Annotated in this window: 88 protein-coding genes, 2 rRNA genes and 4 pseudogenes (2 of these 94 only partly in view); 72 read left to right on the top strand and 22 right to left on the bottom strand. The window is 40.1% G+C overall.

All coding sequences use genetic code 11. The features are described from left to right. The 3 genes from ACZ5XR_RS25575 to ACZ5XR_RS25565 all read left to right on the top strand — a co-directional run. Positions 1-61, top strand: the 3' portion of a protein-coding gene (locus ACZ5XR_RS25575; protein ID WP_464499248.1) for an ABC transporter permease. The gene continues 584 nt to the left of window position 1, outside the view; the window shows 61 of its 645 coding nt (coding positions 585-645); its start codon lies off the left edge, out of view; it ends in the stop codon at positions 59-61. Positions 62-86: 25 nt separating this feature from the next. Beyond that, positions 87-1,013 carry a glycine betaine ABC transporter substrate-binding protein gene (locus ACZ5XR_RS25570; protein WP_464499247.1) on the top strand — a complete coding sequence of 309 codons (927 nt, stop codon included), beginning with the start codon at positions 87-89 and terminating at the stop codon, positions 1,011-1,013. Between the two features lie 75 nt (positions 1,014-1,088). Further along, positions 1,089-3,143, top strand: coding sequence for a CocE/NonD family hydrolase (locus ACZ5XR_RS25565; protein ID WP_464499246.1), 2,055 nt, complete (start codon positions 1,089-1,091; stop codon positions 3,141-3,143). A gap of 171 nt (positions 3,144-3,314) precedes the next feature. Here ACZ5XR_RS25565 and ACZ5XR_RS25560 read toward each other — a convergent pair whose 3' ends face one another. Further along, positions 3,315-5,549 (bottom strand): patatin-like phospholipase family protein, encoded by a 2,235-nt coding sequence (locus ACZ5XR_RS25560; protein WP_464499245.1) that lies wholly within the window; start codon positions 5,547-5,549, stop codon positions 3,315-3,317. 502 nt (positions 5,550-6,051) lie between these two features. Here ACZ5XR_RS25560 and ACZ5XR_RS25555 point away from each other — a divergent pair. Next, positions 6,052-6,378, top strand: coding sequence for a hypothetical protein (locus ACZ5XR_RS25555; RefSeq protein WP_464499244.1), 327 nt, complete (start codon positions 6,052-6,054; stop codon positions 6,376-6,378). Between the two features lie 42 nt (positions 6,379-6,420). Here the strand turns inward: ACZ5XR_RS25555 and ACZ5XR_RS25550 are convergent. Next, positions 6,421-6,543: pseudogene (locus ACZ5XR_RS25550) on the bottom strand (DNA replication protein DnaD); the annotation flags it as partial. An 856-nt stretch (positions 6,544-7,399) separates the two neighbouring features. Here ACZ5XR_RS25550 and ACZ5XR_RS25545 point away from each other — a divergent pair. From ACZ5XR_RS25545 to ACZ5XR_RS25530, 4 genes are all read left to right on the top strand, one after another. Next, positions 7,400-8,140, top strand: coding sequence for an ankyrin repeat domain-containing protein (locus ACZ5XR_RS25545; protein ID WP_464499243.1), 741 nt, complete (start codon positions 7,400-7,402; stop codon positions 8,138-8,140). A gap of 586 nt (positions 8,141-8,726) precedes the next feature. After that, positions 8,727-9,938: a hypothetical protein gene (locus ACZ5XR_RS25540; RefSeq protein WP_464499242.1), complete on the top strand. Its 1,212-nt coding sequence runs from the start codon at positions 8,727-8,729 to the stop codon at positions 9,936-9,938. A 322-nt stretch (positions 9,939-10,260) separates the two neighbouring features. Then, the gene (locus ACZ5XR_RS25535) at positions 10,261-10,440 is read left to right on the top strand and encodes a hypothetical protein (protein WP_464499241.1); all 180 of its coding nucleotides are present in this window, start codon (positions 10,261-10,263) and stop codon (positions 10,438-10,440) included. Positions 10,441-10,472: 32 nt separating this feature from the next. Next, the gene (locus ACZ5XR_RS25530; protein WP_464499240.1) at positions 10,473-11,012 is read left to right on the top strand and encodes a DUF6241 domain-containing protein; all 540 of its coding nucleotides are present in this window, start codon (positions 10,473-10,475) and stop codon (positions 11,010-11,012) included. A 1,012-nt stretch (positions 11,013-12,024) separates the two neighbouring features. Here ACZ5XR_RS25530 and ACZ5XR_RS25525 read toward each other — a convergent pair. Further along, complete coding sequence (locus tag ACZ5XR_RS25525; protein ID WP_464499239.1) at positions 12,025-13,389, bottom strand: sigma-54 interaction domain-containing protein; 1,365 nt, start codon at positions 13,387-13,389, stop codon at positions 12,025-12,027. 396 nt (positions 13,390-13,785) lie between these two features. On the opposite strand from ACZ5XR_RS25525, the gene ACZ5XR_RS25520 reads away from it, so the two are divergent. From ACZ5XR_RS25520 to ACZ5XR_RS25455, 14 genes are all read left to right on the top strand, one after another. Further along, positions 13,786-14,868: an aromatic ring-hydroxylating oxygenase subunit alpha gene (locus ACZ5XR_RS25520; RefSeq protein WP_464499238.1), complete on the top strand. Its 1,083-nt coding sequence runs from the start codon at positions 13,786-13,788 to the stop codon at positions 14,866-14,868. Next, on the top strand, positions 14,865-16,313 hold the full coding sequence (locus ACZ5XR_RS25515) for an aldehyde dehydrogenase family protein (protein ID WP_464499237.1): 1,449 nt from the start codon (positions 14,865-14,867) through the stop codon (positions 16,311-16,313). Before ACZ5XR_RS25520 ends, ACZ5XR_RS25515 begins: the two co-directional genes overlap by 4 nt. Further along, the gene (locus ACZ5XR_RS25510) at positions 16,313-17,395 is read left to right on the top strand and encodes a tartrate dehydrogenase (RefSeq protein ID WP_464499236.1); all 1,083 of its coding nucleotides are present in this window, start codon (positions 16,313-16,315) and stop codon (positions 17,393-17,395) included. Before ACZ5XR_RS25515 ends, ACZ5XR_RS25510 begins: the two co-directional genes overlap by 1 nt. Before the next feature lie 148 nt (positions 17,396-17,543). After that, on the top strand, positions 17,544-18,947 hold the full coding sequence (locus tag ACZ5XR_RS25505) for a purine-cytosine permease family protein (protein WP_464499235.1): 1,404 nt from the start codon (positions 17,544-17,546) through the stop codon (positions 18,945-18,947). Between the two features lie 116 nt (positions 18,948-19,063). Beyond that, positions 19,064-20,809: a CocE/NonD family hydrolase gene (locus ACZ5XR_RS25500; RefSeq protein WP_464499234.1), complete on the top strand. Its 1,746-nt coding sequence runs from the start codon at positions 19,064-19,066 to the stop codon at positions 20,807-20,809. Between the two features lie 417 nt (positions 20,810-21,226). Then, positions 21,227-22,627 carry an amino acid permease gene (locus ACZ5XR_RS25495; protein ID WP_464499233.1) on the top strand — a complete coding sequence of 467 codons (1,401 nt, stop codon included), beginning with the start codon at positions 21,227-21,229 and terminating at the stop codon, positions 22,625-22,627. Between the two features lie 450 nt (positions 22,628-23,077). Beyond that, positions 23,078-23,347, top strand: coding sequence for a CD3324 family protein (locus ACZ5XR_RS25490; protein WP_464499232.1), 270 nt, complete (start codon positions 23,078-23,080; stop codon positions 23,345-23,347). A 129-nt stretch (positions 23,348-23,476) separates the two neighbouring features. Next, the gene (locus tag ACZ5XR_RS25485) at positions 23,477-24,130 is read left to right on the top strand and encodes a FusB/FusC family EF-G-binding protein (protein ID WP_464499231.1); all 654 of its coding nucleotides are present in this window, start codon (positions 23,477-23,479) and stop codon (positions 24,128-24,130) included. A 525-nt stretch (positions 24,131-24,655) separates the two neighbouring features. Beyond that, entirely contained in the window at positions 24,656-26,281 is a 1,626-nt protein-coding gene (locus ACZ5XR_RS25480) for a PucR family transcriptional regulator (RefSeq protein WP_464499230.1), read from the top strand. Positions 26,282-26,503: 222 nt separating this feature from the next. Next, positions 26,504-28,132 carry an amidohydrolase gene (locus tag ACZ5XR_RS25475; RefSeq protein WP_464499229.1) on the top strand — a complete coding sequence of 543 codons (1,629 nt, stop codon included), beginning with the start codon at positions 26,504-26,506 and terminating at the stop codon, positions 28,130-28,132. Between the two features lie 15 nt (positions 28,133-28,147). Then, the gene (locus tag ACZ5XR_RS25470; protein WP_464499228.1) at positions 28,148-29,404 is read left to right on the top strand and encodes a M20 family metallo-hydrolase; all 1,257 of its coding nucleotides are present in this window, start codon (positions 28,148-28,150) and stop codon (positions 29,402-29,404) included. A 13-nt stretch (positions 29,405-29,417) separates the two neighbouring features. Next, a complete protein-coding gene (locus tag ACZ5XR_RS25465; RefSeq protein ID WP_464499227.1) occupies positions 29,418-30,602 on the top strand; it encodes a M20 family metallopeptidase in 1,185 nt (394 codons plus the stop codon). A gap of 28 nt (positions 30,603-30,630) precedes the next feature. Then, entirely contained in the window at positions 30,631-30,828 is a 198-nt protein-coding gene (locus ACZ5XR_RS25460; RefSeq protein WP_464499226.1) for a DUF3311 domain-containing protein, read from the top strand. Further along, a complete protein-coding gene (locus ACZ5XR_RS25455; RefSeq protein ID WP_464499225.1) occupies positions 30,828-32,300 on the top strand; it encodes a sodium:solute symporter family protein in 1,473 nt (490 codons plus the stop codon). The genes ACZ5XR_RS25460 and ACZ5XR_RS25455 overlap by 1 nt, the downstream gene beginning before the upstream one ends. Before the next feature lie 317 nt (positions 32,301-32,617). Here the strand turns inward: ACZ5XR_RS25455 and ACZ5XR_RS25450 are convergent, their stop codons facing one another. Further along, positions 32,618-33,127, bottom strand: a complete 510-nt coding sequence (locus ACZ5XR_RS25450; RefSeq protein ID WP_464499224.1) for a DoxX family protein — start codon at positions 33,125-33,127, stop codon at positions 32,618-32,620. 353 nt (positions 33,128-33,480) lie between these two features. After that, positions 33,481-35,134, bottom strand: a pseudogene (locus ACZ5XR_RS25445) (M20/M25/M40 family metallo-hydrolase). Positions 35,135-36,613: 1,479 nt separating this feature from the next. Here ACZ5XR_RS25445 and ACZ5XR_RS25440 point away from each other — a divergent pair. After that, positions 36,614-38,302, top strand: coding sequence for a S53 family peptidase (locus ACZ5XR_RS25440; protein ID WP_464499223.1), 1,689 nt, complete (start codon positions 36,614-36,616; stop codon positions 38,300-38,302). 65 nt (positions 38,303-38,367) lie between these two features. On the opposite strand, the gene ACZ5XR_RS25435 is transcribed toward ACZ5XR_RS25440, so the two are convergent. The 5 genes from ACZ5XR_RS25435 to ACZ5XR_RS25415 form a co-directional block, all read right to left on the bottom strand. Further along, positions 38,368-38,625: a helix-turn-helix domain-containing protein gene (locus ACZ5XR_RS25435; protein WP_464499222.1), complete on the bottom strand. Its 258-nt coding sequence runs from the start codon at positions 38,623-38,625 to the stop codon at positions 38,368-38,370. A gap of 53 nt (positions 38,626-38,678) precedes the next feature. Further along, on the bottom strand, positions 38,679-38,996 hold the full coding sequence (locus ACZ5XR_RS25430) for a helix-turn-helix domain-containing protein (protein WP_464499221.1): 318 nt from the start codon (positions 38,994-38,996) through the stop codon (positions 38,679-38,681). A 14-nt stretch (positions 38,997-39,010) separates the two neighbouring features. Then, positions 39,011-39,541 carry a competence protein ComK gene (locus ACZ5XR_RS25425; RefSeq protein WP_464502436.1) on the bottom strand — a complete coding sequence of 177 codons (531 nt, stop codon included), beginning with the start codon at positions 39,539-39,541 and terminating at the stop codon, positions 39,011-39,013. Between the two features lie 381 nt (positions 39,542-39,922). Further along, positions 39,923-40,705 (bottom strand): hypothetical protein, encoded by a 783-nt coding sequence (locus tag ACZ5XR_RS25420; RefSeq protein ID WP_464499220.1) that lies wholly within the window; start codon positions 40,703-40,705, stop codon positions 39,923-39,925. Between the two features lie 202 nt (positions 40,706-40,907). Continuing rightward, entirely contained in the window at positions 40,908-41,177 is a 270-nt protein-coding gene (locus ACZ5XR_RS25415) for an excalibur calcium-binding domain-containing protein (RefSeq protein WP_464499219.1), read from the bottom strand. A 222-nt stretch (positions 41,178-41,399) separates the two neighbouring features. On the opposite strand from ACZ5XR_RS25415, the gene ACZ5XR_RS25410 reads away from it, so the two are divergent. Together ACZ5XR_RS25410 and ACZ5XR_RS25405 are read left to right on the top strand one after the other, a co-directional pair. After that, positions 41,400-41,996, top strand: a complete 597-nt coding sequence (locus ACZ5XR_RS25410; RefSeq protein ID WP_464499218.1) for a cyclodeaminase/cyclohydrolase family protein — start codon at positions 41,400-41,402, stop codon at positions 41,994-41,996. A gap of 458 nt (positions 41,997-42,454) precedes the next feature. Next, on the top strand, positions 42,455-42,592 hold the full coding sequence (locus ACZ5XR_RS25405; RefSeq protein ID WP_464499217.1) for a YjcZ family sporulation protein: 138 nt from the start codon (positions 42,455-42,457) through the stop codon (positions 42,590-42,592). Between the two features lie 194 nt (positions 42,593-42,786). Here ACZ5XR_RS25405 and ACZ5XR_RS25400 read toward each other — a convergent pair whose 3' ends face one another. Further along, entirely contained in the window at positions 42,787-44,022 is a 1,236-nt protein-coding gene (locus ACZ5XR_RS25400) for an MFS transporter (protein ID WP_464502435.1), read from the bottom strand. 1,083 nt (positions 44,023-45,105) lie between these two features. Between ACZ5XR_RS25400 and ACZ5XR_RS25395 the strand changes: the two genes are divergently transcribed. From ACZ5XR_RS25395 to ACZ5XR_RS25375, 5 genes are all read left to right on the top strand, one after another. Beyond that, positions 45,106-45,768 carry a DNA-binding response regulator gene (locus ACZ5XR_RS25395; RefSeq protein WP_464499216.1) on the top strand — a complete coding sequence of 221 codons (663 nt, stop codon included), beginning with the start codon at positions 45,106-45,108 and terminating at the stop codon, positions 45,766-45,768. Positions 45,769-46,360: 592 nt separating this feature from the next. Next, entirely contained in the window at positions 46,361-48,433 is a 2,073-nt protein-coding gene (locus ACZ5XR_RS25390) for a GH25 family lysozyme (RefSeq protein WP_464499215.1), read from the top strand. Positions 48,434-48,645: 212 nt separating this feature from the next. Continuing rightward, positions 48,646-48,915, top strand: coding sequence for a DUF3231 family protein (locus ACZ5XR_RS25385; RefSeq protein ID WP_464499214.1), 270 nt, complete (start codon positions 48,646-48,648; stop codon positions 48,913-48,915). A gap of 28 nt (positions 48,916-48,943) precedes the next feature. Then, positions 48,944-49,294, top strand: a complete 351-nt coding sequence (locus tag ACZ5XR_RS25380; protein ID WP_464499213.1) for a DUF3231 family protein — start codon at positions 48,944-48,946, stop codon at positions 49,292-49,294. A 14-nt stretch (positions 49,295-49,308) separates the two neighbouring features. Next, positions 49,309-49,641: a DUF3231 family protein gene (locus ACZ5XR_RS25375; RefSeq protein WP_464499212.1), complete on the top strand. Its 333-nt coding sequence runs from the start codon at positions 49,309-49,311 to the stop codon at positions 49,639-49,641. Between the two features lie 229 nt (positions 49,642-49,870). Here ACZ5XR_RS25375 and ACZ5XR_RS25370 read toward each other — a convergent pair whose 3' ends face one another. Beyond that, positions 49,871-50,755, bottom strand: coding sequence for a LysR family transcriptional regulator (locus ACZ5XR_RS25370; protein ID WP_464499211.1), 885 nt, complete (start codon positions 50,753-50,755; stop codon positions 49,871-49,873). Between the two features lie 121 nt (positions 50,756-50,876). Between ACZ5XR_RS25370 and ACZ5XR_RS25365 the strand changes: the two genes are divergently transcribed. Genes ACZ5XR_RS25365 through ACZ5XR_RS25355 form a run of 3 tightly spaced genes read left to right on the top strand, consistent with a single transcriptional unit; the run spans position 50,877 to position 53,043 of the window. Then, positions 50,877-51,935, top strand: coding sequence for an NAD(P)H-dependent flavin oxidoreductase (locus ACZ5XR_RS25365; protein WP_464499210.1), 1,059 nt, complete (start codon positions 50,877-50,879; stop codon positions 51,933-51,935). Between the two features lie 12 nt (positions 51,936-51,947). Next, positions 51,948-52,409 (top strand): hypothetical protein, encoded by a 462-nt coding sequence (locus ACZ5XR_RS25360; protein ID WP_464499209.1) that lies wholly within the window; start codon positions 51,948-51,950, stop codon positions 52,407-52,409. A gap of 16 nt (positions 52,410-52,425) precedes the next feature. Further along, the gene (locus tag ACZ5XR_RS25355; protein ID WP_464499208.1) at positions 52,426-53,043 is read left to right on the top strand and encodes a LysE/ArgO family amino acid transporter; all 618 of its coding nucleotides are present in this window, start codon (positions 52,426-52,428) and stop codon (positions 53,041-53,043) included. A gap of 748 nt (positions 53,044-53,791) precedes the next feature. Here ACZ5XR_RS25355 and ACZ5XR_RS25350 read toward each other — a convergent pair. After that, the gene (locus tag ACZ5XR_RS25350) at positions 53,792-54,811 is read right to left on the bottom strand and encodes a LacI family DNA-binding transcriptional regulator (RefSeq protein ID WP_464499207.1); all 1,020 of its coding nucleotides are present in this window, start codon (positions 54,809-54,811) and stop codon (positions 53,792-53,794) included. Between the two features lie 118 nt (positions 54,812-54,929). On the opposite strand from ACZ5XR_RS25350, the gene ACZ5XR_RS25345 reads away from it, so the two are divergent. The 22 genes from ACZ5XR_RS25345 to ACZ5XR_RS25240 all read left to right on the top strand — a co-directional run bounded on the left by ACZ5XR_RS25345 (position 54,930) and on the right by ACZ5XR_RS25240 (position 85,102). Next, positions 54,930-56,333 carry a hypothetical protein gene (locus ACZ5XR_RS25345; protein ID WP_464499206.1) on the top strand — a complete coding sequence of 468 codons (1,404 nt, stop codon included), beginning with the start codon at positions 54,930-54,932 and terminating at the stop codon, positions 56,331-56,333. Between the two features lie 338 nt (positions 56,334-56,671). Next, positions 56,672-57,592, top strand: a complete 921-nt coding sequence (locus ACZ5XR_RS25340) for a DUF1861 family protein (protein WP_464499205.1) — start codon at positions 56,672-56,674, stop codon at positions 57,590-57,592. Beyond that, on the top strand, positions 57,592-58,683 hold the full coding sequence (locus tag ACZ5XR_RS25335) for an ABC transporter ATP-binding protein (protein WP_464499204.1): 1,092 nt from the start codon (positions 57,592-57,594) through the stop codon (positions 58,681-58,683). The genes ACZ5XR_RS25340 and ACZ5XR_RS25335 overlap by 1 nt, the downstream gene beginning before the upstream one ends. Further along, a complete protein-coding gene (locus tag ACZ5XR_RS25330; protein WP_464499203.1) occupies positions 58,673-59,359 on the top strand; it encodes a hypothetical protein in 687 nt (228 codons plus the stop codon). The genes ACZ5XR_RS25335 and ACZ5XR_RS25330 overlap by 11 nt, the downstream gene beginning before the upstream one ends. Then, positions 59,356-60,657: an ABC transporter substrate-binding protein gene (locus ACZ5XR_RS25325; RefSeq protein WP_464499202.1), complete on the top strand. Its 1,302-nt coding sequence runs from the start codon at positions 59,356-59,358 to the stop codon at positions 60,655-60,657. Before ACZ5XR_RS25330 ends, ACZ5XR_RS25325 begins: the two co-directional genes overlap by 4 nt. A 228-nt stretch (positions 60,658-60,885) precedes the next feature. Beyond that, positions 60,886-61,812, top strand: coding sequence for a carbohydrate ABC transporter permease (locus ACZ5XR_RS25320; protein WP_464499201.1), 927 nt, complete (start codon positions 60,886-60,888; stop codon positions 61,810-61,812). After that, positions 61,796-62,665, top strand: a complete 870-nt coding sequence (locus ACZ5XR_RS25315) for a carbohydrate ABC transporter permease (RefSeq protein ID WP_464499200.1) — start codon at positions 61,796-61,798, stop codon at positions 62,663-62,665. Before ACZ5XR_RS25320 ends, ACZ5XR_RS25315 begins: the two co-directional genes overlap by 17 nt. 28 nt (positions 62,666-62,693) lie before the next feature. Then, complete coding sequence (locus ACZ5XR_RS25310; RefSeq protein ID WP_464499199.1) at positions 62,694-64,682, top strand: hypothetical protein; 1,989 nt, start codon at positions 62,694-62,696, stop codon at positions 64,680-64,682. 11 nt (positions 64,683-64,693) lie between these two features. Continuing rightward, a complete protein-coding gene (locus ACZ5XR_RS25305) occupies positions 64,694-65,758 on the top strand; it encodes a BtaManbiosPhlase (protein ID WP_464499198.1) in 1,065 nt (354 codons plus the stop codon). A 250-nt stretch (positions 65,759-66,008) separates the two neighbouring features. Beyond that, positions 66,009-68,531: a beta-mannosidase gene (locus ACZ5XR_RS25300; RefSeq protein WP_464499197.1), complete on the top strand. Its 2,523-nt coding sequence runs from the start codon at positions 66,009-66,011 to the stop codon at positions 68,529-68,531. A 2-nt stretch (positions 68,532-68,533) separates the two neighbouring features. Further along, entirely contained in the window at positions 68,534-70,120 is a 1,587-nt protein-coding gene (locus tag ACZ5XR_RS25295) for an alpha-glucosidase (protein ID WP_464499196.1), read from the top strand. A 146-nt stretch (positions 70,121-70,266) separates the two neighbouring features. Continuing rightward, entirely contained in the window at positions 70,267-71,133 is an 867-nt protein-coding gene (locus ACZ5XR_RS25290) for an ROK family protein (protein WP_464499195.1), read from the top strand. After that, on the top strand, positions 71,133-72,080 hold the full coding sequence (gene manA / locus ACZ5XR_RS25285) for a mannose-6-phosphate isomerase, class I (protein ID WP_464502434.1): 948 nt from the start codon (positions 71,133-71,135) through the stop codon (positions 72,078-72,080). Before ACZ5XR_RS25290 ends, manA (ACZ5XR_RS25285) begins: the two co-directional genes overlap by 1 nt. A gap of 203 nt (positions 72,081-72,283) precedes the next feature. After that, positions 72,284-72,673, top strand: a complete 390-nt coding sequence (locus ACZ5XR_RS25280) for a J domain-containing protein (protein ID WP_464499194.1) — start codon at positions 72,284-72,286, stop codon at positions 72,671-72,673. Positions 72,674-72,889: 216 nt separating this feature from the next. Then, on the top strand, positions 72,890-73,081 hold the full coding sequence (locus tag ACZ5XR_RS25275) for a hypothetical protein (RefSeq protein WP_464499193.1): 192 nt from the start codon (positions 72,890-72,892) through the stop codon (positions 73,079-73,081). Between the two features lie 199 nt (positions 73,082-73,280). Then, complete coding sequence (locus tag ACZ5XR_RS25270; protein WP_464499191.1) at positions 73,281-74,606, top strand: ROK family protein; 1,326 nt, start codon at positions 73,281-73,283, stop codon at positions 74,604-74,606. 16 nt (positions 74,607-74,622) lie between these two features. Continuing rightward, positions 74,623-75,498 carry a carbohydrate ABC transporter permease gene (locus tag ACZ5XR_RS25265; RefSeq protein ID WP_464499190.1) on the top strand — a complete coding sequence of 292 codons (876 nt, stop codon included), beginning with the start codon at positions 74,623-74,625 and terminating at the stop codon, positions 75,496-75,498. A gap of 12 nt (positions 75,499-75,510) precedes the next feature. Next, complete coding sequence (locus ACZ5XR_RS25260) at positions 75,511-76,353, top strand: carbohydrate ABC transporter permease (protein WP_464499189.1); 843 nt, start codon at positions 75,511-75,513, stop codon at positions 76,351-76,353. A gap of 29 nt (positions 76,354-76,382) precedes the next feature. After that, positions 76,383-77,648: an ABC transporter substrate-binding protein gene (locus ACZ5XR_RS25255; protein ID WP_464499188.1), complete on the top strand. Its 1,266-nt coding sequence runs from the start codon at positions 76,383-76,385 to the stop codon at positions 77,646-77,648. Positions 77,649-77,723: 75 nt separating this feature from the next. Then, positions 77,724-81,074, top strand: a complete 3,351-nt coding sequence (locus ACZ5XR_RS25250; protein WP_464499187.1) for a glycoside hydrolase family 31 protein — start codon at positions 77,724-77,726, stop codon at positions 81,072-81,074. 55 nt (positions 81,075-81,129) lie between these two features. Beyond that, on the top strand, positions 81,130-83,391 hold the full coding sequence (locus ACZ5XR_RS25245) for a glycoside hydrolase family 31 protein (protein ID WP_464499186.1): 2,262 nt from the start codon (positions 81,130-81,132) through the stop codon (positions 83,389-83,391). A 28-nt stretch (positions 83,392-83,419) separates the two neighbouring features. Further along, complete coding sequence (locus tag ACZ5XR_RS25240; protein WP_464499185.1) at positions 83,420-85,102, top strand: glycoside hydrolase family 13 protein; 1,683 nt, start codon at positions 83,420-83,422, stop codon at positions 85,100-85,102. Between the two features lie 529 nt (positions 85,103-85,631). Here ACZ5XR_RS25240 and ACZ5XR_RS25235 read toward each other — a convergent pair. From ACZ5XR_RS25235 to ACZ5XR_RS25220, 4 genes and pseudogenes are all read right to left on the bottom strand, one after another. After that, positions 85,632-87,023, bottom strand: a pseudogene (locus ACZ5XR_RS25235) (DNA/RNA non-specific endonuclease). 594 nt (positions 87,024-87,617) lie between these two features. After that, on the bottom strand, positions 87,618-88,262 hold the full coding sequence (locus ACZ5XR_RS25230; protein WP_464499184.1) for a spore coat protein: 645 nt from the start codon (positions 88,260-88,262) through the stop codon (positions 87,618-87,620). Positions 88,263-88,540: 278 nt separating this feature from the next. Then, a complete protein-coding gene (locus ACZ5XR_RS25225; protein WP_464499183.1) occupies positions 88,541-88,759 on the bottom strand; it encodes a DUF2922 domain-containing protein in 219 nt (72 codons plus the stop codon). 36 nt (positions 88,760-88,795) lie between these two features. Continuing rightward, positions 88,796-89,014, bottom strand: coding sequence for a DUF1659 domain-containing protein (locus tag ACZ5XR_RS25220; protein ID WP_464499182.1), 219 nt, complete (start codon positions 89,012-89,014; stop codon positions 88,796-88,798). A gap of 52 nt (positions 89,015-89,066) precedes the next feature. On the opposite strand from ACZ5XR_RS25220, the gene ACZ5XR_RS25215 reads away from it, so the two are divergent. The 10 genes and pseudogenes from ACZ5XR_RS25215 (at position 89,067) to manA (ACZ5XR_RS25170) (ending at position 100,231) form a co-directional block, all read left to right on the top strand. Beyond that, a complete protein-coding gene (locus tag ACZ5XR_RS25215) occupies positions 89,067-89,558 on the top strand; it encodes a hypothetical protein (protein WP_464499181.1) in 492 nt (163 codons plus the stop codon). A gap of 198 nt (positions 89,559-89,756) precedes the next feature. Then, positions 89,757-90,227, top strand: coding sequence for a PTS sugar transporter subunit IIA (locus tag ACZ5XR_RS25210; RefSeq protein WP_464499180.1), 471 nt, complete (start codon positions 89,757-89,759; stop codon positions 90,225-90,227). A gap of 18 nt (positions 90,228-90,245) precedes the next feature. Then, a complete protein-coding gene (locus ACZ5XR_RS25205) occupies positions 90,246-90,554 on the top strand; it encodes a PTS fructose transporter subunit IIB (RefSeq protein ID WP_464499179.1) in 309 nt (102 codons plus the stop codon). 18 nt (positions 90,555-90,572) lie between these two features. After that, positions 90,573-91,604, top strand: a complete 1,032-nt coding sequence (locus tag ACZ5XR_RS25200) for a PTS fructose transporter subunit IIC (RefSeq protein WP_464499178.1) — start codon at positions 90,573-90,575, stop codon at positions 91,602-91,604. Positions 91,605-91,687: 83 nt separating this feature from the next. Next, on the top strand, positions 91,688-94,324 hold the full coding sequence (locus ACZ5XR_RS25195; RefSeq protein WP_464499177.1) for a glycoside hydrolase family 38 N-terminal domain-containing protein: 2,637 nt from the start codon (positions 91,688-91,690) through the stop codon (positions 94,322-94,324). Positions 94,325-94,419: 95 nt separating this feature from the next. After that, positions 94,420-95,820, top strand: a complete 1,401-nt coding sequence (locus tag ACZ5XR_RS25190; RefSeq protein ID WP_464499176.1) for a C69 family dipeptidase — start codon at positions 94,420-94,422, stop codon at positions 95,818-95,820. Positions 95,821-95,851: 31 nt separating this feature from the next. Then, positions 95,852-97,816: a BglG family transcription antiterminator gene (locus ACZ5XR_RS25185; protein ID WP_464499175.1), complete on the top strand. Its 1,965-nt coding sequence runs from the start codon at positions 95,852-95,854 to the stop codon at positions 97,814-97,816. 28 nt (positions 97,817-97,844) lie between these two features. Then, complete coding sequence (locus ACZ5XR_RS25180) at positions 97,845-98,981, top strand: glycerate kinase (RefSeq protein WP_464499174.1); 1,137 nt, start codon at positions 97,845-97,847, stop codon at positions 98,979-98,981. Positions 98,982-99,045: 64 nt separating this feature from the next. Then, a pseudogene (locus ACZ5XR_RS25175) lies at positions 99,046-99,240 on the top strand (ROK family protein); the annotation flags it as partial. Between the two features lie 40 nt (positions 99,241-99,280). Then, entirely contained in the window at positions 99,281-100,231 is a 951-nt protein-coding gene (gene manA / locus ACZ5XR_RS25170; protein ID WP_464502433.1) for a mannose-6-phosphate isomerase, class I, read from the top strand. Between the two features lie 351 nt (positions 100,232-100,582). Here the strand turns inward: manA (ACZ5XR_RS25170) and ACZ5XR_RS25165 are convergent, their stop codons facing one another. Together ACZ5XR_RS25165 and ACZ5XR_RS25160 are read right to left on the bottom strand one after the other, a co-directional pair. Beyond that, a complete protein-coding gene (locus ACZ5XR_RS25165; RefSeq protein ID WP_464499173.1) occupies positions 100,583-101,059 on the bottom strand; it encodes a metal-dependent hydrolase in 477 nt (158 codons plus the stop codon). A gap of 336 nt (positions 101,060-101,395) precedes the next feature. Then, complete coding sequence (locus ACZ5XR_RS25160; protein WP_464499172.1) at positions 101,396-102,172, bottom strand: helix-turn-helix domain-containing protein; 777 nt, start codon at positions 102,170-102,172, stop codon at positions 101,396-101,398. Between the two features lie 427 nt (positions 102,173-102,599). Here ACZ5XR_RS25160 and ACZ5XR_RS25155 point away from each other — a divergent pair, with 427 nt between their 5' ends. The 4 genes from ACZ5XR_RS25155 (at position 102,600) to ACZ5XR_RS25140 (ending at position 107,295) form a co-directional block, all read left to right on the top strand. After that, positions 102,600-103,571 (top strand): formylglycine-generating enzyme family protein, encoded by a 972-nt coding sequence (locus ACZ5XR_RS25155; protein WP_464502432.1) that lies wholly within the window; start codon positions 102,600-102,602, stop codon positions 103,569-103,571. Positions 103,572-103,603: 32 nt separating this feature from the next. Next, positions 103,604-105,124 carry a sulfatase family protein gene (locus ACZ5XR_RS25150; protein WP_464499171.1) on the top strand — a complete coding sequence of 507 codons (1,521 nt, stop codon included), beginning with the start codon at positions 103,604-103,606 and terminating at the stop codon, positions 105,122-105,124. 169 nt (positions 105,125-105,293) lie between these two features. After that, a complete protein-coding gene (locus ACZ5XR_RS25145; RefSeq protein ID WP_464499170.1) occupies positions 105,294-106,676 on the top strand; it encodes an MFS transporter in 1,383 nt (460 codons plus the stop codon). Between the two features lie 226 nt (positions 106,677-106,902). Next, on the top strand, positions 106,903-107,295 hold the full coding sequence (locus tag ACZ5XR_RS25140; protein ID WP_464499169.1) for a YidH family protein: 393 nt from the start codon (positions 106,903-106,905) through the stop codon (positions 107,293-107,295). A gap of 186 nt (positions 107,296-107,481) precedes the next feature. Here the strand turns inward: ACZ5XR_RS25140 and ACZ5XR_RS25135 are convergent, their stop codons facing one another. Together ACZ5XR_RS25135 and ACZ5XR_RS25130 are read right to left on the bottom strand one after the other, a co-directional pair. After that, positions 107,482-107,901, bottom strand: coding sequence for a FadR/GntR family transcriptional regulator (locus ACZ5XR_RS25135; protein ID WP_464499168.1), 420 nt, complete (start codon positions 107,899-107,901; stop codon positions 107,482-107,484). Positions 107,902-108,656: 755 nt separating this feature from the next. Further along, positions 108,657-109,148: a YiiX/YebB-like N1pC/P60 family cysteine hydrolase gene (locus ACZ5XR_RS25130; protein ID WP_464499167.1), complete on the bottom strand. Its 492-nt coding sequence runs from the start codon at positions 109,146-109,148 to the stop codon at positions 108,657-108,659. A gap of 194 nt (positions 109,149-109,342) precedes the next feature. On the opposite strand from ACZ5XR_RS25130, the gene desB reads away from it, so the two are divergent. After that, positions 109,343-110,422, top strand: coding sequence for a Delta(10) desaturase DesB (gene desB / locus ACZ5XR_RS25125; RefSeq protein WP_464499166.1), 1,080 nt, complete (start codon positions 109,343-109,345; stop codon positions 110,420-110,422). 215 nt (positions 110,423-110,637) lie between these two features. On the opposite strand, the gene ACZ5XR_RS25120 is transcribed toward desB, so the two are convergent. Further along, positions 110,638-110,979 (bottom strand): Spo0E family sporulation regulatory protein-aspartic acid phosphatase, encoded by a 342-nt coding sequence (locus ACZ5XR_RS25120; protein WP_464499165.1) that lies wholly within the window; start codon positions 110,977-110,979, stop codon positions 110,638-110,640. Between the two features lie 755 nt (positions 110,980-111,734). On the opposite strand from ACZ5XR_RS25120, the gene ACZ5XR_RS25115 reads away from it, so the two are divergent. Both ACZ5XR_RS25115 and ACZ5XR_RS25110 read left to right on the top strand, forming a co-directional pair. After that, a 16S ribosomal RNA gene (locus tag ACZ5XR_RS25115) occupies positions 111,735-113,333 on the top strand. Between the two features lie 197 nt (positions 113,334-113,530). Then, positions 113,531-115,343: ribosomal RNA gene (locus tag ACZ5XR_RS25110) — 23S ribosomal RNA — on the top strand (it continues 1,124 nt past the right edge of the window). The 16S and 23S rRNA genes sit together here, the layout of an rRNA operon.

The raw sequence follows: 115,343 nt of genomic DNA, 5'->3' as shown, positions 1-115,343 counted from the left end.
TCTGGCCGAATTTTTAATGGGTCGCCTGCAAAAATGGATGACACCAAAAGGAATCAGATAAAAACAAAACCGAGGGGGTATTTTTTATGAAAAAGCGTAGTATTGTAACGGGAGTAATGGCGGGTATGCTTACGCTATCCTTGGCGGCCTGCAGCTCCTCATCATCATCTTCGAATTCTTCAGGTTCCATCAAAACTCTAAAAATCGCATCCCAGAACTACACAGAAGCGCAGATTGACGATTATCTGCTGGCCGATTTAATTGAAGCCAAAACGAATATTAAAGTAGAAGTTACGAAAACAGCAGGGGTTTCCGGGTTAATCCATAGCCTTCTCAAAAAAGGCGATGTCCAGTTATATGTCAGCTATGACGGGACAGAGTTTATGGAGCAGTACAAAAAATCATATACAGGTGAATTCGCCGGCAATCCGGACAAGGTTTATGACTATGTAAAGGCGCAGGAAGCTAAGGACGGAATCTGGGTTTCTCCAAAGCTGGGTTATCAAGATACGTATGGGATCACGGTCAAGGCTGATACGGCACAGAAATACAATTTGAAAAACGTCTCTGATTTGTCTTCTGTTGCGAAAGATATGGTACTGGGAACAGACACGACATTCCCAAATCAGGAACCAGTCGGGTTAAAAGGGCTGGAAGCTGCTTATAACATCAAATTTAAAGATGCAAAACCGATGGATTATAATCTGATCTTCCCTGCATTAGATAATGGAGCTGTTCAGGCGACGGTTTCGTACAGCACGGATGGGCGTTTGAAGAAGTTGAACCAAGTCATCTTACAGGATGATAAATCCTTCTTCCCACCGTATTTCGGAGTGGTCTTAATCGATGAAAAGACTCGCAAAGCAGCTAAATTGGATGAGGCGCTAAGGAGCTTATGGGGAAAAATCACTGAAGAGGAACAGACGGCGATGAACTATGATGTTGATGTCCTGAAAAAGGATCCGAAACAAGTTGCCCATGACTTTCTCGTGAAAAAGAATTTGATTAAGTAAGTGAACGGCTGCCTTCGGGCGGCTCTTTTTTAAGTAAGTTTTACTATATTAATAGATTTGAGGGAGGCTTTTATAGTGGTTTTTAATGTTCGTGATTCTTTTCTTCGCATCAAGACCGAGTTTCCACGAGAGATCCGCGAAATTGAGCATGTTTGGATTCCGATGTCGGATGGCACTCGACTTTCGGCACGCATCTGGCTGCCTGTGGATGCCGAACAGCATCCGGTTCCGGCTATTCTGGAATATATACCTTATCGCAAGAATGATTTTACGGCGCTTCGTGACTCGATCCGCCATCCATATTTTGCTGGCCATGGATATGCCAGCATTCGCGTAGATATGCGCGGTTCCGGAGATTCGGAAGGCATTTTGTACGATGAGTATTTGCCGCAGGAGCAAGATGACGCGATTGAGGTTCTTAATTGGATTGCGGAGCAGCCATGGTGTACAGGAGCGGCCGGGATGATTGGGAAGTCCTGGGGCGGCTTTAATGGTTTGCAGGTTGCAGCACGCCGTCCGTCACCGCTTAAGACAATCATCACACTTTGTTCCACGGATGATCGCTACGCCGATGATGTTCACTACTTAGGTGGGAGTCTCTTAGCTTCCGATATGCTTTGGTGGGCCTCCACGATGCTGGTCTATAATGGCCGGCCGCAAGATCCGCTCGTGGTAGGTGAAGAGTGGCGTGCCAATTGGCTTGAGCGCCTCGAGAAGACACCGCCGTTTGTTGAAGCATGGGTTAATCACCAGCGGCGCGACACCTTCTGGAAGCATGGATCGGTGTGCGAGAACTATGAAGATATCAATATTCCAGTTTTTGCGGTGGGGGGTTGGGCAGACGGCTATACGAACGCCATCCTGCGTCTCTTAGAAAATCTGCCAGGACCGCGAAAAGGGCTGATTGGTCCTTGGGCCCATGAGTATCCTGAGGTTGCCGTGCCTGGTCCGAACATCGGCTTCCTGCAAGAATGCTTGCGCTGGTGGGACTACTGGCTGAAAGGCATCGATACTGGCATTATGGAAGAACCGATGTTAAGGGCCTGGATGCAGGATAGTATTGAACCTCGCACGGCCTATGCCGAGCGGCCGGGAAGATGGGTGGCTGAAAGCTCATGGCCAACGCCGAACGTCATGCCTACGGATCTCTGGTTGTCAGCAGACCAGCAATTGGTGGGCGCACCTCCGACAGAATCGGCGAGTGTCACAGTGACAAGCATGCAAGCGCATGGACTCTATGCAGGTGTTTTTTGTCCGTTTGGTCAGGCTGGAGATCTGGCCTCAGACCAGCGCATGGAGAATGGCCTGTCCGTCTGCTTCACGTCGGATCCGCTCATAGCGTCAATGGAAATTCTTGGCTTCCCCGAGGTAACGGTTGAATTGTCATCTGATCAACCCAACGCCCAACTTGCGGTTCGGCTGTGTGATGTAGCCCCGGATGGAGCCTCGACACTGGTAAGTTGGGGAATGCTGAATTTGACCCATAGGGAGAGTCATGAGCATCCGACCCCACTAGTTCCAGGTGAACGTTACACAGTGGCAGTCCGCCTTAACGCGATCGGGCACGTTCTTCCTGTCGGCCATCGCTGGCAAGTTGCGCTGGCGCCAACCTACTGGCCTCATGCCTGGCCATCACCTGAGCCGGTCACGCTGCAGGTAATGACAGGAAAATTGACGCGGTTGACGTTGCCTGTTCGTCCCCCACAGGAAGCGGATAATGAGCTGCCTCCTTTTGACGAGCCGGAGACAGCTGCCTTGATGAAACGGGAGATCCTGCGTGTGGGCGACCGTACACGTGAGGTTCAGCATGATCTGATCACGGATGAATGGCGTCTTGTCGATTTCTCAGATGAGGGGGAGCGCCGGTTACTTCCGAACGGGATTGAGTACGGTAGCACGAACCGTAACACATACACGATTAAGGAGGGAGAACCTTTATCTGCTCAGGTTTGTTGTGAATGGACTTTGAAAGTTGGCCGTGGAGAGTGGCAGACACGACTGGAGAGTATCAGTAAAATGGAAGCTGATGCCGAGCAGTTTTTCATCATCAATGAACTTAATGCCTACGAGGGCGAGGACCAGGTATTTTCTAAAAATTGGAACTGCAAGATTCCACGTGACCTCGTGTAATGGAATTTCTATGAAAAAAACCATGGGGATGGTCTCAAGGATTTTTGAACGTTTCATTCCGAAATCTTTAGACGGCTGGTGATGAGTGACATTTGTTGCCCCTAAATGAAAACATTCCAAACAGGCTGTCGAGATATTCTCAACAGCCTGTTTTTTCATCATTATATAAATTTAGCGATTTGTTGCCGTTGCCCAAACAGGCTTTCCATCTGGCCGGTAGATCACAACATTACCATCGTCCTGAACTACTAATTTGCTACCAGGATTATTCCAGGTATTGGATGACCAACGGGATTGATTGGCTGTGTCATAGATAACTAGATTTCCGTCCGCCTGCATGATGCAGGTACCAATTGGAATACCGTTTGTATTTGAGGCCCAAATAGCCTGTCTCTGAATAGTTGTCTGTGGTGGATGAGCAATATTGCAATCATGCAGTTGATTTGTGCTTTGAGTGACTTGGGAACTAAGCTGACGAATTTCACCAAGTATTTCCGTTCTGTCGCTGGTGCTAGTTGATTTACCTAATTGACTATGAAGATTGTCAATCTGTCTTTGCAATTCTTTAATTTTAGTATCAATCGATTGGCACTCTGGGGCAAGGGCACCTGTAACTTTTGTGTTTTTATAAAGCACCAGATTTCCATCACCCTGGAAGACAAAGGTATATAGACCATTGGCTGAGTTGATTGGGTGGTCCGTTTCAAGGATTTCACCTGGTTGCGCGTCATCCCCGGCAGCAGCTGGGCCTGAAGGAAGCGCAAATCCTCTTTTTGGCTGCCATGGGTGGCGTTCCCAATCAGACCACCAGCTTTCTATCTCTCCCGGAACGGCTCCGCCTGCCTGTTGGCGCTCATGTACTTGATCACGTAGCATATTCTTGAGCTTTCTCACTTCCTCAACTGCTTTAAGATCTACTGGAATCGCCTGAGGAGGATAAACTGGGCGGCCATTATCATCATACTTCAGAAGGAACCCATTGGCAGCATACTCTAGCTCCCAAATTGCCTTGCGAGTTTGTACAATTAACCTGGTGTTACGCTGATGCTTGGAAATCTCATCGGCAAGGTTCCGATAGTCCGCTGGATTCTGTTGTTTAGCTTGAATGATATCATCAGCACGCATATAACCATGCGCCATGCGGATATCAATCAAGCCAGGGTCTATCGTCATGATGTCATGGAGGTCGAAGTCAGGTTGGATAACGGTCAAATTCACTCCCCAGCCATTCGGTGGATCGATTTCGTTTAAGACAAGTTCGTTTGTCATGATGTCATCAGCGGCACGGTTTGCCACATCGGCCATATTAGCCATCCCAGCATCAAATGATTGTAAAGGCTTACCACTTATAGCACTGCGAGCGGAGTCTACCCCGCTTTGTGAAGCTATAATGGCATAAACATCGGTTGCCCCTTCCTGAATGGCAACTTGAATCGGCACTATTTGACGAACGCCGCCATCTACGTAATTCTCGGAGCCGAGCGCAACTGGTGGGAAGGCCAAAGGAATGGAAGCAGACGCAAGTGTACCTTGAACCAACTTGACTTTCAATGGGACTTGCTGCGGCGGGTGAGCAATATTGCAGCTTTTTAATTGACTTTTCAGTTGACTAATCTCTTTATTGTGCTGCCATATTCCTGCAATTATTCCCGTTTTCGCGGTGCCAGCTGACCCTGAAAGTTGATCCTGAAAATCGAGGAGTTCTTTTTCCATCTCCTTAATACTATCAGCAATGGTGCGGCACTCTGGTGCAAGGACATAAGACGGTCCCATTACAGGTGTTTTGTCATCCCTCTCCAACATGATCCCAGACTCGGTCACATAACGGAGTGCACCACTTTCAAGTGCAACTACAGCTAAGCGCATCTTGATACCGCTGTTCTGCACCTTACTCAAATCTAGCTTCGAAGGGTCGTTCAGCTTGGCAAGAATCGGTCCGAGATTATAAAGTGAGAGTGAACTTCCATTAACCACCTTATCAAGATCATTTTTTAGGTCCTCAATATCATTCGCTGTATTAAACATATCGATGGCAAACCAAATCGGGCCAACCACTGGTATGGCCAATTTGCCTAATTCCAAGCCAACCGAACCAACTTTCTCTATGGTTGACTCCTTTAGAAAGGCGATTACATCCGAGTTTTTAATATCAGTCAACCATGCCTCCTCTTTCCACATATCATCGCTGGTTTTCAGTCCACGCCAGATGTTAATCAGCCCTTTCAGTCCACGCGTGGCGTCTTTTCCATCCCCTTCACCCTCAGCCAACTTAATCGCATTGATTGCCCCGACTGAAGTACCTGCTATAATGGAAGGCTTTAAATTGTGTTCATAAAGATACCGTGCAGCCCCAACCTCAAAATCACCTTTTGCACCGCCACCACTCAACACCAGTCCAACGGTCATCCTTTTTCCTCCCAAATCCCTTTTGATATTTGCTTTAAAATTGAAAGTTTAGGTATCCTTTACCCTCATTCCAAGCCTTGTACTACATTATTCATAAAAACAGGATAATATCCCCAAAAATATGTAAATAGATTCAAAAGTCTATTGAAGGTTATAAAGCATAGGTAGGAGTTGGAACTCTATTTTATAAAAATATGAATAATAAAGACCTTAGGGATGTTTCTAGTGGCTTGCATAAACCATGAGAACCGTCACTGTGGTGTTCTATTAAACAATTCTTTTGGAAATTTACTCATTAACTGAAAGATTATCAGACACAAATAATCCATTGAAAGACCTACCTAAAACCAGAATCGAACGGAGGTAGTTCTTTTTCACTGCTAAAATTACATATTTAAATAATTTTCACTCTACTAAAGTCGTGAATTTTTTGGTAAATATTGTTGATATATTTCTGGTAATGATGTAAAATATAGGAAATAAGTATGGGGAGTGATATTTTATGCGATCATACTTCCAAAGACTTTACAAAATAGTAGTTTCTATCTTTAATTACTTTTTTCTAGAGGATATTACTAAGCCAAAGAGAACAGCTTTGGAAATTCTTATAAGTGCTTCTATTCTTGATACAAATGATTTTGCTGTAAAACAATCAAATATCTATTGTAGAAGTCGTGAGGAAATAACTGAACAGCCTGTTATCGAGCAGAAGGAACAGATACATCACAATGCTCCAATGATACCAGACATTAAAAAGCAGTTTAGAATCTGGTCAGCAAATATGCGAGAATATGACTCCATTAGAAATCGATTATTAAATTCAGTATGAATAGTAGTCCTGTACTGTCGCTAAATACAAACACCCCTGTTGAATTTGAGTCGTATGCGGATTCGTAAGCAGATAAACGTAGAAGTATTTGTCCTCTGGAGTCATCTCCTCCAAAACAATCGGATTCGTCCAAAAATCAGTACGCACCATTCTATACTTTGCCATCCTCAACCACTGTCCTTTCTTCTATTAAAATTCTTCTTATAGATGATATACAGATAAATAAAGGGGAAGGACGGTATGGTTTTTATAAAAATGTGATTGTTTTATGACAAAACATCTTATTGGTGGAAACAAAGTTGGATATATTGTTTAGTTGGAAGTAGGACTGAAAAGTATTAACATATCGTGAGGCGATATGTTTCGGCAAATTTCTTTCTTCAAATATGAGAAAAACCCTTATGTGTAGAGGGTTAGAGCGATATTTAATTAAACGTTTGATTAACAAAGAATTTTGTCAAATGGTTTGATAGATCGCAAAAACGGAAGTTATAGTTGGTTTTTGGAGATTTACAGAGAAACATAAACGAGGTATTCGACAAAAAATTTCTCCGGAAATAGACAATCGTTCGTTTTTCCAAAGGGTTTGTGCTGGATTTTATCAAACGTTTGATTAACATCGAATCGGGTCGAAAAATGAAAGAGGGTTCGTGTTTTCAAAACACGAACTCATCTTTAAAGTATACTCATCTTTGAAAACTAAGAATTTATCCATTTCAATTTTTTCACCTTTCTAGCTCTCTCAATCCATCATTCAAAACTTAACCCCATGACCTTTTGTGACTGCTAAACTAAAGAAGACAGTTTTCGCTTGATTAGAAGAAACACTTATTTACCCAAATATACCCGTAAAGCATAAGCATCTTCCATTGTAAGATGTTTTTGAATTTATTCATACATCAATTAGGGTACAGAAAAGGTAGATAGGTGGGAATGTATATAGAAATACAACAATTAGTTAAGAATGAAATTAGTAAATCCAAAGTGGCAGAAAAGCTTGAGGTTCCAAGGAGAGGATATCATGGAGTTAATAAAACATAACGATCCAGTGGCCGTGTCGTTTTTGCGAGCGGTCCAAACGGGAGATGTGGAGGCGTTGCGTCGTCTTTTGAACGAGTATCCTGGTATGGCCTCAATGAGAGCCATTGATAACAAAGAGGGAACGCGTACTACTTTGCACGTGGTTACGGATTGGCCAGGATACTTCCCAAACGGTCCCGAAATTGTAAAAATGCTGATTGAGGCAGGAGCAGATCCTAATGCCCCAGCTACAGGGGGAGTCTTTTCGGAGACCCCATTGCACTGGGCGGCCAGCAGTGACGATGTGGATGTTGCTGCTGCGTTAATCGATGGTGGAGCCGACATTGACTTGCTTGGTGGCTCCATCGCTGGCGGTACTCCATTGGACAATGCAGTGGGTTATGGATGTTGGAACGTTGCGAGACTTTTGGTAGAGCGGGGTGCGCCTGTGAACAAGCTTTGGCACGCAGCAGCTCTAGGTATGATGTCTCGCGTAGAGGAACTGATGGACTCCAATCCAGCACCTACGGTGGATGAAATTACTGAGGCTTTCTGGCAAGCGTGCAGTGGAGGTCAACGGCGTGTTGCCCAATATCTACTTTCCAAAGGAGCTGACATAAATGGGGTCCCTGGTTACACGAATCAAACACCACTCGATGCCGCGGGCAGTCTCGACACTCGGAGGGATACCTTTGTTACCTGGCTGAAAAGCAAGGGCGCCAATTCATCCAAGCAGAGCTGAGCACCGAGCAAAAGCACCATTCGAATAGACCATGAAATTCAACTGGAATATGTCGTAAAGAGGCTTTAAGATTTAAGAAATGATCTTCAACAAACGGGCGCGTTTATGGAGTAAAGATAATATCCCAATTTCTCAATTTTAGTATTGAGGAATTGGTTTTTTTTTTTTTATTGGAATTTCCTTAACGTTTATGCAGTATGGCTGTAAAAGGCTTGACGAAGTGACGGTAGCTTTCAGGGTGGGGAAGGGACGATACTAGCGGTAAGACGTTGATAGGAAGCCTATTGAATTCATGCGGAAGATTTTACATAAGAGATTGAAGACATTCCGAAAGAAGACTGGGAAGTTACTTACAATGAGCCATCCTTAATCTAGGACCTTTTATGGAGGCAACGCTGCTTTAGACCGGGTTATGGAAAATATTTTTTGTCAAAAATCTAGTATATTCCTAGTAACCGAATAATAAAAATTAATTTGTAGCAAGTATTTTTCAAATATTGCTAAAGTATAAAGTTAACGATTTGGTTATCAAAAGAATATAATTTCACCAAATCTATTAGGAGCTGGCAATTTTTGAAGAGTGGACATGCTTAAAAAAGATTGGGGAGAAAATATGGGCATTATATCGGACATTGCAGATGTAGCTGGGGCAATCTCAAAGGTAAAAGACGTTATAACAACATTTAATCAAGCACGGTCAGTGATTCTAGAAATTGATAATAATACGGATCTTAAATTGACGAAGGCTAGTGAAAATCATGATCATGGTGGCTGGGCAGAAACGCCAACCGGTGAAATTCCCCCTCATAAGGCTTTGGTATTTGGATCACAAAGCAGCGCATGGAGTGTAGCGACTGGCACAGAAGGAAGTATCACCTATGCTGGTGATGGCATCCAACTTAAAGCCTATTGGGATGATCCATTTATAGGCAGTAACAGTTGTGACCTGCAATTAACTGGCCCAAACGCAAAGAATTATCGGATTAACAAAGAATGTGGTGTTGGAAATACCCAAGCCCGGATGCGTTACGAATTATTTTTTGCTCCCGTTGGCCCTACTGCGCAAGGTACCATCATGCACCCTAACGAGGTACTCGACGCTGACCGACCTATCCATTCAGCAAACGGTTTATATACATTCGTTTTCCAAGGGGATGGAAATCTAGTTCTATATAAAAACACAAGTAATAAAGATCGAATAGCACTGTGGGCTTCAGGGACCAATGGGAAAGTTCCAGTTGGGGTCTGCGTCATGCAAGGCGATGGAAATCTGGTGATTTATGACACGTATAGAACGCCACTTTGGGCATCTGGGACTTCTACAAGTCCAGACAGTCAACTGGTTGTCCAGGACGATGGTAACGTAGTCATTTACCAACCTGACGGAAAGCCGGTCTGGTCAACACACACCAGTGCTCCTGTTGGCCCAATCGCACAAGGAAGCATTATGCACCCTAATGATCTACTTGGTGTTGACCGGCCTATCCATTCAGCAAACGGATTGTATACATTCGTTTTCCAAGGAGATGGAAATCTTGTACTCTATAAAAACACAAGTGATAGAAGTAGAATAGCACTGTGGGCTTCGGGTACCAACGGAAAAGGACCAGTTGGGGTGTGCATCATGCAAGGCGACGATAATCTGGTAATTTATGACGATTATAGAAAGCCGATTTGGTCATCTAAAACATCTGGAAGTTCAGGCAGCCAACTAGTTGTCCAAGACGATGGTAACGTGGTCATCTACCGAACTGACAGAAAGCCGGTCTGGGCCACAAACACCATGCAGTCGAAGTAACAAAATTTGTCTGTTTTTGAGACAGCTAGACAATTTAAATCTGGAAAGGTCCGGATAGCTTACAACAATGAGGAGGAATTGTTTGGTTCTCAAATGATTGAATAAGTTTAAGGGCAAAACAAACCTGATTGGAATTCTCCAATCAGGTTTGTTTTTTTATTTGAGTTCTAATTGCGTCTTTAATTCGCTCTGAATCCATTGTTTTCCTTCAGATAAAACAAGATCGTAATCTACAAAGTATATACTTGTAAAAAATTCCATAATATAATATTTTTAGATAAAGATACTACTATAATATGAAAGACTTTTAGAAGTTCGAGAAATGAAGCCTCCTATTCTTTTTGTTCCTGCTGATAAGAGAACAGATGAAACTTACATAAAAGATGCAACTAAAGATAATGAAAATGAAAAGCAGGACCTGATAAAGTTAATGGATAAGACTGAAAAACATTTTCAGATTATTTTTAATAGTATGAAATATTGGTGCGGGATTCAAATTTAAGATAAATATTCAATCAATAGGGGGACAGGGCTTTGAAAAAGAAGCTGGAAATAGTGAAAGGAGTTATAAAAAGGAATAAAATACATTATGTTATAGCATCAGTTGCAGTTATAGCTTTGGGATATTACTCTTATACATATTTTCATAGTTACCAAGTATCTAAATATGTAAAAGAAAATCCTAACAAAGCTATAGCTGTAGCTAATACAATTGATCGATCAAAATGGAATTTACATTTAACCTCTGCTACACCTGAAGATGATGTTATTCAAGATATGCACGAAATGACTCATCAAAAGATTGAAGCAGCTCAAAAATGGGGAGCAATTCCTATGATTCCTGACACAATCAATCAAGCTTATAATTGTATAGTATCAAGTGACTTCAACCATAAAAGTGAATTACTTGATATGGTTAAAAGATGGCAGAAGGGAGATTTTACATATATTGCTTCAGACCATAACTACCTTTGGAGTCTTGAAGGTGGAACAGTTGGCAAAGCAACCGGTAATGCTACTCCTGAAGAAGAAGCTCAATTTATATTGGAAAACTTTGGCGGCAAAGTGAAATAAGCTCCCATGACCATGGGGAAAGACCTCAGCGACAACTTTCTTTAGCAATTTGGAAGACGTGGAAATGGGACTCATCCTAATGAAAATATAAATGGTATCCATTTATAGATCGATTTTTTAGAAACACCCACATGAATGCTCTATTATTGTCGAATACATTCATTTGTTAGTTTTGGAATGTTTTAAGTGGATCCAATCGGATATGAATTTACTATAATTATTATTTAGGATGATTAATCGGGATGAACCGTATCATAAGTAAATGAGGATATTAGCCATACCTCTCCTTAAGGTTGGGGAGGCTAGAACATTATTAGTTTTCTTAGCGGAAATAGAAATGATAAGAATGGTATTGTCCACTCTTATCGGTTGGGTGGTCAGGTTAATCACCCGATCTGATAAATAGACGGAGAGATTTCTCTTAATTAGTAAATCTAATAAAAAGTAGCTTAATTAGACGGAGGGATTCCGCCTATTGTCTCGAAAAAAGTGAAAATAGGGTCATTTTGCTATGCATAATCGGAAAACTTCCCCTTATATACCCCGAAACGAGCTCCATTCTGCATTTAACCGAAAAATCTCCGCTTATTTTACTTTTGCCGATTACTTAACTAAGGACAAAATTCTTATTTAAAAGGAAGTGAGATGAAAACCATCGCGATACGGATTTTTTTAAAAAGGGTGATTTTATTAATCCAAAAGAACCTCATTTAGATGCGATACGGTGAACCGTACCATAAGTAAATGAGGTTTTTGTCATTTTGGGATACAAGATGGCTGATTTAGATATTTATATAATCATGCAAATTAGATCAGGAATATTAAAATTCAAAGATGAACAAGTAAGTGAATCGACAAATAGGTTAGGGGGTTCAGTTCTCTATCGCAAAAATCTTAAATAGAATTGAGCAACAGGACCTATCTTTTATCGGATAGGTCCTGTTGTATTCAAACGTTTTGGATGAATCATGAATTAATTTTGGAGCAAAATGGAATTCTCATTTCACTTCGTTTATTTTTCCTCCTCTAAATCTCCACAATATTGACTGATTAGCTTAACTGCCCTTGTTTGGCTGATGTTTAGATCTTTTGCAACTTTTCTGGAGCTTCTGTGTTTTTTGTAGGATTGAATCACCAATGTTTTCTTTACGTGTTCAATCGCATGATCAAGTTCGGAAGGGAGGAGGTGATGCGTTTTAGGTTTAATATTTTTTAAGATTAAATCAGGCAAATCTTTATGCTGAATGATGGAATCACCTGTGACAACCAGCCTTTCCATCACATTTTCAAGCTGGCGGATGTTTCCTGGCCAGGAATACAAATAAAATAAGTCCAGGCATTCTTGGGAGATAATCTTGTTCATTTCATATTTTTTATTAAATTTATATAAAAAATTATAGGTTAATGGAATGATATCTTCCCTTCGTTCCCGTAGCGGCGGCAATTGGATATCAATGATATTCAGGCGGTAAAATAAGTCTTCACGAAACTGATTATTTTGAACCATTTCTATCAAATCGCGGTTTGTTGCCGTGATAATTCGTACATCTACCTTTTTCATTTCGTGCCCGCCAATCGGAAGAAACTGCTTTTCCTGAATGACCTGAAGAAGCTTGGCTTGCAGCAATAACGGCATTTCACCAATTTCATCGAGAAATAATGTGCCCTGGTCCGCAATCTCGAGCAAGCCTTTTTTTCCATTTTTGCTTGCGCCAGTAAAGGCTCCTTCCGTATAGCCAAACAGTTCCGACTCTAGTAAATCCCCAGGCAGTGCTGCACAGTTGATTTTTAGAAACGTTCGGTTCCTTCGCTTGCTGATATTATGAAGGTGGTTGGCAAGCACCCCTTTTCCTGTTCCCGATTCTCCCTGGATTAAAATCGTGGAATCGACCTTGGCAATTTTCTCGCAAACTTTTAAGATATTTTTCATCTTTTCACTATTGGTGATGGGTGTAGAGTTGATTTGGCTTTCGGAAGATACTGTATCTGCTTTTTCTGTTTTGATCGTTTTATAATTTTGCAGCTCCTGGGAAGTCGTCACCACAAATTCGATTTCATTTTGTTCATTCAAAATGGGGACGGCTGTCGTTAACAATTCCGCACCAAGATAAGTCGTCATCTTGATCGTGACCGTTTTTTTCTCTTTAAATACGATGGGGATAATGGACGGTTTCCAGTATCCTTTTTCAAAGAGCTCCGAGTTGTTTTTCCCCACTACATCTTCCGGTTTTAAACCATAATGTTTCTCACAGACACCATTCACATAAATAACCCGCTGCTGGGAATCAAGCACAAATATTTCATCAGAGGAATAATCGAGAATTTTTTTTAACGTCTCCACGGTCATTTCGAAAGGGCTTTGCATGACGGATACCATTTAACCTTAACCTCCCAATGAATTGAGTTAGTTTTAATTCAGTGAGTTGAAATCAACTCGAATTTTGAACTATATTTTAGTATTTTTCTGAATATATCAACTCTTTTAATGTTGGCACGATACTTGCATTTAATAAAAGTGAGTGTCGTTAAGACATAAATAAAAAATCTCATTGAATTAATTAAACAAAATATTCAACAGCTTGTAAACGCTTAATTTCTACTATTGTCACGTTGTATTTAGTAGTTTGTAAGGTGAGTTGGTCTTGGTTCATTTTATCATCCAGTCTGTTACAAGTGTTGAAAGGGGAGATGGTAGTTTAAAAGCAAACGGGTATAGTACACTCGCCATCAGGTAAAGGAATATATTCACAATCATTTTAGGAGGAAACTTAACATGGCTTATAATGAAGTAAAAAATAGAACAAACCGGACATTCGAAAGAACATTAACTTATGATTTATATACGGATCCAAAAGTGTATGAACAAGAAATCGACGAAGTTTTTGCAAAATCATGGCAATTGGTTGGACATGTCAGCCAGTTGGAAAATCCAGGACAATTTTTTACAGCAGAAGTTGCTGGCGAGCCACTGCTGATTTCGCGGGCAAATGATGGTGTCATTCGCGCATTTTATAATGTATGTCCACACCGTGCAACAAAGCTTGAGAAAAAAGATGAAGGACAAAAGAAAATTTTCCAATGCAGCTATCATGGATGGACTTTCCATTTGGATGGGAAATTAAATAAAGCGCCTAACTTTACAGGAGAAGATGCAGCATGTGTAAGTGACTGTTCTTTACGGACTGTAAGGATCGAGATTATTGAATCATTAATTTTTGTTAATCTGGATGATAATGCTGAATCTTTAAGTGAAACATATGGTGATTTCTTTGACCGTTTAGCAAGGTTCCCTTTCTTGAGTGAGTTGAAAAGAGTCAACCAAAAAACCAGAGTCCTTAAATGCAATTGGAAAGCATTTATTGACAACTATCTGGAATGTGATCACTGTCATGTCGCACATCCGGGCTTTGTTGCCACTTTGGATATGAAAAATTATCAAATTGTGACATGCCAGAATTATTCTCTTCAATATTCCGAAGTAAAGCCGAATAAAACGATGGGCTCAAATGATTTAGACCAAGCGGAGATGCAGGGCGGCGAGTTCTACTGGTTATGGCCAAACCTAATGGTTACGCTTTATCCGGGTCCAGGAAATATGGCAACCATCCAAATGGTTCCGATTGACCATGAAAACACGTTAGCCGTTTACACTTACTATTTTAGAGATGAAAACCTGACACAAGAAGAAAAAGATTTAGTTACCTTCGCTGAACAAGTGAGAGAAGAAGATGTAGAACTCGTAGAATTGGAGCAAATTGGCTTCAACTCCCGTGCTTTCAATAGAGGGGTTTATTCAAAATCGGAGAAAGCTATTGTTCAATTTCATGAATTAGTATTGGAGGCATTGGGACGATGACAACTGTAAAGATTGCAGAAAAAAAGCATTTATTTATTAATGGCCAGGAGGTTGAGGCGGACTCTTATTCGCCTCTCTATTCCCCTTATTCAGATGAGCTAATTGCAGAAATTGCTATGGCGGATGAAGAGTTGACTAAAAAGGCCATTGGATCTGCCTATGAAGCCTTTCAAGCTATTTCAAAAATGCCGGCATTTCAGCGCTCGGCGATTTTAGAAAAAGTGGTAGAATTATTGAAAGAAAGAGCGGACGAAGCGGCGGAAATTATTGCCCTTGAGTCAGCGAAACCGATATCCTTTGCAAAAGGTGAGGTATTCAGGACCATTGAGACCTATAAATTTGCGGCAGAAGAAGCAAAGAGAATTTATGGTGAAACCATTCCCTTTGATGCTGCTTCAGGAGGCGTGGGAAAGGTCGGTTATACCGTCCGCAAACCGATTGGAGTCATTGGGGCGATTACGCCGTTTAACTTTCCAATGAATCTTGTTGCCCATAAAGTGGGGCCTGCTATTGCCTCTGGGAACTCAATTGTGTTAAAACCTGCATCACAGACCCCCCTATCCGCCTTATATATTGCCGAACTTTTTAAAGAAGCAGGGCTTCCGGACGGGGTATTGAATGTGGTGACCGGATCCGGTTCGGTTGTAGGAGAGGCGATTATAAACGATGATCGCGTTCAAATGATTACCTTTACAGGAAGTCCGGCGGTTGGAATCGGCATCCGCAATAAAGCAGGTTTAAAGAAAACGACTTTAGAGCTTGGGTCAAATGCTGCGGTGATTTTAGATAGGGATACAAATATTGATCAAGTTATTGATCGCTGTATTATGGGAGCTTTCTCCAATCAAGGCCAGGTATGTATTTCCTTACAGCGCGTTTATGCCCATGAAGATGTTTATGATCAATTTATTCAAAAATTCGTTGAAGCAGCGAAGCAATTAAAGATTGGCAATCCGCTAAATCCGGAAACTTATATCTCTTCTTTAATTTCAAAAAAGGAAACGCAACGTGCTTTAAGCTGGATTGATGAAGCAAAACAAAACGAGGCAGTGGTTTTAGCCGGCGGAAAATTAACCGATGGTATACTAGAGCCAACTGTCATTGTAAATGTAGATCCATTGTTAAAAGTATCCTGCCAAGAAGTATTTGCCCCAGTCGTCATTATTAATAAAGTGCAATCTGTTGAAGAAGCGATCGGTTATGTCAATAATTCGCGGTACGGGCTGCAAGCAGGCATTTATACGAAAAATGTTGATCATGCCCTTTTGGCAGCTGATACGCTTGAAGTAGGGGGAGTAATGATTAATGATATCCCTTCCTACCGCGTCGATCATATGCCATATGGCGGTGTAAAAGAGAGCGGAACAGGCCGTGAAGGAATCAAATATGCAGTTGAAGAAATGACTGAATTAAAATTAGTGGTATGGAACAGAGGCGAAAAATAATGAGCACCTATAAAATTGCCGTTATCGCTGGAGATGGGATTGGCCCGGAAGTCCTCCAGGAAGGAATAAAAGTTCTAAATAAAATTGCCGAATTGGACGGTTCCCTAAAGTTCGAGTACACCTACTTTCCATGGGGCTGTGAGTATTACACAAAGCACGGCGTCATGATGGATGAAGACGGGATTGAAAAATTGCAGGCCTTTGATGCAATCTTCCTTGGGGCTGTCGGTTATCCAGGAGTCCCCGATCATATTTCATTATGGGATTTGCTTTTAAAAATTAGAAAAGGCTTTGACCAATACATTAACATCCGTCCCATTACGTTATTGAAAGGGGCAACATGCCCATTGAAGGACGTAAAGCGGGAAGATGTGGACATGCTGTTTATCCGCGAAAATAGTGAGGGTGAATATGCAGGGGCTGGGGACTGGTTATTTAAAGGTCAAGAGAACGAAGTGGTCCTGCAAACGGGGGTATTCTCGCGAAAAGGGACGGAACGTGTAATCCGCTATGCGTTTGAAACGGCAAGAAAAGAAGGCAAATCACTTACTAGCATTAGTAAAGGAAATGCTCTCAACTATTCGATGGTTTTTTGGGATCAGATTTTTGAAGAAGTGGGTAGGGAGTATCCGGATGTAAAAACCGCTTCCTATCTTGTTGATGCAGCAGCGATGTTAATGATTACAGACCCGAAACGCTTTGAAGTGGTCGTCACTTCCAATTTGTTCGGTGATATCTTAACGGATTTAGGTGCAGCATTGGCTGGAGGGATTGGTCTAGCAGCAGGTGCGAATATCAATCCGGAAAGAAAGTATCCTTCCATGTTTGAACCCATTCACGGGTCTGCCCCAGACATTGCCGGAAAAGGGCTTGCCAATCCATTGGCAACCATTTGGTCCGCAAGTCAGCTGCTCGACTTTTTAGGATATGAACATTACGGGAAACTCGTGCTGGAGTCAATCGAGGAGCTGCTGGTGGAAGGGAAGATTTTAACACCTGATATGAAGGGTAAAGCGAGCACTTCCGAAGTTGGGGACCACGCTGTGGAAATTATTCATTCACTATCATCCATAAAGGCTTAATGTTCACTTATCGATTTATCCCCTTCTTTTTGGTTGTTCAACTAAAAAGAAGGGGGACTTTTCCAAAATGAATGATCAGATCATAACGGAAGCTGAATAATTTTTGACGTTAAATTCTGAAAATTACAAAATAACAGGGGGAAAGCAAATGAAAGTAGAACAACGTAGTATTGATTATATTCCAGATTCGGAGCGACATGGCAAAGCGAGGGATCTATTTAATATCTGGTTTAGTGGAAACATGCAGCTTACACCGGTTATTACCGGTGCTGTTGCCATATCCCTTGGTCTGAACGTATTCTGGGCGTTAATTGCGGTGGTTCTCGGCAATTTGATCGGCGGATTGTTTATGGCGACTCACTCTGCCCAAGGCCCGAAGCTTGGCATACCGCAAATGATCCAAAGCCGGGCACAATTTGGTGTCATCGGCGCTATCTTACCATTGATTCTTGTTATGGTCATGTACATCGGATCTGTATACTACAGTGGTTTGCTCGGTGCTGAAGCGATTCATAGCGCCATCCCATCCATTCCTATATGGCTTTCCATGATTGTCCTAAACGGTATCACTTTGGTGGTCACCACCTATGGGTATGACCTCATCCATAAAATTGAGAAATATTTTGCTGTTATCTTTGCAATCGTTTTCATCCTAATTACTGTGGAAGCTGTTCGCCTTCCATTACCTGCACATAGCTGGTCAGCTTCCGGTTTTAAAGTTGGGCCATTTTTGATGGCATTAAGTGTTTGCACCACTTGGCTTTTGACATATGCACCATATGTCGCTGATTACTCCAGGTATTTACCACGAAACACATCGACACGGGCAACGTTTGGCTGGACATATGCTGGTGGGGTTCTCGGGACAGGCTGGACGATGGCCCTTGGCGTCATCCTTATCGCTGCATCTCCAAAATTCGGGACGGATCCGACTGGATTTCTTGCCAACATGGTCGGCCACACTTTGGCACCGGTCATCTATATCGTCATTGTGCTAGGAATCCTTGGTGTTAACGTGCTGAATCTCTACTGTGCTTTCATGGCAACTGTTACGTCCATTGAGCCGTTCACGAAAATGAAAGTGACCCCAACCAAACGCTTTAGCATCCTGGCCATCTGTACGATTATTGCGACATGGCTCGGCATCGTTGGTCAAGGCAACCTTGTGACCATCATGAACGATTTCATGCTATTGCTTCAGTACATCATGGTTCCGTGGAGCGCTATCAACTTAGTCGATTACTACCTGCTTCGTCGTGGGAATTATAGTATCAAAGATATATTTGATGTAAACGGCAAATACGGAAAATTCAACTGGACTTGTATCGGGGCGTACCTAATCAGCGTCGTCGCACAAATTCCTTTCATGAATGTAGAAGGTATTTTTCAAGGACCCGTTTCGAAAGCTGTCGGTAACGCAGACATTTCATGGGTGGTTGCTTTAACTTTACCAGCCATCATCTACTACTACGCGATGAAGGCCAAATTAACTGCGACAGGTGAACTTCAAGAAATCGAGCACAAGCAAGCTTCAAAAGTAGTCAATCAATAACTTGAGTGCCTAATCTAAAAATACTGCTATCCCATGAGGCTTACGAACTCGTGGGATAGTATTTTTTTAGTTAGAAAAGGTTTTAAAAAAAACTGTAAGAAAGTGTGGGGGATCGAATGAAGTCGTTTCAAATTATAGTTGAAAAAAACGTCCCTTGTGAGATGCGGGATGGAGTTATTCTTTATGCGGATATTTACCGGCCGAATAGAAATGGTAGATTTCCAGTTTTGTTAACAAGGCTTCCTTACAGTAAAGACTTACCGTATTATTCTCATCGCTATTTAGATACGAACCGTCTTGTTGAAAATGAATTTGTCGTGATTATTCAAGATGTGAGAGGGCGGTTTCAGTCAGATGGTGAATTTCAACCCTTCAGACACGAAGCCGATGATGGTTATGATACGGTAGAATGGGCAGCTACGCTCCCCTTTTCAACAGGAAAGGTAGGCATGTTCGGTTTGTCGTATTATGGATATACCCAGCTCTTGGCTGCGACGAAAAAGCCACCACATTTGGCTGCCATTTTCCCTTCGATGACGTTAAATGATCAAAGAACCGGTGTTTCCTATCGAAATGGCGTTTATCAGCCGGGGTTTACGGAAACCTGGGCACTCGAATCGATTGTACCCGATTTATTAAGGCGAAAATTCGATAACTCATCAGAAAGAAAGGGGGCCATGCGAAAGCTTGCCGATTATCTTAATAGAATGGAGGATTTATATCAGTTTGCCCCGATTAATCAATGGCCTCCGTTAAAGGAACTAGAGGTTGCCGGCTATTTTTTTGAGGAATTGTCCCATCCTCTTGAAGATGGAGATTACTGGATGCAATCAAGCATTATGGATAAATATGAAGCTTTGCAAATTCCGGCCTTTCATTTAGGAGGCTGGTATGATTGCTTTATCGGTCCGACCTTAATGAACTATGTGGAAATGACAAAAACGGGACAACTTCAAAAACTGATTGTTGGTCCATGGGGACATGGATTATTTGCCTCCATTCAAGGCGAATCCTCCTTTGGTGTACAGGCATCAGGTGATTGGATTGATCTTGAACAAGACATTACAGATCTCCATATACGCTGGTTTAATCATTGGCTTAAAGGAATAGATACCGGCTTGGATACGGAGCCGCCGGTGAAAATATTTGTCATGGGCATCAATAAATGGCGGGATGAAATGGAATGGCCGCTAAAACGAATCCGTTATACTAATTTGTATTTGCATAGCAATGGAAATGCCAATTCAAAAAATGGCGATGGCTCCCTTTCGATGATTCCTCCTATGGATGAGGATCGGGATTCCTTTATATATGACCCTAAAAATCCTGTTTCAACAAAAGGAGGACGTACCTTGTTTGCCGGCCCGCTGACAATGGGGCCATTTGATCAACTTGAGATTGAGGAACGTCTGGATGTGCTCGTCTATTCGACCGAACCATTATCCGATGCAGTGGAAGTGACTGGTCCTGTGATAATGAAACTGTGGGCTTCTTCCGATGCAAAGGATACAGATTTTACAGCCAAGCTCGTCGATAAGGCGCCAAGTGGGAATGCTGTGATTTTAGCTGAAGGAATAGTGAATGCCAAATATCGGAATGGTTTCTATCCTGAAAAAGAATTGAAGGGTGAAGTCGTTGAGTTTGTTATCGACCTTTGGGCAATTAGCAATGTCTTTCTTCCTGGGCATCAGATCACACTTGAAATATCTTCAAGCAGTTTTCCTCAATATTTACCGAATCCAAATACGGGGGAATCCTTAATTGAGAGTAATAAGACAATAAAGGCGAAACAAACCATTTATCATAGTAAACAATATCCCTCACATCTAATTTTACCAATTGTTCCATTGAAGGAATCTTAACAGAAATAAAGAGGGTTGATGCAACAGAATCATTTCAATTAAGAGTAAAAAACCTCATTTAGATACATTAAGGCGAACCGTACCATAAGTAGTGATAAAGCAAAGCTTGGAATCTTAACGCTAGATATTGAAATATTAAAACGACTAATATAAAGTGAGGGAAGCCGTTCAATTTATATTAGTCGCTTTTTTTGTTTAAACTAGTAACCTCCTCACTTATGCCATTTGAGAAAAATATCGCCATCCTTTTGTGGAATATTACAAAAGGACACTGTTTTTTTCTGTTTTTCTAACAACGAAAAAATATTTTCAATATTCTATACTCATGAATGTATCAAATAAATGATGTGAGTCTTTAGGGATACTGTTTTCTGAATATTTAAATAGAATTGAATTTCACCCAGGAGAGATGCATGAATGAAACTTTTTCGTAAAAAAACGATTGGCAGTTTACTTGCTCAATCAGAACAAAAAGAAACAACTTTAAAAAAAGCCCTTGGCGCCTTTGACTTAACGATGTTGGGGGTCGGTGCTGTTATTGGGACCGGGATATTTGTCCTAACTGGTGTCGTAGCAGCACAGCATTCAGGTCCAGCGATTATTCTATCCTTTATCTTGTCAGGTTTAGCTTGTGTATTTGCTGCCCTTTGCTATGCTGAATTCGCCTCTGCTGTGCCTGTGTCAGGAAGTGCCTACACTTACAGTTATGCGGTATTTGGAGAAATAATCGCCTGGATTCTTGGATGGGACCTAATCCTTGAATATGGACTAGCCTGTTCCGTGGTTGCCAGCGGATGGTCCGGGTATTTCCAAGGGCTGCTTTCAGGGTTTGGTATTCATCTACCGACTGCTATCAGCAGCGCTTATAATCCCGCTCAGGGTACATATGTCGATGTTATGGCTATCGTGATTGTCTTGATTCTTGCCTTCATCTTAAACCGAGGAGTAAAGGAATCGACACGTATAAACAATTTAATGGTGATCCTGAAGATCGCTGTTGTCCTTTTATTTATCATAGTAGGTGTAAAGTATGTGAAGCCGGCAAACTGGACACCGTTTATGCCATTTGGTTTTTCAGGAGTTGTGAATGGGGCGGCTACCGCATTTCTAGCTTATATCGGATTTGACGCTGTTTCATCAGCTGCAGAAGAGGTAAGAAATCCGCAACGCAATATGCCTATTGGAATTATCTCGTCTTTACTCATTTGTATAGCCTTGTACGTGAGTGTATCGGCTATTCTCACAGGTATGGTGCCTTATACAAAATTAAATGTGAAAAATCCTGTTGCGTTTGCCCTTCAATATGTTCACCAGGATTGGATTGCCGGTTTTATTTCTCTCGGCGCCATTATCGGGATTACAACGGTATTATTTGTTATGATGTATGGACAAACTAGACTTTTCTTTGCAATTAGCCGCGACGGTTTGCTTCCTAAGGGGTTGTCTAAGGTAAATTCCAAAACAAAGACGCCGACGAAAAGCATCTGGTTAACGGCATTAATGGGTTCAATCTTTTCAGGCCTTGTTCCTATTAATCAATTAGCAGATTTAACGAATATCGGGACTCTGTTCGCTTTCATCGTCGTATCAATTGGTGTCATCGTGCTGCGTAAAACACACCCGGACTTAAAGCGCTCGTTTAAAGTACCGTTCACACCTGTATTGCCACTTTTATCGGTTTTATCCTGCGGCTACTTAATGGTTAACCTTTCATCCTTCACATGGATAGGCTTTGCTATATGGTTTGTCATCGGTCTCGTACTATATACGAGTTACGGGTATAAACATAGTCTTCTATCCAAACAGGTTATCAAGTAACGTGTTGTCCTATTTCTTTATTTATAAAGAATTTGTTGAAAAAGCAATTTTTTATCTCTAAAAGGATAAAAATTGCTTTTTTCTCTTGTGAAGAAATCTTTTTACAACAATGAGTAAACCTCATTTAGATGCATAACGTTGAACCGTATCATAAATAGAGGCAGTTTTATTGATTAAATTGTAAATATGTCATTATTTTTATTTGAAAAAGACAAGTCTAAAGCAATTCAATTGAACAGTCATTTACGATATAATATAAATTTAAAGGGGGTGCTTACAGATGGAGAATCACATACGATTGTCTGGTACTTCTTCCACTCATGCAAAGCCTATTATTGGAAAGGCGATACTTTGCATGGGGCGAAACAATTAATTTATCGCTGACAAGGCTTTTCTAATATTGGGCTTTGCACCTTATTTTTTCAAAATCAAAATAAGGGGCGGGCAAAAATGAAATATTTGAATGCAAACAACGTTTTACCTGAGAATTTAATCATGGAAATCCAAAAGTATGTACAGGGGGAAACTCTTTATATTCCTAAGCAGGAAACGGAGTACCGGAAATGGGGAACTTCAAGCGGAGGAAGGCGGCTGCTTGACCGACGTAATGCCGCCATTAGAAATTCCTTTATTAGTGGCAGCAGTATCCAGCAGCTGGCTGATGAGTATTACCTGTCAACTGAAACGATTAAGAAAATTATTTATTCACATAAAAAGTAGGTGAACGGCACTGGTGAAAATCTATCATCAGTGCTTTTTTGTGTAAAAAACGTTTCTAAGTTATTTTATCCATTTTATTCGTTTGCTGTATTTATTAAACTAAGGGTAGCAAAACGATTGGAGATCTACATGATGACCGAAAAATTCATTAAAAATGAACAGTTAAATTTTATAAAAAAACAAATTGCTTTAATTAAGGACAGTGTAAGAAAGAATGTACCCCCAAACGTTTTGGCAGCGGTGATTGACTTAGCCTATGCCAAAATCTTGGGCCTCTTTCCAAACGCAACATTGGAACAACAAGAAATGCTGGATCTTTCCAGACTTAAAACAGATAACGAATATGAGCAATATATTCGGCGTCTTTCTGCCTTTTTGCTGCCTTTTCCAATAATCACCGAGCAGCAACTCAAAAAAATGTTTCCGAAACAAAAAAAATTAAAGCTGCCTGATTTAGCAAATATAGATTGCAGCCAGCTAACCTATTTGAGCTGGAACGACCTAAGATCGAATAAAAAATTTATCGTTTATGAGCTTGAAGGAAAAATGGTCGGCATTGAATGTGAATTTACACCAACTAGTAAGAAAAATCTTTGTTCTTTCTGTAATTGTTTTGGTGAGGTTGCCTTTTTCTCTACCATAACAAAAGCAAAAAAATCAAAAAACCCGGATTATTACAAAGCCATCGGCAATCTCATTTGCGCTGACGGCAGCGAATGTAATAAAAAAATAACCAATGTCGAATATTTAACAGCTTTTTTTAAAGACTCATTGGGATTATGAAAACTATAGAAATGAAGTAAATGATTCGAAGCATTCGGTGCGATGTTGCAACGTGTGCTTTTTTCTTTCTCCACATCTTGATGTTAAAATGCTAACAAATGCAAGTTACTGTTTATAGTACTGTAATGATTCATTAAATAAGCACTCGTAAAATCCTATTTGATAAGGAGCTTTTGTTGTTTTTAGAGATTAATAGAAAACAAAGACTTTGGATTCGACAAAAAATTTTCTCGGAAATAAGAAAAAGTTCGTTTTTCCCAAGGGCCCGAATTGTTTTTAATCAATCGTTTGATTAAAAGGGAATGATGGAGTTTATGGTCGAAAAATAAGAAAAGTTTATTAATTTCTGCTCTTTTAAATCTTCAGTATTATTTTAAAAGTCAATATTAAATAAATATCACTATATGATAAAATAAACTAAATAGAAAAAATATCGTGGCATAATATATCGGGGGCCTGACCCCCAGCGCTTTAACGCTTTAATATGCCGGGGGTCAGACCCCAATCATAGGAAGGGGATTCCTGGTGAGTGTAAAAGTTAGAGATTTGCTGGATGATAAGTTTTTTGTTGGATATAAGATTTTAGCCGGGGCTGGCGGCCTTGACAGGGAGATTCAGTCTGTTTCCGTGTTTGACTCCCCAGACGGGTATATGTGGTACAGTGGCAAGGAGTTTGTGTTATCCACCGGGTATTTATTCATAGAGGATATTGAACTTTTTAAAAATGTAATCGATCATTTGGTCGAACATCATTCCGCTGCGTTAGGCATAAAAGTAAACCGTTTTCTAAAGCAAATTCCTGAAGAAATCCTGACATTGTGCAATAACTTGAATTTCCCTCTCATTGACATTCCTGTTGAACCTGCTTGGGCAGAAATCATCGATGCTGCAAATGCCATTGCCATGCATGGTTTTATGATCAGAATGAATAATGGGAAGAGGCAGCTAGGCTCTACCTTAGAAAGTCTTTATCCTGAAGTAAAGATAAATGAGTGCATGGAGAATCTCTCAAAGGAAATTGGTTTGCCCGTTTCGATTGTAGATTATTTGGAAGATAGGAATTTTCATTATCCGAGTGAGGAAAAAACAAACGAGCTTGAAAAAATACTAAGAGGTCTCGTAGAACCCAACTTTAACTATCAAAGAGAAAAAGTTTATGACAAAATCAATATTTATAGAATGAAAGATTTAGAAGATGGCCGGAATAAAAGCTGGATTATCATCCCGATCCAAGTGAATGATATTTTAGTGGGAAATTTGGTCGTGTGGGAAATGGGCAAAGAATTGGGCTACTTTGATTTTTCAGCCTTAAGGTTAACCTTTGAACTCCTTTTGTATATCTTTGCGCAAATGTTTTTTATGAACTCAAAGGAAGCAAATTTCCAAGATGATTTTATTCAAGAAATATTGCTGGAAGAAAGTGATCAGGAAAAGCTATTAAAAAAAGCAAAACATTTGGGTTGGGATGTTCGTAAGAAATATGTGTGTATCAGTTTTAAGCAATTAAATGACGGAATTAGCTTTGACGATTATCGTGGAGTGATCAATTCTTCCATAAGAAGGTTTTTTCCAAAAAGGGAGTCACCGCTAGGTTTGCACGAGGGGAAAGTGATTATTTTCCACCCAGTTGACGAAGAACTTGGCCAAGGCAATACGGAAGAGTTAAAAAAGAAATGCACAAAATTGATTGCTGCGCTTGAAATGGAAATTCCAAAAGCAAAAATAAAAGGCGGAATTGGCTATACAACCGATACTTTTTATCATTTAAAAAAGAGTTATATGGAAAGCGTGAAAACCGTTGAAATAGGCCAGTATATTTATCCGGATAAAAAGATGCTGTCTTATAAAGACTTAGGGCCTTTTGGATTTATTCATCTTCGTTCTTTTAAAGAAGACTTCAGTCACATGATCGAGAATATTTTACCTGTTTTACAACAGGATGACGGGGAAGAATTGATTTGTACATTAAAGGCATTTCTTGAAAGTAAATGTAATTTTAATTTAGCAGCGAAAAAATTATTTATACATAATAATACGGTAAGATATCGAATCGCAAAGATTCAGCAGCTTACTAAAATGGATTTAGAGGATCCAACCGAAAGATTAAAATTGGAAATCGTTTTAATGTTTGAAAAGCACTTAAATTTTTAATTAAGTGCTTTTTTTTATTGTTTTGTAAAACATATTTTTATTGCAACAATGCACAATTCTACAAAAATTACTGAAAATTTCTAAAAAACTTACAAAAGAAAGTGAAGATTATTGTCGTATTATATAAATTAAGATATTTCAGAAATGTGTGACAAATTAGTTTCCAAATAAGGTATACATATACTGCAAAAATATTTTCCATATTGGAAGGAGGAGAGGCAGTTGATCAGCAACTACCTATTCATTAACGGAGAGGTTATAACGGTCAATCCAAAGGATGAGATTCATCGTGCAGTTGCAGTTCAGGGGAAGGAAATTATTGCCGTTGGCAGTACAGAAGAGATTTTGAGATTGAAAGACGAAAAGAGCAAGGTGATTGATCTGAACGGAAGAACCCTTCTTCCAGGTTTTATTGAATCCCATCTTCATATCAGCCTGTATGGGACGAATCAATTATCTGTTTCATGCAAGGATGGATCTGTACAAACCATCGCTGATTTACTGGAGAAACTGAAGGAAAAGGCCAAAGAAACGCCAAAGGGTGAATGGATTCGTGCCTGGGGGTATAATGACCAAACCATCGCAGACGGCCGTTTTCCAACAAAAGAGGAATTGAACTCCGTTTCAACCGAACACCCCATTATCGTCGTACGGGCATGTAACCATATCTCAACGGTCAATAGCCATGCCTTACATATCGCATCCATTGATAAAAATACACCAGATCCTGAAGGCGGGAAGATTGTGCGGGGGGCTGATGGAGAGCCTAACGGATTGCTGCTTGAAAATGCCCATATGCAAGTGTTCCAAATAGCCGGGTTTACCCGCGACGAGCTGCAAAAAGCCCATTTGATTGCATCCGGGGATTTTGCTAAAAAGGGAATTACCTCTATCCATGATGCAACAGGGTACGGAGTGTCAAATATTGAAGCTCTTAAACAGGATTCTGAAAGCGGTATCATAAAACAAAGAGTTTACGCCATGGTCGGCGCGCTGAACGAGCCTGAAAAGGTGATTAAGCATTTTCTTGCAACGGATCTTAAAACGAAGGATGGAAATGACCGCTTTAAATATGGTCCAGTGAAATTATTCCTGGATGGAAGCAGCAGCGGTCCAACCATTTGGACGAGAGAGCCCTATGACAGTGACCCGAACAATTATGGCATCCATTATTATCAGCAGGACGAAATCGAGGACATTTTTATTCCGGCTCATCAAAAAGGGTGGCAAATTACTTCTCACGCCCAGGGGGATGCGGCTATTGACATGCTGTTAACATGCATTGAAAAGGCCAACAGCCTATATCCAAGAGAAGATACGCGCCATCGAATTGAGCATGCGGGAATTGCTCAGCCAGACCTCATTGAAAGGATGAAAAAGCAAGGCGTCATTCCAACTCCAAATCCGGCCTTCTTCTTTGAGTATGGTGATATTTATATTAAAAACTACGGGGAACGGTCCAGGCAAATGTATCCGTTACAAAGCTATATTGAGGCTGGGGTACCCGCCGCCATCGCGTCTGACTGTCCGGTGACAGATTTCAATCCGCTAAGGGGGATTCATAGTGCCATCACAAGAATCTCTCCATCCGGAAGTGTTCTCGGTGGAAAGGAACGAATCGGGCTTTTGGAAGCCATCCGGATGATTACTTGGAATGGGGCATACGCATCCTTCAGTGAAAATGAAACAGGCTCGATTGAACCAGGGAAACTGGCGGATATCATTATCCTGGATCGTTCCATCCTTCACGCAAAAACAGATGAAATCCCATCCATTCAAGTGGTTTGTACCATGATTGACGGTGAAATCGTCTACGCAGAACAGCTGGAAAATCGGGTGTTAACTCATTAGAGGGAGGTGATAGAGATGAAGATTAATATTGAAAGAGTATTCAAGGATTTGGACAGGATTGTTTCATTCACGAAGACCCCAGGAAAAGGCTGTACCCGTTTTTCTTTTAGCTGTGAAGATGGGCAAGCAAGGGAGTATTTGTTCACGCTGATGAAAGAGTTGGATCTTTCTATTAAGGTGGATGGATTTGGCAATATTCGAGCGACTTATGGTAAAAACATAGATCAGAAGCCAATCTTAATCGGCTCCCATATTGACACGGTTGCAAACGGGGGAAAGTATGATGGTTTACTTGGCGTTTTGGCAGCTTTAGAGACTATTAGAGTTTTGAAGGAAGAGAATGCCGAGCTTATCCGTCCCGTTGAATTGATTATTTTTTCCGAAGAAGAGGGTTCCAATTTTGGTGTAACCATGATGGGAAGTAAAGTGATGACAGGTAAATATTCGTTAGCTGATTTAAAGTCTATTAAAAACAGTGAGGGGAAATCCTGTTACGATCTTGTCAAAAATTTTGGGTTGGAGCTTGACAATATCGAAAATGAAACGGTTGGAAAAGACGAAATGGACGCGATGATTGAACTCCATATTGAACAAGGAGCCGTTTTGGAAACCGAAAATAAAACGATTGGGATTGTCCAGGCGATTGCCGGGATGAAAACCTATAAAGTGACGCTTGAAGGGGATTCGAATCATGCGGGGACAACCCCTATGCATTTAAGGTCAGACCCAATGGTTGGAGCTGCCAGCATCATCGCCCATCTTCAAAGTACTGTTAAGAACGGTGCCTTGCCAACGACGGTGGCAACGGTTGGGAAAATTTCCTGTGAGCCCAATTTGCCGAATGTCATTCCGCAGAAGGTCGAGTTCTTTGTCGATGTCAGAGATGTTGAGATGAAGGGAATCGATTTTGTAACGGAGTATCTTGCCGAAAGAGTAAGTGAAGTGGCAAAAGAACACTCACTCACAAGCGATATTGAACTGGTTGGTCAATCTGAAATTAAACAACTGTCCCCTCGTGTCATGAATGTGATTGAGCAGGAAGCAATTGCTGGTGGTTTCAGCTATAAGAAAATGAATAGCGGTGCCGTCCATGATGCTGCCCTCATGACAGACGTGACCGACGTTGGAATGATTTTTATCCCGAGCGTGAAGGGAAAGAGTCATTGTCCAGATGAATTTACCAAGGTGGAAGATATTGAGGCAGGATGTCAGTTAATGCTAAAGGCTGTCGCGTCTTTAGCCGTTAAAAAGCATGTCGTTCAAGAAATATAAGGAGGGGTTTTCAATGACCACTGAATTAGTTCATAGTGTCGAGAGTTTAGTGAATGAGGTAAAGGCTGAGGTTGTAAAGTGGCGCCGCTATTTACACGAAAATCCTGAGATATCCTTTCAGGAAGAAAACACGTCTAATTTTGTCTATGAAACTCTTATTTCTTTTGGAAATCTGGAAGTTTCCCGGCCAACCAAAACAAGTGTCATGGCACGCTTAATTGGCGAACAGCCTGGGAAAGTTTTGGCGATTCGTGCCGATATGGACGCTTTGCCAATCCAAGAGGAGAACACCTTTGAATTTGTCTCCAAGAATCCCGGTGCCATGCATGCATGCGGCCATGATGGACATACCGCCATCCTGCTCGGAACAGCAAAGATTCTTTCTTCGTTAAAAGCACAGATCAAAGGGGAAGTGCGTTTTCTGTTCCAGCATGCCGAAGAAACGCTGCCTGGCGGGGCTGAAGCAATGGTTGAGGCTGGTGTCATGGACGGGGTTGATTTAGTCATCGGAGAGCATCTATGGTCCCCTATCGAATTGGGCAAGATCGGCATTGGTTATGGGCCTGTTATGGCATCCATGGATACCTTCTACATTACCATCCAGGGAAAAGGCGGACATGCCGCGATGCCGCATCAAACGATCGACAGTATCACGATTGGAACACAGGTAGTCAATAATTTGCAGCAAATTGTTGCCAGAAATATTGACCCGATTGACCCGGTTGTTCTTTCTGTAACCAAATTTATCGGCGGAACCACTCACAATGTCATTCCGGACACTGTTGAAATTGTCGGGACAACCCGCACGCTCAATCCAGAAGTACGCGAAGGTCTTCCTAAACGAATGGAAGAAATCATTGAAGGGATTACAAAGGCGCATCAAGCGACCTATACCTTTAAATATGATTTTGGCTATCGTCCGGTTGTGAATGACCAGACCGTGACAAGTGTTGTGGAAGAGCTTGCCCGTAAAGTGGTGGGAGATGCAAATGTCGTTTCATTTAGACCGACAATGGGTGGAGAGGATTTCTCCGCTTACCAGCAAAAAGCTCCAGGTACCTTTTTCTATGTTGGTGCAGGGAATGCTGCCAAGGGCATTACTTATCCACATCATCATCCTAAATTTACTGTGGATGAGGATTCTTTTGAAATTGCTTTGAAGATGTTTGTTGAGGCTGTATTTAAGTTTAATTTGTAAGAAATATACTATTTTAGGAGGTAAAACAATGAAACTCCAGCATTTGCTTAGTCTATTGCCCTTTATAGGTATTCTTGTCCTGATGCCATTTGTCAATACAGTAAAGCCATATGTATTCGGCCTGCCATTTGTCTTCTTCTGGGTAGTCATATGGGTATTGCTTACAGCGATTATTTTGTGGATTGTTTATCGAATTGATCCTGTCAATAAGGAGAGTGAAGCCTAATGAATATTTCACTCATCGTCATTTTTGTCTTTCTGTTGCTTGCGGTTTTTCTAGGTGTGAGGGCAAAAAAAGGCCAGGACATGAACCTGGAGCAATGGTCGGTTGGAGGTCGCGGCTTCGGCGCCTTGTTTGTGTTCCTGTTAATGGCCGGAGAAATCTATACCACGTTTACGTTCCTTGGAGGCAGTTCATGGGCCTATGGCAAGGGCGGACCCGCTCTTTATATTTTAGCTTATATGACGCTTGCTTATGTTATTTCTTACTACCTATTACCGGCTATTTGGAAGTATGGAAAAGAAAAGAAGCTTTTATCGCAGCCTGACTTCTTTGCCAGCAAATATAACAGCCCAACCTTGGGTATTGTAGTAGCCCTTGTGGGTGTTCTGGCCATGGTTCCTTATATTATCCTTCAATTGAAGGGACTGGGGATCATCGTATCACTGGCTTCCTACGGTACTATTTCCAATACGGCGGCCATCTGGATTGGGGCCATCGCGGTCACCTTCTATGTCATGGTATCGGGGATTCACGGTTCCGCTTGGACGGCTGTATTAAAAGATACTATGATTCTAGTGATTGTAGCTATTATAGGAATCTATTTGCCTATCCATTATTATGGCGGAATCCAGCCAATGTTTGAGGCCGTTGATAAGGCACACCCGAATTTTGCAACGATTCCAGCTCAAGGAAATAGTATGTCGTGGTATATTTCCACCGTAATATTGACGTCCCTTGGCTTTTATATGTGGCCGCAATATTTTGCCTCTTCCTTCTCGGCAAAAAGTGCAAAGGTATTCCGTAAAAACGCCATGATTAGTCCGCTCTATGCTCTGCTAGTACTGTTTGTCTTTTTCGTCGGCTTTACTGCCATTCAGCAAGTTCCTGGCTTGCAGGGATCAGATCAGGACCTTTCTTTATTAAAGCTTTCGATCAAGTCCTTTAATCCATTTATTGTTGGCCTGATTGGGGCTGCAGGTTTATTAACAGCACTTGTTCCGGGATCGATGCTGTTAATGGCGGCTTCCACTTCGTTAGCCAATAACGTGTACAAACCTTTTGCCAAAAATGCGACTGACAAAAAAATCATCATGTTGGCAAAAATTTTGGTTCCTGTTATTGCTTTGATCTCTGTCTATTTCACCTTAAACGGCGGAAATACGATTGTATTGTTGTTATTAATGGGATATAGCTTTGTTACTCAATTATTCCCATCAATGGTTTGTAGTTTATTGAAGAAGAATTTTGTAACCAAGCAGGGGGCCATTGCTGGAATTATTGTCGGAGAAGTGACCGTCCTATATGTCACCATCACAAGTGCTACGGTTGGGACACTATTCCCGTCACTGCCACAGTTGATTAAAGACCTCAATGTAGGGATTATCGCGATGGTGTTAAACATCGTTGCCATGGTAATTGTCAGCGTTGTCACAAAAAAATCTAGCCTTCATCTGGTAAAACAGAAAGCTTCTTAATTGAGTGGGGTCAGACCCCCGGCGCTTTAACGCTTTAATATGCCGGGGGTCTGACCCCATTGTGGGCTGCGGGACCAGGTCGTGATAATTAGATTCGCAAATAAAAGGGTAAAATTCGCAAATAAAATCGGTTGATTCGCAAATAAGTAGGAATCGTGGGGAGAAAATGAAGGTCGGCAAACGACTTATCAGCGAATTTTTGAGCTTTATCAGCGAATCACATTAACATATGACCTCCATTAGATGGACAACAGCTCAACTCCTCGGAAAGATAAAAAAATCCCCCCACTTCCAATTAGAAGTGAGGGGATTTTGCGTTATGCATTCAGTTTGACCGCTTTTTCTTTGGCAGTTGTTTTAAGGATAAACGGAATTACCCAGCGGTCCAAGCCAATGCGGCCTGCGTTATAGCCAGCGGCAATAATGAAAGCTCCTAGTAAAATACATAATGGGTTCGTAGAAACAGTGCCTGCCATGACATAAGAGAAATTCATGACAAGAGCGAAGAACGTTGCAGCTGTCGTTAAGCAGCCAAGAATTAAGCCTAGGCCAACCAAGAATTCACCCAATGGAACAATGGTGTTGAATAGGTGGGCGTTTGGTAATGCAAAGTGTTGCAAGAAGCCTACATAAGTAGAATAAACGACACTGCCATCCGGACCTTTTACAGGATTTGCGATGGCGCCTTTTAGAAATCCGGTAGTGTCAAAGCCGCCGGCAGCCAGTTTGTGATAACCAGCCATTAAGAATTCGTATCCTAGATATAACCGGATGACTGTGAGAAGAGCTGCCGCAATTTTGTTCTCTCTTAAAAATTTGTTAAACATATAAAAGACTCCTTTATTAGTAAAATATGATCAATAACTTGATTACATTGTTATTATAATTCTTTTATCTTGAAATGAGTGTAAATTGTTCATCATTTCACATATCTGTCAATAAGGTATGAACATTTTTTTACGGAGGACCATGGGGAAGGTTCTGTCAGCTTTTTTGGCCCAAGAAATGAATAAAATTGGCCATGAGAACCGTCCACGTGGAGCCCTCACACGCAAACACGCCTGGTTCAAAACCAAGCATGTTTGATAATATTATTAAAATTTTGATGCGAGCCAAGCATGAACTTCCGGTATGCGGTTGACAATGGTGTAAATGAATAAAGACCATGGGACAAGCTTTATTATTCATTATTTAATAATTTTTGGATAACGAGGTTTGTTATATTCGGTACGATTTCCAGTGAGTAGGTCATTTCCATTCTTTCAAGTTTCTTGTGAGCATCTAAACCATATGGACCAATGTTAATAACAGGAACATTAATATCGCGGATATCTTGATATTCAACATAGTGTTTTGTGCCCCAACCTGGATTATTTTTTGAAACGGCGTTAATTCCATCTTCATCATCACTTAGGGCCATAAAACTCATATCAGAAATATATGGGAAGAAATTTCTTGTTACAATCGGATGGGGATACTTCGGCTGTATCTCAGCTACTGCATCATCAAGAGCATTCATTAAGTTAAGCTCATCAGTTGTTTTACCCGTCAGTTCAATCCTTGGTGAGTAGAGCGAAGAGTAAAATAGAATAATGGCCGGATTTTTATCCTTCATCCATTTCCATGATTCCTCGACTACTTTTGCGGCAAACATCCGTGTATCGAGCCCCGTATTTTCTAAAAGGCCTTGTTTAAATTCATTTATATGAGTGATGAATGTATCGCCGTTTTCTTCAATCAACAATTGCTCCATTTCTTCATAGGTCAATACTCTCGGCTTCCAAGGATGCTGGATAAACGGATGGCCGCTTATTTTACTGTATTGACGATATCTTTCTTCAAATGCTGCAAGCGTATTGGAAAAAGCGATCATGGCCTGCTCTTTTAGCTTGACTAATACATCTTTTGGAGACCAGGAATGGATGAAAAAGTTATAGTAAACATAGGCAGACAATGCTGTCTGGACGGTATAGGACGGTTTTATCAGTTTGTTTCAACGATACAGGCGGGATAGTCGTTTCCCCAAAAGCTTCGTTGCAAAGTTCAGGGTTATAGTTTATTTGTTTGGTAAGCTCGGCAGCAATAAAGTTAGGATCCAACCCTTCAAAAGCGGAACCAACATGTGTTTCTGCCCCGGTGATAAAGAAGGATGGAAGCAGTTTGCCGACCGTTCCTTTATAGATGTAGCGATTATCATCGCCATCATAGCGTGGCGAAACGAAATCAGAATTGATGGCTGCAATATAGTTAAAACCATGTTGGTTTTTCCAATTCTTCAAGGTTTTTAAAGCGGAAAGAACCCCGTGTGAGCTGTCTTCTTCGTCACATTCTGCTAATAGCAAAATGTTGCCTTCCAGTTGATCTGGATGCTCGGAATAATATTTTAATAGATAAAGATGGCTGGCTACCCCGCTCTTCATATCTAGGACGCCACGGCCAAATAACCAATCCCCGTGATCCAAATGTTCTTTGGCAGCGGCGGGCAGTTCTTCCTTTCTCAGTGCTTCCATCAGCTCATCTGGATTGCAAGCCTGCTCTTTTAATTGATTGAAGTCATCAATTCCGACCGTGTCCATATGGCCCATTAATATAATCGTTCGATTGCTGTTTCCCTTTATCCCTTTTACAAATGCCAAAACATTATAACGTTCGTGATCATCGTTGATAGTCTGCTCTATAGCTATGTAATCAGGGGTCTCTGAAAAGTAAGGTAACGAAGAAATGATCTGAAATAAAGACTGAGCAATCGTCTTTTCGCCCGTTGTGTTTACGATACTTTCAATGTTAACGAGCTGCTTCGTGAAAGCTAGTATATCGTCGCGGCATTGCAACATATGATTAACCCCTTTTTATAGTAAATTGTTTTTTTACAAAATGTATCTTTAGATATTATCCCATCAATTCTGGTGCCTGTCACCGCCCGGATTTTGCCGATGATCGATAGATTTTTATATTAATAGAAAGTGTTCGAATGGAGTTGCAACTGAAATTGTGAGGGGGGAGGTGATCAATCTGGAAAGCTAGGGATTGTTTGAAATAAGTTTAAGGGTAAAACAAACCTGATTGGAGTTCTCCAGTCAGGTTTGTTTTTTTATCAACGGGCAGGGCGAATCTCGGAATTAGATTATGTTAAGCACCCGATCAGATAGACGGAGAAATTTCTCTTAATAAGTAAATTGCATTGAAAATGGCTTAATTAGCCGGAGAGATTCCGTCTATTGACTCGAAAAACATGAAAATGGGGCCATTTTGCTTTGCCTAGTCGGAAAACATCCCCTTATTTACCCCGAAATGAGCTCCATTCTGCATTTAACCGAAAAATCTCCGCTTATTTTGCTGGTCACTCGATTAAGGACCTCTTAGTTTAAAAGAAAGTGAGTTTTATCTCATAAATACAATAAAACCTCATTTTAATGCATTACGGTGAACCGCATGGCAAGTAAGTGAGTGAGGTTTTATATTTTGAGATTATCGTCAACTTTAAACACTTCCTGTTATCGTGAGGGCATTGTTTTCGGTTTTTCGTAGGATTTCTAGCGCCTCACCAAATGTTCTTGATTTTGTTTTCATCGGATACACCTTTTCTTTTTTAGTGGTTTAATTTGAATAGGTCTTTTAAAAGAAAATTCAAGATACCTCTTGTAAATTCCTTTGGGTATCCATATTGTCCTCATTTTCGTAACATTTAGGGGAACGCATCCTTCGACCATTTTCTTAAAAGATTTATCCGAAAAATCCTGTGGTGATGGGCTTTTGATGGAATTTAATCAAACGTTTGTTTAATAAGGCCTTTTGTCAGAAGGGAGAAAAGATTGTAGGGATGAAAATTTTTTGTTGGTTTTGAAAGATTAATAGAAGAACAAAAGCTACGTATTCGACAAAAAATTTTCTCGGAAATAAGAAAAAGTTCGTTTTTCCCAAGGGCTCGAATTGTTTTTAATCAATCGTTTGATTAAAAGGGGATGATGGAGTTTATCGTCGAAGAATAAGGATTATTTAATGGAGTAATTAACTCGTAGTGAAGCTATTGATTAAAAGTTATTATACTTTTCCATATATTCTAAATTTTTCAAAAGAATGAGTTGAAAGACCTATATGATTTGCATCTATACTTGGTAAAATAATAGAGCAAGTGCAATAGATCCCAAATGGAAAGTTGTCCTATGGAATGAAGGTGATACATAGCCCAAAACCGATTGCCTAAAGAAATGGCTGGAATTTTAGTTCCAAGGCAGTCGGGCAGCCTCAAATAGTCTTTTGATTCTAGATTGTTGGTAAGATTTTATTTAGGAACTAAGGGGAGAGGTGTAAGGATGAAAAAAAGAAACCGAAAATTATTAGTACCGACCGTTGCTTCAGTGTTAACTTTATCGATGTACTTCACTGGAGGCTCAACTTTTGCCGCAGCGCCCAATCATGTACAACTTGTTAAGGCGGCTCCAACCGCTGCAATGAATGGCACTTCCATTGGTCACACAAACCGCAGCACCAAAGCTTCTCTAACGATTGCCCTTCAGCTAAGAAACAGCGATCAACTGGATAATTATATTGCCAGCCTAAAGAACCCTTTCTCCTTCAACTACAAGAAATATTTAACACCCGAACAATTTAAAAATCAATATGGACCGACTGATGCAACGGTTGCCAAAGTTAAAAGCTATTTGACAAGTCAAGGCTTTACAGTCGATCATGTGTCTTCCAATAATGCCTTTATTACCGTCAGTGGTAACATTGGACACATGGAAGATGCTTTTGGTGTAACCATAAATAACTATAAAAATGCAAAAGGCCAAACCTATTATGCTAATAATCAGGCTCCTACCATTCCTGCAGAATTTTCTGGGGTGATTACGGATATTGAGGGTCTGAATAATGAAGCACATTATACACATCCGAAAATTAGCAGTCCAAAAGCGGTGACACCGAAAGTGGGCAGCGGTCCAGCTGGAGGTTATACACCGGGTGAATTAAAAGGTGCTTACGATGTCAACCCACTGGCAAGTGCCGGGTATAATGGAACTGGCCAAACTGTAGCACTCATGGAGTTGGACGGATATAAAGCAACGAACATTAGTAGCTATGACAGCTACTATGGCCTAGGAAGCGCTTTGCCAACGAATGTATATGTTGATGGTTATAGTGGTGCTGCCGGTTCAGGGGAAATCGAAGTAGAACTTGATATTGAGGTAATCAATGCCATTGCTCCACAAGCAAAAGTGGTTGTATACGAAGGGCCAAATACCTCCCAGGGCTTAATTGATACGTATCAAAAAATTGCTTCTGATAATACGTCAAAAACCATTTCTGTCAGCTGGGGGATCGGTGAGCAGCATGAAGCAAGTGCGACCATGAATAGCCTAGACACCATTTTCAAACAATATGCTGCCCAAGGACAAAGTATTTTTGCCGCGTCTGGAGACAATGGCGCTTACGATTCCGGAGGCAGAACTTTAGAGGTCGATAGTCCCGCAAATGACCCGTATGTGACTGGCGTTGGTGGAACTCATCTGACTTTAAGCGGTACTTCTTATGGTTCAGAAACCGTTTGGAGTAACAAAATACAAAGATCTGGTGACGGTGGAGGATTGTCCAAAGTTTATGCTATGCCAACCTACCAGTCAGGTCCTGGTGTCCAAAACAGTTATTCGAATGGTAAACGTGAGGTTCCGGATGTATCGGCAGATGCCGACCCTAACACCGGATATTCCATCTATACCGGAGGCGCCTGGAATGTAGTCGGTGGAACATCCGCTGCTGCACCGTTATGGGCTGGAATCGCTGCACTTAATAATCAATATGCAGCAGGACATGGCCATGGCAACCTTGGTCAGGCAAACCTTACTCTTTATCAAGTCTTTAATACAACTCAACCTTATGCAGCCTATCATGATATTACGTCTGGAACAAACTTGTATTATCCGGCCACAGCAGGCTATGATATGGCCTCAGGTATTGGAACACCGGATGCGTATAATTTAATCCGCGATATAAATGGCAATTAAAGTGGTAATAAATCGGCAGTCTCCAGATACTGGAGACTGTCGTTTTTGTTTAAGAGAATTTACCATCAATGTAGTGCTATCATTTTACTTTGTTTTTCATTATAATCCTCAATGATGATTAATAATTCAGAGCCCCTCATATCAAAGGCCTCTGCAAGAGAGCAAAATGAATCCATACTGGGTATTTGTTCGTCTCTTTCAATGTTACTAATCGATCTGGTGTCGAGGCCACTTCGTTTCGAAAGTTCCTCTTGTGATAATTGTTTTGCTATCCTTAAACTTTTTATGACGGGTTCAATGGTAATCATTCGAATATTTTTCAAGATAAGACTCCTTTTAGAGGGCTGGCCATTTGTATTCGTAAGCGCTTTAAATTTTATATCATAAAAGAGTATAAAGAACAGGCGATTAGAAAGTGGAACATTCCTGGTCCATTATTTTGGAATTGCTCGATTAACCATTTATTTTCTGGATGCTCTTCGATTTCTTTTGCAAATTCTGAAGCTTTCATATCAAGACCTGCAGCAAGATCAATGATCGTGTCCAAGCGTGGCTTTTTCAGATCTCTTTCCAGAATGCTGATATAAGAGCGATCAAAAGAGGTGCGATTGGCCAGTCCCTCTTGTGAAAGCTGCTGTGACATCCTCAATTTTTTCAATACCTTGCCAAATTGAATCTTTGTAGTATCCTCCATAGACATGTCTCCTTTTAGATTTGCTTTTCATCTATTACTTCAAAATTGTATTTGCCCGTTTTCTCTAAGACTAATTGATGCCCTTTTTTGGGATGGTAATAGAAAGTGGACGGACCATTGTACTGGCCTCTTTCTAGCGAAATCCGCTTCAATTGACCAGCCGTATGTATTTTGTTATTAAGGGCGGATACTTTGGCATTCACAATAATGGAGTGACCATTGCTTAGCTCTACCTCGGTCTTTCCGCCCAACGCTTTGGTTTGAACAATATGCTCAATGTTAAACCAGATACAATCCTCTTTAAGCGGAGATTTGGTAGGAAAAAGGCATATGTTCTGATAGGGATTGGCAATAATCGGGCACTTGTTCTTATTACCGAGAATCGCTTTGGCGCCAACCATTGCCCCTTTTAAATTAAAACCTATGTATGTTAATGTCGCATCTAAAAGTTGCAGAGGGGTATTGTCCACTAGAAAAGATGTTTCTCCAGCCATAATCCTTGCACACAGCTTCCCAAATCGATCATATTCTCCCGTCATTAAAATGGTTTTTCTTTCCGATTACATAAGCAGGTTGAATCATACTAATCTTCCTCTCCTTAATATCCAATTGAGTTTTTACGATTCTGAAATGGATTCTTGGATGGACAAGCGGGTTTTTGCCTCCATTACAAACTATTCGCAGCATGTACTAGGTTGGATCATCAGTGAATAGTCTTTGTGATGGAAATGAACTCTCATAAATGGAAGTCATTCTCTTATATTCTATTAAATCGTAATCAGGACTTTTATACCATGCACTATAGTATACAGGATTCGTCAAAATTTGATGTTTTTCGTGACAATCTTGTGACGATTAAGCATAAGACGAAAAGGAGCTTCGAAGGAATCATAAAATATGTAAATTTATGTATATCCGTCCCATCGTTAATCAGCGACCTGATCCATTTCCATAAACAACTCATCATAAAAAAGATCATCCAATTTTTTATCCAAGATCCCGTAAAAATAGGCGATAGGTTTATGGATTTTCTTGCTGGATTTAATTTTGCTGATGAGCTGCTTAAAGGAAACGATGGCCATGGTCAGGACCTGTTCTCTTTTATCCTCAAAATTATTTCGCCATGCGGCTATTTCGGCCATTTTCCAAAACTCTTCAATCGTCTTTGCCTCGTCGTAAAAATACTTCACTAATTGTATAAAGGGCTGTGGAACACGATCATTTGTAAAGGTATGATCTATTTTTAACGGTTGTTCCTTACGTATAATCTCTTTTTTATCAGTTTTAAAAAGATTAATAGTTTTATTATGGTGGTTCAATTCTTCGTGTTTAGGTGGTTCATTTAAAGAAACACGATTAAATATGTAAAGGTTGCTGGACTGCGAGCCGTTTTTTCTTTCGGTTTCATAAACGGTAATGATCCCAAATTCGATTGCTTTTTGGATCATTCGTTTAAAAGTGGAGCGGGAAATGCCGTTGTCTTGAAATTCCACGTGAATCGCTTTTAAGATGGTTCCAATTTTGGCATTGCATACTCCAGGGATCTTAGCAGAAAATCGGACAAGGCGCTTGAGCCCGACAAGCTCCCCTTTGGTAAACTCCTGTTTATAGTCTAGCAGCCACATTTCCATGTGATGGTTAAATTCTGTAAGACTTTCAAATTGGGAATACTCTTCAAATTTTTCTATTTGGCCAGATTTTAAATTCATAATATTGCACCACCCTTTCACTTTCTATATAGAAAGGATGGAGGGGGGAGGACATGGTGGATGATTGGGGTTTATGACAGGTTTGTGTCGATATTGGGATTCTCCTAAATACATAATAAAAAAGACTACCAGAAGGCAGCCTTAATTTCCTTACTTCAAATCAGTAAGTATGTTATCGCTAAAATCAATAGCTTCTTTATATTTATCTTTCACAAGCAATGTTGTCATGATCACGATCGTGGGCTTTATTTGCGTCGTAGAGGGCTTTTGATACAAAAGGTTTGAAATGGATTTTACCACCCTTATTTCGAACGCTGGTTGAACGTGCAACGCCGCCTTTGTAAACCTTATTCATATCTTTGCAGTTTTTAAACGTAATAATTTTTGTTTTTGCTTCCGCTATATTGGTAGAACCATAAGTAAAACTAAGTGCTACACCAAAAGCTACTAAAATAGCAAAAAGTTTTATCACCTTTCCCCATCCTCCTAAAATTTTCATAACAAAATGATAATCCATTTTTTAGGAAGTAGTCAATAATCTGTTTTAGAAATTTAAAAAGGAAAAGGCGATCTTTCCGGATTTGACTTAATCTATTCCCTTGGATTTTAGTTGAATTAGTGTTTATCTGTTATACTGATGGCAATGAAAATGAAATTGGTTTTATCCGATTGACAGGATAATAAGAAGGTGGAGATGGGTCTGGATCATATTGATTGTTTAACAGTCCATGAATATCTTGAAAAATTAGCTGCCCCCGATTTTCCGGGTCCGGCAAGTGGCAGTGCTGCAGCAACCGTTGCTGCGATGGCAGCCGCACTGCTGGAAATGTCCTGTAAAGTGACAATAAGGAAGGGTGGAGAAAGCATACCGATATCTTTAAAACATATAGAAGATGTTCGTAATCAGTGCCTTGCCCTTGCAACAGAAGATATGAAAACCCTCGCTGAGGTAGTGAAGGCCGCAAAATCAAAGGCGGATTTTCCGAATGAATATGAAGAAGCCATGAAGAATGCGACCAATACATTAGTTTCTGTTGTGAAAAATTGTGAAATGATTTTAACTGGAGTTGAACAAGTCCTTCATCTATCTAACAAAAGAGTGTTAGGGGAACTAGCTGGAAGTGCCAACTTGGCAGAGACTGCAGCAGCGTCGGCAAAATATGGGGTAAAGGTAAATCTCTCATTGATACATGATGAATTCTACAAAGAAAATGTAGGGGCTATTGTTCTTGAGAGCTATCAAAATAGTACTGACATGAAACAACGAATTGAAGGAATGATTAGTAGATAAAGATTTGATCTGAGAAGACCCGCGCCGCATCTAACTTGGTTTTTTGAAACATAAGAAGTCTGTTTCTAAATTGAGTAACCAGTGATATTTAAAATAAGCGGAAATTTTACGGTTAAATGCAGAATCGAGCCCAGTTTGGAGTATATAAGCGGAGGTTTTCCGATTAAGCAAAGAAAAATTACCGATTTTCACGTTTTTCGAGTCAATAGTCGGAATCTTTCCGTCTATTTAAGCTGTTTTTAGTGTTATTTCTTTATTAAGGGAAATTTCTCCGATTATTTATTAAACTCGCTTGATCGTCTAATGAACTTGTAAAAAAAGGCTTAGAATCTCTAAGCCTTTTTGACTGTGCAAAAAACTGTAAATGTTGTCCTTACAAAATATGGTGTAGGAGCCTATTCCCTCCTTAATTTCTCAGCATATTTTATAATGAATAAATTTTTAAGGAGGAATATTAAATGTTTGGATATGGTGGTTTTGGCGGCTGCGGCTGCGGTGGATTTGGCTACGGTGGTGTCGGTTACGGAGGCGGATTTGCTTTAATTGTTGTCTTGTTTATCCTGTTAATCATCGTTGGTGCAGTAATCTTTTACTAAGAAAAATAAGCTAAACTTAAAAAGACAAAAAAGCCCTGGAAATGGGGCTTTTTTGTGTTTGAGATTCAAAAAGGTGTATGTGCAACGAAAGGCTACGCGGCTAAACTGTGGTTTTCGGTTACACTCTAGCTTATGCACCTGTTCAATTGAATAATCAACGGGTTAAGCCTAATTTTGTGGAAAAATTTTTTTATTTAATCAGCACTTGTCATATCATGTGTAACAATCGTATTCTTTTGAATTCGAAGTCTTTTGTATAAAAACATGGAGCAAAGTGAACAAAGCAAGGCCATCCCTGCAATAAAAATATATCCTGCCTGGGGCCCAATCAGTTCGCCCCCATGAAAGTTTCCATAAAGCTGCTTTACAGTATCAATGATGACTCCGATCAGCAGATTTCCAATCACACTGGCTATACCCATGAGAGTCACCGTAAAGGTTATCGCTGTCCCAACCCCTTTCCGATATCGTTTGGCAAGCAAGGCCATCACGGTTGGGTAAATGGGGGCAATTCCAATGCCAGCAATGGCAAATAGGATCGCTCCGATTTCTCCAACAAAAATGGCTGCAAGGCTGCAGATGCCGGAAAAAGCGGAAAACAGCATAGTGGAAAGGGGATAACCAATTTTGTCTGTGATGGGTCCCACAAACAGACGGGAAAGGGTAAAAAACAAGAAAAATAAGGATAGCATTTCAGATGCCCTTTTTAAAGACCAATCATAAGCATGTTGCAGATAATAGACAAGCCAGCTTCCGACTGCCAATTCAGAAATCACTCCAAACGAGAGGACCGCTACAATTAGCCAGGCGACCGGGTCCCGAAATAGGCCGGAAAATGATGCTGATTTCCCTTCGCTTGGGTGATCTTCGGGAAACCTCCCGAATAGGGATGGGATAATTGGTAAAATGGCCAAAGAGAGGACGACCAAATACATTCCCCTCCATCCAAGTTCACCATCGAATACATGCCAGCCCATTATCGTAGCACCAAAAATGGGAGCACCGATTGAACTGAGGCCATAAAAAAAGTGAGAAAGATTCATCATTGTCCCCGTATTTTTGGTGAATATGCGAGCAGCCATGATCCCAAGAGCAATCTCGAGGATTCCGTTTCCTACATATAGAAAAAAGTAGGAAGCTGTTAAGGTAGAATAGCTTTTTGCTAGAGAGATCAAGATCCCTGCCAAAGCCATGGAGGAAAACGCTAGAATTCCCGTCGATTTGATCCCAATCTTATCGGCAAGGATGGATGTGAAAGTGCAGGCAAACAAATATCCTAAAGAATTAAGAGCAAGCAAGAGTCCCAGCTGAAATTCATTCAGGTTGAATTCAGCCTGCATACTAGGTATTGCCGGGCCTTTAATATTTTCGGATAAACCGAAAATGAGAAAGCCGCCAAAAACAACAAATAATAGAATGACATGATTCATTCGTGTATTTTTCAAAAGTATTTCCTCCATATGCTGTCTTGTTATTATTTTTTATATTTTATTCTCCTTCTTTTTGAAAAATTTGTCATCCAAATCGTTATATTTCTATAAAAGGAAAAAGGGGAGATATGAATTGAATGTTTCCCGTATGGTTTCTCTCAGCAGGAATTTGCTGTGCATATGGAGTCCCTTTATCATCTTATGAAACCTGGAGTGTTCGGGATGACCAGCCTATTTGACTTTTCCGCGAAAATGGAGAGTTTTGCCTTCTCATGAGGTGTTGCTTAGTGATTCGCAAGTTGCTGCATTAAATCTAAGATGGCCAAAGACCAGTTACCTGCCCATTAAAAGATTCCCGCATCTAGGGCCAAGGGGAGCCGCTCCTATAGGTTGGGAGGTCAGGTTAAGCACCCGATCGGATAAATAGACGGAGAAACTTCGCTTAATTGGTAAATTGCACTGAAAATAGCTTAAATAGACGGAGAGATTCCGCCTATGGACTCAAAAAATGTTAAAATGAAGCCATTTTACTATGCATAAGCGGAAAACTTCCTCTTATATTCCTCGAAAAGAGCTCCATTTTGCATTTAACCGAAAACTCTCCGTTTATTTTACTTTCCGCTGGTTACTGTATTAAGGACAAGAATTCTTAATTAAGGGTGCTTTGATTTTAGTATTCTAAAAATCCAAGAGAACCTCATTTTGATGTGTTGCGGTAAGCCGTACCATAAATAAAATGCCTCTCCTTAAGGTTGGGGAGGCTAGAACATTATAAGTTTTCTTAGCGGAAATAGAAAATGGTATTGTCGAAATATATAGATATCAGATTGACAAATTTTAGAAATATATTAAACTAAAAATAGTTATATCCTCAAAATCTCTTTTTATATTAGCTCCTCCGCAAGTCTTTATTTGCCATTTACGTTTTCCATTTGAAGCCATATTAAACCTCTTTTTTTCACTCGCATTCACATTCATTAATTTTTTTAAAAAAATCTTTCAGAAAATTAGTTTTAGGTTAACTGTATAATTTTTGCAGTTTGTCCACTAAAGACATGAATATTGGATAGGAGGAGCAATGCTATGGGATTTGAAGAAGAATACCAGGCTTTTTTGGATGCTCACTTGCAGGCAAGAACCGGTGAACGGTTGCGGCTCTTACAAGAAGGTCACAACGAGGCTGAAATGTTGTTTTTGAAACAAGTTTGGTGGCCTCTATTTCACCATTTCCGGTATCTTCATCCAGAATATGAAGTCAATGATTTCAAGGATGGCACAAGGTATTTGGATTTTGCTTATATTCGTCCTGCCATCCGGATTTGCCTTGAGGTCGACGGGTATGGCCCTCACCTAAAGAACATAAGCAGATGGCAATTTTCCGACAACCTGGAACGTCAAAACCAGTTGGTGATTGACGGATGGACCGTGATCCGCTTTTCTTATGACCAGGTTAAGGAGACGCCTCGTCGATGTCAACAGATTGTTCAGCAAGTGATTGGCCAATGGCTTGGTGATGAATTGGACCAGACCTCACTGTCCTTTGCCGAAAAGGAAGTGCTTCGGCTAGTGATTCGAAAAGGAGAAGCCATATCCCCTATAGAAGTCGAGAAGTATTTGAAGCTAAGCGACAAGACGGTAAAAAAAGTACTTTCTCAACTAGTTGACAAAAAAATGCTGATTCCCGCATCTGGGGTCAAGAGGGTCCGCTCTTATCGGTTGGGGGATCAGGTGAAACACCCGATCTGATAAATAGACGGAGAAACTTCGCTTAATTGGTAAATTGCACTGAAAATAGCTTAAATAGACGGAGAGAGAGATTCCGCCTAGTGCCTCGAAAAACGTGAAAATGAAGCCATTTTGCTATGCATAAGCGGAAAACTTCCTCTTATATACCCCGAAAAGAGCTCCATTCTGCATTTAACCGGAAAATCTCCGCTTATTTTACTTTCGCTGGTTACTCAATTAAGGACAAAAGCGAGACGGGTTTTTTTAGGGTGCTTTGATTTGCCAAGAGAACCTCCTTTTGATGCGTTACGGTGAGCAGTAATGGCTTTTATTCGTGAAAATCGCCGTCGCTGCAGAAGGTTGGTTTTCAAAAATAATTTACTTTGACAGCCACCACCCTGACGGTAGCGGTTACAGGGAGAAGTGTTAGCGCACTTCTCTTTTTTATTAATTCACTAATTATCTTTGCCTCATCATAAAAATACATAACGAATGGTATAAAATGCTGTGGAACACAATCACTTGTAAAGGTTATGATAGAATTATATACTAGTAGTTTTCCCTTAAGGAAAGAGCTTGCTAGAATACATAATTTTAAGGGAGAGAGATGATTTTGAAACATGCAACAAAGTGGATGCGCTCGTTATTTTCTGTTGTTCTGCTGATTAGCGTACTTCTAACGAGCCATTCTACAGCTTGGGCGTCGGGTGTCATGCTGCCAGCGACAAGCGCCAATTTAAAAGGGATTGATGTATCGCATTGGCAGGGGACAATTAACTGGAATCAAGTTAAAAACTCAGGTATCGCCTTCGTCTATGCAAAGGCTTCACAAGGTACAACAATTACCGACCCTATGTTTTTGACTAATGTGCAGGGAGCAAGGGCAGCAGGACTTCCGATCGGTGCCTACCACTATGCAAGTCCGAGTGCGCCATATACCCCTGACCAAGCAAAAACCGAAGCGCAGCATTTCGTCAATGTGATGACAAATGGAGGAATGGGTGATTTTGGGGATATCATGCCCGTTCTTGATTTAGAACAGCCTGCTTCTACTGGAACACTAACTTCTGATGAAATAACCAGTTGGGCAAGAGTTTTTACCGATACAGTAAAGTCACTGACGAATCGTCAGGTAATGGTCTATACAGGTGCATGGTTTGTACAGCAGTACAACGATTTTGGAGGCAAGCTTTCAGATCTTCCCCTTTGGATTGCACGCTATGGCATTTCTCAACCACCAGCTGTTGGCGGGTGGACCCAATGGACGGCGTGGCAGTATAGTGACCAAGGTACAGTCCCAGGCATATCGGGACCTGTAGATTTAGATTATGGTCCAACGTCAATCGATGCATTAAAGGGTATCCTGAGCTACACGGTTATTTTTAAAGATGCGGACGGTAGAGTCTTGTCTACGGAGCAGATTGGATCTGGTTCTGCGGCTAGTCCTCCCGCAAATCCAGTGAGAACCGGTTATACATTCACAGGTTGGGATACCGATTTCAGCCATGTTACATCAAACTTAGTGGTAACTGCCCAGTATAAGATCAATCAATATAAAGTCGTGTTCACGGATTCCGATGGTACGGTCCTTGATAATCAGACGGTAGCGTATGGTTCATCTGCCGTTGCACCTCAATCTTCATCAAAGGAAGGATATACATTACAGTGGGATCAAGCATTTAACCATATAACGTCTGATCTTACGGTAAATGCTGTTTACGTACCCAAAGTCTATACGATTATTTTCAAAGACTATAATGGAACCATTTTGAGTAATTCAAAAGTGAAATATGATATGCCAATTTCAGCACCTGCACAGCCAAGCCGGACTGGCTATACCTTTACTGGCTGGAATCAGAAGTTTACCAATGCTACTTCCGACCTAACCATTACTGCCCAGTATAAGATTAACCAATATCAGGTTATCTTTAAGAACGACGATGGCGGAGTCCTTAGCTCTCAAACGGTTAATTATGGGGCAAATCCGTTGTCGGTAAAAGTTCCCGTTCGAACAGGCTATACGTTTGTCGGCTGGTTTAAAAGTTCAAAGGATACCGTTCCATACAATCTTCAAACACCGATAAAATCAGCTGTTGTCCTATCTGCACGCTATGCCAAAAATATGGCCGTACCGGGTGGAGTGAAAGCCACTTCAGCAGGCTACAGTAAAATAAAGGTCTCTTGGGGAGCTGTTTCTGGAGCACAAGGCTATCAAATTTTCAGGGCTACAACGAAAACGGGAACATACAGTTATCTCGCTACTACATCCAGTTCTTCTTACACAAACAGTGGTTTGGTAACGAACCGAGCGTATTATTACAAGGTTCGGGCATACCGAGTGGTGAATGGTACGACGGTTTATAGTTCCTATTCAACGATTGTAAGTGGTACGCCAGTCCTTGCAGCACCGACCGGATTAAAATCGGCAAGAGCAAGCAGCACCTCAATCAAACTGACGTGGAATAAAGGGACAGAAGCCAGCGGATACGAAATTTTCAGGACGACTTCCTATAAAGGCGTATATTTGAAAGTAGCCACTCTAACATCGGGTTCTACTATTAGTTATACAAATACGAAACTATCGAAAGGCAAGCAGTATTACTTCAAAATCAGGGCCTTTAGAACCGTAGGCGGGAAAAAGATTTATAGTGGATATTCCAATTCCGTCTACCTAAAAACATATTAAATAAGTTTTAGCTACCCTACAGTTACAATCGGGTAGCTTATTTTTTTAGAAAAGGAAGAGGAGATAGACCACCATGCCTGTCATTTCGGCTTATTAAATCACGCAGCTCTTTAAGTTGCATATTGGTGTTTATAGCTTATTGGTGTATATACATAATATTTGGGGAAATTAATAACATTAAACAAAAATAACTAAATTATAGGATGAAATAAATGGATCAAAACAACAAAAGATTAACCTCACCAGAAATATCAAATTTATGGACACATTATATCCGTGAGTCAATGGAGATTTGTGTAATCAATTACATGCTAAAGTCCATTCAAGACTCAAAGATAAAAAAAGTTTTTCAAACTGCACATAGAATTTGCCAAGAGCATCTATACAAACTGAAGGAATTATTTCTCCAAGAAAATTTTCCAGTCCCAAAAGGGTTTACGGAAGAAGATGTTAATTTGGATGCCCCCCCCTTTATTTACTGATCACTTTTGCTTAAATTATATTCATACTATGTCTATGCACGGAGGGCAATCTTACAGCCTCGCATTTACTGTTTCTATTCGTCAAGACATTAGGGATTTTTATTACCAGTGTAATATTGACACGATGGACCTATATAACAAATCACTTGATGTCCTTGTCGCAAAAAATCTTTTTGTTAACCCTCCATACTATTCAGCACCAGACACCGTTCATTTCATCAACTCTCTTGATTATGTAACGGATTTATTTGGTGATAAAAGAACCATAAATGCACTTGAATGCGGAAATATCTATTTTAATTTAGAAAAAAGTGCGATTACGAAAGGATGCCTTATTGCCTTTAAACAAGTATGTAAAGACAAAGAAGTAAGTTTTTAGAAAAATGTATTAATGTGGCTAATAAACACATCGGGATATTTACAACCTTATTACTTAAAGAAGATCTTCATTTACCTCGTACATTTGACTCGGAAATTACCAATTCTAATGTTTCACCCTTTTCCGATAAACTTATGTTGTTTCATTCAGGCGGGTTATTTGCTGCAGCAATTTCCTATTATGGAACTTCAGCGATTTATAGTATGAGAGCAGATATTGTCATGCAATGTGAAAAAGCCATTTTAGATGATTTACTTGTTTATGGTAGTTTCGGTAAGTTAATAATTAAGAAAAAATGGATGGAGCAACCTCCTAATGCTGATGACAGGAAAATCATAAATAACTAGGAAAAAATCTTTGTAAATACAATCAAGAGGGCTTGCTAACCTGCCCTCTTGATTATTTCGGCCACACAGTGGTAGTGTGTTCTATTTGCAGAGTAGAAAATGGAAAATCACAATACCTCTATATAATCCTCTGTTTATCCACATTGTCCTCATTTCTTACCATTTGAGGATCTCATCCTTCGACCATTTTCTTATAAGCTATGGAGTTTACCGTCGAAAAATCTCAAATCTAACAAATATTTTGCTTTGTCATTTCTAAAAAAGCTCGTAATGCCGGCGATATCCACTTGTCTTTATGCCAACACAGCTGTGTAATAATCCGGATGGCTGGACCATCCCAATGAAGTGCCATAAGCTGTTTTCGTTCCACTTCTTTTGCTGCGACCATTTCCGGCAACAGTGCCACTCCAAGTCCATTTATGACACATTGTTTTATGGCTTCGATACTAGCAAACTCCATTTTCATCGGATTTTTCAGTCCCGCTTCTGCCAAACGTTCTTCAAACATCGATCGGTAAGGGCATCCTGCCTCCGTCACGAGAATGGTTTCCTCTTTAAGATCCGTTAGCTGGACCTCCTTGTCATGAACTAGAGGATGATCTGGATGGGCAAGGAGAAGCATGCATTCTTCCAGGAGTGGTTCACAATACAGCTTTTCGGAAGAGATCGTTGGCTGAAAGGTCAAGGCTGCATCAATGGAACCGTCCAATACTGCTTTATGAAGGTCCATACACATTCCTGTTCGGAAAATCAATTCCACTTTCGGATAGAGAGAGCGGTATCGGCCAAGAATAGGAGATAGTCGATACGTACAAAGACTTTCTACCGATCCGATAGTGATGGTACCGGAAGGCTCAGAATCATTTGGAACAGCGATCATGGATTCATCGACAATCCGAAGAATCTCGTCAGCATAATGTTTCAATCGCTTACCAGATTCCGTTAAAGAAATTCGTTTCCCGATCCGCTCAAAAAGCGGGACGCCGAACTCAGCTTCAAGTGCCTGAATCTGGGCAGAAATACTTGATTGGGCGTAGCTGAGCCGATGTGCTGTTTTCGTAAAACTGAGTTCTTCAGCCAGCACCCGAAAGGTTTGTAATTGTTTTAACTCCATCCAAAAGGCCTCCAATCGATATAAACGATTCATGTCATCGGATTTATCGTATGACATGATAATTACTTTAGAAGTAAAATGGTGGAAGAAAGATTTGAACATTTAAGGAGGTTTTGAGAAGATGTGGAACAATCAGTTATCTGAAAGACTGGGAATAAAATATCCGATCATTAAAGCACCTATGCTGGGATGTGAAAGTCCGGAATTTGCTGCAGCGGTCTCGAACGCTGGAGGCCTGGGGTCGATTGGAGTGGGACGGATGAACGGGGAAGGCGTAAGAGAAGTCATCCAAAAGCTACGCAAGTTAACAGATCAACCATTTGGTGTCAACTTTTTTATCCCAGAAAAAAGCATGGACGGTTTGGAGCTTGTAAATGATGCTAATGCTTCCATGGAGGGCTATCGAGAAGAACTGAACATTACCGCCAGGCCATTTACGCCTCCCATTTACAATTTGGAGGAGCAACTAGACGTGATGTTACAAGAAAAAGTTCCGGTGGCCAGTTTTACGTTTGGCAGCCTTGAACCATATTGTGTTGAGACATTGAAAAAAAATGGCACGACTGTTATTGGAACGGCTACGAATGTGCGAGAAGCGGTTTACTTAGAAGAAAGTGGCGTTGATTTTATTGTCGCGCAGGGCAGCGAGGCAGGCGGGCACAGGGGAACGTTTCTTGGAGATTTTCATGATTCTTTAATTGGATCCATGGCGCTAATCCCGCAAATTGTGACGGCTGTTAATATTCCGGTGATTGCAGCCGGCGGCATCATGGATGGACGGGGAATTGCCGCTGCCTTTGCTTTGGGGGCTTTAGGGGTGCAAATGGGAACCGCCTTTTTAACCTGCAAAGAAAGTGCGGCACATCTCAAGCACAAAGAGGCCATATTGAACAGCACTGAAGAGGAGTCTTGCGTAACGATGACATTTTCCGGTAAGCCAGCTCGCGGGATTCGCAATCGGTTTAAAACCGAAATGGAGAGCAACTTGATTCCCGGCTATCCCATTCAAGAAACGTTGACAGGGGATATTTGTAAAGCTGCTGCCGAACAGAATAACCCAGACTTTATGAAGTTGTGGGCGGGGCAAGCGTCCCCATTAAGCAGATCTTTAACGGTGAAGGAACTCTTCGATCGGCTGGTCTCAGAGACGGAAGATGTAGTGGCTCGATTAAGGGAGTAAGGGGGCAAGAAGATGCAGAGTCTCGGACTGACAATCGAATGGCTAGAGACACATCAAATGTATCGGGTTTTGTATGGGACCGCAAAGCGTTTCGGAAAAAATGACCGGGATCTCGCCAAATTGGGCTTGATTCAATCGGAGATCTGGATGGCGAGACAATCACTCCAGCCCTTTCCGCACATTTCTGTTGCGAAGGATGAGTGTGGAACCATCGTTGGGGTCATGTGCGGCGCTCCATATTTCAACCAGTTCTTTATTCAGCACATCGCGATTTGTCCTGATTTCTCACCTATTCACGATGAAATTGAGAAACAATTGATTTATTCAGCCATTGATGAGAGTATGGAACTTGGGTTTCGCGGGTGGGTGGCCTGCTCGCCTGAACCCGGTGAAGAATCATTCTGGAAATCCCATGGATTTTCCAAGGAATCGGAAGGGATGTTTCGTAGAATGGGGTATTTCGTAGGAATTTAGAAAGGGCGAACTTTGGATGTTAGCACCATTTATTCATGGATTTATTCTTGCACTTGGACTAATTCTGCCGCTTGGTGTCCAAAATGTGTTTGTTTTTAATCAAGGGGCATTGCAACCACGTTTTATAAAAGTATTACCAATCGTTTTGACCGCTTCTTTGTGTGATACCCTTTTAATCTTGGTATCTGTTTTAGGTGTTTCCGTCATTATTCTAGGTTCATTTTGGATAAAAGCTATTTTAATAGGGGGAGGGTTTATTTTTCTAATCTATATGGGATGGGCCACCTGGAATAGTAAACCCAACAATGAAAGAAAGGAAATGGCCGAAAATTTTTCTATAAAAAAACAAATTTTGTTTTCGGCTTCCGTTTCTTTACTGAACCCACATGCGATCTTGAATACGGTAGGTGTCATTGGAACCAGTTCATTACGATACCAGGGGGAAGCAAAGGTAATCTTTGCTTTTGCGTGTATTTTGGTTTCATGGATTTGGTTTTTTGGATTATCACTGGTTGGAAGATTAAGTGGGAAACTTGATCGATCTGGGAACTTTTTGATGGCTTTAAATAAAATATCAGCCTTGGTCATGTGGGGGGCCGCGATTTATCTTGTGGTTTCTTTTTTGAGGAAATAGAACAAGTTAATATAGAGTAAAAAGGTCATCTATCAAGCTTCTAGATGACCGAAACAGGTTTGAAAACATGAAACCTGTCATCTATCAAGCTTCTAGATGACCGAAAACGGTTTGAAAACATGAAACCGGTAATCTAGAAGGCTTCTACGTGACCGAATTCGGTTCGAAAACATGAAACCTGTCATCTAGAAGGCTTCTACGTGACTGAAATCGATTCGAAAAAATGAACCTGGTCATCTAGAAGGCTTCTACGTGACCGAATTCGGTTCGAAGACATGAAATCGGTCATCTAGAGGGCTTCTACGTGACCGAATTCAGTTCAAAAACATGAAACTGGTCATCTATCAAGCTCCTAGATGACTGAAATCGGTTTGAAAACATGAAACCGGTAATCTAGAAGGCTTCTACGTGACGGAAATCGTTTAGAAAACAAGCAACCGGTTATCTATCAAGCAAATTCACGATGAAATCCAGAAACAATTGATTTATTCCGCCATTGATGAGAGTATCGAACTCTGATTTTGCTGCGTAGAGGCATGCTCACCTGAACCCGGGGAAGAAACTTTCTGGCAATCACATGATATGTTTCGTAAAATGGGGTATTTCGTAGGGATTTAGACAAGAAAGGGCCTTTAGGAAATACGTATTTAAATAAAAGGCTGTGTTAAATTAAACAGATGATTTTTCAAATCAAAAGTCTAATTTAACACAGCCTAAATAATAAAAAATATAGCCTCGTTTATCCTATTTATTTGCTTTTTGCAACAGTCGATTCCCGAATTAATAGCTTTGTCGGAAGCAAGATTTCATGAATCGGCTCTTCTTTATTTTCGATTCGCCAGCACAGTTGTTCAACCGCTTTTCTGCCAAAATATTTTAAATCGATAGCCATTGTTGTAATCTTGGGAGTAGAAATTTGTGATAATTGCCCATTATCAAAGCTGCAGATAGAGGCATCTTCGGGTATCTTGCAGCCTTTTTGCTGCAAAACCGATGTGACTAGGAAGCCAAGGCCATCGTTTACGGTAAACCATCCTGAGGGATTAATCGCCAAACAGTTGAAAATATCATTGATTCCCTCTTGATCTTCTCGGGCATGTTCAAAAATAAACTCCTGTTTCGGTTCGATTCCATAGCGTTTTAATGCCAATAAATATCCTTCTAATCGTTCTTGATAGCTTGGAGAAATGTCGACATTGCCGACAAAGGCGATGTCCCGATGCCCTAACTGGATTAAATGTTCTACAGCCGTATAAGCACCAAATCGATTATTTGTTAAAATCGAATCGGCCTGCAAATAGGGGGAGTGATGGTCAATTAACACCGTAGGAATGCCTGTGCCGATTATTTTTGCGATATAATCTGTACTGATGTGAGATAATATTAATATTCCATCAATCTCATGATTGACCAGCAATGCAGGAAGCTGTAATGTCTCTTTTGCCTCATGATGAATCGACTCAATAAATAAATTCATTCCGCGTTCTCTTACTTCTTTTTCAACACTTAAGTAAATTTCACCGAAAAAGCTTTTTTTTGAAAACGCATATTCAGAGGCGATTAAAGCGATATTTTTATGATTCATATTGCCTGATTTCATTGGTTTGCGGATTGAAGAAAACTGATAACCCAATTGTTCGGCTGTCGATTGGACCAGCCTTCTTGTTTCTTCGCTGACTCCTGGCTTCCCAGATAAGGCTTGGGAAACAGAGTTTTTAGAAATATTCAGCTTATCAGCAATACCTTGCATCGTAACTTTTTTTCCCATCTATTTACGTACTCCCTTGTTTTACTGTCAGTAATCTGTTGTAATTATATTGTAACGTGACGAAATGGATATTACAACATCGTTTTCATTTTTACCAAAAACAATGAGGTGTAAAGTAATGGAAAATAATATTTGTTTACCTATTATTGATCAATTTCCAGATTGTCCATTGGAAAAGCCACTAGATTGGAAGTGGATTGCTGATCGATTTGATGCCTACATAAATAATGAAAAAAACAAAGTTAAATTTACGGATTCTGATGGTTTCATCCGTTTTGGAGCATTTGTGGAAGACGGAGGACATGAGCTGATCACCTACGGGGGAATTGTTTTAGGTAAGATTTTACGAGGAGACGAAGTTGAAGAGTTCCTTCCTTCATTAAAAAGTTATTTTAGCCATGAATTTGGAATATTTATGAACCATCCCAATAATAAACGGGAAGAATATTGGTATTTAATGCTTGTTAACTGTTATGCATTTGAAATGATTAGGAGAAAATTATTTGCTCACAATGACTACACAGATTTGATTAAGCAAAGTCTTGAGACGCTTATAAAGATTTCACAAAAAAATCAGTATGACTTTAATGACCAAGGATTTAACTTTGAAACGGGGCTGCCGTTTACGAATAAGGATGCATATAGACAGCCGGATACGATTGGAGCCTATTCCTATTTAATGTTAGTTGGTTTTGAGATCTTTGGAGATAGCCGTTATCTAAAAGAAGCGGTAAAAGGAATGAATCTCTATCAGGCATTTGAAAATAATCCTTGGTACGAAATACCAAGTGGTGCGATGGCGTGCTTAGCGGCTGCAAAATTAACTAGTATGGGCTTTTCTTTTGATTTGAATAAAATAATCAATTTCGTCTTCGATCCTGAACAAGGTCCACTGCATATTGGAAAGTGGGGAAACTCGGAGGTCAATGGTTTAATGAGAGGGTGGAGAGGCTATTCAAGAAAAGAGGCATCCCAAACAGCTTATAGCCTTGAATCCTTGTTGTTTCTTCCTTTTATTGTGCCAGTTATTAAGTATCAGCCCAACTTGGCAAAAACGATTGCAAAGTATGTTTTACATGTCGCAGCCAATAGTCGCTGGTTTTTTGCTGATTTTGTTAATGAAAATGCTCAGAGCAGGCCGGATTTACCTCCGGATGTTCCTTATGAGACATTGCACATCGACAAAAATGGACATCAGCCATTTGCCTTCGGTGATTTTCATTCCCATAAATCTGTTTATGGAGGGGCATTGACTTATTGGTGGGATGCTATTGTAGAAAAAACCGATCATCCCTACATCCTGCAACTAGACATTACTAAAACTGATTTCTTTAGAACGAATGATTTTAAAATATTCGTTTATTATAACCCCTTGGATGTAAGTGAAACGATTACCGTTGAGGTGGATGATGAAGAATATGAGTTGTTTGACTTGCAGGAAAATCAATGGAATCCTTCAAATCAAATCGTTATTCCTCCTAAAAATACTCGTATGATTGGAGTATTTCCTCACGAAAAATAAAAAAGCTGGCCACTGGTCAGCTTTTTTTCATGGGGACGGTTCTCATGGTATCGACTGATTGTAACGTTACAAAAAGCGATTTTAGAACAAAAACTTTCTAAATCATTAGTGATTCGACATTGAAACTATGTTGTTTTGATAGAATTCAACAGTTTGCTTCGAAAAAAATATTGTCATTTACAAATTACAAGAAACCCCTTACAATAAAAGTAACGTTATATTTGCAAAATTGAAACGTTACATTTTTTGAAACATACATGACAATGTGTTTTGGTAATGTTGAAAAAGATTTTAAAATTCATGTATGTATGTTTTGAGAGAAATAAGGGAGGGCTACAATGGTAAAAATTGTTGATCAACTGGTTAGTGAATACAGTGGTGATAACATTATCGCTACCTATAAGCTTAAGTTCACTGGTGTGGACGGAAATGATGTATACAATCCTACTAATCCATTTTTGAATAATGGGAAAAATGTATTGGCTGGTCGTGTAGAAAAGCGTGACAGTGAGCATTCTAAGATTATGTTCTTTGAACAAATTAATGAAGATACTTGGAATTTGATCGATAATCTACCAACTTTTGAATTGCAGGATCCTTATTATTCATTCGTTGGTGACCAATTAGTCCTAGGTGGTACTGAGGTGTTTGACCATCCTGAAATTCCCAATGCTTTATGGTGGCGCGCTAAAAAATTAGTGGGTAATGATATTGCAGGTTTAGAACATTTGGTATACGGTCCTAACGGTATGAAAGATATCCGTATTTGTGACTTAGGAAGCAAAGTTCTTGTTCTGACTCGCCCTCAAGGTAAAAAAGGCGGGAGAGGAAAAATTGGTTATCATTTTGCTGATAGCTTAGCGGATATTACTGTTGAAAAAATAGAAGAGGCACCATTGTTAAACCTTTGCATTGATGAAGAGTGGGTTGGTGGTAATCAAGCAATGGTTCTGAAGAATGGAAAAGTTGGTGTGTTAGGTCACATCGCAAAGTTTGATGAAAATGGTGATCGTCATTACTATCCAACAACATTCTGTTTTGATCCAGAAACAAAAGAATATACAGATATGAAAATTATCTGCATGCGAAAATATTTGGTTGAAGGAGAAGCGAAACGTCCTGATTTAGTTGATGTTTTGTTCTCTGGCGGTATTGTTAGAAATGAAGATGGAACAGCTGAATTGTATACAGGTGTTGGAGACTGTGAAGTGCACTATGTAAAGATTCAAGATCCGTTCTTAGAGTATGAGGTAGAATAATGGCAAAATTGATTGAATTTAAAAACATGTGTGTTAAATACAAAAACAACGATGATTTAACAATTAAAGATATGAACATTGAAATAGAAGACGGTGAGTTTATCGTATTTGTTGGTCCGTCAGGCTGTGGTAAAAGTACAACATTAAAGGTATTGTCTGGTCTTGAAGAAGTTCATTCTGGTGAAATTTATATTGCTGGCGAGTTAGCCAATTATAAAGAACCAAAAGATCGCAATATTGCAATGGTATTCCAAAACTATGCCTTATACCCGCATTTTACTGTTCGTAAAAATATTGAAGTTGGGCTAAAAAATGCGAAATTACCAAAAAGCGAAGTTCGCAAAAAAACGGAGATTGTTGCAGAAAAGCTGCAAATTACGAAAATATTGGATAAGCTCCCTAAAGATTTAAGTGGCGGGCAACAACAGCGTGTAGCTTTAGCGCGTGCTATCATACGTGAACCGTTAGTTTATATTTTTGATGAACCTCTAAGTAATTTGGATGCTAAGTTACGTCATTCTACTCGTAATGAGATTATTTCCATGCATAGAGAACTTAAGAAAACTTTCTTTTACGTAACGCATGATCAGGTTGAGGCGATGACGATGGCTGATCGAATCGTTGTTTTGAAAGATGGAGTCGTACAACAAATTGATAGTCCGAAAAATATTTTCTATAACCCAAGTAACCTTTTTGTTGCGCAATTCATCGGTAATCCTGAAATAAACACGATTACGGTAAAAGTAAAAAAGGATGGAATGTTAGTCATTTCAGGGGATGCTTCGCTTGATTTAGAACATGGTAATCAAGATAAAATATTGAAACTAGATGAAGTCGTTTTATGCTTTAGACCAGATGATGTTCAATATTCTAAAACCGCTAAAAAAGGATTTTTAGAGGTTCAAATAGAGGGCAAGGAAATGTTAGGGAATACAACTATTGTAAACGGGAAACTTGGAGGCTACGATATCAATTTTGTAGTAAGGACTTCCGACTTTGATGGCGATGAAGAGGTTTACTATATTCAAATTGATACCAATAAATGTTTGTTCTTTGATCCTGTGACCGGGAAGAATATTAATGTTATTTAAATTTCTTTATACCAAAAGTGTTCAACTATTCATGGTAGTAATGGGGATCACACTCATCTTCTTAGTGAATTATTTGGACATTTCATTAAATCAACAAAATGTATTAAAACAATTTCAAATCGTCTTTGAAAACAAGAAGATGATTGGAACTGAGCCAGGGGTCTATAAAATACCAGGAACAGACTTTGTGGCTGGTGTTGATTATGCTGGGAAATTGAAAAATGGAATTAATTTTACAAAAAAAGGTTTTACTACTTTTGTAAATGGTTATGGAAATAAGGTGTCTTATGCTGAAATAAAAGCTGAAACAAAAGATGATGTTTATAATAAGTACCTTGTTTACAGATATTCTTCTTATTTGACTCCTACTTTAATATTTTTTATTTTTGTCAGTTCAATTCTAAAATACACCGTTGTGTTTGGAGTTTTATATCTTATTATTCGAGTATACGAGTATATGTTGTTTAGAGATGGTATTACTGCGGGATATAGCTATTTTCTGCGCAGCATAAAATTTAAATTTTGTATTCTGGCAATGTTTGTAAGCGCTATTTTTTATTCATATGGTTCATTCGTTATTAAGGATAAATTTGTTATAGAGAGTATTGCTATTTTAATAGGAATTTCATTAATAGTAGTCCAAATAAAAACTCATAAAAGGAGATTAATAACGTGAAAAAGATCATAGTACTTTGTTCAATCGTATTTGTTATGTCTACAATGCTGTTGTTTGGATGTTCTTCTAATAAATCCACTGGATCAAATGGATCGAGCGGTGTAGCTGAATTAAAGATGGCAACTTGGGCTGGTGGCGATGAGTTAAAGCAAATGCAAGCCATTGTTGATAAGGTGAATGCAGCTCACAAAAAAACTTATCATATTACGTTAGTTTCCATTCCGGATAATTATTATATGAAGGTGCAAACGCAATTATCAGCAGGAAATGCACCTGACTTATTGTGGATGTCACAGGAGCAAATCAAGCCGTTTATTTTAAATGGTGCGTTAACACCTATTACTAAGTATTATAAAAATTCTGCTATTTCTAAAATTGCTATCAGTGATCAATTGATGGGCGCTGTTAAAAATGACGGGGATATCTACGGATTACCTTGGATTGCGAATCCAGTGATCCTGTACTACAACAAAAACATTGTGGATGCTGCGGATCAGGCTACTTTGGAAGCAACGAACAATGGAAAGTATATTACTTGGGATCAATTCCAAACAATGGCTAAAAAGTATACAGATATTAAAAACGGGAAGTACGGTACTGTCATCAATGGCTCTCCTGCTATGGAAAATTTCATTTGGTCATATGGCGGAGAAATTCAGAAAAAAGATGGAACTATAGGATTAGATTCACCTCAATCGATTGCTGGTATCCAAAAGTTGACTGATTTAGCAGTAAATGACCCTGTTTCACCAAATCAAGATGTTGTCAATAAAGTTGGGTATGGTGAAACTTTCCAACAAGGAAAAACGGCTTTCATTTTTGGTGGAGTAGCAGATAATATGGAATTGATTTCTGGTAAGCCAGTTCCGTTTAAAGTTGGCTATGCGGTCGTACCGAATGGGGGAACACCGGCTACTTTTAACTGGTCTGCATCTACAGTCATTACAAAAGATAGTAAAAACCCAGAAGCTGCTTTTAACGCAATGAGCGATTTAACACAAGAGTTTTGGAAATGGAAATCCGTTCCTCCTGTAACGGATATTACAAAACTTGGTTATGCTGATTATACCGACTATCTTAAAAAGAATTCACCGCAAAAGGCAGATATGGCAGCGACATTGAAAGAAACAATGAAAATTGCTCGTATCGATAACTATGGTAAGAACACGGCTGCCGTACAAACTGCGCAGTGGGAGCAAATTTATAGCCAGATTCTAAGTGCAGCGGTTACAGGTAAAAAGGTTGATGTCAAGGCATTAGTTGATAATGCTATGGCGAAAATTAAACAAGCACAATAGAAAAAATGAACTGTATGAGGATGTCCTAAAAACTTAGGGTCAGACCCCACAACGTTAATATATAGCTGAACTTATCATAAAAACGGCCTATATATCGTGTGTTGAGTGAGGGGTCAGACCCTTTTGGGACATCCTCATCATTCAAAAAACAACATATGCTCTGATACATGAGTTAAATAAGATATAAAACTGCAAGCATGACGACAAGTTTAAGGTGGGAGAAAAGTCTTGGATGCAAAAGAGATTAAGAGAATAAAAAGAAGGAAAAAGTACAAAGGGATTGGCTTCGTTCTTCCGTGGGTAATTGGTTTTACAACATTTACATTGCTTCCTTCCATTTATAGTTTTTACATGTCCCTTACTGATTGGGGATTAGTAGGTCCAAATAAAGGGTTTATTGGTTTTGAAAATTATATTCACGCTTTTCAATCAAGTGATTTTTGGAATTCGCTTTCTGTAACCGTGAGATTTGTTGTTTGGGCAGTTCCGCTTTCGATGGCCGCGTCCTTGACGTCAGCTCTGATATTGAATTCTAATGTAAAAGGCGTCAGTATATTCAGAGGCTTAAATTACGTGCCTACACTAGCGTCAGGCGTTGCCATTGCTGTGATGTGGAGTTGGATTTTTTCTCCTGATGGCGGTTTATTAAACAAGATTATTGGTGTTTTTGGATTTCATGGAGCATGGTTATTTGATCCTAAATTAGTAGTGCCATCCTATATCATCATGGCGGTTTGGGGAGCTTTCTCTGGATTCTTAACATACTTAGTGGCCATAAAGGAAATTCCACGGTCATTAATCGAGTCTTCAAGGATTCTAGGAATGGGATATTTTGAGAGATTATTCAAGGTAACCATACCATTAATGCGTCCTATCTTAATTTATAACTTTATCATGGCGATTATTGGCAGCTTTAGAAAATTCTCAGATGCTTATGTGTTAGGTGGAGCAGGTGATTCTGGGAAGTTCTATATGGTTTATTTTTATCAACAAGCATTTGGTAATTTTAGAATGGGATACGCTGTTGCTTTAGCGTGGATCTTATTCGTCATTGTTATGTCTTTAATGTTAATTATTTATAAAAAAACACCTTTCTGGGAGTATTATTCTGGGATGGAGAAAAAGAAGGTGAAGAAGAATGTCAGAGAAGCGTAAGTTTTATTTAAAGAAATATGGGGCCAAAGCTGCTGTATATGTCCTGCTTATATTTGTTGCTTTGTTATTGGCAGTACCATTTGCTTGGACATTATTTGCATCTCTTAAACCGCAAGTTGAAAACATTTCTTCTACCTTTAAGTTATTGCCTAAGGGAAATATATCGGAATGGGACTGGAATAATTATAAGGTTGCTGTTCAACAACTTAATTTTTTCCAAGGATTTAGAAATACACTAACAGTAGCCATTCCAGCTGTGATATTTGGTGTGTTTTCATCCGCGTTTGTTGCTTATGGTTTTGCTCGATTTTCTTTTAAATATAAGCAGGTCATTTTTTTGGTGTTATTAGCATCGCTAATGATCCCTTTCGAAATAACGATGATTCCGATGTATGTTGTTTTTTCAAAAATTGGTTGGATCAACACGTATCTACCCATGATCGTGCCTGGAATGTTTGGTGCATCAGAATATATTTTCTTTTTAACAATGTACTTCATCGCGATTCCACAGGAATTAGTGGCATCTGCACGGGTTGATGGGTACTCAGATTTTGAAATATGGTACAAGATTTTCTTGCCGATTAGTAAACCAGCTTTAATTGTAGTCGGTATTTGGTCTTTCCAGGGGACATGGAATGATTTGTTAGGGCCGCTTATTTGGTTAACGGATTCCAATAAATTCACGTTACAACAATCATTAGCTGCATTGAATAGTGCTACGATGTCACCACCGATTGAACTTGGAGTAAAAATGGCTTCGACAATCCTTATTACACTACCAGTGTTGATTGTTTTCTTGTTTACACAAAGATATATTCTTGACTCAGCAAAGTCAGCAGGAATAAAAGGATAATTAGAACTATAGGGGGATCATACCTATAATGCGGAATATTAATCATTTTGAGACGGTTGTAAATATCTCTACCCTGGATCAGGCTTATGAAGAAACCTTTGTGATCGATAATTTGGAAAGCGGCAGGTATTTTTCAGATTGCTTGCAGCTGTATATTGATTATCGATATGAAATAAGTACGGTTGATGGAGTTTCGAAGATTAAGTTCATCCTTGAACAAAATTGTATCCAAAAGTTAAATGTTTCATTTTCACATATCATCTCCTTTAAAAGTGAAGAATTTTTTACATTTAATTCTGAGCAATTTACAAACGGTGTTGTACATGACGAATTTTTCTATATTGGAAATCATGACGGTATAAATACACTTGTTTATCCAGGTATCCCCTATAAAAATAAATTCACTAGAGTAACTAGAAAAAGAAATCCGTTTAGTAGTGGCGGTTTTACAAAGAGAAGCGTTATTCATGACTTAGAATTAATCAGGCTATCTGGAAATAAAGTTTCCCTAAATTATGGTTTCAAATATGACTTTATCAATTATGTAAAGTTAGAAGACGTAAAATTAGAACTTAATAAGTTTATTAAGATTGATTCCGGTTTTTATCGAATTGTTGTGGAAAACAATACAGAACAAGAAATAACCTTTGAGTTGAATGATCTAAACAATGAAATTTATGAACTTCAGTACATGAAAGTTAAGCCGCATTCTAAATTGGTGGATTTCTTCCAAATAGGTTCAACGAATGAGTATATATTAAATTTTTCATCAGATGAGGTCCATGTATTGTTCGAAAAGATTGAGCCGAAAATTAGTAATCATATAACTTTGGAACAAGCTAAGTCTTATGAAAACGAGATTTTAATTGTAGAAGCTCACTTTGAAAATGATAAAAGAAATAATAGATATTTTCCTCAAATTCACTTCAATCATTTGCTTGATTTTGTAAGATTTGACGAAACAAATGAGTACGAGAAATTATTTTATGCCTCTACTTTAGTCAATATCTTAGATGATAATCTCTGTGTTCCGAATGTTAACTATTCTCCTGATATGTATGCTAGAGACACATTTTGGACCATTATTTCACTTGCTGATCAACGTTTAAATGAAATGTTTTTATCAGAGTTTTTAAATACACAAGGCCCTGATGGTGTTATAGGAACCATCATTACACCTGATATGGGAAGTGTTGAAAAGAAAAATAACGAAGCAGCAATGGAATTGCTGTGGTGGCATCTTTTGAACAGTAGAAGAGGCTACAACGGTGTTGCAAAAGAGAAACTTGATCTATTAGTTGATTATGTATTCAATTTTGATAGACAAAAAACAGGTGAATGTTTTGCAGAATATGTGTTAGGTCAAAATGATGTGATTGACTTCCGAGGTAATCCGTCGAACCGATTGGCTGTAAATCAAGGGATGTATGCCGTCACTTTAAAAGTAATCAAAGAGTTGGGGTATGAAGTTTCTGATGAGTTGATTCAAAATGCCATTCACTATTACCAGGCTTATTATGATCATGAATTAGGATACCTGATCAGTGATCGGGATTTTCCAAAGGTTGTAACCTATTGCGATTTACTACCAGAGTTCGTTTCTCTTTGGCTTTTTGGAGAAAAAATGTTAACAGATGAAATCGTCATCAATACTTTAGATAAACTTCCTCATGTCAATGGAATTGGCCGCTTAATTGGTGATGTTGATAAAGGAACTTTCGACGGAAGTTATCATCACTGGAATGAGTGGGAATGGTTTGAACCTGGCTATTATTACAATGGCGGTAGTTGGATGAGAGAGGAAATCTGTGCCTATTACGCGGGCTTTTGTCATGGATGGAAACATGCACAAGAACGATTTGAAAACAGAGTCTACCAAGAATTTAACTTCTTTAAAGATGAACCTTTTAGCCATGAACATTTGAATCTTTCTGGCATCGAACGCTCTACTAAAGCTACCTATGTTTTCTGTTGGAATGTATTTTATGTCGTAGTGAAAAAATTATTTGAAAATTAGGAGTAATCAAAATGAATGTATATAGATATGAAGAGAATCCATTAGTCACTCCTGCAGATGTAAGGCCGCATCGCTCTGATTTTGAAGTCATTGGTGCCTTTAATGCAGGCGTAACGACCTTTAATAATGAAATTATCATGCTGCTTCGAGTCGCTGAACGCCCAATATGTGAAGATTCGAATGTCGTGAAAGCGCCGATTTATCAGCCGGAAACAAATGAACTGGAGATTTTGGAATTTAGGTTAGATGATTCTGCTTATGATTTCTCTGACCCACGGGTGATTCGAAAGGCAGGGGAAACACAAGGCTTTACGTATCTGACGTCTTTATCCTATTTACGGATTGCAAGAAGCAAAGACGGCCACCATTTTACCATCGATGAAAAGCCTTTTGTTTACCCATCCAATAAATTGGAAATCTACGGGATTGAGGATCCGCGGATTACTCAAATTGAAGACACGTATTATATCTATTTTAGTGCCGTTTCCCCGGTAGGTGTTGGTGAATCAATGGTATCGACGAAGGATTTTGTGACAACTGAACATCTTGGAATGATTTTTGCGCCAGAAAATAAGGACGTATTAATCTTCCCTGAAAAAATAAATGGAAAATATTACGCCATCCACCGACCTGTTCCAAAAAGTAATGGAGAGCCGGAAATGTGGATTGCGGAATCTACCAATCTATTACACTGGGGAAATCACAAGCATTTACTTGGCTTGCGTTCAGGTATGTGGGATAGCGCGCGGATGGGCGGCGGAGCCGTTCCGTTCAAAACGGAAAAAGGCTGGCTTGAGCTTTACCATGGTGCGTCTATTGATCACCGTTATTGTATGGGTGCCGTTCTACTTGATTTAGAGGATCCAACCAAGGTGATTGCCCGTTCAGACAAACCAATAGTAGAGCCGGAAGCAGACTATGAGGTGGAAGGATTCTTTGGTAATGTTGTCTTTTCATGCGGTGCAGTCGTTGAAGGGGATGTTGTCAAAATGTACTACGGTGTGGCTGATACCTCCATGGCTTGTGCGGAATTAAGCTTACAAGAAATCCTCGATTCATTGACATACTTTGAATAAATTTTTTGAAGTGAGGCTGTAAACAAGGGTCAGACCCCACAACGTCAATATATGGCTGAACTTATCATAAATAAGCCTATATATTGAGTGTTGAGTGAGGGGGTCAGACCCTTTTATTTGAAACACCACAACATCAATATATGGCTGAACTTATCTTAAATGAGCCGATATATTGAGTGTTGGGTGAGGGGGTCAGACCCTTTTGGGACAGCCTCTTTTTATTTGAATAAAACAAGGCAGGTGGCGTTCAATGCTATTAAACGATAACTGGAAACTGCGGCATTTTGATGTAGGTGCTGCTCGTGAACTTGAAGTGGCTTCTCCTGAGTATATTGATTATTTTTGGATGACCACCAATGTACCTGGTGATGTTCATTCCACCTTGATTGAGAGAAAACTCATTGAGGACCCTTTTTACGGTCATAATGATTTGAAATGCCAGTGGGTGGAAGAAAAGGTTTGGTGGTATCGGAATACCTTTGAATTCCATGGTGAAGTTGCAAAAGGTGTTCGATATGAATTGATTTTCGAAGGGCTGGATACCTTTGCTACCGTTTATCTAAACGGAGTTGAGCTCGGTTCGACCGAAAATATGTTTATCAGTCATACCTTCGAAGTGTCTCGAGAGCTGAAGCAAGGAAAAAATGTTTTAGCGGTTAAAATTGACCCGGTTCATGTTCATGTGAAAGAGAAGGTTCAATATTATTGGTCCGGATTTAGTAAAAAAAGAATTTGGACGCGAAAGGCTCAAAGCCATTATGGCTGGGACTGGGGTCCGCGCTTGGTTGCCGCGGGGATTTGGAAGGACGTCCGCTTAGAGAAGCGAACCTTTGCCAAAATCGATCGTGTTTTTGCCAAGACCGTGTCCATATCTCCTGAAAAGGCGATTGTTGAATTAGAGATTGATATAGAGAAATACTCAAGAGGAAAATGGTATGAAATTCAAGCAAGCTTATCCTACGGCGATGAGCAGTTCAGAGCTAAGGTAAAGGTGGAAGGGAAAAAAGCAATCGCACGATTGGAAGTGGAAGATCCTAAGCTTTGGTGGACCCATGATGTCGGGACGCCGCATCTCTATCAATTAGAGGTGGAATTGTTTGCGGATGGCGAGAAGATTGATGAACGCCTTGAAAGCTTTGGAATTCGCACGATTGAAGTGCAGCGGACGGATGAAGCAGGGAATCATGCTTTTACCTTTGTATTAAATGGAGAAAAGCTGTTTGCCAAAGGAGCTAATTGGATACCGATTGATAGTTTCATAGGAGCAGTTCCTGATTCTCGCTACAAGCATTTAATCAAGATGTCCAAAGATGCCAATATGAATATGCTTCGTGTCTGGGGCGGCGGCATCTATGAAAAAGATGTGTTTTACGAAGAGTGCAATCGTCTCGGTATTCTGGTGTGGCAGGACTTTATGTTTTCGTGCGCCTTATATCCAGACTACAATAAAAACTTTATGGCGAATGTCAGAGAAGAAGTGGCTCATGTAGTAAAATGGTTAAGGAATCACCCAAGTCTTGCCATCTGGTGCGGAAACAATGAAAATGATTGGCTGTATGAGGCATTGTATTCATCGGGTGAAATCACTCATCCCTTTTACGGTGAAAAAATCTATCATGAATTAATGCCGGAATTGCTAGAGGAGCTTGATCCGACGCGATTGTTCTGGCCAAGTTCGCCGTTTGGCGGCAATGACCACAACTCAAGGGAAGTCGGCGACACCCATAACTGGCAAGTGTGGCATGGCAATATTGAGCCAAGAAAGTTTGGCGAGCCGCAGACAGTGGATTATAGTATAGAAGGACTGTCCTTTAAAAACTTTAAGAATGATACGACGCTCTTCGCGAGTGAGTTTGGCATGCATGCTTCTTCTAACAGGTATACGTTAGAAAGGAATATCCCAAAGGATCAATTTTTCTGGGGCAGTGAAGAAATGGCTTACCGCAATAAAGATATCCACCATCCAAAAGGGATTTTGTTAATGGAAGGCTATACGGGGGCTCCGAAGGATTTAGAAGAGTACATTTCGTATTCGATGTTAACGCAGGCAGAGGGCTTGAAATTTGGGATTGAGCATTATCGTCGCAATAAACCGCATACAAGCGGAGCCTTGTTTTGGCAATTAAACGACTGCTGGCCGGGCACGAGCTGGTCGGTGATCGATTACTATTTACTGCCAAAGGCGTCCTATTATTATGCACGGAAATTCTACCGGCCGATTCTCTTAACACTAGATCATGTACCAGGGGAGGAGATCGGTGTTTGGGTAGTAAATGATCGGCTGGAGCCTTACGAGGACGAAATTGAGTTAGCCGTCTTCGACTTTCATGGGAAAGAAGTATTTTCAAAAGGCTGGACGATTGCCATCGAAGCCAATGTTTCGAAGCGGGTAGATGTTGTCTTGGAAAGAGATGCACTTGGCGGGCTTCGTCCTGAAGAAGCGGTGATGGTGATTCGCTCAAAAAATCATTCAAACTTTGAAAATATTTATTACTTCCGTGACCAAAAGGATTTGAGATTGGCAGAGTCGGAGTTAACGATTTCGATTAATCACGAGACGAGTGAGCTTACGATTTCGACCACAACACTTGCAAGAATGGTTTCGATTGAACTGGACGAGGAGCAGCTCGTGCTGGAGGATAATTTCTTTGATTTGTTAGCAAGAGAATCAAAGACGATCAAAGTGGAGCAGGCACAAGGGAAAGACATTCCTTGGGACACGTTACGGGTAAAAGCCATCAATAGTGTGAAAATAGAAGAAAGTGAGTCTTGAAAATGGAGAAATGGTGGCAGAAATCGGTTTTTTATGAAATCTATATGCCTAGTTTCCATGATGGCAATGGGGACGGAATCGGTGATTTTGCAGGGATTACCTCCAAGCTTGATTACCTGAAGGAATTGGGGATCGATGGCCTGTGGCTTACTCCCTATTATGCGTCTCCAAAGGTCGATAATGGCTATGATATCGCTGACTATTATGAGGTTGATCCGGATTATGGCACGATGGCGGATTTTGAAACGTTTATCCAAGAGGCCCACAAACGCGGAATTCGCGTCATAGTAGATTTGGTTTTGAATCACACTTCGTCCGGCCATGCCTGGTTTCAGGAATCGAGATCTTCAAAGGATCATTCGAAGCGGGATTGGTACCTCTGGAGGGATCAGCCGAACAATTGGGAATCGTTCTTTGGCAGTTCTGCCTGGGAATACGACGAGAAGACAAATCAATATTACTACCATGCCTTTGCGAAGGAACAGGTCGATTTAAATTGGGCCAATCCTGAAGTGAAGGCGGCCATGTTTGATGTCATGAAATTTTGGCTGGAAAAGGGAGTCGATGGTTTCCGGCTTGATGTCATCAATTTTCTAAAGGTGAAACATGCATTCCAAGACAATCCTTATGAGGGTAAGGAACAAGTTCATTTATACGATAAAGATCAAGAAGGCATTTTAACGATTATTGAAGAGATTGCAGCGCTTGTTCATCAATATCCTGATAAATTCCTTGTTGGCGAGGTGGGATCAGAGGACCTCGAAATATTAAAACGATATTCTGGGTTTGGCCTTTTGGATGTAGTTTTTAATTTTAATATTGGCAGTATCGCGGCGTTAGATGTTGTTCAGCTTTTTGATGGGCTGATGGCAACAGAGAAAGCGTACCGGGAAGATCAAATTCCGACTTTATTCTTTTCCAGCCATGATATGTCGCGGTTTATTTCCCGATTTGGCGGAGACTTGGAACGGGCCAAGCTAGTTGCAGCCCTGATGCTGACAGCGAAGGGGGTTCCGTTCATCTATTACGGCGATGAAATTGGCATGCTCGATTGGCTGACTGATGATATCGCGAAAATGAAGGACGTTCAAGGCTTGATGGGATATAAACTCGCAGTGGAATCCGGAAAATCCTTTGAGGAAGCATTGCGGGTGGCGAACGAAAAGAGCCGCGATAAATCCCGTACGCCGATGCAATGGGATTCGACAGCGCATGCTGGTTTTTCCGAGGGGACGCCGTGGATTACGATTCCGGACGAGGCGGTTCACGTGAATGTGGCTGAGCAGCTGGAGGATCCGGATTCGATGCTTTCTTTTTATAAGAAATTGCTTCGGTTGCGAAAAGAACATTCATCATTACGGGTTGGAAGATATGAATATCTTCGTCATGAGGATGACGTCATTTCCTTCGCCCGAACGGATGAGGAGGAAACGGTAAGGGTCGTGTTGAATTTTTCTAATGAGACGAGAGTACTTGAAGGTTTTGGCGATCAGGTGGAATTGTTGCTGTCATCCAAGCGGACCTCCCTTGAAAAGGGCAAGAGTTTTGTCGTTTATCCAAATGAAGCGCTAATATTAAAAGAGGTTTAGGGGGATATCTGCAAATTTCAGGTGGATTTCTACAGGATTTTGGTTTTATCTACAAATCTTTGGTGGATATCTACAAAATTTAGATTTTATCTACAAATTATAGATTTTATCTACAAATGGCTGATTCGATATTAGGAGGGGTTCGCATGTTAGGTGCAATTGAAGCAGGCGGTACAAAATTTGTGTGTGCGGTCGGGGATGAAACAGGGAAAATCATCGAGCGGATTCAAATTCCTACAACTGTTCCGGAGGAAACCATTCCGGAAGTGATTGCTTTTTTTAGAAAATATCCTGTTAAAGCCATCGGGATCGGTTCGTTTGGGCCGATTGACGTGAACGTGGAAAGTCCCACTTACGGGAATATAACCTCTACGCCCAAAAAGGGATGGAGGGACTACCCGTTTTTACATGCGATTAAAGAAGCATTTCCAATTCCTATCGGCTTTACGACTGATGTGAATGCAGCAGCATTAGGGGAGCTTACTCTGGGCGCAGCAAAAGGATTGGATAGTTGCTTGTACATTACGGTTGGAACCGGTATTGGAGCAGGGGCCGTGGTACAGGGGAAACTATTGCAAGGTTTAACCCATCCTGAAATGGGGCATATCCTTATTCGGCGTCATCCGGAAGATCCGTATCAAGGAAAGTGTCCTTATCACCATGATTGTTTAGAAGGCCTTGCGGCAGGTCCAGCCATCGAAGAGCGCTGGGGCAACAAAGGAAAGAATTTAATTGACAGAATGGAAGTATGGGATTTAGAAGGATATTATCTTGCGCAGGCACTGATGCAGTATATTTTGATTCTTTCACCGAACAAAATCATTCTCGGTGGCGGCGTCATGCATCAAAAACAAGTATTTGCTTCTATTTATAAATATTTGCCGGAATTTCTTAACGATTATGTGGTATTGCCGGAGTTAACGGATTATATCGTAAGTCCCGGCTTAGGAGATACTGCAGGAATTACCGGATCACTTATATTGGCACATCAGGCATTTCAAGAGGAGGCATAATTGTGGGACCTTTATTTTTAAAACCTGTATTTAAAGAACGAATTTGGGGAGGGACCGCCTTAAAAGAGGAATTTGGCTATGAAATACCCACGGATCACACAGGCGAATGCTGGGCGATTTCCGCTCACCCGAATGGACCTTCCGAAGTAGAGAATGGACCATATGCGGGAATGACATTGGACGAGCTCTGGCGCGAGCATCCTGAGCTTTTTGGAAATCCGAAGGAAGCCGTGTTTCCACTATTAACGAAAATATTAGATGCGAACATGGATTTATCGGTTCAAGTACACCCGGATGATTCTTATGCAATTGTTAATGAAAATGGGGAACTGGGTAAAACCGAATGCTGGTATATTATTGACTGCAAGGAAGGCGCCGACATGATCTTCGGTCATAATGCCCGTTCAAAAGATGAATTAATCGCCATGATTGAAGAAGGAAAGTGGAATGATTTATTGAGAAGAGTCAAAATTAAACCGGGCGACTTTTTCTATGTGCCAAGTGGGACCATTCATGCCTTGTGTGAAGGCACGCTAGTCTTGGAAACGCAACAAAGCTCTGACACCACTTATCGGGTGTTTGATTACGACCGCCGTGATTCAGAGGGAAATTTACGTGATCTTCATTTGGATAAAGCAATTGATGTGACCACTGTTCCTCATCAAAATTCAGTGACGACACCAAAAGTTAAAGAAATGGATCATGCTACCATTACGACATTTGTGGAATCAGAGTTTTTCTCTGTATATGAATGGGAGCTTAGCGGTAAATCTACTTTTTCATTTAACGATCGATACTTATTAGTAAGTGTGATTAAGGGAGAAGCTGAACTTATTCATAAAGGGGAACAATATTCTTTGAAAAAAGGAACACATTTTATTGTACCGGCTAGTTTTGGAGAATTTGATCTAGAAGGTCATTGTAAATTGATTGTTTCGCATACGTAAGGCAGGGAGCTTTATTGAGGAAATAGAACAAACACCGACAGATCGTCGGTGTTTTTTTGCTTTTATTTAATCGTAATCTTCTTCCTGCAGTTTAATTGGCTGTGTTACCGTACTTAATAAGCACGAATATTTTATAAAAAACCAGAATACTATTTTGGAAGGATTAAAACCGGAGCAATTTAACTAAAAGAGGGTGGAAATACATGAAATACATTGGTAATTACTATCGTATTTTAGACGTACCCTATGACGCAACTTTTAGTGAAATTAAAGAAGCTTATCGAAAAAAGGTAAAAGAAGTACATCCAGATATCGAAAAAGGGAATGCTGAACAGTTTAAAAGAGTTAAAGAAGCATATGAAATTCTTAAAAATGTTGAAAAAAGAAAGAGGTATGACGACCTCCTTTTCAAAAAAGCTCATAAGGACACAAATAAACTAAAACAGGAAGCTCCTGCTAAAGCGAATCCTACCATAAATATAGTAAATATACAGAGAAATAATCGAAAACAGGATTCTTTTTCACCGCTCCTAAATGCGGCTCTTATTTTAATTGGAGTTTTGGGGAATACGTATTTAAATAAAAAGAAATAGTAAAAAAAAGCTGCCAAAAAATAATTTTTAGGCAGCTTTTCGATTTATTTGTGGATGACTTCGCAGTCCCTACTATCATCTAATCGTTATGTACAAGAGTATTACTAAAGGATATTAAAATTTATCGTATTTAAGATGAAAATTAATAATAAAAAAACAACTCATTGCCCGTGGAGGAGAAAAAAGAGCAGCCGAGGTCAAAGGGGAGCAGCTGCATTGCCCATGGAGGAGAAAAAAGAGCAGCCGAGGTTAAAGGAGAGCGGCTGCATTGCCCATGGAGGAGAAAAAAGAGCAGCCGAGGTTAAAGGAGAGCGGCTGCATTGCCCGTGGAGGAGAAAAAAGAGCAGCCGAGGTGAAAGGAGAGCGGCTGCATTGCCCGTAGAGGAGAAAAAAGAGCAGCCGAGGTGAAAGGAGAACGGCTGCATTGCCCGTAGAGGAGAAAAAAGAGCAGCCGAGGTGAAAGGAGAACGGCTGCATTGCCCATGGAGGAGAAAAAAGAGCAGCCGAGGTCAAAGGGGAGCGGCTGCATTGCCCGTGGAGGAGAAAAATAGCTTCCACGGTCAAAGCAGAGATTTAATTTTTTATCCAAGGAGAAAATAAAAATTGATTGCATCAAGACAACGTTTACAATATAATAAACATATACTTAATTCGTTCAATGAAAGAAGTAAGTTTCAAAAATCAGTTTCAACAATTGTTAGAGGTGAAAGCAATGCGTGTCCTAAGGAATGGGAGCAAAGAACTTATCAAAGATATTAACCGTTTTAAAGTATTGAATATCATTCGTGAGCAGCATCCTATCAGCCGAATTGAAATTTCAAAACAGTGTGAATTAGGCGTTTCAACGCTCACATATATCATTGAAGATTTAACCAATCAAGGGCTGATTCATGAAGTAGGAGAATCTTCTTCAACTGGTGGAAGAAGAGCGAAATTGATTGAGTTTAATAAAGATTTCGGTTCGACAATAAGTGTGAAAATTGAAGAGGAACGGTTATTAATTGCACTTACTAATATGGATGCAGAAATTATTGACGTTATTAAAATACCGTTTAAAAAATACTCTTCCCCGGAAGCTGTTATCGATATTGTTGAAGAACAGATCCCTAAAATACTCACGAATAATAACAAAAAAATTTCTAACTTGCTTGGTGTAGGAATTCTTTGCTCTGGATTAATAAATCGCCATGAAGGAATCGTTATCAGATCGTCCATGTTGGGGTGGAACAACGTACCGATTGCCAATATGTTAAAAGAAAAATTCCCCGATATTCAAATATTTGTTGATAAGAATATAAACGGGTACACTCTTGCGGAATTATGGAAGGGGGAGGGACAAGAAAGTGATGACTTTCTTGTGGTATCGGTAGGTGCTGGTATCGGCCTGACCGTCGTTATTGGCCGAAGAATTAATTACGGATCGATTGGCGGGGCTGGGGAGTTTGGGCATACAACAATTGAAATTAATGGATACCCTTGTCATTGCGGACAAATTGGCTGTTTAGAGATGTATGCTTCCGAGTTTTATTTTGAAAATAAAGGGAAAGAACTATTATCCCAATACCCTGATACTTCACTCGAGAATTTTTCTTTTTCTGAAGTTGCCAAACAGGCAGAGCTTGGAGATGAGCTTTCAAACCAGTTGCTTAAAGATATGAGCCAATACCTTGGCTATGGGATTAGAAATCTTATCAACACACTTAATCCTGACAAGATTGTGATGGCCGGGGAAGGAATGAAGTATAGTCAGTTATTTTTAGACAATGTATGCCATATTTCTCAAGACAACTTTTTTTCAAAAGTAGATATCCAAACTATTATTGTTCCATCCAGATTGCAGGATGATGCTTGGTTGATCGGAGGCGCGTTGCTCGCCATAAACCATTTATTTCAGGCTCCAATTTATGAAGATATAGACTCAAACGTTTTATAAGGGGGTGCACAACAACATGGTTGGGATGACAAAAAAGAAAACTCTGTTTTGGTTATGTATATTTCTCTTACCGAATTTGCTTGGTTTTCTAATCTTTATAGGTACTCCTATATTATCGTCACTGGCAATTAGTTTTACAGATTGGGATTTAGTGGGCGCCATTCATTTTGTAGGATTTGAAAACTATCTTAAATTAATAAAAGACCCCGACTTTTGGTCCGCTTTTAAAAATACGTTTTTATTTATTATTGGATATCTTCCTTTAGTTATGGTTCTTGGTTTAGGTACTGCATTATTACTTAATCAAAAAATGAGATTTCGGGCCCTTTTCCGTGCTATTTATTTCTTACCTGTAGTGACGAGCTGGGTTGCTGTTTCGCTCGTATGGAAATGGCTTTATAACCCTAACTACGGTTTAATTAACTATCTATTATCTTTAGTTAGTATCACGGGACCACAATGGTTAAACGATCCAAAGACTGCGATGCTGGGAGTTATACTGACAAGTGCTTGGAAAGACACCGGTTTTATCATGGTACTATTCCTTGGTGGTTTACAGAATATTTCACCATCTTATTATGAGGCTGCTTCGATTGACGGGGCAAATAAATTTCGGATGTTTTGGAGCATCACACTTCCGCTGCTAACACCAACGACATTCTTTGTGACCATTATTTCTTTAATTAATTCGTTCCAAGTATTTGATCAGGTCATGATTATGACTGAGGGAGGACCTGGCGGTGCAACGACCGTATTAGTGCAAAATATTTATAATCATGCTTTCCGTTACTTTGAGATGGGATACGCATCTGCCATGAGTTGGGCTCTCTTCATCGTCATATTCATTTTCACGTTGATTCAGATGAAGGTCCAAAAAAAGGGGGCGAATTAGGTGGATCAGATTATGAATAAAAGGCAAATGAAGACCCCGAGCATGATCAAAAAAATACTCTTTTACGTGATTTTAATTGCAGGCGCTTTCATCATGTTAGTTCCATTTCTATGGATGGTTTCTACGTCTTTTAAAACGAGTAATACAACCATGGTTCTTCCGCCAGAGTTTATTCCGAAAAAACCGACGATAGAAAATTATCAAACCGTATCAGAGATGTTTCCAATGTTCCGTTTTTTAGGGAACTCCCTTTTAGTTGCAGTTCTAACAACAATTGGTCAAATTGTTTTAAGCTCATTGGCAGCTTATGCCTTTGCGAGAATGCAATTTAAAGGAAGAGATAAGCTGTTTATGCTCTATCTTGCGACGATGATGGTGCCTTCTCAGGTAACCATGATTCCTCAGTTTATCTTAATGAAAGACTTTGGATGGTTAGATACTTATCAGGCGTTAATTGTACCAGGGATGTTTGGAGTATTTGGGACGTTTTTAATGCGTCAGGCCATGTTAGGTGTACCAAAGGAATTAGAGGAAGCGGCATTTATGGATGGAGCCAATCATTTTCAAGTCTTTATGAATGTTTGTCTTCCATTAGTAAAACCCACTATCGCCACACTGGGAATTTTCACGTTTATGGCTTCATGGAATAATTTTTTGTGGCCTTTGATTGTAACAAGTTCAAAAGAACTAGCTACATTACCTCTTGGTTTATCCCTTTTGCAAGGTCGTTGGGGTACAAACTGGAGTTTGATGATGGCTGGCGTCGTTATTAGCGTTATTCCGATTTTAGTGGTTTACCTTTTCGCTCAAAAATACTTTATTCAAGGTATGACAATGAGTGGAATGAAAGAATAAAAACAAATATTTGATAGGAGAGGGTTTAGATGAAATTTAGAAGAATGTTGGTGCTCTCAATAATTGCTTTATTCATTTTTTCTCTAGTAGGTTGTTCTTCTTCATCGAATTCAAACAAGTCAGACGGGAAAACAGTCATTAATTACTTTAGTTTTTCGGCCTCACCTGATCATGAAAAACAATTGGATCAAATGATTAAAGCTTTTGAAGCGAAAAATCCCAATATTAAAGTCAATACTGAATTAGCTTCTTATAATGATTACTTTACAAAATTGCAAACTCGCATTGCCGGCGGGCAAGCCCCGGATGTATTTGAATTGAATTATGAAAACTTCGTAGATTATGCTTCAAAAGGAACACTAGCTGATTTATCTGGATATATAAAGAACGACAAAAACTTTAAACCGGATCAGTTAAATCAGCAAGCCTATAAAGCCTATCAATATAATGGGAAACAATATGGAATGGTTGAAAGCTTCTCCAATGTATTAACATTCTATAACAAAGATTTATTTGATAAAGCTGGGGTGCCATATCCAACAGCCGATTGGAAATGGGCAGATGAGCTTGCTGCAGCGAAGAAATTAACAGATAGCAAAAACAAGATATGGGGAACTTATGCTCCAGTTACCATGAATGAATTCTATAAAATTGCAGCCCAAAATGGCGGTCAAATTTTTGATAAGGATGGAAATATAACCATTAACAGTCCTCAGAATTTAGAAGCACTTACTTACATGGTAGATAAAGTCACAAAATCAAAGGTTTCTCCTTCTCCGGCAGATATGTCTGGTCAATCCCCGGAGGATCTATTCAAAGCAGGTAAATTAGCTATTCTTCATACTGGTATTTGGGAGTTTGATGCATTTAAGGATGCTCCATTTAAATGGGATGTTCAATTAGAAGCAGGAAATACGCAAAAAGCACATCATTTCTTTGCTAATGGTCTTGCTGTATCGAAGGATTCGAAAGTACAAGAGGCAGCATACAAATTTGCTTCCTTCATGAGTGCCAGTGAAGATGTCGCAAAAATTCGTGTTGATTCCTCATGGGAATTACCTGCCATTACCAATCAAGCTATTTTGAAGCCTTACTTTGAAAAAACTCCTCCTGCTAATAAAAAGGTTGTATTTGAGGCGTTAAATTCTTTAGTATTACCTCCTGTTACTGAAAACTGGAGCAAAATAAGTGACGCAACAGATAAAGAATTCCAAAAAGCATTGAGTGGCGAGGAAACACCTAAGCAAGTATTAGAAACATTGGATTCTGAATACAAGGGAATACTGAATAAATAATATTCTCTATAAAAATAAAAAAGGATATAAGTGGGATTTGACACTTATATCCTTTTGTATAAAAGGGAGTTTACCATGAAACCATCAAAGGATTTTATCCAATTATTAACGATCTATCTTGAGCAATTAAAAGGGAATTATTTAGAAGTAGAAAAATATCTATTGGATATGCAGCCCACTTTAAAGCAGGATTCTTTTTATACCATAGCAACATGGGTATGGATCCTGCAAAAGCAAATTTCACTTCAACCCAATCATCCTCAAATAGCCAATATTGAATATCTCCCATATACAGAGTATTTATGTGAAGAATGGTCCAACCCTCAACCTAGAATTTGGGGAGATGGAAGAACCGATATTTATCTTTCAAATTTGGCTATGGCCTATGCTGCACTGCTTGAGACAAAGAATGTCAGACATGATTTTATTGTGCAAAAGACAATGACAGAAATGAGAGATTATGTTTTCAATCATTTACTCTCAGGCGGAACTGTTTTAAATGGGACGAGAGAACGAAGCTTAGCTGTTGATGAACTGCTAGCGGTTATGCCATATGGATTGTTTTCTCCTGAAGACTTGATTGTGGTTGAAGCAGTACAAAAAATGACCGTGCAATTGGAGAATGGAAAAGGACTATTGCCATTTGTAGGTTCACCAAGAACATCCTCAGCGGCAGCAGCTATGTTTGCTCTTTATTACTTAGAAAAATCGGATCGGGAAAAAGCATTGCATTATGCGGATCTAGCACGGAAAAGCAATGAAATCGATGAATTAGCAACCGTTGTTTTAGCCATATTTGATTTTTATGCAACAGAAGGCACTGTAGAAAATGATCAAATTGTTCACGTACCATATGGTCATGGAAATGTGTATATTCCACAATTAACCGAGCGAATTCCGCATTTCCCTACATTAGAGGATTACCTACAGGTGACTTGCCAAGTTATTACTCAAGAAAAAGTACAATCAGTGATGGTAATGATAGAAAATGAAACGAAAACCTGGATGCTCGAAGAACGATTAAAACCAGTGGTAAAAAACAATTCACTAGTGTATGAAAAGAAACTGGCCCCTCTTCCATACCATGAAACATATCAATACCATTTTGTCGCATTACTTAGCAGCGGAAAACAAATTGTATCAGATGCCTATGAGGTATCAACATTAGAAGTACACAAAGCAGATCGTTTTTATTTGATTGAACAAAGTGATCAAGAGCTTAAATTAGCGTTTGGAGAAGGTGAAAGGACATATGGTTTATCCTTTTCCTTTAGAAATTGCGGCTTGGATATGATCTTGCAGCAAAGTGCTCCAATAGATAATCGATCCTTAAATCTAGAAACCGCAACACTGAAATCTGGGGATATTACCTTAAAAGTGGATTTAGATCAAGCAATCATTGAAATAAACAAGGGTAATGAAAGAATTCTCGCTACACATCCATTTTTAGCACCGATTGAATGGAAAACGGACAATAATCATGAAGTTAAAGAATTTCTCATTCATTGGCAAAGTCCTGAAACGGAACAATTTTATGGATTTGGAGAACGTTATAATGCAACGGAGCAACGCGGGCAAGTCATTGATTGCTTTGTTTATAACCAATACCGTGATCAAGGTACGAGAACCTATATGCCAATTCCGTTCTATATGACCAATTCAGGATACGGCTGTTTTGTTGATACAAATTTATATACCAAATTCGATTTGGCAAAAGAGTTAAAGGATAAATGTACGTTTACAATCGAGCAAGTACCTTATATTCCAGAAACGAAGCTTCATTTTTATTTTGGAAATTATAAAGAAAATATCCAGGCCTTTACGAATGATACGGGCAAGCCAAAAATGCTCCCTGCTTGGGCTTTAGGGCCATGGATGTCCAGCAATAACTGGGATAGAGAATCGATTGTAAGAACAGAAGTGGAAGCGACAAATAACTATCAAATCCCAGCGACCGTTTTCGTTCTTGAACAATGGAGTGATGAGGCCACTTATTACATGTTCAATGATGCAGAATACGATCTAAAGGATCCAAGTGAAAGCCATAGCTATAAAGAAATATCATTTCCAGAATGGGGCAGATGGCCAAATCCGAAAGGGATGGTAGAGTATCTGCATGAGAATGGTTTAAAGCTTATCCTTTGGCAAATTCCAATCCAAAAATATTTAAACAAACAGCAGCATCCTCTTAAAGATCAAGATGAGGCTTATATGATTGAGCAAGGATACGTTGTAAAGAATGAAGATGGCTCCCCCTACCGTATTCCGGAAAATTGGTTTACGGGAAGCTTAATCATGGATTTTAGTCATAAAGAGGGCTTTGAATGGTGGTTTAAGAAACGCCAATACTTAATTGATATTGGAGTAGATGGCTTTAAAACCGATGGCGGTGAATTTGTATTTGGCAAGAATTTAAAATTTGCCAATGGCCAAACAGGCAGTGAGATGCGTAATCAGTATCCAAATGATTATATTTCAGCCTATTATCAATTTGCCCAGCAAAACAACGGTATTACCTTCAGCCGGGCAGGATATACAGGGGCACAGAATTTTCCAGCCCATTGGGCCGGTGATGAGCGCTCAACGTTTGCAGCCTTTAGGCGCTCACTTATAGCAGGCCTCAATGCCGGGTTAGCTGGAATTCCGTTCTGGAGCTGGGATATGGCTGGATTCAATGGAGAAATCCCATCAGCTGAATTGTTTATGCGTTCATCTGCTATGGCGGCATTTTGCCCGATCATGCAATACCATGCGGAAAGCAAGGCTGAATTCAATCAAGATAGAACACCATGGAATATTGCAGGAAGAACAGGTGAAGAACAAGTTATAGATGTATATCGGTTCTTTGCCGATGTCCGAATGAATCTATTGCCCTATCTATATCAAGAGGCTCAAAAAGCAAGTGAAACAGGGCTGCCGATGATGAGAGCGCTTATGGTTGATTATCCGGATGATGGTAGGGCACGTGGATTATATGATGAATATCTTTTTGGGGAATCCCTATTGGTTGCCCCGATTATTGAAGAAGGCTCGATAACTAGAAATGTTTATCTGCCTGAAGGTACTTGGTTTGATCTTTGGACGAATGAAAAAATCACAGGACCAGTCATGATCCGTGTCGTTGCTCAAGTTGACCAAATTCCGGTTTTTGTAAAAGCTAATCAAGCATTGCTACTCAATGTCGACGATACTAGGAAACTTGGTTCATCAGTAGGAAATGATATCACTAAATATAACACTCCGCTCTGTAAAATCTTCTGTGATGATGTTTTTGAGCAAACACTTGTTGATCATATGGGCAATCAAGTATTCGTTTCTATTCAAGAGGAAGATGATGAATTGGCAGTGAAAGTGGAAAGTAAAATAGAAAACCTGGAATTTGAAGTAGTTGGAAATCTTAAACCTATTAGAATGATCAAGAAATAAAATTTTTATAATCCCTTGGTAAACGGATTGTTAAAAAACGCAAAGGAGGTCGATTATGTTAGAAACAACGAGTCATGCAATATTACCTTCTAAAGTAAATAAAAAAGCGGAGGTCCGCCATCCTGTTACGTCTGTTCTATCCTATGAATGGGACGGAAAAGTATTAACAGGAACTCTTTCCAAAGGGGCATTTTGTCTCTATTTTATCAATGAGAAAACGATGAGATTCATTGTAAATCCATTTGGCGAGGTGGATCGTTCTGTTTCAATCGCAGCAGTTGGTGATTTAAGGGGCATGGTCGGCTCATTGGAAGAAACCGATCCATTCATTCAATTACAGGTGGGTGGCAATGAGGTAATCATAGAAAAAGAACTTTTTGGACTTACAGTAAAAAAAGAAGGGGAAGTTCTATTTCAAACAGCCACCCCTTCCATTTCTTATAACTCAGAAAAACATATTTATTTTACGGTAAAGAAACGTGAGCATTCTCCTATTTATGGTTTAGGGGAAAAAAGCGGATTTATCAATAAAAATGGGGAAAAAATTAGTAATTGGAATACAGATGTCTATGCCCCGCATAATAAGGATACAGTCGAACTCTATCAGTCTATCCCTTTTGTTCTGTTACATGATAAGGATAAAACGACAGGGATTTTCTATGATAATTCTTTTCGCACCGAATTTGATATGCAAAGCTATCGGGATCAGCTAACCATTATGGCTGAAGGCGGTCAAGTCAATGCTTATATTCTTCTGGGGGAAAATGTAAAAGAAGTAGTCAAACTGTACACGAATCTAACAGGGAAAACGCCGCTGCCTCCAAAATGGGCGCTTGGCTATCACCAGTCTCGCTACAGCTATACTTCCCAAGAGGAAGTAAAGGGGATTGTCAGCGGGTTCAAGGACAACGATATTCCTTTAGATTGTGTGTTCCTGGATATTCATTACATGGATGGTTATCGTGTCTTTACTTTTGATGAAGATAAGTTTCCACAATATAAAGAATTAATTAAGGACCTTGCTCAACAAAAGGTTGATGTTGTTCCAATCGTGGATCCCGGCATTAAAAAGGACGTAGAATATCCAGTTTACCGTGAAGGAATGAAAAAGGGATTTTTCAGTAAATATTTGAGCGGGGAAGTATATTATGGTGAGGTCTGGCCAGGGATTAGCGCCTTTCCTGACTTTTTTAATCAATCGGTTCAAGAATGGTGGGGACAACTCCACCGCTTTTATACGGACTTGGGTATTCGGGGAATCTGGAATGATATGAATGAGCCTTCCGTTTTTAATGAATCAAAAACGATGGATTTAGATGTTATTCATGATGTGGATGGCAAGGAAATTACTCATAAAGAAGGGCATAACTTATATGGGTTATATATGAGTAAAGCAACTTTTGAGGGTTTACAGAAACTACTGGAAAACGGGCGGCCATTTTCTCTGACTAGAGCAGGTTATGCAGGGGTTCAAAGATATTCTGCTGTATGGACAGGAGATAACAGAAGCCATTGGGAGCATTTAGAAATGTCACTGCCGATGATTATGAATTTAGGAATGTCAGGGGTTGCTTTTGCAGGTGCAGACGTTGGAGGTTTTTCATCTGATGCAACTCCAGAGCTACTCATCCGGTGGACACAGGTTGGCGCCTTTATGCCGTATTTCCGTAATCATAGTGTTCAAGACTCAATCTATCAAGAACCTTGGGCATTTGGAAGTGATACATTAGCTTTGGTTAAAAAGTATATCGAATTACGTTATCGATTTATGCCATACTTATATACTTTGTTTCACGAAACAGAACAAACTGGACTGCCTGTTGTTCGGCCACTAGTAATGGAATTTCCAAATGACCCTGAAACCTTCCAATGCAGTGATGAATTTCTGTTAGGAAGTCAACTACTGATTGCACCAATCCTTCGTCCAGGTAAAACCCATCGTTCTGTTTATTTACCAGCAGGTACTTGGTATGATTTTTGGACACATCAAAAATATGAAGGCGGCCAATATCATCTGATATCAGCTGATTTGGATACACTTCCAATCTTTGTTAAGGCAGGGACAATACTACCACTCGGAACCCCTGTTCAAAATACAAAAGAAAACCAAGACATTGAACTGGAAGTCTATTATTCCAAAGTAGGAATGATGGGGCATCTATACGAAGATGATGGATACTCCTATGATTATCAGGCTCATCAATATCGTTTATCAACCTTTAAAATGGATGAGGATCTCGAGCTTAGAATTGAAAAAGAAGGTTCATATTCCCAAATCGCTTCAATTAAAAATATTGAAATAATTGGAATGTCCTAAAAGTGAAATAAGAGGGTGAAGCAGTAACATGAAGAAAGAGACAAATGATTGGTGGAAAAAAAGTGTTGTCTATCAAATCTATCCTAAAAGCTTTAATGATAGTAATGGCGATGGTATCGGAGATATCCAAGGAATTATTGAAAAATTGGATTATCTCAAAAACCTTGGAGTGGACGTTATTTGGTTATCGCCTATATATGATTCTCCACAAGAAGATAATGGCTATGATATTCGGAATTACCAAACTATTTTTAAACAATACGGAACGATGGATGATTTTGAGCAATTATTAACGGAAATGCATCAAAGAGATTTAAAGCTGGTAATGGACCTGGTCGTCAATCATACTTCGGATGAACACCAATGGTTTGTTGAGTCAAAACAGAGTAAAGATAATCTTTACCGCGATTATTATATTTGGCGCGACGGTAAAGGGAATGGAGAACCGCCAAATAATTGGGGCTCTATTTTTAGCGGATCAGCCTGGCAATTTGATGAAGAAACAGAGCAGTATTATCTTCATTTATTTGCGGTAAAGCAGCCAGATTTAAACTGGGAAAATCCAAACTTAAGATCCGACATTTATGAAATGATGAAGTTTTGGCTGGATAAAGGAATCGACGGCTTCCGCATGGATGTTATCAACTTTATCTCAAAAGATCCTTCCTTCCCTGATGGAAAAGTAGCAGAAGGCCAATTATACGGAGATAGCGGCCCCTATTTTGTAAACGGTCCACGAATTCATGAGTTTTTAAAAGAAATGAATCGCGAGGTTCTTTCCCATTATGATGTAATGACGGTTGGTGAAATGCCAGGAGCCTCACCTGAGGATGCATTGGTTTATACAAACCCAGAGAGCAAAGAAGTAAATATGGTTTTTACTTTCGAACATATGAATTTTGACTGTGTAAATGGTGACAAGTGGAATTTAAAGCCGCTTGATTTAGTGGAACTGAAAAAGAACTTTGAAAAATGGCAAACATCCTTACATGGCACTGGGTGGAATAGTTTGTATTGGAACAATCATGATCAGCCGCGTATCGTCTCCCGCTTTGGGAATGACCAGGAATATCGGGTGAAATCGGCGAAGATGCTGGCAACCTGCCTTCACATGATGCAGGGTACGCCATATATTTACCAAGGTGAAGAAATTGGAATGACGAATGTGCATTTCGGGACGCTTGATGATTACCGTGATATTGAACTTTTAAATATGTATAAAGAAAAAACATTAATGGGCTGGTCACATGAGAGGATTATGGAAGCGATCTATGCTAAAGGAAGGGACAACGCACGTACGCCGATACAATGGGATGAGTCTGAAAATGGCGGTTTCACGACAGGTATCCCATGGATAAAAGTGAATCCAAGTTATAAAGAAATTAATGCAAATGCTGCTTTAGAGGATCACGATTCCATCTATTATTATTACCAGCGTCTTATCCGTTTAAGAAAAGAAATGGATATTATTACAACTGGCAAATTCGAACTTATTTTGGAAGATGATGCCAATGTGTTTGCATATAAAAGAATGGTGGAAAATGAAACATTATTGATACTTTGTAATTTTTCAAATCAATCCATTGATTTAATTGATAAATTAAATATTGAATCACTTAATCGAACATCCATCGTCATTACTAATGAAGAAAATGAAAATGAGAGAAGCATATTAGCACCATTTGAGGCGGTAGTGTATTCAATTAAATAAAGTGTTAAATCCAAGACAAGAAAAAGTACACATCCACTAGGATCTAGCTTTTTGGTCGTGTTTCAACTATAAGAAGATCTTTAACGGAAGGCTGACACCTTAGCATTGGAGTCAGCCTTCTGTTTTTTCTTTTGGCTATTTTCGCAGGTATTTGTTTTTCGAACCCTACAGGCTAAATATTAAATATAAGTCATCCAATTCATTATTATTCATATAACTAAATCTATAAAAGGATAATAAAGATTTACAAAAGGGAAAGATATGAATTGAATGTTTCACACCTAAAGAAATCTTTGTTTAAAACCAAACAAAATAGTTTAAACGAAACATCAAACGGAAAAATTACCTTGTCAATATCACAAACAATCCACCTGTAATCATAGAAGATATTAGACTAGCAAATGAGGAATTCTTATATATTATGGACAATTCGACTGCCACTGCAGATTTCAAATGAATAGGGACATATATCTAATCGTTATGGAGATAAAAAAGCTTTACTGCTCCCCAAGAGAACCATCCGCATGGCTTAATTCGTTGGACCATTGTCAACAGTGGCTTCGATGGCACTTTGGATGCTGGTCGGCACATAGGAAAGGAAATCATAGCCAGTCAAGGACTCAATGGTATCGACACTTACCCTGTAGTAGCTCCAAGGGTGAATGGAAGCCGTTTGATCATTCGGCATCAACACCGCGATTACTCTGGTCGAAGTGGTGATACGGCTAAGATCATTATTCCCGTTAGGCAATACGACGATCACCTTCCATGTCTTTGCCGGGACGACAACTCCATTCCCTACAGTGGTCATATATCCATTTGAACCAGTGCCCCCGGATCCGTAACCTCCGGAAATAATATATAATTCATTTCCAGCTGAAACAAGTGAACGGCTATATTCTTCTAAACTTTCCCAAGTGATCTCATTATTATTGGGAGCTTAAGGAATCATATTGCTCATCAGAAACGTTGCTGAATTGGTGGCAACTGAAGATGTCCGATCACCAGATGGACACATATGCCCTCTGTCAAATCCGGTTCCGGAAAATTCATTGGCTGTAACCTCATACCATCCTGTCGGCAAGGTTGTATCTGGACGGAAGTCATCCTGACGCGGGGTGCTCCCAAGATCCGATGCACCTAAATGCCAACTCACCCAGTTTGGCTCGTGTTTGCTATTATTGTAGGAAAGATCATATTGCGGCTTGATCATCAAATAATTAGTGGAATTGGATGTATTACTTGTCGCACCACTTGGATTTCCTAATCCCATATTATCATTGTCAGTACCTGATTGTGTTTGCGGTTCAGCTGGAGAAGTCGAATTTTGAGGAGCCAAGCTGCTTGTAATCACTAGGTCGTTTGCATTATTGTTCGTGTCCCAGCCATTCCCTTGCCCCTGTACGGTTCCACCGTTGTTGTCTTTCCGTTCTGCACTTGTCGTATTGGAAAGAGTGCCAACTGGAGTCGTCTCTGAATCATTGGCCGAGCCGAAGCCTACAAAATCGACAACATTTGCATTGGTTGAACCCGATACCGAAGTAGTGACTTTGGCCAATGCCACTTTTCCGCTGCTGGCACTTAAGTTTATCGTTCCTGTCACATCAGGAGTCGGCAAGTCTACCGTTCCACCGCCGCCGCTCGCTTCTTTTATTAAATAGAATTGATGTGAGCCAATGCTGCCTGATAAATTTGTAATACTAGTAAATGTACCGGTTGAAGAGGCGTATTGAACAGACCATCCAGACAAACTAACGCTAGAACTTGTCGGGTTGTAGAGTTCAATATAATCATTTTTGTAGGAAGAACCACTATTCCCTCCACCGCCATAAATTTCACTGATCACCACATGAGTGCCCACAGCAGCCTGGGTAGGAGTAATAAATAAACTTCCTAAAGCACCTAAAGACACGAGGAACATACAAACAAGAAAGGCTACATTTTTCTTTATATTGCCTTTGGATCTTTTTGGTAAAATTTTATTTTGAATCGATTCGCTTTTAAACATTTAGCGATAACCTCCCATTGATTTAAGGAAAATCATATTAATAGGATCAACTTGATTCTCAATAAAGTGTGCTCATACATAGATCGTATAGGGATTAAACATTGTAGTGAAAAATAATGAAGGTAGTCGGGAGTTCGAAAAATAGATTCTAGTTGAGGATTCTTGTGGAGCGACGTCATTGAAATGATATCGAGCTGTCTATGAAATAATAAATGTGTTAGATGAAGGACTTAAATGAATTCTGAGCACCTCCTTATGCTATTATTCAAAATCATCACTTAAAGAATATGCAAGGAATGAGTCTAATATATGTTTAAAGCAGCAGTGCCTTCCCCATTCTCACAACACATGCTTTGAATACATGTGTACCTTGCTTAATTTCACAATATCATAAATCTTTTTTTAAAAGTTTTAATTTTAGGTAAATAATTCCACACCTTCTTTTGAGAGGCATCACGGGGACGGTTCTCTCGGCTTTTTTAGACCAAGAGAACCGTCCCCATCGCTTTAATGATTCATATTTGTATTCATACCTGGAGTTTGCGGCATTCCTTGTGCCGGCGCAAAGGCATTAAGCAGCTGCTGCATATCCTGCTGAGCAAGCTGCGGGACCTGATAGTAATGATGTTTATTCTGATAAATTGAAAGTTCATACGCCATTTCTATGCAGTTAGGAACCGAGTCGGCCAGCACGCGACGGACGACTGGATTGGTGACTTCACATGCCACCATTGTTTTCATCGAGGCACCCGATTTACAACAGCCAAGCATCATTCCGGAAATACACTGATCTGTTAATTCCGATACGGATTGCAACGGCTTTTTCGGCTGGGACGGCTGCAGCCCATAGACAAAATCATTGCCTTGCTTCATTTCATACCGGTTGGTGTGGTGAGAAGGATTTTGCCCTGTCTTAAAGCACTCCACCGTAATGTTATATTCATCCTGCATAAATTGATATTGGCGGTCCAGAATATCCATTAATTCCGGATCTTTAACATGCTGACGTAACAGCATGTACTGATCCATTGCCCCAATTGCTCCGGAAAGAACCTCATGAACATCAAATACCTCGTGCCCTCCATGATTCATTTGCGGCGGCACGGCTCCTGTATGCATATTTTGGTGCATTTGCCCTTGCTGATTTTGCATCAAATGTATCTCCTCCATGTAGATTTTTAAAATAACCATAGTTATTATGTATCTAGATAAATCAGATATTCATGCCAAAAGGAATTTAAAAGTGGGGAAAAATTATGTGGGGAAATTGGACGAAAATTTCTCAGATTCTATATAGAATAAGAAGTATTTGCTCCAAATATAATATCCCCATTTACCTTTTTAAACTTTAAAGGTTAGTAATACTATCCCGGAGCTTAAAAACACTTGCCAAAAGGCCGGCTTCCTCATGGAAACCGGCCTTTCATTATTTATGCTAGTTCATAATCGGTCACATTGCGCTCGATGATTCGTGCTCCTTTTGCGGAAACAAGCTTTCCGTTCAAAGTGTTGAAGACACCAGCTGCGATAATCTGGGCCATTGATTGCTTAACAACCGCTTCATCAATGGGTTCCTTCGGATTATCAATCGATAAACGAGCTACTTTACCAAGATCGGTATCAAATTGTAACTCCAATGATTTGGCCATTTTTTTCACCTCCTGTCATAATCAATTCCTGTTTCATTAGCTTAGTATGTCGGAGCTGTCCGCTCTTTCGACGCGGCTAATCGGATCGTTGCACAATACGAAAATGGCTTGTGCTGTTTGATAGAGTTGATCCGCAGTAGCCAGGCTATTGATGTTATTGAAGGTTTTTGCTTTGGTAAGCGGATTTCCCTTTTCGTCCATCCCGACATCGAACACCAATCGCAGCTTTGTATCGGTTAATCTTGCCTGTGCCATGTTTATCACCACCTTTCACCTTCTATATAGGGATTTAGGGGGTGGAAAGGACATGGTGGTTGAAAAAAATGATTTAAAAACAATCCATTGCCCGTGGAGGAGAAAAAAGAACAGCCGTGGTCAAAGCAGAGTGGCTACATTGCCCGTGGAGGAGAAAAAAGAACAGCCGCGGTCCAAGCAGAGGGGCTGCATTGCCCGTGGAGGAGAAAAAAGAACAGCCGTGGTCAAAGCAGAGTGGCTATTACCCGTGGAGAAGAAAAAAGAGCAGCCGCGATCCAAGCAGAGGGGCTGTATTGCCCGTGGAGGAGAAAAAAGAGCAGCCGTGGTCAAAGCAGAGTGGCTATTACCCGTGGAGGAGAAAAAAGAGCTGCCGTGGTCAAAGCAGAGTGGTTGCATTGCCCGTGGAGGAGAAAAAAGAGCTGTCGCGGTCCAAGCAGAGTGGCTGCATTGCTCGTGGAGGAGAAAAAAGAGCTGCCGCGGTCCAAGCAGAGCGGCTGCATTGCCCGTGGAGGAGAAAAAAGAGCTACCTTGGTCCAAGCAGTGATCTTTACGCTTTTTTAAAGAGCCAATTTAATAAAATTTCCCCCTTCATTTATAACTTTCGAAAAATTTCCTTAACGATACGGAAAAGAACTAATTTTTAATTATCACCGAAAATAGATACAATTCAAAGTATAGAAGATAACGTTATCAGTTGTAAGGGTTTACAGAAGTAAAATTTAACACGATAGAGGGTGAAGGATTGGAAATCAAATCATTGATAAATGAAGACTTGATTGAGTTAAACTTGGATGCTGCAACCCAGAACGAAGTGATTTCTCAATTAACTTCATTGTTAGCTAAGCAAGGAAGAATTGAATCAGAACTTGCCTTTTTCCAAGGTGTTCTTGATCGAGAAGCAGAATTTACAACAGGCTTTGGCAATGGATTTGCCATCCCTCATTGCAAAAGCGATACCGTAAAAACGGCGAGTATAGTGATCGGGAAAACAGCAAACGAAATTGACTGGAATTCCTTCGATGACAAACCTGTTACCTTTATTATCATGCTGGCGATACCAGCAACAGAAGGTGGCACAACTCATCTTCAAATATTAGCAGCACTGTCTGGCAAATTAATGGAGGATGAGTTCCGTGATCAGTTAATGACCGCAACACATCCTAAACAAATTCTTGAATTAATAGATGAATTAGTTACCCAAAAAACAAATTAAGAAAAGGTGGAAATTATCATGAAAATTATCGCAATAACAGCTTGCCCAGCAGGCGTAGCACATACAAATATGGCTGCAGCTGCTTTACAAATGACAGCAAAAAAGATGGGTCATCAAATCAAGGTTGAAAAACAAGGCGCTATGGGGATTGAAAATTCTATTTCAGCTAAAGAAGTAGCGGAAGCAAATGTTCTTATTTTGGCTGTTGATACAGCGATTGCCAAAGCAGACCGTTTTAATGACATCCCTACTCTTAAGGTGCCGGTTGCGGAAGCCGTTAAAAACCCGCAAGGTCTTATCAATAAAGCTCTAGAGCTTGTAAAGTAAAAAAAGGGGGAGAAAGTAATGATGAAAAAGTTTCTTGAAGAAGCAAAAACACATTTAATGACTGGTGTTTCCTATATGTTGCCGTTTGTTGTTGCTGGTGGATTACTCCTAACGATTGGTTTACTTTTAGGCGGGGGCGATACTGGGCATGGTACAGCTTTTGCTAAACAAACGGTTAAAGTCGGTGTCTTAATTTTCTCACTAATGGTGCCAGTAATGGCAGGTTATATGTCCTATTCCATTGCAGACCGTCCGGGTATTGCTCCAGGTATGGTTGGCGGATTGATTGCACATGAAATTGGCGCTGGATTTTTAGGCGGTATTGTTGCAGGTTTTATTGCGGGTTATATTGTTAATTTTATTAAAAAGCTTCCTATGCACCCTTATTTAGCTGCTCTTAAACCAATTATTGTTATTCCTTTATTAGGTGCTGGGGCTGTTGCCTTAATTATGTATATTATTGGTCAGCCAATTGCGATTGCTTCCAAAGGATTAGAAGCTTGGTTAACATCATTAAGCGGTGGAAATTTAGCATTACTTGGTCTGATTATTGGTGCGATGATGGCATTTGATATGGGTGGACCTATTAATAAAGTAGCGTTTGCGTTCTGTGTCGGAATGTTGAATCAACATGTTTACGCTCCAATGGCAGCTTGTTGGATTGGTATTATGACACCGCCAATTGGACTTGCTCTTGCGACAAGACTTGCTCCGAAGAAATTTACAGTGGGAGAAAGAGCAAGTGCGCTTCCTTCGACAATTATGGGTGCGACAGGGATCACAGAAGGTGCGATTCCATTTGCGGTAAGTGACCCGCTTCGTGTTATTCCATCCATTGTGGTTGGTTCAGCTGTAGGTGGCGCATTAGCGATGGCACTTGGTTCAGCAGCTCCTGTACCAAGCGGCGGGGTCTTGGTTATTCCGTTCTTTATTAAACCATTTATGTTCGTCATTGCCTTTGCTGTAGGGATCGTCACAACTGCATTAATGACTGTTTTGTTAAAAAAGAAAGTTGAAGAAGAAGTAGACTACACTCAAGAAGTTGCTTGAAAAAAATAGATTACATTTTACTGAGGGGACTTTTAAAGGACCCTCATCTTCTTTATAAATTATGGTTTCTGGAGGCTATTACTATGAATTTTCATGTCATTTCCCATACACATTGGGATCGGGAGTGGCACCAAACCTATCAGCAATATCGGGTAAAGTTAATCCGTTTTATGGATGAATTACTGGACCTTTTAAAAACAAGTCCTGGCTACACTTCCTTTCTACTGGATGGACAAACGATTGTATTAGAGGATTATTTAGAAATTAAACCTAAAAATCGGGATCGAATCAAGCAGCTGGTGGAAGAGGGCCGGATTATTATCGGTCCATGGTACATCCAGCCGGACGAGTTCACTCCAAGCGGAGAATCGCTCGTGCGTAATTTATTAATTGGCCAGCAGGTTGGAAATGAGTTTGGTCCTTCGATGCAAATCGGCTATTTACCAGATTCATTTGGACAGGCAGCGCAAATTCCTCAAGTATTAAAGGGATTTGGGATCGGACATGCCTTATTCTGGCGCGGGATTACCCATGAAGAAACTGAAAAAACGGATTTCTGGTGGGTAGGTCCTGATGGATCGAAAGTATTAACAACAAATCTTCCATTCGGCTATGGGAATGGCCGGATGCTATCAACGGATTTCGAACAAAATCTAGAAATTATCGCAGATAATCATAAGAACTTAAAGGATATGGCGACATCACCCAATATGTTATTGATGTCAGGCTTTGACCAGAGAAGTGCCAATAAAGACCTGCCTGAAATCATTGACGAACTAAATCAATATTATGCGGAACAAGGATCTGAGTTCCAGGTCAAACTCAGCCGTCTGCAGGATTATTTTGAAGGGGTTTCTCGTGAATCAGAAAAACTGGAAACTCTTTCAGGTGAGTTTAGAAAAGGGAAAAATATGCGCGTTCATGTCAGTATTGCATCGACTCGTTTAGATTTGAAAAAGAAAAATTTTGAGGTTCAAAATCTTTATGAGAAATATTTAGAGCCGATAAACGCCCTTTCCTTCTTAGCCGGCCATCCGTATGATAATGAAATCATCAATAAAGGCTGGAAATACATGATGCAAAATCATGCTCATGATTCCATCTGTAACGTGTGTACAGATGCCACTCATCAAGAAATGAAGATGAGATATGAATTTGCCGAGCAAATTGGTAAGACTGTAAAGAAATCGGCCGTAGAGGATTTGTTAGGGGACATTGCGTTTCAAGAAAACCAGGGTATTCCATTAGTGGTTATGAATACTCTTGGTCAAAAACGGAAAAATCTTGCGGAAGCAACGCTTCATTTAACTTCGAAGCAATTTACGATCGTTGATTCGAATGGAAAGGAAGTACCATACCAAATCATTGAAACAAAAGAAGAAAACTTAAACGATAAACAAATTGAAATTGGCGTAAAAAATGAAGATCAATTCGTTATTACGACCAAAATAAAATTTGCCGCGGAAGTGGATGGCTTTGGATTTACGACTTATTACGTAAAAGAAAATGCTTCGAAGTCCTATCCATTTGCAGATGTTTACCAAAATGGGACATTTGGAAACGAATTTTTTGAAATGAATATTAACCCAAATGGGTCATTAACCATCAAAGAAAGAAAAACTGGTACCGTTTTTGAAGGATTAAATGTTTATGAAGAAGGCGGTAATGCCGGGGATGAATATGATTTCTCACCACCTAGGGAAGATGTCATCATTACGACAAAGGAATCAACTCCTGAGATAGAAGTAGTTCATAATGGTCCGCTCTTTGCGACGGTGAAGATCTCCTATCGTTTGGAATTCCCAGTAGATACGGATGTTTACGGACGTGTAGAAGAAATGATGCCGTCTACGATTGAATCGTATGTGACCGTCAATCGTTTTGAAGATCGGGTCGATATTAAAACCGTCATTGATAATACGGTTAAAAACCACCGAATACGTGCCCTTTTTGATACGGGAATCCAAACAAACACGCATGTTGCTGACCAGCAATTTGGCACTATTCGTCGTGAAAACTATTTGGAGCAGGTTGAATACTGGGAACAGGAAAATTGGGAAGAAAAATATTACCCTATTTATCCGCAGCAGAAGTTTGTGGATGTATCGGATGATCAAAAAGGCATTTCCATTCTTAATAAAGGCTTGCCGCAATACGAGATTTTACACGGGGATCAACCAACCATTGCCCTTACGTTATTAGCTGGAACCGATTATATGGGTAAACAGGATTTAGTCGATCGTCCTGGAAGACGTTCAGGTCTTCATGTCGAAACGCCGGATAGTCTTCTGATGGGCCGACATGAAATGGAGTACGCCATTATTCCGCACCAAGGTAATGAGATAGAAGCAGGAATTGGGAGTAAAGCAAACGAATTTACTGCACCGTTTGTGACGATTCCAGCAGCCGGGAAGCAGGGCAAGGGCTCTTTGCCTGACAATTGCAGCTTTATCCGTCTTGATCATACAGGCATGGCGATCAGTGCAGTGAAAAAATCGGAAAATGATGAGAGTCTTTTAGTAAGAATTTATAATACAACCAACCAACCGATTGAGGCGGCCAAGGTTGAAATCAATCAAGAGTTTTTCAAAACTATTAAACTAGTTGATTTGAATGAAACTCCTATCATTGATGCAGATAAGCGTATCCTTTTTACTGACAATGAAATTCAAATAAAAGATATTCGTTCGAACGAAATCTTCAGTTTCCAATTAGCTTAACGTCTTTTAAAAGGAGATACCCAAGGAGTAGCGTGATCAAGTCACCTCTTTTTAAGGGTGTCTCCTTCGTTATTTTTCAGAGCGGAGGGATAAACATGTGCGATAATTTAGTTGTATTGCCGGATTATACAAGCGGGTCTCGGATGATTGTGGCAAAGAATAGTGACCGACCTGCCTACGAGAGCCAGCCTCTTGTCTATCATCCACGTCAGGTCTTTGCCAATGAGGACATGCTAAAACTGGCCTACGTGACGATACCTCAAATCGATGAAACATTTTTAACGATTGGGTCATCCCCTTATTGGTGTTGGGGTTATGAGCAAGGAATGAATGAATACGGTGTGGCAATAGGTAATGAAGCCACTTTTACAAAAGATCTGAAGGAAAGTGCGGCAAATCCCAATCAACCAAAAGGGATTTTGGGGATGGAGCTTGTCCGTCTGGGACTTGAAAGAGGTAAAACGGCCAAAGAGGCATTGGATGTAATTGCGAAGTTAATTGAAGAGTATGGTCAATGGGGCAGTGCCGTCGTCGGTGAGGAGAAGCCTTACAATAATTCTTTCATTATCGCGGATTCTAAAGAAGCATGGGTATTGGAAACAGCAGGCCAAAATTGGATTGCGAAAAGAATTCAAGATCCATTCCATTCGATTTCAAACGAAATGAGCATTCGTGATAAGTGGGATTTAGCGAGTGAGGATTTCGTTGAAAAGGCTGTTCGTTCAGGCTGGATTAATCGTGAGACGAATTTTGATGCTGCCTATGCCTATACTGATTTTACGAATTCCTTGCAGGTTTCCCATATTCGAGTCCAGCGCACAAAGCAATTACTTAGCGAGAAATTGGCTGCGGGTCAACAGGTGGACCTCAATTGGCTGAAAAGGATTTTACGGGATCATTATGAAGACACGTTTTTAGAAGGACCCTTCTTTAATGCGGCATTGCCGGATTTTCAAACAATCTGTATGCACTCCTCTCCGGCGAATTTTACTTGGGGAATTACGGCTTCATCCACGATCTTTGAGCTTCCAAAGGATGAGTGGCATTTCCCGCTTGTTTGGTGGTCACCTGCAACACCATGCACAGGCCTTTATCTGCCGATTTTTATGTGTGAACAGGACTTTCCTGAGTTTCTATCTAATGCCGGAACGGAGAAAGAAAAGACGGCAGATCCTTCAAAATCAGCGGTTGATGAATCGGCAGAGGATTCCTATTGGTGGATGTTTAGGGATTTACTTGATGAATTAAAAGGCGATGAAAATGGAAATTTATTTAATAAGAATAAGGAAATGGCGAGATCTTCCTTTGATCGGTTAGAGCGGAAATGGATGACCTTAACACGTGAGATTGAAGAGGAAGCGGCGTTTCTTCATAAAGCTGGTAAACGAAAAGAAGCCATCGCCTTAGTTACGGCCTTTTCAAGTGAATGCTTAAATGAAGCGATTGAAGCGATTGAGGAAATTCGACTGCAATTACACGGAATGGTTTTAGCTTAAAAGTTCTTATTCGTTTAGTGGGGTGGAAGTCATGCTTGTTTTAAACAACCGTCTTAAGTCATTAGTAAAAGAATTGCTATCACATAAGGATCCTGTAACGAGTGAATACTTGGCTAAAGTAATCGGTGTCACTTCCCGGACGATAAGAAATGATGTGAAAACATTAAATCTTGAATTGAAAAAAATTGGTGTTCAAATTGAAGCGAATCGAGGTGTTGGGTATTTTATTGATCCAACACTAACAGAGTTAATCGAAGAGCTCTTTATGCTGCAGGAAGAGGAACAAAGTCATGCACCTGTATTGCCGGAGGAACGAGTCTTATACATTTTGAAAAGTATTATCATGGCGGATGATTTTATTGCGACAGAGCAAATCGCCAATGAATTATTTGTCAGTAAATCCACCATTGATAATGACCTCAAACAGGTAGAGAAACTACTAGAAAAATATAACTTAACATTGTTTAAGAAACAAAACTATGGAATCAAATTGATTGGAAGCGAAATGAATATTCGTTTTTGTTTGTCTGAAAGCTTGGCAAATATGCGAAACGAACAAATGCAGCTTGAGATGAATGCCGATCACCCTCTGATTCCAGATGTGAACATGGAGGAAATTAAGGCCATTACAAAGGAACATATTGAACAGCTCCCTTTTAAAATGGCTGAACTGCCGCTGGGCAATCTTGTGATGCATATTGCGATTGCCATTCAAAGAATTAAAAAGGGTAAAAATGTGGAAGCGGGTACGATTGCACTCGAACAAATTGAAAATCAGGTCGAATATCTGGTTGCGAAGAAAATTGTCGTTTCGATTGAAGAAACATTTTCGATCAAGGTCCCTCCTGGTGAAGTAGCGTATGTCACGATTCATTTGCTTGGGGCCAAACATTTTGAAGATGAGAATTTATCAGACACCAACTTTACCCATTTGGTTGGAGAGGGTAACTATCAATTAATTAAAGAAATTCTTGCTGAAATCAAGAGAGTGTACCTCATTGATTTATGCGCTGACCGAGAACTCATTTATGGCTTAGGACTTCACTTGCGTTCGGCGATGAACCGAATGAAGTATAAGATGAACTTGAGAAACCCGTTGTTAAAGGAAATCAAAAGTCATTATCCTTTTTCATTTGAATTAGGGATTGTCGCAGCTGAATTCATTCAAAAAAACAGCGAGCTTACCGTGAATGAGGATGAAATCGGTTATATTGCGATCCATTTGGAAGCGGCGCTTGAGCGGATGAAAAACAAGAAACGGCGTGAGGTGAAACGTGTAGCCATTGTTTGTGCCTCTGGATTGGGAACAGCCAAGCTACTTTCGGCAAGTATTGAGAGCAAGTTTCCGGGGATTGACATTGTTGGGACCTTTCCATCCTATTCCATTAAGAATATTAAAAAGGAAGCCGCTGATTTAATCTTAAGTACGATTCCTGTGAAAGAAGAAAGCCCGATCCCGATTCTCCATATTAACACGATGTTAACGGAAAAAGATGTTAAAAAGGTGCAAGAGCATATTTCAAGCAAATATTTAAATGAGGATAAAACGAAATCCTTCCATAAACTGCAAAATTTATTTCATGAAGATTTATTTTTCACTGATATTCTTAAGAAAAATCCAACAGAAATTATCAAATCATTAACGACGATTTTAAATATTAAAGGGTATGTGGATGATTCCTTTCAGCAATCGGTTCTTGACCGTGAGGAAATTTCGCCTACATCCATTGGAAATCTTGTTGCCATTCCTCACCCGTTAAAACCCAATGCGTTAGGGTCCTGTATCGCCATCGGGATTCTAAAGAAACCCGTGAAATGGGGAGAGCAATCGGTTCAATTGGTGCTGCTGCTCGCATTGAATGAAGCGGATAAGGAAGAGTTCAGCCATCTTTTTAATCATTTATGGCAGCTGGTGCAACATAAAAAATTGGTTGATGAGCTTTGTTCCAAGAAGAATTTCACGGATTTTCTCCAGCAATTCTATTCAATTAAGTAGGAAAAACGGAAAGGGAGCGAATGGAAAAATGAAAGTTGTCATCGCACCAGATAGTTTTAAAGAAAGTCTTTCTGCTATGGAAGTGGCCAATGCCATTGAAGAAGGGTTTCGTGAGATTTTCCCAAACGCTTGTTTCGTAAAGGTTCCGATGGCAGACGGCGGGGAAGGATTAGTTCATTCATTAGTGAACGCATTGGACGGACAGATCATCCATAAAAATATTACGGGTCCACTTGGTGATAAAGTGGAGGGATTCTTCGGCTTAATTCATAACGGAAAAACGGCTGTGATTGAAATGGCCGCTGCTGCCGGATTACACTTGGTTACTCCTAAAGATAGAAATCCACTATACACGACAACCTATGGGGTTGGGGAATTAATAACCGCTGCGCTTGAATACCATGTGGAGAAAATCATTGTCGGTCTTGGGGGAAGTGCTACCAATGATGGCGGAGCAGGGATGGTCCAGGCTTTAGGCTGCAAGTTGGTGGATGAAAACGGTGAGGAGCTCGGCTTTGGAGGCGGAGCATTATCAACCTTACACTCTATTGATATCCGAAATTTGGACCAGCGTTTATCTGAAGTTGCGTTTGAGGTTGCTTGTGATGTCGAGAACCCCTTAACTGGACCTTTAGGTGCATCTGCCGTATTTGGACTGCAAAAGGGAGCTACTGAAGAAATGGTAAAAGTGCTCGACGAGAATTTATCCCATTTTGCAAGAGTGATAGAAAGAGATTTAGGAAAGCAGGTTTGTGACATTCCTGGAGCAGGTGCTGCAGGTGGTTTGGGTGCAGGACTCATGGCTTTTCTTCCTTGCAGCTTGAGAAAAGGGATCGAGATCGTGGTGGAGGCTACAGGATTAGAGGAACATATTCGTGATGCGAACCTTGTCATTACTGGAGAAGGGAAAATGGATGGTCAAACCATCTATGGAAAAACACCAATCGGCGTGGCTAGGGCTGCCGGGAAACATCACGCTTGTGTGATCGGATTGGCTGGATCACTTGGGAAGGGATATGAAGCTGTGTACGATCATGGAATCGACGCCGTCTTCAGCGTTGTTCCTGGAGTCACTACACTGGAAGAAGCCCTACAGAATGCCTACCCCAACATTGTTGCGACTTCAAGAAATATTGCAAAGCTGGTAGAATTCCGAAATAAGTGAGAAAATGGCTTAGTAATGCCGTTTTGTAGAACATAGTATTGATAAATGTTTTTGGAGGACGAGTATCCTTGGTGGTGGAGTGATGAAGCAAGACCAGGTTTTCCATTCTATCTATAAATATTTGCCGGAACTTGTTAACGATTATGTCGTGCTGCCAGAGCTTGCTGATTATATCGTCCGTCCTGGCTTAGGTGATGATGCGGGGATCACAGGAGCTCTTCTCCTTGCACATAAAACATTGGAAGAAACAAAAATGTAATTTATTAAATAAAGCAGAGAAGATCATGATAAGTGAGGTAATGAAATTGCAACCATTATTTTTAAAGCCCGTATTTAAAGATAGAATATGGGGCGGTACAGCCTTACAGAAGGAATTTGGTTACGACATTCCAAATGACCACACTGGGGAATGCTGGGCTATTTCCGCCCATCCAAATGGACCTTCTGTTATTGAAAACGGCCCATTTGCAGGTATGGCCTTGGACGATTTATGGTGTGAGCATCCGGAGCTTTTTGGAAATCCGAAGGAAGCCGTGTTTCCACTATTAACGAAAATCTTAGATGCGAATATGGATTTATCAGTACAGGTTCACCCCGATGATTCCTATGCAAAGGTCCATGAAAATGGAGAGCTGGGAAAGACGGAATGCTGGTATATCATTGACTGTAAAGAAGATGCCGACATGATTTTCGGTCACAATGCAAAAACAAAGGAAGAATTAATGGAACAAATTAATGAAGGAAAATGGAATGAGCTGCTTCGCCGCGTCAAAATTAAACCTGGCGACTTTTTCTATGTACCAAGCGGAACGATCCATGCGTTATGCGAAGGTACGCTAGTATTGGAAACACAGCAAAGCTCGGATACGACTTACCGTGTGTATGATTACGACCGCAAAGATGCGGAAGGCCATTTGCGTGAGCTTCACTTAGAGAAGGCGATTGATGTCACAACGGTTCCGCATCGAGACGCCGTGAATAATCCGACGGTACTGGAAAAAGGAAATTTGACGATTACCACGTTTGTAGAATCGGAGTTTTTCTCTGTTTATAAGTGGGATGTTAGCGGAACGTCAACGTTCTCCTATCAAGATCAATATTTGCTTCTCAGCGTGATAAAAGGTGAGGGGACACTTGTTCATAATGGTGAGGAGTATGGATTGGCGAAAGGAACCCATCTCATTCTTCCTGTAGGAATAGGGGAATTTGAAATTGATGGGGCATGTGAATTGATTGTTTCTCATACGTAATGAAGAGAAAGCGTAGAAGATGGACATTGATCTTTTACGCTTTTTTGATGACCTGAAACGTGTGCGGGAACTTTATCAAATTAAATTGGATTTTGTCCCTTATAGTTTTTATAGGCGACACTTCTAGCTTGATGGACCACGGTTTTGTCGCCAATAGCCCTCATAGGCGACAATTCCAGGTTCATGGACCTCAGTTTTGTCACCAATAGCCCTCATAAAAATCCCACCTAATATCAGGGGAGATTGGCTTACCTTCTTTAAGTGCGCCGGCACGGTTCTAGTATACAGGATGAAAATCGTGACCACGAATGGAAAGAAGTCAGAAGTTCCCTATATAATTTTCCTCCGGGTTTATAAATAAATGTGATAACCTACATAACAAATATATACGACTAAAACGGTGAAAAATCCTTGTTCAATTGCACCGCCAGTCCGAATTCCACCAGGTATACCTATATGGATTTTTAAAGGCCATAAAAACTTAATTCCTTGTTTTGTGAGCATATCCAGGATAATATGGCTGAACATTCCCAGCAAGATACCTAATTCAATATCTTTAGGCCAGGAAGTCTGCTGAAATAAGAAGAATGCTAAAACTAAAAACAAAAGACTATGAGTAAAGGAACGATGACCGAATACTGAACTGACTATATTATCAATCAACGGTATCTTTCGGCCAATAGATGAACCGGTGTGGTCGATATCAGGTATTAAAGCACCCAGAGTTAAGCTACCAAAAAAAAGAGCTTCATGGCCAATGGCTCCTCCCAAGTTTAAATATAGAGCGCCAGCTGCTAAGCCCCCAATAATATGTGTTTTACCTTCCATGTTTCTCCCCTATTCTTTGCTAATCATTTCTATCATTTCAGTATGAATTAGCTTTTGACTTAAATCAACCAGACTTGTTTTCCTTCAAGATGCAAAGTTTTAATTATCAAATAAATATTGGGGGGACTTTGAATTGATTTCGATCTCCAACTTGGTATTCAAACTGGTTCTAACGTAAAATTACAACTTTGTTGCATTGAACATCAATCATATTGTCAGTTTCTATGTAAAAGACGAAGTAGGGATAAGCAAACAGGCGCTTTTATTGAATAACGAAAAAGCCCAATTTCTAGGAATTTTATTATCATTTAAAACGATTTGCTTTATGTGTTTGATCTAGTTACCAGTTATCATAAATTCCTTTGGAGACATTGATGTTGCTTTTTTAAACATACGAAAGAAGTAAGATGTATCGTAATAACCGAGATACTCCGAGATTGCTACAATAGTCATATCAGTATTTAATAAAAGATTACATGCCTCAAGTATTCGTAATTGATGGATATATTGGATGGGGGTTTGACCCATCACTTCTTTAAAAATTGAAATGGTATATCCTGGTGAACGGTGAATTAATTTTGCAAGTTGTTCTATTTCAATAGGTTCTCGATAGTTTTCTAACAAAAACTTTTCAATAATTTGTACATATTTTTCTTTAATTGGCGTAGTGCGAGGACTATCTAGTTCTCTCGCAACAAGCCCAATTAACTCTTGTAAAATTCCATGACAAATAAAGTCTCTATGTTTTTTATTTCCCCTAATATCTGTGTATAGCTGTTCAAATCTATGCTTAAAGTATTCAAAGCTTCTGGTTTTTAATTGATAAAACGCTTCTTTAATTGGAAAAGGATCAGTTGAAAAGATCTCCTCTTTTAAATTAAAAATAGCTGTATATTTTTGATGTGGGCCAGAAAAATCATTTTCCGCACCGCGAACTGTTGAAGAGGGGATATATAAAATATCTCCTTTTTTTGCAGTGATTTCGTTTCCATTTATGTAATATTGTACATTTCCATCTGTCACCAAAACTAAAACATTGTAGTCGATTTTTTCAGTAAGTGTATGCCAATCCGAAATGAAATTATCATAATATACGCCTAAAATATCAATCATACTTATCCCGCTTTCAGTAAATATTTAATTCTAATATACACTATTATCTTTTGTAACTGCTTGCAATTTTCAAAATTAAATAAAAATTGTACATAAAATTGTAATATTGTACATTGTGATATATTCTTTGTGTTTTTATAATTAACAACATAGAAACAGTTAAAACGTTTTCAATTATTAGTTATTTAATAAGAGAACTTATTAAAAACACAATATTTTATAGCTATTTGGTAGTTTCTACAAGGTAATAGGTAAATCTAGTTTTAAATTAGGACAGTATGTAATTTAAAGAATTAAAGGTTGCTTAACATGTTTAGATATTAAAAATGTACAATTCTAAGCTGACTAAGATTAATTCTAGTAATTGATACATTTTACGATGTGTCTTACGAGATTTGAATAATCCTATAATTAAAAGAAACAGGTGATTCAAGTGACTCATGAAAACAAAACTGCCTCATGCTGTTGCGCTAGTCGACCGATATCGCCGGATCGTGAGGGTAAACAGATCCATGCTGTAAAAACAAAGCGTGACCGACCTGTTACAGATGGGATGATTTATCTCTCTGGTGGTGAATTTTTAATGGGGACTGATAGTCAAGAAGGGTTTCCTAAAGATGGAGAAGGCCCTGTTAGAGCTGTAAAGCTTGATCCGTTCTATATCGATCCGTGTACCGTTACGAATTCAGAGTTTATGGAATTTGTGACAGCTACAGGTTACCAAACAGAAGCTGAGCTATTTGGATGGTCTTTTGTATTTAATAGTTTTGTTTCTGAAGAAGTTGCAAAAACGGTTACGGATATGGTTCGGAATGCTCCGTGGTGGTGGGCTGTTAAGGGAGCATACTGGAAAAAACCAGAAGGCCCGGATTCAGATATAACAGAACGAATGGACCACCCCGTTGTTCATGTATCTTGGAATGACGCTATGGCTTACTGCAACTGGTCTAGAAAGCGCTTACTTACCGAGGCAGAATGGGAGTATGCTGCCCGAGGTGGTCTAGTTCAAAAAAGGTATCCATGGGGGGACCAGTTGAACCCTGGCGGAAAGCATATGTGTAACATTTGGCAAGGTACATTTCCAACTAAAAATACGGGTAAGGATGGCTATCTAGGTACAGCACCAGCAAAATCCTTTCCGGCCAATAATTATGGCTTATACAATGTTTCAGGAAATGTCTGGGAATGGTGTTCGGATTGGTTCAGCTCTACCTATTATACTGATGGGACCTGTGATAATCCGAAAGGACCTTTAAATGGTCAGGCAAGAGTAACACGTGGCGGGTCTTATCTTTGTCACAAGTCTTATTGTAATCGTTATCGTGTAGCTGCCCGAAGCTCTAATACGCCTGACAGTTCAACAGGCAATATTGGGTTCCGCTGTGCAGCTGATGCATAAATTTACAAACTTAAGGAAAGAGGTTTTTGAAAATGAGAATGCTTATTTTAGATTTAGATTCATTACGACCTGATCATTTAGGCTGTTATGGCTATGATCGTAATACGTCACCAAACATTGATAAAATTGCGGAAGAAGGTGTTCGATTTACAAATTATTATACTTCTGATGCCCCATGCTTTCCGTCACGAAGTGCATTAATGACAGGGCGAACCGGTATCCATACTGGTGCTGTTGGCCATGGGGGGACAGCCGGCTATGTTCGTCAGGAAGGTGCGAGCCGCTTGTTCATGGACCGCCATACAACTGAAAACTTTCCAGCTTTCCTTCGTTCAGTAGGATTTAAAACAGCTCTCGTAAGCCCATTTCCTGAAAGACATTCTGCATGGACTTTCTATGCTGGATTTAATGAAATGCATAATACAGGGAAAGTTGGCATGGAATCTGCTGAACAAGTGACTCCAACTGTTTTAAAGTGGGTAAAAGATCATGCCCAAGAGGATAACTGGATGCTCTATGTGAATTATTGGGATCCTCACACACCATATCGAGTTCCACATGGTTTTGGAAATCCGTTTGAAAATGAGCCCCTGCCTGATTGGATTACCCCAGGAGTCCTGGTACGTCATCGGGAAAAAGTTGGGCCTCACAGTGCTCAGGATTTAAACATGTATGATAATCAGACCTCTCCTAAATATCCACGATATCCTGGGGAAATTTCGGATTATGATGGGTTACGTCAAGTGATTGATGGCTATGACTGCGGTGTCAAGCACATGGATGACAACATTGGTCAAGTGTTTAAAGCCCTTGAGGAACAAGGTGTCATGGATGACCTCATTGTTATTATCACAGCAGACCATGGGGAAAATTTAGGGGAGCTTGGTATATATAGTGAGCATGGAACAGCCGACAATGCCACCTGCCGTATTCCAATGATTATCCGTTGGCCTGGAATGAAACAAGGGCATGTGGACCAAGGGTTGCATTATCACCTTGATTTGTTGCCAACTCTTGCTGAGCTATTTGGAAAAGAACCTATCGCAAGCTGGGATGGAACAAGCTATGCTCCTGTATTAAGGGAAGGTCAAGATAGTGGAAGAGATTATTTGGTCATTTCTCAATGTGCCCATGTTTGTCAACGAAGTGTTCGTTTTGACAATTGGTTATATATTCGTACCTATCATGATGGATTCCATTTGTTTGATGATGAAATGCTGTTTGATCTTGAGAATGATCCGCATGAACAGCATAACCTGGCAAGACTAGAGCCAGATGTTTGTAAAGAGGCCGTCTATCGCCTTAATCAATGGCATGACGATATGATGAAATCGATGGACTTTGATGTCGATCCTTTATGGACTGTAATAAAGGAAGGCGGACCATTTCATGCGCAAGCAAAAGATCTAAGGAAATATGTTAAACGTTTGGAAGAAACAGGTCGAGGTTGGGCAATTCCAGAGCTTCAACGAAGACACCCGCGTGCATTTGAAGATTCAAACATGGATTCAGATCTAGTTTATAAAAAATCGTTTGCGCAGTTTAGTAATTGACCTTCATATAGGCCTATAACAGGTGCATGATTAAAGCATGTGCCTGTTATAAAACATTTACTGCAAATTAATTATTTGTCTACCAAAAATGAAAGCGCTTCTTTGTGTAAACGCCATTAGTAACGCAACAGAGTATCGAATAAATTGAAAATAGGAAGGTGGAATAGCAATGAATGAAAAAAACCAGGTTTCTTGGTTAGAGAGAATAAGTTATGGTTTTTCGGATACGGCTTCGAACTTGGTCTATGCCATGGTTTCAACTTATCTTATGTTTTTCTACACAAATATATATGGGATTGATGCAGCGGCTGCGGGTACATTATTCCTGGTTGTAAGAGCAATCGATGCCTTTAGTAATCCATTAATTGGGATTATGATCGATAAAACGAATACGCGTTGGGGAAGATGCCGACCTTATTTTCTATGGTTTGCCTTTCCGCTCGGGATTTTAGCAACAATTTCCTTTTTAACACCTAACTTCTCCTATTCAGGGAAAATAGTCTATGCTAGCGTTACGTATTTACTTTTAAGCCTTGTTTATGCCCTTATTAACATCCCAGTCTCAGCTATTTTACCTAGTCTTACAAGTAATCCAAAAGAACGAACAGATGTAAACTCTGTGCGAATGGTCATGTCTCAAATTGGTGCAGGAATCGTTACAATTGGTACAATGCCTTTAGTATCTATGCTAGGTCATGGTAACCAATCACGAGGATACGTTTTAACAATGTTAATTTTTTCAATAATCGGAATAATTCTATTTCTCATTACATTCTTCAACGTTCGAGAAAGAAATCAGCCTAGTCACGATAAAGCCGTTCCTGTTCGCGAAGGCTTTAAATCTCTAAAAGGTAATAATCCATGGCTTATTATGTTTGTTGTTATGATAGTATTTTTCCTTGCTTACACAATTAGTAATCAAATGAGAGTTTACTTTTTAACTTATAATTTCAAAAGACCTGATCTCGTTCCAATGGTAATGGCAATTAACTTTGCGTGTACGATAATCGCTATGTTTTTTGTATCCTTTATAGCTAACCGTATGGGAAATCGAAACACCATAATTCTTGGATATGGGATTGGAATTATAGGTTACCTCATAATCCTTGCAAGTGTACCATCTTTGTCTCTTAATCTACTTTACGTAGGGACCTTTGTATCGGGGCTCGGTATTGGCTTTAGTTTGGGATTAAAATTTGCAATGATTGCGGATACAGTTGATTATGGAGAATGGCTTTCTGGAAAGCGCGCAAATGGATTAATTTATTCGACAATTGTTTTCGCTACTCAGTTAGGTACAGGAATTGGTGGTTTTGTGGGAGGATGGTTACTTTCATTAGGGCATTATATTCCCAAGGGTCAACATCAGCCACATTCTGCTTTAATCGCTATTGAAAATAATTTTATTTGGGTTCCAATCATAGCCAGTGTTATTGTAATCATTCTTATGTGTTTCTACCAACTTGATAAAAAATTGAATACAGTGCATGAGGATTTAAAGGAAAAAAGAAATAGTTATTTGAACACTTTGGAAATGGCAACAAATTCTTGATTATTTTAATTTCTTAGTACCTATTTTTAGTGATGATATGCTAAATGAATTTCTGGAAAATTTTAATACAGCTTTAGTTAAGTGATTGAAAAATAACGATATGAAGCTACTAGTAATTGCTAGTAGCTTCATCAATGCATACTATTTTTCCGTTTGTATGAGGTTATTTATTTTTAATAAAAAGCACTTTCTATTGAAATCAATTTAAAGGAGTTTTAGCCCACCAATGGATGCTTTAAAAAAAGTCAAAGAACAGCCAGAAGAAAGTGTGAAATATGCACAGCAGCATTTAGCTAATGAAAGAACCTATTTAGCATGGATTCGTACAGCCATATCTATTACCGGGGTAGGTTTTTTAACTACTTCATTACATTTTACTATCAAAATTAGCACTATTTCATATATTAATACTTTAGTTATGTTTCTAGGAGTCTTTGCATGTGCTGTTGGATTTATAATCGGGCTTTTATCTACAATTCAATACACAAGAAAAAGAAGAGAAATCCAAGAAGGCATTTTTATTCCGTCCAATCACTCTATTATATTTGTTTCTACGTTATTCTCCCTTTTAATTTTTATGATTTTGATGTATCTTTCTTTTTTATTATTTAAGTCATAAATTTGGTCCAGCTAATATGAAAATTGTAGAGGAACAATTGAAAATCTAAAAAAAGAATTAACTATTCATTTAATTCTCAAATGTCGGCATTACTATATTATAGTTCAGTATCATAAGACCCGAATGGGTCCATTTTTTTAGGCTTTTAAAGTAAAAAAATGAATTCTCTCGCTTACCTCTCTTTTTTTATTCGTAAAGTTCATTCAAATTAATATCTCTTAGGGAAGCGCGAACGATTTCTTCTCTTATTCTTGTTAAGTGTTCTTTCATAAGTTGTTTGGCTTTCTTGGAATCTTTTAACGCAATGGCTAGGAAGATTTCTTTGTGTTCGTTTAGGGTATCTTCAAAATTTCCAACTCGTAAGAAACGATGATTGCGGGTTGTTCGGATGGTTTCTCGCAATTGTTCACTTAGCGTTTGAATTAAGGCAGCAAAGATCGAGTTGCTTGAAGCTTGTGCGATACATTCATGAAACTTGATGTCAGCTAGTAATCCTAACTCCTCATCGTTTCCCGCCCTCGCCATATCATCCAGACATTTGCGGATTTTTTCCAAATCAACGGAGTTAGCTTTTTGGGCAGCAAGAAAAGCACATTCAGATTCCATCTCTTAAGTTGGGGGGCAAGTTAAGCACTTAGTTTAATAAATAAGCGGAGGAATTTCCCTTAATTTAGAAATAGCGCTGAAAATAGCTAAAATAGACGGAGAGATTCCGCCTATTGACTCGAAAAACATGAAAATGGGGGATTTTCCTTTGCATAGCCGGAAAATCTCCCTTTATTTACCCCGAAACGAGCTCCATTTTGCAAATAGCCGAAATACCTCCGCTTATTTTCATATCACTGGTTACTCAATTAAGGATAAGACTACTTATGTTTTATAGGATCCATGCCAAAATATAGCATTGATTATACTAGAAAACTCCATATCGCTTGGCGATATACTTCGACAAGTTTCATGTATCGCTAGGCGATACGTTTCGGCAAATTTCTTTCTTCCATTATGAGAATAACCCTTACATGTAGCGAATTAGAGCCAAATTTAATCAAACGTTTGTTTAAAAAAGATTTTTGTCAAATGATTTGATAGATTTCAAATACGGGAAATTTGTGTTGGTTTTGGAAGAATAGCAGAAGACCACCAACGAAGTATTCGACAAAATATTTTCTCGGAAATATGTGAAAGTTCGTTATTCCCATGGGCTCAGCTTGTTTTAAATTAATCGTTTGATTAAAAGGGAATCATGGAGTTTATGGTCGAAAGATAAGGGGGACGGTGCTGAATTTACGATCATTCATTAGACCTTACAAAAAGTAAATGAGCAGGCTTATTGGCCAGCTCATTTACTATATTAGCGAGATTTATTCCTCCACTTTTTCAAAATCATATTTGATTAATAATTCCTCCAGCGTTACATTTCCAATATCCAATGTATCCTTTCGACTGATTCCTGCAGAGTAATAGCAAAGGTCGATCAATGAAGTACAAACAAGTCTATTATTTAGAGGCAATGTGCGTTTTTTATTAAAATTCACATGAAAATATAAATTAGCAAATTGCGAGTAATTATACTTAATCCCAATCATTTGCTTGGCGTTTTCTACCGCTAATTTCAATTTTGGGGAATGGTTGCCTCTTATCCGATAACAGTCATACTCTTCATTTTGTAAAGAGAGGCACCTAATGCGTAATTTTAGAAAAGGTTTGGATTCTATTATGTTTACCATTTCTCCCTCAGCTTCCTCAATCACCATGCCTACATGTGAGTATCTGCTTTTGGAAGTTAATGCGATGGTTCTTGGAATCCAGGACTTACTTAAAATAAAAATGGCATCACCCTGTTGAAAACGCATAGCTGTCCACCTCAATATCCTTTTTAAATGAGGTATTTTGTATACATTTAATTTATATGTCGGAATAAATAAAATTACCTATAAAAAATTTAGGAAATTCATCATAATAGGAGGGATAAAAAAGGCATATATTTTTCTATAGAAAAATCCTTTTACTGTGCAGAGGCAAGGGACGAAACGAAAGGAGTTAATGGATGAAGGAACTTCATTCTTTTGGATGGTATGCAGCACGGATCACTCCGCATTTGCCAAAAGAGGCATTTAAACCTGTCCCTGCTCGCCTTTTTGGTGGCCTCGCTTATTTGCTTGTTGTTATTTCAGGATTTCTAATGATTGGTTTATTTGATTTGAGTCCATGGATATGTTTGATTATTGCTCTCGTGTTAGGAGCAAGCTTTGCTGCAATGGGTTTTCTGGCTCACGAGATTTTACATGGTACGATCGTTAGAAAACCGTGGCTCCAAGAATTTCTTGGCATGGTCGCTTTCTTTCCATTAGCCATCGGACCAAAACTCTGGAGAAAGTGGCATAATGCCAATCACCATGTTCATACTCAAATGAATCAGAAAGATCCTGATTCATTGCCAACCTTAGAAAAAATCGCAAAAAGTCCTTTCATGAGAGGGGCTTACCGGCGTCTTCCGCTGATGGTCCGGTCATTTATAAGTTTTAGTTATTTAACGATCGGGTTCAACGTCCATTCCAGCCGAATGTTTTTCCGCTTTATTCAACAATTTAATCCAAAGACACAACCAAAGGTTTGGCTGCAGCTCCTCTTCCCTTGGGCAATTTGGATCACCTTACTATTTTTAATGGGGCCTGGAAAATGGTTTTTTGCCTTTTTGCTGCCTTTATTCATTGGCAACTTCATTTTAATGGCTTATATTTCGACCAACCATTTTCTAAACCCGCATGTATCAGTAAATGATCCATTGGCTAACAGTCTTTCTGTAACGGTGCCGAATTGGGTGGATGTTCTTCACTTTAACTTCTCCTATCATACGGAACATCATATTTTCCCTGGTATTAGTCCCAAGTACTATCCATTGGTCAAACAGCATATTAAAATGATGTGGCCGGATCAATATCATGAGATGCCGATGGGGCTGGCGCTAAAAGCTCTTTGGAAAACTCCGAGAATCTACTATAAGAACAATGAGTTAATCGACCCTAGAGAAAATAATATTTACGGATCATTAGGAAATGGATTAGATCCAGCTGCAATCTGTTATCGGAAAATAAATCTTGAAGAAGAAAAAACCTCCAAGAATTAACTTTTTCTTTGTTTAGATGGGAACAGGACTAAAAAGTAATAACCATATCGTGAGGCGATATGGTTCGACAAGGTCTTATATCGGGAGGCGATACGTTTCGGCAAATTTCTTTCTTCCTTATGAGAAAAATCCTTACGTCTAGCGGGTTAAGGCCGAATTTAATCAAACGTTTGATTAACATCGAATCGGGTCGAAAAAAGAAAGAGGGTTAGTGTTCAAAACACTAACCCTTCTTTAAAGTATTCCGCTATAAATGCAACGAATGAGTATTTTTCGATTTCCCTTACATAAGTTGAGGTATACTCACTATTGCAATCTGAAAGGAACCCATAAAATTCTTTATATGTTTTTGTAAGTATAGAGAAATAGTCATCGTAATGATTAATAGGTTTAGAATGTTCATTGTCCGATAATAACCTATTATAATCGTTAAGCAGTTTATCTAATTCCTGGCTGCAATAGATGGTATCTTCATTTTGAAGTCCCTTTGTCATTCCTAATTTAATCATTTCGTTTTTTTTCTCTTTAATAGCAGCTTCAAATTGTTCAATTCTCATTGCAGATCACACCTCGTAAAATATAAGTGACATTTAAGTAAACTTAGATTCTAATGGAGTTGAAAGAATTATATCATTTATAAATTGATATGGAATAGATTCGTTAAAATAAGATAAAAAGAAACAAAAATAGACGAGGATTGCCGTTTTTCAACAAAAGGACTTGTTAAACTATCGCATATGATAGACCTGAATTCTATCAAATGATGTTATTTAATGACATAAGTGAAAAACTTGATAGTCTACCAACTTTAAAAGACTGAAGGGAAGGTATGGGGGCTCCTTTGTTTAATGAAGAAAGCAGATGATAAAGAAAAAACAAGACAAAGGTTTTTGAATTTGCTAAACAAGCTAGATACTATTTTCCAGTTGTTATTATCAATCAAAAAATAGATAGTTGGAGATTAACATTTTAATATATTGATTATTCAAGAGGGTTATATCAAAATAATAATTCCCGCTACGAAAAAATGGCATGGCTTTTAATTTTGCAAGAAGATAAAAAACAGTTGACAATTCTAATATGAATCTATAATATTAGTAAATGTCGCTGATTCAAGTCGTTGATACAAAATAAATTATTTCAAAAAAATAATTGACGCTTTGAAGATGAGATGATATATTAATAAAGTCGCTTTTGAGCGGTGCTGAAAAATTGATCTTTGAAAACTAAACAAACAAGACGTGTAAACAAACAATAATATTCGTTTCTTAATTGAAACGAAGCCAACGTAACATTTTTGAGCTAATCAACTTTCTTGGAGAGTTTGATCCTGGCTCAGGACGAACGCTGGCGGCGTGCCTAATACATGCAAGTCGAGCGAATCAATGGGAGCTTGCTCCCGTTGGTTAGCGGCGGACGGGTGAGTAACACGTGGGCAACCTGCCTGTAAGACTGGGATAACACCGGGAAACCGGTGCTAATACCGGATAATCCTTTTCCTCTCATGAGGAAAAGCTGAAAGACGGTTTCGGCTGTCACTTACAGATGGGCCCGCGGCGCATTAGCTAGTTGGTGAGGTAACGGCTCACCAAGGCGACGATGCGTAGCCGACCTGAGAGGGTGATCGGCCACACTGGGACTGAGACACGGCCCAGACTCCTACGGGAGGCAGCAGTAGGGAATCTTCCGCAATGGACGAAAGTCTGACGGAGCAACGCCGCGTGAGCGATGAAGGCCTTCGGGTCGTAAAGCTCTGTTGTTAGGGAAGAACAAGTACCGGAGTCACTGCCGGTACCTTGACGGTACCTAACCAGAAAGCCACGGCTAACTACGTGCCAGCAGCCGCGGTAATACGTAGGTGGCAAGCGTTGTCCGGAATTATTGGGCGTAAAGCGCGCGCAGGCGGTCCTTTAAGTCTGATGTGAAAGCCCACGGCTCAACCGTGGAGGGTCATTGGAAACTGGGGGACTTGAGTGCAGAAGAGGAAAGCGGAATTCCACGTGTAGCGGTGAAATGCGTAGAGATGTGGAGGAACACCAGTGGCGAAGGCGGCTTTCTGGTCTGTAACTGACGCTGAGGCGCGAAAGCGTGGGGAGCAAACAGGATTAGATACCCTGGTAGTCCACGCCGTAAACGATGAGTGCTAAGTGTTAGAGGGTTTCCGCCCTTTAGTGCTGCAGCTAACGCATTAAGCACTCCGCCTGGGGAGTACGGCCGCAAGGCTGAAACTCAAAGGAATTGACGGGGGCCCGCACAAGCGGTGGAGCATGTGGTTTAATTCGAAGCAACGCGAAGAACCTTACCAGGTCTTGACATCCTCTGACAACCCTAGAGATAGGGCTTTCCCCTTCGGGGGACAGAGTGACAGGTGGTGCATGGTTGTCGTCAGCTCGTGTCGTGAGATGTTGGGTTAAGTCCCGCAACGAGCGCAACCCTTGATCTTAGTTGCCAGCATTCAGTTGGGCACTCTAAGATGACTGCCGGTGACAAACCGGAGGAAGGTGGGGATGACGTCAAATCATCATGCCCCTTATGACCTGGGCTACACACGTGCTACAATGGATGGTACAAAGGGCTGCAAAACCGCGAGGTTGAGCCAATCCCATAAAACCATTCTCAGTTCGGATTGTAGGCTGCAACTCGCCTACATGAAGCCGGAATCGCTAGTAATCGCGGATCAGCATGCCGCGGTGAATACGTTCCCGGGCCTTGTACACACCGCCCGTCACACCACGAGAGTTTGTAACACCCGAAGTCGGTGGGGTAACCTGGGGCAAAACTTAACATCTTATTGTATTTATAGGAAGTTAAGTTTTGTCCTAGGAGCCAGCCGCCTAAGGTGGGACAGATGATTGGGGTGAAGTCGTAACAAGGTAGCCGTATCGGAAGGTGCGGCTGGATCACCTCCTTTCTAAGGATAAAAGCTGGACGTATGAGCCAGACAAGTTTCACGTTCTTTGTTTGTTTAGTTTTGAGAGAGCAATTCTCTCAGAGCTTTTTTTATTCGTTCTTTGAAAACTAGATAATCGTAATGAAGAAGTCAAGTAAAACATCGAGTTAATCGCCATTTTAGTTTTTCTCTCTATTGAATTAGAGTAAAACCTTTTAGGTTAAGTTAGAAAGGGCGCACGGTGAATGCCTTGGCACTAGGAGCCGATGAAGGACGGGACTAACACCGATATGCTTCGGGGAGCTGTAAGTAAGCTTTGATCCGGAGATTTCCGAATGGGGGAACCCACTGCTCGTAATGGAGCAGTATCTTTACCTGAATACATAGGGTATTGAAGGCAGACCCGGGGAACTGAAACATCTAAGTACCCGGAGGAAGAGAAAGCAAACGCGATTCCCTAAGTAGCGGCGAGCGAAACGGGAACAGCCCAAACCGAAAGGCTTGCCTTTCGGGGTTGTAGGACACTCAACATGGAGTTACAAAGGAACGGGGTAGATGAAGCGATCTGGAAAGGTCCGTCATAGAAGGTAAAAGCCCTGTAGTTGAAACTTCGTTCCCTCCTGAGTGGATCCTGAGTACGGCCGGACACGTGAAATCCGGTCGGAAGCAGGGAGGACCATCTCCCAAGGCTAAATACTCCCTAGTGACCGATAGTGAACCAGTACCGTGAGGGAAAGGTGAAAAGCACCCCGGAAGGGGAGTGAAATAGTTCCTGAAACCGTGTGCCTACAAGTAGTCAAAGCCCGTTAATGGGTAATGGCGTGCCTTTTGTAGAATGAACCGGCGAGTTACGATCCCATGCAAGGTTAAGTTGAAGAGACGGAGCCGCAGCGAAAGCGAGTCTGAATAGGGCGTTTTGAGTATGTGGTCGTAGACCCGAAACCAGGTGATCTACCCATGTCCAGGGTGAAGTCCAGGTAACACTGGATGGAGGCCCGAACCGACGCACGTTGAAAAGTGCGCGGATGAGGTGTGGGTAGCGGAGAAATTCCAATCGAACTTGGAGATAGCTGGTTCTCTCCGAAATAGCTTTAGGGCTAGCCTCACGTTGTTAGAGTCTTGGAGGTAGAGCACTGTTTGGACTAGGGGCCCTCATCGGGTTACCGAATTCAGACAAACTCCGAATGCCAAAGACTTATCCGTGGGAGTCAGACTGCGAGTGATAAGATCCGTAGTCAAAAGGGAAACAGCCCAGACCACCAGCTAAGGTCCCAAAGTATACGTTAAGTGGAAAAGGATGTGGAGTTGCTTAGACAACCAGGATGTTGGCTTAGAAGCAGCCACCATTTAAAGAGTGCGTAATAGCTCACTGGTCGAGTGACTCTGCGCCGAAAATGTACCGGGGCTAAACGTATCACCGAAGCTGTGGATTGACACCATTAGGTGTCAGTGGTAGGAGAGCGTTCTAAGGGCGTTGAAGCCAGACTGTAAGGACTGGTGGAGCGCTTAGAAGTGAGAATGCCGGTATGAGTAGCGAAAGATGAGTGAGAATCTCATCCACCGAATGCCTAAGGTTTCCTGAGGAAGGCTCGTCCGCTCAGGGTTAGTCGGGACCTAAGCCGAGGCCGAAAGGCGTAGGCGATGGACAACAGGTTGATATTCCTGTACCACCTCTTTATCGTTTGAGCAACGGGGGGACGCAGGAGGATAGGGTAAGCGCACTGCTGGATATGTGCGTGTAAGCAGTTAGGCTGGTGAATAGGAAAATCCGTTCACCGTGAAGGCTGAGCTGTGATGCCGAGGGAAATATAGTACCGAAGTTCCTGATTCCACACTGCCAAGAAAAGCCTCTAGCGAGATAAAAGGTGCCCGTACCGCAAACCGACACAGGTAGGCGAGGAGAGAATCCTAAGGTGAGCGAGAGAACTCTCGTTAAGGAACTCGGCAAAATGACCCCGTAACTTCGGGAGAAGGGGTGCTCATTGAGGTGAATAGCCTCGATGAGCCGCAGTGAATAGGCCCAGGCGACTG

The sequence above is a fragment of the Neobacillus sp. Fa239 genome, assembly GCF_055395235.1.
This window is presented reverse-complemented; position numbering and strand designations above follow the sequence as displayed.

Bases quoted from the DNA above. Each gene is read 5' to 3' on its own strand.
- desB (WP_464499166.1), top strand. From the start codon at position 109,343: ATGAAGGAACTTCATTCTTTTGGATGGTATGCAGCACGGATCACTCCG.
- ACZ5XR_RS25490 (WP_464499232.1), top strand. From the start codon at position 23,078: ATGAAATATTTGAATGCAAACAACGTTTTACCTGAGAATTTAATCATG.
- ACZ5XR_RS25410 (WP_464499218.1), top strand. From the start codon at position 41,400: ATGGGTCTGGATCATATTGATTGTTTAACAGTCCATGAATATCTTGAA.
- ACZ5XR_RS25220 (WP_464499182.1), bottom strand. From the start codon at position 89,014: ATGGCACAGGCAAGATTAACCGATACAAAGCTGCGATTGGTGTTCGAT.
- ACZ5XR_RS25145 (WP_464499170.1), top strand. From the start codon at position 105,294: ATGAATGAAAAAAACCAGGTTTCTTGGTTAGAGAGAATAAGTTATGGT.
- ACZ5XR_RS25555 (WP_464499244.1), top strand. From the start codon at position 6,052: ATGCGATCATACTTCCAAAGACTTTACAAAATAGTAGTTTCTATCTTT.
- ACZ5XR_RS25520 (WP_464499238.1), top strand. From the start codon at position 13,786: ATGGCTTATAATGAAGTAAAAAATAGAACAAACCGGACATTCGAAAGA.
- ACZ5XR_RS25450 (WP_464499224.1), bottom strand. From the start codon at position 33,127: ATGTTTAACAAATTTTTAAGAGAGAACAAAATTGCGGCAGCTCTTCTC.
- ACZ5XR_RS25260 (WP_464499189.1), top strand. From the start codon at position 75,511: ATGAATAAAAGGCAAATGAAGACCCCGAGCATGATCAAAAAAATACTC.
- ACZ5XR_RS25150 (WP_464499171.1), top strand. From the start codon at position 103,604: ATGAGAATGCTTATTTTAGATTTAGATTCATTACGACCTGATCATTTA.
- ACZ5XR_RS25515 (WP_464499237.1), top strand. From the start codon at position 14,865: ATGACAACTGTAAAGATTGCAGAAAAAAAGCATTTATTTATTAATGGC.
- ACZ5XR_RS25500 (WP_464499234.1), top strand. From the start codon at position 19,064: ATGAAGTCGTTTCAAATTATAGTTGAAAAAAACGTCCCTTGTGAGATG.
- ACZ5XR_RS25160 (WP_464499172.1), bottom strand. From the start codon at position 102,172: ATGATTGATATTTTAGGCGTATATTATGATAATTTCATTTCGGATTGG.
- ACZ5XR_RS25190 (WP_464499176.1), top strand. From the start codon at position 94,420: ATGTGCGATAATTTAGTTGTATTGCCGGATTATACAAGCGGGTCTCGG.
- ACZ5XR_RS25400 (WP_464502435.1), bottom strand. From the start codon at position 44,022: ATGAATCATGTCATTCTATTATTTGTTGTTTTTGGCGGCTTTCTCATT.
- ACZ5XR_RS25420 (WP_464499220.1), bottom strand. From the start codon at position 40,705: ATGAATTTAAAATCTGGCCAAATAGAAAAATTTGAAGAGTATTCCCAA.
- ACZ5XR_RS25535 (WP_464499241.1), top strand. From the start codon at position 10,261: ATGAAGCCTCCTATTCTTTTTGTTCCTGCTGATAAGAGAACAGATGAA.
- ACZ5XR_RS25465 (WP_464499227.1), top strand. From the start codon at position 29,418: ATGACCACTGAATTAGTTCATAGTGTCGAGAGTTTAGTGAATGAGGTA.
- ACZ5XR_RS25240 (WP_464499185.1), top strand. From the start codon at position 83,420: ATGAAGAAAGAGACAAATGATTGGTGGAAAAAAAGTGTTGTCTATCAA.
- ACZ5XR_RS25185 (WP_464499175.1), top strand. From the start codon at position 95,852: ATGCTTGTTTTAAACAACCGTCTTAAGTCATTAGTAAAAGAATTGCTA.
- ACZ5XR_RS25205 (WP_464499179.1), top strand. From the start codon at position 90,246: ATGAAAATTATCGCAATAACAGCTTGCCCAGCAGGCGTAGCACATACA.
- ACZ5XR_RS25570 (WP_464499247.1), top strand. From the start codon at position 87: ATGAAAAAGCGTAGTATTGTAACGGGAGTAATGGCGGGTATGCTTACG.
- ACZ5XR_RS25355 (WP_464499208.1), top strand. From the start codon at position 52,426: ATGTTAGCACCATTTATTCATGGATTTATTCTTGCACTTGGACTAATT.
- manA (WP_464502433.1), top strand. From the start codon at position 99,281: ATGAAATTGCAACCATTATTTTTAAAGCCCGTATTTAAAGATAGAATA.
- ACZ5XR_RS25280 (WP_464499194.1), top strand. From the start codon at position 72,284: ATGAAATACATTGGTAATTACTATCGTATTTTAGACGTACCCTATGAC.
- ACZ5XR_RS25290 (WP_464499195.1), top strand. From the start codon at position 70,267: ATGTTAGGTGCAATTGAAGCAGGCGGTACAAAATTTGTGTGTGCGGTC.
- ACZ5XR_RS25350 (WP_464499207.1), bottom strand. From the start codon at position 54,811: ATGGGAAAAAAAGTTACGATGCAAGGTATTGCTGATAAGCTGAATATT.
- ACZ5XR_RS25295 (WP_464499196.1), top strand. From the start codon at position 68,534: ATGGAGAAATGGTGGCAGAAATCGGTTTTTTATGAAATCTATATGCCT.
- ACZ5XR_RS25330 (WP_464499203.1), top strand. From the start codon at position 58,673: ATGTTATTTAAATTTCTTTATACCAAAAGTGTTCAACTATTCATGGTA.
- ACZ5XR_RS25455 (WP_464499225.1), top strand. From the start codon at position 30,828: ATGAATATTTCACTCATCGTCATTTTTGTCTTTCTGTTGCTTGCGGTT.
- ACZ5XR_RS25485 (WP_464499231.1), top strand. From the start codon at position 23,477: ATGATGACCGAAAAATTCATTAAAAATGAACAGTTAAATTTTATAAAA.
- ACZ5XR_RS25230 (WP_464499184.1), bottom strand. From the start codon at position 88,262: ATGCAAAATCAGCAAGGGCAAATGCACCAAAATATGCATACAGGAGCC.
- ACZ5XR_RS25430 (WP_464499221.1), bottom strand. From the start codon at position 38,996: ATGGAGGATACTACAAAGATTCAATTTGGCAAGGTATTGAAAAAATTG.
- ACZ5XR_RS25365 (WP_464499210.1), top strand. From the start codon at position 50,877: ATGTGGAACAATCAGTTATCTGAAAGACTGGGAATAAAATATCCGATC.
- ACZ5XR_RS25340 (WP_464499205.1), top strand. From the start codon at position 56,672: ATGGTAAAAATTGTTGATCAACTGGTTAGTGAATACAGTGGTGATAAC.
- ACZ5XR_RS25345 (WP_464499206.1), top strand. From the start codon at position 54,930: ATGGAAAATAATATTTGTTTACCTATTATTGATCAATTTCCAGATTGT.
- ACZ5XR_RS25140 (WP_464499169.1), top strand. From the start codon at position 106,903: ATGGATGCTTTAAAAAAAGTCAAAGAACAGCCAGAAGAAAGTGTGAAA.
- ACZ5XR_RS25135 (WP_464499168.1), bottom strand. From the start codon at position 107,901: ATGGAATCTGAATGTGCTTTTCTTGCTGCCCAAAAAGCTAACTCCGTT.
- ACZ5XR_RS25255 (WP_464499188.1), top strand. From the start codon at position 76,383: ATGAAATTTAGAAGAATGTTGGTGCTCTCAATAATTGCTTTATTCATT.
- ACZ5XR_RS25305 (WP_464499198.1), top strand. From the start codon at position 64,694: ATGAATGTATATAGATATGAAGAGAATCCATTAGTCACTCCTGCAGAT.
- ACZ5XR_RS25225 (WP_464499183.1), bottom strand. From the start codon at position 88,759: ATGGCCAAATCATTGGAGTTACAATTTGATACCGATCTTGGTAAAGTA.
- ACZ5XR_RS25370 (WP_464499211.1), bottom strand. From the start codon at position 50,755: ATGGAGTTAAAACAATTACAAACCTTTCGGGTGCTGGCTGAAGAACTC.
- ACZ5XR_RS25120 (WP_464499165.1), bottom strand. From the start codon at position 110,979: ATGAGAATTGAACAATTTGAAGCTGCTATTAAAGAGAAAAAAAACGAA.
- ACZ5XR_RS25195 (WP_464499177.1), top strand. From the start codon at position 91,688: ATGAATTTTCATGTCATTTCCCATACACATTGGGATCGGGAGTGGCAC.
- ACZ5XR_RS25200 (WP_464499178.1), top strand. From the start codon at position 90,573: ATGATGAAAAAGTTTCTTGAAGAAGCAAAAACACATTTAATGACTGGT.
- ACZ5XR_RS25180 (WP_464499174.1), top strand. From the start codon at position 97,845: ATGAAAGTTGTCATCGCACCAGATAGTTTTAAAGAAAGTCTTTCTGCT.
- ACZ5XR_RS25510 (WP_464499236.1), top strand. From the start codon at position 16,313: ATGAGCACCTATAAAATTGCCGTTATCGCTGGAGATGGGATTGGCCCG.
- ACZ5XR_RS25265 (WP_464499190.1), top strand. From the start codon at position 74,623: ATGGTTGGGATGACAAAAAAGAAAACTCTGTTTTGGTTATGTATATTT.
- ACZ5XR_RS25360 (WP_464499209.1), top strand. From the start codon at position 51,948: ATGCAGAGTCTCGGACTGACAATCGAATGGCTAGAGACACATCAAATG.
- ACZ5XR_RS25395 (WP_464499216.1), top strand. From the start codon at position 45,106: ATGGGATTTGAAGAAGAATACCAGGCTTTTTTGGATGCTCACTTGCAG.
- ACZ5XR_RS25300 (WP_464499197.1), top strand. From the start codon at position 66,009: ATGCTATTAAACGATAACTGGAAACTGCGGCATTTTGATGTAGGTGCT.
- ACZ5XR_RS25560 (WP_464499245.1), bottom strand. From the start codon at position 5,549: ATGACCGTTGGACTGGTGTTGAGTGGTGGCGGTGCAAAAGGTGATTTT.
- ACZ5XR_RS25250 (WP_464499187.1), top strand. From the start codon at position 77,724: ATGAAACCATCAAAGGATTTTATCCAATTATTAACGATCTATCTTGAG.
- ACZ5XR_RS25385 (WP_464499214.1), top strand. From the start codon at position 48,646: ATGGATCAAAACAACAAAAGATTAACCTCACCAGAAATATCAAATTTA.
- ACZ5XR_RS25470 (WP_464499228.1), top strand. From the start codon at position 28,148: ATGAAGATTAATATTGAAAGAGTATTCAAGGATTTGGACAGGATTGTT.
- ACZ5XR_RS25130 (WP_464499167.1), bottom strand. From the start codon at position 109,148: ATGCGTTTTCAACAGGGTGATGCCATTTTTATTTTAAGTAAGTCCTGG.
- ACZ5XR_RS25545 (WP_464499243.1), top strand. From the start codon at position 7,400: ATGGAGTTAATAAAACATAACGATCCAGTGGCCGTGTCGTTTTTGCGA.
- ACZ5XR_RS25495 (WP_464499233.1), top strand. From the start codon at position 21,227: ATGAAACTTTTTCGTAAAAAAACGATTGGCAGTTTACTTGCTCAATCA.
- ACZ5XR_RS25440 (WP_464499223.1), top strand. From the start codon at position 36,614: ATGAAAAAAAGAAACCGAAAATTATTAGTACCGACCGTTGCTTCAGTG.
- ACZ5XR_RS25460 (WP_464499226.1), top strand. From the start codon at position 30,631: ATGAAACTCCAGCATTTGCTTAGTCTATTGCCCTTTATAGGTATTCTT.
- ACZ5XR_RS25540 (WP_464499242.1), top strand. From the start codon at position 8,727: ATGCTTAAAAAAGATTGGGGAGAAAATATGGGCATTATATCGGACATT.
- ACZ5XR_RS25245 (WP_464499186.1), top strand. From the start codon at position 81,130: ATGTTAGAAACAACGAGTCATGCAATATTACCTTCTAAAGTAAATAAA.
- ACZ5XR_RS25380 (WP_464499213.1), top strand. From the start codon at position 48,944: ATGTCTATGCACGGAGGGCAATCTTACAGCCTCGCATTTACTGTTTCT.
- ACZ5XR_RS25335 (WP_464499204.1), top strand. From the start codon at position 57,592: ATGGCAAAATTGATTGAATTTAAAAACATGTGTGTTAAATACAAAAAC.
- ACZ5XR_RS25315 (WP_464499200.1), top strand. From the start codon at position 61,796: ATGTCAGAGAAGCGTAAGTTTTATTTAAAGAAATATGGGGCCAAAGCT.
- ACZ5XR_RS25505 (WP_464499235.1), top strand. From the start codon at position 17,544: ATGAAAGTAGAACAACGTAGTATTGATTATATTCCAGATTCGGAGCGA.
- ACZ5XR_RS25165 (WP_464499173.1), bottom strand. From the start codon at position 101,059: ATGGAAGGTAAAACACATATTATTGGGGGCTTAGCAGCTGGCGCTCTA.
- ACZ5XR_RS25525 (WP_464499239.1), bottom strand. From the start codon at position 13,389: ATGGTATCCGTCATGCAAAGCCCTTTCGAAATGACCGTGGAGACGTTA.
- ACZ5XR_RS25215 (WP_464499181.1), top strand. From the start codon at position 89,067: ATGGTGGTTGAAAAAAATGATTTAAAAACAATCCATTGCCCGTGGAGG.
- ACZ5XR_RS25405 (WP_464499217.1), top strand. From the start codon at position 42,455: ATGTTTGGATATGGTGGTTTTGGCGGCTGCGGCTGCGGTGGATTTGGC.
- ACZ5XR_RS25310 (WP_464499199.1), top strand. From the start codon at position 62,694: ATGCGGAATATTAATCATTTTGAGACGGTTGTAAATATCTCTACCCTG.